Raw genomic sequence first — 115343 nt, 5'->3', positions numbered from 1 at the left:
AGACGAGTCCATGCAGAATCTGCAGCAGCCTTCGGGAATGCCCACGCACCGTTACCGCCCGTTCCACGAGATCATCGACGTGGAGTTGCCGGATCGCACCTGGCCCTCGCGCCGCATCACGGAGGCCCCGCGCTGGTGCGCCGTCGATCTCCGTGACGGCAACCAGGCGCTCATCGACCCGATGAGCCCCGAGCGCAAGCGCATCATGTTCGACCTGCTCGTGAAGATGGGCTACAAAGAGATCGAGGTCGGCTTCCCGTCGGCGAGCCAGACCGATTTCGATTTCGTGCGGCACCTGATCGAAGACAACGCGATCCCCGACGACGTCACCATTCAGGTGCTGACGCAGGCCCGCGAACACCTCATCACCCGCACCTACGAATCGCTGATCGGCGCGAAGCGCGCCATCGTGCACCTGTACAACTCGACCAGCATTCTGCAGCGCGACGTCGTGTTCCGATCGGATCGCGCTGGCATCAAGCAGATCGCCGTCGATGGCGCGAAACTGTGCAAGGCGAGCGAGCACATCTGCGCCGATACCGAGATCTACTACGAGTACTCGCCCGAGTCGTACACGGGAACCGAGCTTGAGTACGCCGTCGAGGTGTGCAACGACGTGCTCGAGGTGTTTGAACCGACTGCGGAGCGCAAGGTGATCATCAACCTCCCCGCGACGGTCGAGATGGCGACGCCCAACGTCTACGCTGACTCGATCGAGTGGATGAGTCGGCACCTGAACCACCGCGAGAACGTCATCCTGTCTCTGCACCCGCACAACGATCGAGGCACCGGCATCGCTGCCGCCGAGCTCGGCTATCAAGCCGGCGCCGACCGCATCGAGGGCTGCCTGTTCGGCAACGGCGAGCGCACGGGCAACGTCGATCTCGTGGCCCTGGGCATCAACCTGTTCACGCAGGGGATCGATCCTCAGATCGATTTTTCGCGTCTCGATGAGGTACGCCGCACGGCCGAGTACTGCAACCAGCTTCGGGTGCCCGAGCGCAGCCCGTGGGCCGGTGACCTGGTCTACACCGCCTTCTCTGGTTCGCACCAAGACGCGATCAAGAAGGGCTTCGAGCGCATGGCTCAGGATGCCGAAGCCGCGGGTGTGACCGTCGACGACATCGAGTGGGCCGTGCCGTACCTGCCCGTCGACCCGAAAGACCTGGGCCGCTCGTACGAGGCAGTCATTCGCGTCAACTCGCAGTCGGGTAAGGGCGGCGTCGCCTATCTCCTCAAGACGGATCACCACCTCGACCTGCCTCGTCGTCTGCAGATCGAATTCAGTTCGGTCGTGCAGGGGGTGACCGACGCTGAGGGCGGCGAGGTCTCGAGCGACGAGATCTGGCGCATCTTCCAGGATGAGTATCTTCCGTCGCAGCACGCCGATGCCGAGCGCTGGGGGCACTACGAAATCTTCCGCACCTCCTCGACGAGTGCCGGTGACGGGGTCACCGAACTCACCGTCGATTACCGTGCGGGGAGCGAAGATCAGCAAACGACGGCTCGCGGCAACGGCCCGGTCGACGCGTTCATCACGGCGTTGAACGAAGGTGGGCACTCCGTGACGCTCTTCGATTACGTTGAGCACGCGATGAGCTCGGGTGGCGACGCAGTCGCTGCATCGTATGTCGACCTCGAGGTCGACGGTCAGCGGCTGTGGGGCGTCGGCATCGACCCCGATACGAGTCGGGCCACGCTCAAGGCGATCATCAGTTCGGTGAACCGATCGATCCGTAATACGGCTGCAACTGGCGTGACCGCAGAGTCGGCTCAGCTCGGCGCCTGACGCATCGGCAGCGTCGCTCCCGAATCGTACATATGTTCGAGTGCACGGAGTGGCGCTGCGGCCGATGTCGATGGAACCTCGTAGGGTGATGGGGTGATTGCTTCGATTCGCGGGCCGGTGCTCGCCTCCGGTGCCGGCTGGGTAGTGATCGAGGTCGGCGGCCTCGGTATGCGTGTGGAAGTGCCGCACGGGCGCGTCGCTCAAGCGGTGCCCGGCGATGAACTCCTCCTGTTGACGTCGTTGGTCGTTCGCGAAGACTCGCTCACGCTCTTCGGGTTCGCCTCGCAGCAGGAACTCGACGTCTTCGGCCACCTGATCGCGGTGTCGGGTGTCGGCCCGCGGAGTGCGCTCGGGGTGCTCTCTGCCTTGACGCCCAGTGAGATTGCCGGCGCCGTTGCGAACGACGACGAGAAACCGTTTCGCAAGGTGTCGGGCATCGGTCCGAAGACGGCGAAACTCATCACCGTCTCGCTCGCCGGCAAGCTCTCCGAGATCGCGCTCGGTGCGGGGCCTGGCAATGAAGCCGACTCGGTTCCGGACGCAGGTGAGGCGACCGCCGCCGCCGTGGCTGACGGGCTTGCGGGCCTGGGCTGGAGCGAATCCGATGCTCGAGTCGCCGTCGATGACGCGCTCGCGGCGGGGGCGCCCTCAGACCATGCCGGGCTCCTCCGAGCAGCCCTGGCGCTGCTCCAAGCGGGTCGCGGCGGCAATCGTGCGTCGAGGGGTGCCCGATGACGGGGGAGTTGTCGGCGCAGGCGACCCCCTCCGAGCAGGGCTACGAGGGGGCGTTGCGCCCGGCGACGCTCGCAGAGTTCGTCGGCCAAGCGAAGGTGCGTCGGCAGCTGTCGCTGTTGCTCGATGCCGCGACCATGCGTCGACACACTCCGGATCACATCCTGCTCGCTGGGCCGCCCGGGCTCGGCAAGACCACGCTGTCGATGATCGTCGCCGCTGAACTCGACAAGCCGTTGCATCAGACCTCAGGCCCGGCGATTCAGCATGCGGGCGACCTCGCCGCTGTGCTCTCCGCGCTCACCCCGGGCGAAGTGCTGTTCATCGATGAGATCCATCGCATGGCGCGCAGCGCCGAAGAGATGCTCTATCTGGCGATGGAGGACTTCAAAGTCGACATCATGGTCGGCAAGGGAGCCGGAGCAACTTCGGTGCCCCTCGACCTGGCGCCATTCACGCTCGTCGGCGCGACGACTCGCGCCGGGCTGCTCCCGAACCCGCTGCGCGATCGTTTCGGGTTTACCGCGCATCTCGAGTTCTATGCCGATGAAGAGCTGGCCAGTGTCGTGCGCCGGGCAGCCGGACTGCTCGGCTTCTCGTTGTCTGAGACCGGGGTCGAGGAGATCGCCCGTCGTTCACGCGGAACGCCGCGCATCGCGAACCGACTGCTGCGACGCGTGCGCGATTACAGCCTGGTGCACGAGGCGCCGGGTGATACCGGCACCGTGCGAGCCGCACTGGCGCTCTACGATGTGGACGAGCACGGACTTGACCGACTCGACCGCGAGGTGCTCCGAGCGGTCGTCGAGCGCTTTAATGGCGGGCCGGTCGGCCTATCGACGCTCGCGGTGTCGGTCGGCGAAGAGGCGGAGACCATCGAGGCGGTCGTCGAGCCGTTCCTCGTGCGCACGGGATTGCTGTCGCGCACGCCCCGCGGACGCGTCGCGACGCGCCTCGGATGGGAGCACGTGGGTCTTGAATCCCCGACGGTGGGGTAGTCGCACTCGCTCGTGCGGGTAGGGGCATGCGATTCGCCCAGAAAATCATCAGATGGCGGGGAGCATTCACAGCGACCTCCCGATAAACTGATCGAATCTGTGCCTCACGAGACGCACGTGCACGCCCATTGAAAGGACCATTGTGGCTCTGGACCCGATCACTATTGTGATGTTCGCGCTGATCGCGCTGTTGATCTTCTTCATGTTCCGCAACGGCAAGAAGCGTCAGGCAGCGATGCAGGAGCTGCAGAACAATGTTCGTCCCGGTGCCGAGGTGATGCTGCAGTCGGGCATTTACGGCACGATTGACTCGATCGACGAAGAAGACAACAAGGTGACCGTGCGCAGCGGCACCTCGACCTTTGTCGTGCACCGCAACGCGGTGTCGCAGGTCGTATCGCCGGTTGATGCAGCTGCCGCTGCACCCGCTGCAGATCTTGCGCCCGATGACGACCCCGCGTTCGGCGAGCGTCTCGGTGCTCAGAACGAGACGTCGCCGATCGCGGATGCCGCTGCGGATGCCGAAACGGCTGCGCAGAATGGCGCTGCCGCCGCTGAGTCCGAAATCGCGGGCAACACCGGCGAAACCCCCGATGCCGATGAGACGGGAACCGGTTCAGCGCCCAAGGCCTGATCCTGTGGTTGCGGCTCTCGGGCCGCAACCATCCCCGCTCGCGTAGAGAGAAAGCAGTCCAGTCTTGGCGTCTTCACCCGCCGTGAGGCGAGCCCGTCGCTCACTCATCTTCCTTCTGATCATCATTGTGGGGCTCTCCGGTCTCATCGCCTATGGCGTGTTCCGGAGCAGCGCTACGTGGACGCCGAAGCTGGCGCTCGACCTGCAAGGCGGAACTCAGATTCTGCTCGCGGCGGAGCAGACCGATGGCGAGACGGTCGCGGGCGACCAACTGCAGCAAGCAGTGTCGATCATCCGTCAGCGTGTCGACGCAGCCGGCGTCTCCGAGGCCGAGATTACGACGCAGGGTAACCAGCACATCTCGGTCTCGATTCCCGGGAAGGCCGATGAAGCCACGTTGCAGCGCATCGAAGCTTCGGCGAAGCTCGACTTCCGCCCGGTCCTGACGTACAACGTCAGTGCGAGTGCCGCGACAGCGGATACCGAAGTCAGCGAAGACGAAGCGGCAGCTGCGGAAGATGACGCGAAGGATGCTGACGCGAAGGATGCTGACGCGAAAGCCGACGATGCGGCCGCGACTGACACGAGCGATCTCGACCCCGAGACGATTCCCGAGAGCGCTGGCGATCTTGCCTGGATCACCCCGGCGCTCCAGGAGAAGTTCGATGCCTTCACCTGCAACTCCGAGGATGCGCTGGGAGCCGGTGACGCTCCTGACGACCGTCCGCTCATTACCTGTGACGACACGGGCGCGCTGAAGTACATTCTGGGCCCCGTCGAGCTCGACGGCTCCGTGATCAGCGACGCGACGGCTCAGGTCGGTACAACCTCCACGGGCGCCTCCACCGGCGAGTGGGTCGTGCAGATCATCATGAACAAGCAGGGCACCGAGACGTTCGGCAAGATCAGCACGCGACTCTTCGGCGCAACTGCGCCCCAGAATCAGTTCGCGTTCGTGCTCGATGGTCGCGTGCTCTCCGCTCCGACGATGCAGGCTCAGATTCTCGACGGTCGCCCGTCGATCAGTGGCCAGTTCACCCAGGAGTCGGCTGCGGCGCTCGCCGATCAGCTGAAGTTCGGAGCTCTGCCGATCGACTTCACCGTGCAAAGCCAGGAAGATATCTCAGCGACGCTCGGCACGAACCAGCTCGCGGCGGGGCTTCTCGCCGGGTTGATCGGCCTCGTGCTCGTGGTGATCTACTCCGCATTCCAATACCGCGCCCTGGGTTCGCTCACCGTCGCATCCTTGGTGATCGCCGGTATTCTGACCTACCTCCTGCTCACCTTCTTCTCGTGGCGACAGGGCTACCGATTGTCGTTGGCCGGCGTCGCGGGCATCATCGTTGCGGTCGGATTTACAGCGGATTCGTTCATCGTCTACTTCGAGCGCATTCGTGACGCGCTGCGCGACGGATTCTCCATCGAGAGCGCGGTCGAGCACGGATGGAAGCGCGCGTTCCGCACGGTGCTTGCCTCGGACGGCGTCAACTTCCTCGCCGCGGTGATCCTCTTCATCCTGGCTGTGGGCAACGTGAAGGGCTTCGCGTTCACACTGGGCCTGACGACCCTCGTGGACGTCGCGGTCGTGGCACTCTTCACGCACCCGATGATGACGCTGCTCGCACGGACTCGGTTCTACCAGGGCGGGCACCCCTTCTCTGGGCTCGATCCGAATAAGCTCGGCGCGGTGTACCGCGGTCGCATGCAGTTCCGCGAGCCGGTGATGTCCAGCCAGGGCGCCGGTAAGAAGAACGCACGCAGCCAGGGCGAAGCCGCCCGTCGCCAGACGATCGCCGAGCGCAAGGCCCTCGCAGCCAACGCCTCGACCGGAAAGGACAGCTGATCATGGCTCGTCGCTCATTCGCCGAGTTCGGCAACGCGCTCTACACCGGTGAGAAGTCCATCAACTTCGTCGGTCGACGCAAGACGTGGTACCTGATCTCGCTGATCTTGATCGTGATCTCGATCGCGGGCCCGATGCTGCGTGGCGGGTTCGCGTTCGGTATCGAATTCACCGGTGGCAGCCAGTTCCAGGTGCACCTCGCCGATGGCCAGGACCGCGACCCGGCGATCGCCGAGGCGGCGGTCCGGGAGGCGTTGCCGTCGAGCGCGCCTCGCGTGTCTCAGCTCGGCCCCACCGACATACGCGTGCAGACGGAGGCGCTGGACGACGCGGAGAACCGAGTCGTCGCCGAAGCGCTCGCCACGAAGTACGATGTGCCGGTCGATGAGGTCACGACCTCCTACATCGGGCCTGCATGGGGGCAAGACATCACTCGTCAGGCGATCATCGCCCTGATCGTGTTCATCTTGTTCGCGGCCTTGGTCATGGCGATTTACTTCCGCACATGGAAGATGTCGCTCGCCGCCATCATCGCGTTGCTCCACGACCTGGTGATCACGGCTGGCATCTACGGAATTTCCGGGTTCGAGATCACGCCTGCGGCGATGATCGGGTTCCTCACGATTCTGGGCTACTCGCTGTACGACACCGTCGTGGTGTTCGATAAGATCCGCGAGAACACGGCCCCGGGTGAATTGAACGATCGACGCACGTTTGCGGAATCGGTGAACTTGGGCGTGAACCAGACGCTGGTGCGTTCGATCAACACCTCGATCGTCGCGCTGTTGCCCGTCGGCTCGATTCTCTTCATCGGTGCATTCGTGCTCGGCGCGGGAACACTGCGCGACATCTCGCTCGCGCTCTTCATCGGTATCTTCGTGGGAGCGTATTCCACGATCTTCATCGCCTCTCCGGCCTATGCGCACCTGCGCGAGGGCGAGGCAGCGATCAAGAAGCGCGATGCCAAGGTGCTGCGGTTGCGTGAACGCAACGACGCCACCACCGCGGATGCCGTGGCAGACGCGGGCGACGGCGGGCTCGAGGAGCCGGTGCGCTAATGCGCGTCTGTGAAACGCCGGGGGAACGGGTGACCGTCTCCCTCGGCGTTTCGTGTATCTATCGGGGTGCGCACGCCGCGTCGCTCGTTTTGCTCCGCGCTGGGCGCGGGGTGTAGCGTTCAATCATTCCAGGGAGGTGAGCCGTGGCGACACAAGACGCAACGACCAGTGGCACGACGGCGCTCCGGCGCCTGGTGCCCAGAATCTTCTCGCGGGGCAGCGCCCCGGGTGCCGTGGATCAGTTGATTCGCACCGTGCGAGGCAACCACCCTCGTGCCGACCTGTCGGTCATCGAACGAGCTTACGCGGTTGCCGAACGCGCGCACCGGGGCCAGAAACGGCGCAGTGGCGAGCCGTACATCACCCACCCCATCGCAGTCGCCCAGATTTTGGCCGACCTCGGCATTGCGCCCGTGGCCATTGCAGCTGCGTTGCTCCACGACACCGTCGAAGACACGGAGTACACGCTCGACCAATTGAGCCAGGAATTCGGCGACGAGATCGCGATGCTCGTCGATGGCGTGACAAAGCTCGACAAGGTGAAGTACGGCGACTCGGCACAGGCCGAGACGGTGCGCAAGATGGTCGTCGCAATGTCGAAAGACATTCGTGTGCTCGTCATCAAACTGGCTGATCGACTGCACAACGCGCGAACCTGGGGGTTCGTGTCGAGCGATTCCGCGAAGCGCAAGGCGCAGGAGACCATCGAGATCTATGCGCCGCTGGCGCATCGACTCGGCATTCAGTCGATGAAGACTGAACTCGAAGATCTCTCTTTCGCCGTATTGAAGCCCAAGCTCTACGCCGAGATCCAGAACCTCGTCGCGCAGCGCAACCCGCAACGCGATGAACTCGTTGGCGTGGTGATCAGTTCCATCGAAAGTGATCTCCGCGAGTCGAAGATCCGCGGTGAGGTCACCGGTCGCCCGAAAGAGCTCTACTCGATCTATCAGAAGATGATCGTGCGAGGTCGCGATTTTGACGAGATCTACGACCTCGTGGGAATCCGTGTGCTGGTGAACTCTATCCGCGATTGCTACGCGGTCTTGGGTGCTGTGCACGCGCGGTGGACTCCAATACCTGGCAGGTTCAAGGACTACATCGCGACGCCGAAATTCAACCTGTACCAGTCGCTGCACACCACGGTGATCGGGCCCGACGGCCGAGCAGTCGAAATTCAGATTCGCACCGTCGAGATGCATCAGCGTGCCGAGTACGGTGTCGCGGCCCACTGGAAGTACAAGCAGCGTCAGTCGGGCCAGACGCAAACGTCAAACGATATGGCGTGGCTAGCGCATATCTCGGACTGGCAGGCCGAGACTGAAGACCCGAGCGAATTCCTCGATGCGCTGCGCTACGAGATCGGCGCGAAAGAGGTCTACGTCTTCACTCCGAAGGGGCGCGTGATCGGGCTCCCGGCGGGAGGAACGACCGTCGACTTCGCGTATGCCGTGCACACCGAGGTCGGCCATCGCACCATGGGCGCGCGCGTCAACGGGCGCCTCGTGCCGCTCGAAACCGCGCTGCAGAACGGCGATGTCGTCGAGGTATTCACCTCCAAGGATCCGAATGCCGGGCCCAACCAAGACTGGCTCAATTTCGTACAGAGCAAGCGGGCGCAGAACAAGATCCGTCAGTGGTTCACGAAGGAACGTCGCGAAGAGGCGGCGGAGGCCGGCAAGGTCGAGATCACCAAGGCGCTGCGCAAGCAGGGCCTTCCGCTGCACCGGGTCATGAACTCTGCGGCGCTGCAACAGATCGCCCTGCAACTGCGATATCTCGACGTCACGGCTCTCTACGCTGCCGTAGGCGAGGGGCACGTCTCTGCGCAGTCTGTGGTGGAAAAGGTCACCGCGCTGGTCTTCGACGAGCAGACGTCCACGGAACCGGCGCTTGCAACGCTGCCGATCATCGAGGCTCCGCGTGCACCCAAGACCACCGACTCCAGCGGCGTCGTGGTCACCGGGGCGTCCGATGTGCTCGCCAAGCTCGCGAAGTGCTGCACCCCGGTTCCCGGCGATGAGATCCTCGGGTTCGTCACTAAGGGCCAAGGCGTCTCAGTGCACCGTGTGGATTGCCATAACTTCCTCGCGCTTCGCGAGCAGGAAGACCGCGTGGTGGGGGTCGAATGGGCGCCGACGTCAAAGAGTGTCTTCCTCGTGCAGATTCAGGTCGAAGCACTTGATCGTTCAGGCTTGCTTTCGGATGTCACTCGTACGCTCTCGGAGCACCACGTGAACATTCTGTCGGCCTCGGTGAACACGTCAAGCGCGCGCCTCGCGATCAGCCGTTTCGTGTTCGAGATGGCGAACGCGACGCACCTCGAACACGTGCTCAACGCGGTGCGGCGCATCGACGGCGTGTACGACGTCTATCGCATCACGAATTGAGTTGACCGGTCAGTGCCTGCTCACTGAACTTGGTGTGGAGCGCTCACAGAGCGGCCAAGCGGCGCAGCGCGACTTGTCGGTGGCGAAGTGGGCCCCGCTGCAGAGCCTCGGTCACCGCGTGTCGTGCGCGGTCAATACGGAGGAGCAGCAGTCTGCAGGCGACCCGATCTGACCGTGAGAAATCGCCGGGCGTACGGAGCAGGTCGCAGATGACGCGAATCGGCGCCGCGACGCCGAGCCCTCCGAACCACGATGCATCGCTGGTGTCGAGAGCATACTCGTGGATGACCACTCCGGGAGGAGGTATGTACGGGTACCGCTGTCGTCGTTGCGTTGAGAATTCGAGAGGGGTGCGCGGTGCTCGAGCCACGCCCCACACCCACGCAGCGGTGGAAGCAACCGCGATCAGCGGAACATCGCTACGCCCGAGCAATACAGACGATTCGAGCGCGGCGAGCCGTATCCGAGGGTTCTCGGGCCAGCCGATCGGCCGGTACCCCGGGCCGCACGAGACGAGTGATCCACGCAGGCGCTCAGCGGCGATGACCGCAACCGGCCACCGCCCCAGTGCCGGAGGCGTTCGGCGGGGGATGCGTGCGCTGGGAAGCGGTGGAAAGACATTCGGGCGGGTCATTCACCCATCATGATGGGAGTACGACCCGCCCGAACGTGCGTGCGGCGAAACTGTGGAGAACTCGAGCTCGCGGCTCGAAGGTCGTGCCGAACGTCAGTCGCCGAGTGCCGCGAGCCACGACTGCTGCGTCGCAAGCTTCTCTTCAGCGTCGGCGACCTTGCGGGCGTTGCCGGCGCTCCGCGCGGCGTCGAGCTCAGCAGTCAGGTCGGCGATCGACGACTCCAACTGCCCACGCAGACCTTCGCTCCGAGCCTTCGTTTCGGGGTTCGTCTTGCGCCAGTGCTCCTCTTCGAGCTGCTTGACGTGATCTTCGATCTTGCGAAGACGACCCTCGATGTCTCGAAGAGCCTCGCGGGGCACGCGACCGAGCTCATCCCAGCGCAGCTGCACCGCGGTGAGCTGCTTGCGCGCTGCTGCGTGCTCGGTAACCTGCAGAATGGGCTCTGCCTCGTCGAGCAGTGCCTGCTTTGCAGTGAGGTTCTCTGCATACTCTTCGTTGGTCTGGGCGGCTTCGGCGGCCTTTGCCTCGTAGAGCACGTCACCCGCAGCCTTGAACCGAGCCCAGAGCTGATCGTCGAGCTTGCGACTCGCGCGCCCGGCTGCCTTCCAATCGTCCAGCAGCGATCGATACGCGGGGATGCCCTCGATGCCGCGCGGTGCCAACGCCTCCGCGGCGGCGATGATGCGCTCCTTGCGCTGCTTCACGTCCTTGTTCGTGGCGTCCATCTGAGCGAAGTGCGCACGGCGAGCACCATCGAAGCTCTGGCGAGCGCTGCGGAAGCGCTTCCAGAGCGCGTCGGCTTGCGCCTTCGGGATCTGAGGGCCCGTGCGCTGCGCGGTCTGCCAATCAGTGAACAGCTGCTCGAAGGCCTGGCTGGTGTCTTTCCAACGAATAGAAGCCTCGGGCTGTGCGGCCAGTCGTTCGGCTTCGACCGCGATCGCTTCGCGCTGGGCGACGGCTTCCTGCCGGGCCGCTTCGCGTTCTGCTTGCTGCTTCTCGCTGAGCGCAGCGGTCTTCGACCCGAGCTTCTCGACGCGTTCACGCAGCGCGACGATGTCGCCGACGGCGGCGGGTTCGACGAGCGACTCGCGGAGCTTCGCGACGGTATCGGCAGCAGACGCATCGGCGGTACCTCGGGCGATGCGCGCTTCGAGCAGCGTCACCTGACCTTCGAGGTCTGCGAACTTGCGCGTGAAGTAGGCGAGTGCTTCCTCAGGGGTGCCATCGGGGAAGGACCCCACGACGCGTTCGGCATCGCCCTCGCGCACGTACACGGTGCGGTCCTCATCGACTCGTCCCCAGGACGTCTCGTTGCTCGCTTCGCTCACGATTCTGCTCACCTGTCGTGTGTGGGGCCGGGGTTCCGGCCAGACGGAATAGTCACCCCCACTATGCCATAGTGCGCGGCTGAGAACCCGAGCGCCGGGAGGAGTTCGAACGGAGGTGATCCCGCGCTCGTTACGATGGAGGCGTGCAAGCCCGACCCGTACCCGCGCAGACTGCGCCGCTCGCGGTGCGCATGCGCCCGCAATCGCTCGACGAGGTCGTCGGGCAGCAGCATCTGCTGAAGCCCGGGTCGCCGTTGCGCACGTTGGCTGCAGACGCCGAAGGCGGTGGCGGAGCGGTGTCGGTGATTCTTTGGGGCCCGCCGGGTACCGGCAAGACCACGCTGGCGCAGGCGATCGCGCATTCGAGCGGCCGACGATTCGTCGAGCTGTCGGCGATCACGGCGGGTATTAAGGACGTGCGCACCGTGATGGAGCGGGCGCTGAACGACCGAGACCTGTATCAGATCGCGACCGTTCTCTTTCTCGATGAGATTCATCGTTTCACCAAGGCGCAGCAGGATGCGTTGCTACCCGGCGTCGAGAACGGATGGGTGACGCTCGTCGCCGCGACCACGGAGAACCCGTCGTTCTCGGTGATCAGCCCCTTGCTCTCTCGGTCGCTCCTGCTCACGCTCGAGCCGCTTGAAGACGCCGACTTGCGCACGCTGCTCGAGCGCGCTGTGCATGATCCTCGCGGACTCAACGATGCCGTCGATGTCGATGACGAGGCGATCGACGCGCTGGTGCAGCTCGCCTCGGGCGATGCGCGCCGTGTCTTGACCGGGCTCGAAGCCGCCGGTGCTTCCGCGATCGCGAGTGCGGAGGGCGAACAACGACCGGTGGTCACGGCAGAGACCGTCGCCGTCTCGATTGATCGCGCTCTCTTGCGCTACGACCGGAACGGCGATCAGCACTACGACGTCATCAGTGCGTTCATCAAGTCGATGCGCGGCTCCGACCCCGACGCGGCCATCCACTATCTCGCGCGCATGATCGAGGCGGGGGAGGATCCCCGCTTCATTGCGCGCCGACTGATGGTGCACGCTGCGGAAGACGTGGGAATGGCGGATCCGCAGGCTCTGCAGATCGCGGTGGCCGCCGCAGAGGCCACGCAACTCATCGGGCTTCCCGAGGCGCGCATCCCGCTCGCCGAAGCGACCATCTACATCGCGACGGCGCCGAAGTCGAACGCCGTCATCAGCGCCATCGACGCCGCGATCTCCGATGTGAAGGCCGGCCGCTTCGGTCTCGTGCCCAAACATCTGCGCGACGCCCACTATCCGGGTGCGAAGCGCATGGGGCACGGAAAGGGCTATCGGTATCCCCACAGCGACCCCCGCGGCGTTTCCACTCAGCAATACCTTCCCGACGAGTTGCGAGATCGCGTCTACTACGCCCCGACTCAGCACGGGAACGAGCGGGAAGTGTCGGATCGTCTCGAGAAGCTTCGTCGGATCACTCGAGGCTCGAGCGGCGACCCAAGTTAGGCGGTTCGGCGTCGACGCCGAATCAGTGATAAGATCTTCCTTGGCCAACTTTGCTTTTCACTGCAGGCTGCAGGTGAGAAGCAAACGGCAGTCGCCCTGTAGCCGGGTTTCTGCGCTGGTCGTTCCCTCACCGAACAACGGTTCGTTGTGTCGCGTGCATCACTCGTTGATGCGGGCACAGCCTGGCCGAGAGAACCTGTGCGTGCGCGAGCATGCACTGTGATTGACAGAAAACCCGAAAGGACCCACGTGTCGACTACGTCGCGTACTCGTTCCCAGACCCGACTTTCCCGTTCGCTCGGGATCGCGCTGACCCCCAAGGCTGCGCGCTACCTCGAGAAGCGCCCCTATGGCCCCGGCCAGCACGGTCGCACCAAGCGCAAGAGCGACAGCGACTACGCCGTTCGTCTGCGCGAGAAGCAGCGTCTTCGCGCCCAGTACGGCATCCGCGAAAAGCAGCTCACCATTGCGTTCAAGGAAGCCCGCCGCCAGGACGGCCTGACCGGTGAGAACCTGGTCGAGCTGCTCGAGATGCGTCTTGACGCACTCGTGCTCCGCGCAGGCTTTGCACGCACCACGGCGCAGGCGCGCCAGCTCGTCGTGCACCGCCACATCCTGGTCGACGGCAAGATCGTCGATCGTCCCTCCTTCCGCGTGAAGCCGGGGCAGCTCATTCACGTCAAGGCACGCTCGGAGGCCATCGAGCCGTTCCAGGTCGCTGCAGCCGGCGGCCACGCCGAGGTTCTCCCGAACGTTCCGGGCTACCTCGAGGTCGAGCTCGACAAGCTCCAGGCGCGTCTCGTGCGCCGCCCGAAGCGCGTTGAGGTCCCCGTGACCTGCGAAGTGCAGCTCGTCGTCGAGTACTACTCGGGCCGCTAAGCCTCAGTACACTCCGCTCGAAGGGGGCGCCGGATTCGATCCGGCGCCCCCTTCGTCGTCTATGGGCCCCAACGGCTGTGAGGGGTACCCGAGACCGAACGGCCCACCCGCTAAGCTTGTTGGGTGCCGTTGCACGAGCGCCGTTGGGCGCGACCGCTGCCGTTGGGAGGATCGAGACATGGGCAAGCTGTTCTGGCTGGTCACCGGAGTCGCGCTGGGATTCGTCGGTGCGCACTTCGTCAATCAGACTCCTGAGGGGCGTCGTTTCTTCGCTCGCGTGAATCGCGGAGTGGATGAGTTCGGCCGCGCCTTCACCGCGGGCTATGAAGCCGAGGCTGACGAGGAGCTCTCGGAGGCTGACGCAGCTGAATTGGGCGACGCCCTGCGCGAGCGCGGCTGATCCCGCACCCCGGCACTCCACCCCACGTACTTCACCACTGACTTCCACAGAAGGACCCCGGATGCAGACCGCTGAAATTCACCGTCGCTGGCTCGACTTCTTCGAGAAGAAGGGGCACTCGGTTGTTCCTTCAGCATCGCTCATCAGCGATGACCCCAGCCTCATGTTCACGGTCGCCGGCATGGTGCCCTTCGTGCCGTATCTGTCGGGAATCGTTCCCGCGCCCTTCCCGCGCGCGACGAGCGTGCAGAAGTGCATCCGTACGAACGACATCGAAGAAGTGGGCAAGACCCCGCGTCACGGCACGTTCTTCCAGATGTGCGGCAACTTCTCCTTCGGTGACTACTTCAAGGAAGATGCGATCCGCTTCGCGTGGGAGTTGCTGACCTCGAGTGAGGCCGATGGTGGCCTGGGCTTCGACGCAAAGGACCTTTGGGTCACCGTCTACGAAGAAGATGATGAGGCGCTCGCCCTCTGGCAGCAGCACTCGACGCTGCCCGACGAGCGCATTCAGAAGCTCGGCAAGGACACCAACTACTGGTCGACCGGGCAGCCCGGCCCGGCTGGCCCCTGCTCCGAGATCTTCTTCGATCTGGGGCCGGAGTACGGCATCGATGGCGGCCCGGCGACGGATGACGACCGCTATGTCGAGATCTGGAACCTCGTGTTCATGCAGTACCAGATCACGAACGTGCGATCGAAGGTCGATTTCGACATCGTCGGTGAACTGCCGAAGAAGAACATCGATACGGGCATGGGCCTTGAGCGCGTCGCGTTCATCAAGCAGGGCGTGCAGAACATGTACGAGATCGACCAGGTGCGCCCGGTGCTCGATCGTGCTGCCCAGATCGCCGGCAAGACTTACGGTGCGGATCACACCGATGATGTGCGGTTGCGCGTCATCGCCGATCACGTGCGCAGCGGCCTCATGCTGATCGCCGATGGTGTGACGCCGTCGAATGAGGGCCGCGGCTACATCTTGCGCCGTTTGCTGCGCCGGGTCACGCTCTCCATGCGCCTGCTCGGTGTCGAAGGGCCCAGCTTTGCCGAGCTCTTCCCGGTGTCGCGCGACGCGATGGCCGGGGGCTACCCGGCGGTCGCCAACGACTTCGACTTCATCTCACGGGTCGCATACGCCGAGGAGAAGACCTTCTTGCGCACCCTCGCCTCGGGCATCCAGATCTTGGACACTGCGGTCGACGCCGCGAAGAGTGCAAGCTCGAGTGTGCCCGGCGACACCGCCTTCCTGCTTCACGACACGCACGGCTTCCCGATCGAGCTCACGCTCGAGATCGCCGAAGAAGCCGGTGTGCCGGTCGACGCTGAGGTGTTCTCGTCGCTCATGCAGGAGCAGCGGGATCGCGCCAAAGCCGATGCGAAGGCGAAGAAGGGGCAGCGCGCCGATCTGTCCGTCTACAAGGAGTTGCGCGGTCTGGGCGAGACGCTCTTCACGGGGTATGACGAGCTCGTACACGAGGGCAAGGTCCTCGGCATCGTCGTCGATGGTGCCCCCGTGCGCGAAGCCCGCGAGGGCGACGTTGCCGAATTGGTGCTGTCAGAGACCGCGCTCTTCGCGGAGTCGGGTGGCCAGGATTCGGATCAGGGGCTCATCGTGGGCGACGGATTCGAAGCCGAGGTGCTCGACGTGCAGAAGCCGGTGCCTGGCCTCATCGTGCACACGGTCAAGGTGACGATCGGTACGATCGGCGTCGATGCACGCGCCGAGACGCGTGTCGATGCCGAGTACCGTCGCGGCGCCACGCAGGCCCACTCCGGTACCCACATCGTGCACGCGGCGCTTCGCGAAGTACTCGGCCAGGGCGCCCACCAGGCGGGCTCGTACAACAAGGCGGGGTATCTGCGTCTCGACTTCACGCATTCCGAGGCGCTGTCTACGGAAACGAAGAGCGAGATCGAGGAGATCTCGAACCTCGCCATCCGCTCTGACTTCGAAGTCGTCACGCGCGAAATGGCACTCGACGATGCGAAGGCGCTCGGCGCAATGGCGCTGTTCGGTGAGAAGTACGGCGACCGCGTGCGCGTCGTCGACATCGGCGGCCCGTGGTCGCGTGAACTTTGTGCGGGCACGCACGTGGCGAGCTCGTCGGAGATCGGCATGATCAATCTGATCTCGGAGAGCTCCGTCGGTTCGACGAACCGTCGTGTGGAGTCGCTCGTCGGTATCGAGGCGTTCCGCAACTTCGCCGCAGAGCGCGCAATCGTGCAGCAGCTCACGGGCGGGTTGAAAGTACCGCGCACCGAGCTCGTCTCGAAGGTGCAAGATCTGGGGTCGCAGTTGCGCGCGGCCGAGAAGAAGATCGCCGCCCTCGAAGCTGAGAAGCTCAGTCAGCGCGTTCCGCAGCTGCTCGCGAACGCCGAGCAGCTCGGCAGTGTTCGCGCCGTGATCGCCTCCCTGGGATCGGTCGGGTCGGCAGACGATATTCGCGGCTTGGCACTGCGCGTGCGCGAGCAGCTTGGCGCCGAAGCGGGTGTCGTCGTGCTCGCCGGTGATGCCGCCGGAAAGCCCGTGGTCATCGCCGCAACGACCCCTGCGGGCCGTGACGCCGGCGCGAAGGCCGGGGCGCTCGTGCGCGTCGGTGCTCAGGTGCTCGGCGGCGGCGGCGGCGGGAAGGACGACCTCGCCCAGGGCGGCGGCACCGACGTCTCGCAGATCGATGCCGCCCTGGCTGAGATCCGCCGGAGCCTGGTCGGCTGACGGTGCGTGTCGGCGTGCGTATCGGCATCGATGTGGGCAAGGCCCGCATCGGTGTTGCTCGAAGCGACCGCCACGGCATGCTTGCGACTCCGGTCGAGACCGTGCCCCGTGAGAGGTCGGGCACGGCCGACTTGGATCGCATCACGGCCATCGCGAGCGATCTCGATGCGTTTGAAGCAGTGGTCGGGCTCCCGTTGAATCTGCGCGGCGAGCGCACACTTTCGACCGAAGACGCCGAGGCGTTTGCCGGGCGGTTGGCGGCTCACCTGCGACCGCATGCTATCGCAGTGCGTCTCGTCGACGAGCGGCTGTCGACGGTGTCCGCGCAGGGTCAACTGCGGCAAGCGGGCAAGAAGACCAAACAGAGTCGTTCCATCATCGACCAGGCGGCAGCCGTGGTGATTCTGCAGCACGCGCTCGATATCGAGCGGGCGCGGGGCACGGCGCCCGGCGATCCGGTGCTGCTGCCCGGTGTCGACGAGACGGCCGAACAGGCTCGAGAAGATCTGGCTGACGTGAGCGACACGTCCGCTGAAATGCACACACCAGTGACCGAGGAGGCCACGGAATGAATGCACGCACGCGCGAAGAAAAGCGCCAGACGGGGCGGCGCGTCATCATCTCGTTGCTCGTGACCGTTCTTTTGCTCGGCGGCCTCGCCGGCGCGGGGGCCTATCTCTGGTCGCACTATGGCTCCGGCATCTCGAAGGCGCTGGGGTGGACCTCGGACGACTATGAGGGTGAAGGCCACGGTGAGGTGCTGATCACGGTGACGTCGGGGCAGATCGGTTCGGACGTGGCAGATGCCCTCGCCGAGGCGGGCGTCGTGAAGACTCCTGAGGCCTTCTACGACCTCCTGCTCGAGCAAGACGAAGAGGTGCAGTTCCAAGTCGGAACGTACCGCTTGAAGCTCGAGATGAGTGCGCAGTCGGCCCTCGACGCCATGCTCGATCCGGCGAATGTGATGGAGCTCACCGTCACGATCCCCGAGGGGATGGCCGCGATGGACGCGCTGCAGACGACGGCCGATGTGGTCGGCATTCCGATGGCCGATTTCGAGGCGGCAATTGCCGACCCCACGAAGTTCGGAGTTCCGGCGCAGTTCCCATCCATCGAGGGATTCTTGTTCCCGGCGACCTACACGTTCGAGCCCGGCGACACGGCCGAGACGATCGTGCAGACCATGGTTGATCGCATGAAGCAGGCGCTTGCCGAGCACGGCGTCCCCGAGGGCGACGAGTGGCGAGTGCTCACGCTCGCGTCGGTGGTGCAGCGCGAGGCCGGCGCGAATCTCGACGACTTCCCGAAGATTGCGCGGGTGTTCTTGAACCGCATCGATCAGGGCATGCTGCTCCAGTCGGATGCGACGGTCGCTTACGGTACGGGGAATACGCACACGGTGTGGACCACCGAGGAAGAGCGCGCGAACGCATCGAACCTCTACAACACGTATGCGAACCCCGGTCTGCCCGTGGGGCCGATCGGTCTGCCCGGTGACGTCGCCATCGATGCCGCGATCCATCCGGCAGATGGCACGTGGTTGTTCTTCGTGCCCATCAACCTCGAGACCGGTGAAACGGTGTTCTCGACGACCAACGAGGAGCACGATGCGGCAGTGGCGAAACTCGGCGAATGGTGCACGGCGCACCGCGACGCCGGCGGCACGCGGTGCGACTGAGATGACGACATCGGTGGCGAGCCTCGCACAACTGGCAGTGCTGGGCTCGCCGATCGCCCACTCGCGTTCGCCGCGCATTCACGAGGCCGCGTATCGGGTGCTCGGCCTCGACTGGGCATATCGTGCGATCGAGTGCGGTGAACGCGAGCTCGAAGCGTTTCTCGCCGAACGCGGCTCCGAGTGGCTCGGCTTTTCGGTCACGATGCCGCTGAAAGTCGAAGCACACCGAATCGCGTTCGAGCTCGACGAGGTCGCGCGAGAGAGTGGTGTCGTGAATACGCTGGTGCGACGCGAACTCGGTTGGTATGGCGCCAATACTGATGTCGCGGGGTTGGCTGCAGCGATTACTGGCGCGGAGCTCGACGTGAGGAACGCCGTTGTTCTGGGATCTGGCGCAACGGCTGTGTCGGCGATTCTGGCGTTGCGTCGTCTGGGAGCAGAGCACGTGACGGTGCGCGCGCGCAATCGCTCAGCAGTGGCCGATCTCGTCTCGCGCTTCTCGAGGGACGCGCCGGGGGCCGGAGGAGCAGCCTTCGTCGTCGAAGCGCACGTAGACGCGCTGCGGGCCTCGCCGACGTTGGTCGTCTCGGCGCTTCCCGGGCAGGCAGCGGCGACGATCGATGTTCCCGAATCGCTGCTCGCCGTGCCCCTCTTCGACGTGGCCTACGATCCCTGGCCGTCACCGCTGGCCGCGCGCTGGCGGGCCGCAGGCGGCACCGCAGTTGCTGGCACGGAGATGCTGGTGGAACAAGCCCTTGTGCAGGTGCGCCTGTTCCTGAATGGCGATCCGGATCGCCCGCTCGAAAACGAAGCCGAGGTGCTCCGGGCGATGCGCGCCGCAGTCTGACGTCGCAGCTGGGGGAGCCGTCTTGCGTTGCGGAGTCGGTTGGTGCCGCCGTGATGTGGGAGGATAGCGGGTATGCTGCGTTGGCTGACCGCCGGAGAATCTCACGGCCCCGAACTGATTGCCGTCCTTGAAGGGCTGCCTGCGGGCGTGCCCGTTTCGCTTGACGGGATCCGTGAAGATCTCGCTCGTCGCAAGCTGGGCTATGGCCGCGGCTCGCGCATGAAGTTCGAGCAAGACGAACTCAATGTCTCGGGCGGAGTGGTGCAGGGCGTTTCGATCGGCGGCCCCGTCGCGATTCGCATCGGCAACACGGAGTGGCCGAAGTGGACTGAAGTGATGTCTGCTGAGGCGACTGAGCTCTCCGAGAAGTCCCGCGGCCGCGGTGCGCCATTGACGCGCCCCCGTCCGGGGCACGCCGACCTCGCGGGGATGCAGAAGTACGGCTTCGATGAGGCGCGCCCGGTGCTTGAGCGCGCGAGCGCGCGCGAGACCGCCGCCCGCGTCGCGCTCGGTGCCGTCGCCCGCGCATTCCTCGCGGAGCTCGGCATCAGGCTCGTGAGCCACACGCTCTCGATGGGTGAGGTCGCCGTGCCCGAAGATGCGCCGCTGCCGCGCCCCGACGATGTCGCCGCGCTCGATGCTGATCCGCTGCGGTGCTTCGACGCGGAGACGAGCGCTCGCATGGTCGCCGAGGTGGACGACACGAAGAAGTCGGGCGACACGCTCGGTGGCATCGTCGAGGTGCTCGCCTACGGGTTGCCGCCGGGGCTCGGATCGTACGTGCACTGGGATCGTCGTCTGGATTCGCGTCTGGCCGGCGCCCTCATGGGCATCCAGGCGATCAAGGCCGTCGAGGTCGGTGACGGCTTCGAGACCACGCGCCGTCGCGGGTCGGTCGCGCACGACGAATTGCATATTGAGGGCGGACGCATCGCGCGCGAAACCACGCGCGCCGGAGGCATCGAGGGCGGCATGACCACTGGGCAGGTACTTCGCGTGCGTGCCGGCATGAAGCCCATCGCGACGGTGCCTCACGCGCTTCCGACGGTCGATGTCGCCACCGGTGAGGCGTCGAAGGCGCACCATCAGCGCAGCGACGTGTCGGCGGTGCCCGCTGCGGGTGTCGTCGCCGAGGCGATGACGGCGCTCGTGCTCGCCGATGCGGTGACCGAGAAGTTCGGCGGCGACAGCGTCGCCGAGACGCGTCGCAATCTCGAGGCGTACGTTGCGGCCATCCCGGAGCGGTTGGCGACCGTCATCGAGTCGTGAGCGGTCGAGCGCGATGAGCGCGCATCGGCGCATCGCGCGCGATGCCGGGCCACCGGCGCATCGCCCGAAGCCATCGCCTCCCACGAGCCCGTTGCAGATCATCACTGCAGCCGAGGCGGCAGCGGCTGCGGAGACAGACCGCGGAGAACCGCGGTCTGATCGAGCGAAGGCCGAGAGTGTTGCCGCCGGAGCCGCTCCCGCGCGCTCGCGCAATCGACGACGCCGGCGACGGAAGCCGGGGGCACGACTTCCGGATCGTGCGATCGTGTTCGTTGGTCCTATGGCCGCGGGCAAGACCAGTCTCGGCAAGCGCGTCGCTCGTGAGCTGGGCGTGCCGTTCGTCGACACTGATGCCGTGTTCGTGCGTCGACACGGTGTGATTACCGAGTTCTTTGCGGCACACGGCGAACCCGAGTTTCGGCGCATTGAAGCCGAGGTCATCGCGGAGGAACTCGCTGCTGAAGGATGCCGCATTGTCGCCCTCGGCGGCGGTGCGGTGCTGTCGGAGCGGACCCGAGAACTGTTGAACTCGCACCCGGTCGTGCTGCTGATGACGACGCAGGAAGCCGTGCTGCGCACGGCAAATCTGTCGCGTCGACCCCTGTTGCGCGACGATCCGGAGGCGTGGGGGCGCATTCTGAAGGAGCGGCGCCCGCTCTACGAAGAGGTGGCCGATGTCACCTACCGCACCGACCGTGCGACGCAGGAACAACTGGTGCGCCGCGTCGCGCAGTGGGCTCGCGGCAACGGCCGAAGCCAGCGCCCGCAACGCACCGACCGATCAGTATCCACGGAGGAACACGAATGACCGAGGCCGCGCAGAGCGACACGCAGGTGACAGAGATTCAGGTCACAGGGGAGACGTCGTACACGGTGACCGTGGGTCGTGGGCTGCTCGAGCGCGTGCCCGAGGCGCTCGGTGACCGCGTGGCGAAGGTCTTGATCGTGCATACGCCGACCGTGGGCAAGATTGCCAATGACCTCCGTGAGTCGCTTCAGGGGCGCTACACCCAGGTGTTGCTCGCGGAAGTGCCCGATGCCGAATCGGCGAAGCGCGTCGAAGTGGCTGCATTCTGCTGGCAGATCTTGGGACAGTCCGACTTCACGCGTACCGATGCCGTGATCGGCCTCGGTGGTGGCGCGGTGACCGACCTCGCCGGGTTCGTTGCGGCGACCTGGCTGCGGGGCGTGCGCCTGGTGCAGATTCCCACGACCGTGCTCGGCATGGTCGATGCCTCCGTCGGGGGCAAGACCGGCATCAACACCACTGAGGGAAAGAACCTCGTCGGCAGCTTCTACGCGCCCGCCGCGGTCATCTGCGACTTGGAGCTGCTCGACACGCTGCCGCGCAATGAGATCCTTGCCGGTTTCGCCGAGATCGCGAAGTGCGGGTTCATTGCCGAGCCCGAGATCCTCGACATCCTCGAGCGTGACGTCGACCGGGCGACCGACCCGTCGACTCCCGAGTTCCAGCGCGTCGTCGAGTTGTCGATCGGGGTCAAGGCCCGGGTCGTCTCCGAAGATTTCAAGGAGGGCGGGCTCCGAGAGATCCTGAACTACGGGCACACCCTCGGCCACGCGATCGAGCACGCTGAGCGTTACCAATGGCGGCACGGCGTCGCGATTTCGATCGGCATGATGTACGCTGCCGAACTCGGACGGATGGCGGGCGCGTTGTCAGACGAAGCGGTCGACCGGCACCGGCGCATCCTGTCGTCGCTCACGCTGCCGCTCGCGTACCCCGCTGGCCGCTGGCCGGGGCTGCTCGCCGCGATGCAGCGCGACAAGAAAGCGCGTGCGGGCATGCTTCGATTCATCGTGCTCGACGAGATCGGCAAGCCGCGGGTGCTCGCCGGCGTGGACGAGTCGATGCTGCATTTCGCGTACCAGGAGATCGCGAACTAGCGCGAAGGCGATCCGGCAGCTTCGGCTCACAGGCCGCCGAGGCGGAATCCCTGCCCCTCGAGGATCAGTGCGAGCACGCGCCGGTCTTCGCGGTGCATCGTGCCCTCGACGAAGCGGGTGAGGGCGCGCTCGAGGGAAATCGCTCCGGCGCTGCCGGCCACCTTGCGCAGGATCGCGACCAGCGTTCGGGGCGCCAGCACCGTCTCCTCGAGACCGGGCCGACCGTCGATGCTGCGCTCGGAGCTGACGTATTCGGAGAACCCGGTGCCGTGAGCTCCGGCGAACACCTGCTGGCTGATGAACGCGGCGCGGGCGACGCGGGTCAGCGCGTCGACAGGTACGTGGCTGGGGAGTCGGCCGTGCTGGTCTGCCACCGACGCGACCGCGAGCAGGGCATTCTCCGCAGGGAAGTCGGCGTAGTCGTTGCCCGAGTCGGGGTAGTGCACGCGGTAGGCGTGGGCGCCGAATCGGTTGACGAGCTCTGCGCTCAGCCGGTCGAGGCCGCGATAGCGGTGCGGGGTCTGCTCGTTCGCGGTCGCGATGATGGCGAAGCCCGGAGCGATCTCGACGCGCCGGCCCGCGTCCTCTTGCACGTCGAGGTAGTCGCCGGGGCGCAGCTGCAGGATGCGATTGAGGCGCTTCAAGAACTCGGCGGGCATGGCGTTGACCTCGTCCAGAATGACCGGCCGGCCCTCTGTCATGGCCCGCACAAGTGGCCCGGGCGTAAACACGGTGACGGTGGCACCGTCTTCCGCCCGGAGCTCGTGCGTACCGATGACCTGTGCACTCGTGATGTCGCCGTAGCCCGACACGAGTTCGGGTTCGCGACCGAGTCCGTGGCGGGAGAGGTATTCGGCGAGCGCGGTTTTCGCGCCGCCGGTCTCACCGATGAGCAGCACCGGATCACCGAGCCGCAGCCCGGGGAGCGCCTCCGAGATGATGCCGCGCATCTGGGAGGTGCGCAGCAGGCCGTCCCGCAGTTGGACGCGCGCCTCGCGGATGCGCACGGCGCCGAGTGCATCGAGGACCGCGTCGCGTCGCTGCTCGGTGGTGACGCCGGATCGCCAATTGTTGGACGCTGCCGGGGCCTCGGTGCCTGGAGCGTGTGGCTGGCGGCCCTCGCGCAGGTCTCGCGCCGCGCTGCGGAGGGCGGCGATGCGAATCGACTCGCCGCGCGTGATCTCACGGGCGCCACCGGAATGAGCCGGGTGCGAGGCGCTCGCGAGGATGGCGTCGGCGTCGGCGTCCAGGCGCTCGCTGCGGCGGGCATCGACGCGCGCGTGGGCGGCCAGTCGAAGCGTCGCCGCCCGTTCGTCGAGCGCGCGGTCGATCCGAGCACCGTGATCGGGGTGCTGCAGCAGCGCCGCCAGGTCGCCCTCCGTGGCGGCGAGGTCGTGCTCGAGTTCGACGCGTTGCGAGTCGACGTCTGCGAGGTGCGCGCCGGTGTCGATGGGGGCGAGCGCGCGCAGAATGCGACGGCGTTCGGCGCGAAGCTCCGCCGCCTCGAGCACGACGGGATCGGTGACGAACGGCGACATGAGCGTCACGCTACCACGGGCGCGAATGTCGGAGCCCGGCGATAGGGTGGCGACATGATCGACCCGGACGCTACGCCTGCGGCAGCCCCTGTGGCAGCGCGTGCCGAGCGTGCAGCCGAAGCGGTTCCCGGCGTCGACGCAGAGGCGCGGGCTCACATCCGAGCCCAGTTGGAGGCCGTACGCGCGATCGTCGGCATCGCCCTCGATGTCAGCGATGGCGATCGCTGGGAGCGCACCGACGAGGGGCTCTCCGTCGGTCTCGGCTGGTACGCCGCGCGGGGTCACGGGGTGCGGGAGACCGTCGCGCTCGCACTGCTGCATCTCTGGGAGGGTCCCCGAGCTGAACGCGTTGAAGTACCTCGATCTCGACGGCGGGCGTCGCTCGCACGGCTTCGTCCGAATGCGACTCCGCTCTTTGACGCTGTGCACCGCGCGCAAGCCGTTGCCGAGCTCATTGGTGTGATGCCGGGGCTGCGGTCCGCGCTGGGCGCAGCACTGGCACGGAGCCTGCCGACCGACGTGTCGGCACTTCCGCGACATCTGCAGTGGGTCGTCCTGGTGCTTGCGGCGGCAGCCGACGTATCGGATACGGCCGGCATCACCGGGTTCGACCGCGAGGTCGGCGCGGAATGGCAGGCGGTGAACGCCGAGCCAGACGTCAGCACTGGAGTATTCGGCGTGCGTCGCGTGCTCAACACCGATCGGCGTCGATCCGCACTGCAACGCTACCTGCGCGCGATCGCACTCCTGCTTCCGGGCTACGAACGTCTGCTGGCGCTTGACGCGCGTGAGCGCGGTTTGGACGCCGATGGGGCGAACTCGGACGCCGACGCTCGCGGGTCGGAGCATCCCGGTGACGTGCCCGCCGACATGGGGCTGACGGCTCCCGGAAGCGGCGACTCAAACGCGAGTGCGCAGTCGGCCGATGATGCCGAGTCCACGCCTGACCCGGGTGCGGATCCGAACGCAACAGACGATCGCGCACGTGCGGGCGAGGGGCGCGAGCGGGCGGAGGGGGCAGACCTGTTCGCTGCCGAGCACGCCGGATTCGTTGAGCGGATGCTCGATACGCCGATGCCCGGCGGGGGCCACCTCGACAGCAGGTTGCCGGCACCGTCAGATCGCGCGCGCGACGCGGAACCGGACTCCTCGCCGACGCAGCGCCGAGAGAACGCCGGTGCCGGAACCGGGGGTGGCGCCGCGCGAGTCTCGCTCGATGCCTATCGCACGCGGGCCGAAGCGCTCTCAGCTGAGATCGAGCGCATGCGGTCGGTCTGGGCGGAGGTGATCGCCGACAGGTTGGTGCCGCGTCGACACCCCAGCTCACGGCCACGGTCCACGGGGTCCGAGCTCGCCGTCGAGGCCCTGGCGAGTGCCGTTGCCGAGGCCCGGGCCGGTGCGCCGCAACCGCGCGCTTTTCGAGATCACACCCTGCGCATGCGGCGCACACGTCGCGCGGGCAGCACCGATTACGTGCTGATCGTCGACCGCTCAGCCTCGATGCAGGGCGCCGCGGCCTCCCTCGCTTCGGACGCCATGCTCATCATGTGCGAGGGCCTCGCGGGTGTCGCTCGCGACGTCGCTGAAGCCGAACGCGTGGGCGGGCTGCCGCTGGAGCTCGACATCCGGGTGGCCCTGATCGTGTTCGACTCGACGGTCGAAGTGGTCAAACCGCTTTCTGCGGGCATGAGTGATGCGGCCCGCATCGCCGTGCACGCTGCGCTGCGCGAGCCGCGTGGATCGACCAACGACGGCGCGGCACTGCGCGCTGCTGTCACGACGCTCGGGCTCGAAGTCGATTCGGGTCAGCTTCCCACCGAACCGCTCGAGCGGCGTCGCGTGGTGATTCTGGTCACCGACGGCGGATCCAACGATCCGCTCGCCGCCGAGCACGCGGCAAAACGTCTCCGTCGAGCGGGCATTCGGGTGCACGCGATCGGACTCGGCGCCGGCGACACGGTGGTGCGCTACGCTCCCGACGCGCGACGTATCGACGACGTGCGGACGCTTCCCGACGCCCTGCGCGCACTCGTCGTCGACGAAGTCGCGTCGTCGCGGGTTCGGGGCTGAGGTGCACGTGTGCGACATGAGGCTGCGCTCAGAGGTATCGTGGCGACGGTGAGAGGAGCAAGACGTGCGCGCGAAGCATGATGCGGTCGGCATCGATGGAGCAATGGCTATCGCTGGTGACGCAACAGCGCTGCCGGTGGAAGGTGCCGATGGAGGGGGCGGAGTGCAGCTCGCGAGACTGCTCTTCCCGGAGCTCGCGACCCAACTCGATGCCGCGCTCGCCGTGCACGGCACGCGAGACGCAGCGGCGGTTGCGGCTGCGGCGGCGGATACCGAGCTCGATCGAGCGGCGTCAAGGCTTCTGCCGCACGCGGCGTTTGCCGACGTGGCGGGTGCTGCAGCAACCGCGTTCGCCGAGCGCTCCTTCGCTGCGGCGCGCACTGCCGCTGGCTGGCTCGGCGTATCGTTGCCCGAGCCCGAGGCGTTTGCCGCCGCAGGGGTCGATCTTGCGGAGATCGCGCGAGTGCTGCCGCATGACGACGAGGCATGCGCGGGTCGTGGCACTCGTGGCGCGGGGCGCGAGGGTGGCGCTGCAACGGGGGAGTACCTCGCGGTGCCCGCCCCGCACGGTCTTGGCCGCGATCGCTGGATTGCTGGGTTCACGCGTGCCGCTGAGTCGGGTGTGGGTCAGGCGTACGCCGAATCCGCGGAGGGTGCACCACTCGTGTTCGGGCCGGAAGCCGAGCGGGAGTTCCCGTTGCTCGACGCGGCTCCGGAGGGCTCGCCCGCGGTGCCGGGCGCGGATGCCGTCTGGACTTTCAGAGCCGTGCCGTCGGAAGCTCGCCCACCGATACTCGGACTCGGGTTCGACCACGGGCCGCACGCGACCCTCCCCGAAATGCTTATGCTGCAGCTGATGCGTGCGGCCGCGGGCGAACCGCCCGTCGACAATGCAAGCTTCACTTGGCTTGCGGGGCCGCTTTCCGAGGGGCGCCTCGCGGCCAGGCACGTCTACGATGCCAGCGAGCGGGCGATCCGCATCACCTGCCGGGAGATCGGGAATCAGGGCCCCCACCTCGGAGCGCGTACCCCACTGGGTTAGCGCCGCGAGTCGGTCCAATCGCTGATCGCGTCCGTTCGGGTCGACGGGAGTCGCGTCGTGCGCCCCCACTCAAGCACGTCGTCGGGCACGACGAGCTGGGCGGGGTCGGCGCCACTCTTTGCGAGAATCTCGTCGACCGGCACGACGCCGCCCGACCGCCGGAGGATGCGCGCGCGCACCACTGCGCGGGCATAGATGTCGGGTCGTCGCTGCGTGTCGGGGCGCACGAATCGCTGCTCCATGTACACCGCCTGCTCGTCGAAACCCAGGATGCGGGATTCGATCCAGAACCGCATCCACGGATTCAAAGATTTGCGGTACGAGATGGTCTGGCCGACGACGACCGGGTACCAGCCCTCGCGCGCGAACAATTCCCATACGCCGTTGCGCTGGATGAGGTCGAATCGTGCGACATCCATGATCGACAGGTACTTGCCGTTGTTCATGTGGCGGAGGATGTCGAGATCGGTGGGCCACACGCGGAATCGGGATCGCGAGACCCCGTCGAATCCGAGTTTCTCGCCGCGCCGGCCGACGAACCACTGATGCCAGAGTGTTCGAAAGATCATGTGCATGCTGCGAGCTTAGAAGAATCGTGCACGCCACAGCCCCTGCATTGTAGAGAGCGTCTAAAATGGGTGCCGTGTATGCTGGTTCGGCGCGTATTTGGGCGCTTGAACTTTACAGAATCCGGAGAAACACTGCATGGCCAGCTCGAATGACATCAAGAACGGTACCGTCATCAAGGACAACGGCCAGTTGTGGAGCGTGGTGGAGTTCCAGCACGTGAAGCCGGGCAAGGGCGGCGCTTTCGTGCGCACCAAGCAGAAGAATGTCGTGTCGGGCAAGATCATCGACAAGACCTACAACGCGGGTGCAAAGATCGAAACCGCGAACGTTGATCGCCGCGACTTCCAGTACCTGTACCAGGATGGCCAGGACTTCGTCTTCATGGATCAGAGCGATTACGACCAGCTCACCGTGTCGAACACCGTGGTCGGCGACGCTGCGAAGTTCATGCTCGAGAACCTCCAGGTGCAGATCGCGCTGCACGAGGGCGAGCCCCTCTACATCGAGCTCCCTGCATCGGTGGTGCTCGAGGTGACCTACACCGAGCCCGGCCTGCAGGGCGATCGCTCGACCGGTGGCACGAAGCCCGCGACCGTCGAGACCGGCGCCGAGATCCAGGTGCCGCTGTTCCTCGAGACCGGTACGAAGGTCAAGGTCGACACCCGCACGGGTGACTACCTCGGCCGCGTCAACGACTAATCCTGAATGTCTGCACGTACCAAGGCGCGCAAGCGCGCGCTCGACATGCTCTACCAGGCCGACTTGCGCGGCGAGTCCATGGCGGCGATCGTGAACGCGGAAGCGCAGCGCGCCGCGGGTGAACCCGATCGCGCAGCGTCCTGGTTGTACGCCCGCGAGATCGTCGACGGGGTCACCGACCACCGAGACGAGATCGATGAACTCATCGTGAGCTACGCGCAAGGATGGACCCTTGAGCGCATGCCTCACATCGATCGAGCACTGCTGCGTCTTGCGGCATGGGAGATCATCCATAACGATGAGGTGCCCGCAGCGGTCGCGATCGACGAAGCCGTGGAACTCGCGAAAGAGTACTCCACCGATGACTCCGGTCGGTTCGTCAACGGTGTGCTCGGCAAGATCGCGGATCACGCCGGCGCCTGACGCCTCGCTCTGAAGCCCCACCTGCCGGCATGTCCGGAGGTGGGGCTTCGTCGTTCTCGCGGATGGAGCGGACGATCGCGGCCTGCAGATGCGGTAGGCTGGCGGGGTTGCAAGCTTTTCTTTAAATTCCGTCCCGTGAGGCGGGGAAGGGGGGCTCGGTTAATGGGAACGCGAACGGTGCTGGAAGGCGCTGAAATCTCGCGTGCGCTGACCCGAATCTCGCACGAAATCATCGAGGCCAACAAGGGCGTCGAGGGGCTCGTTCTCGTGGGCATTCCGACCCGCGGCAGTCACCTCGCCCGACGCATCGGTGAGATCATCTCGCGCATCGAAGGCGTCGAAGTGCCCGTGGGCAGCCTCGACGTGACGATGTATCGCGATGACCTGGCGCAGCACCCCACGCGCGCGCCGCACCCCACCGAGATGCCGGTAGCCGGTATCGACGGTGCCACGGTCGTGCTGGTCGACGACGTGCTGTACTCCGGTCGTACCGTGCGCGCCGCGCTCGATGCGCTGAACGATCATGGGCGGCCGCAGGTCGTCCGCCTCGCCGCACTGATCGACCGCGGCCACCGCGAGCTGCCCATTCGCGCGGATTACATCGGCAAGAACCTGCCGAGCGCGAAGCACGAACGCATTGCGGTGCGGCTCGAGGAGCACGACGGCGTCGACGAGGTGACCATCACCTCGGAGGGCGAGACCGCCGATGACGGTCGCGCCAGCGTGGAGCCCGGGGCGAGCACGGAGCCCACCGCATGAGGCACTTGCTCGACACCCGGAGCCTGTCGCGCGACGAGGCGATCCTGATTCTCGACACCGCGGAAGACATGGCGGCGACGCAGCAGCGCGAGATCAAAAAACTCCCCACTCTGCGCGGTAAGACCGTCGTGAATCTCTTCTTCGAAGATTCGACGCGCACGCGCATCTCGTTCGAGGCCGCCGCGAAGCGCCTGAGCGCCGATGTCATCAACTTCAGCGCCAAGGGTTCGTCGGTGTCGAAGGGCGAATCGCTCAAAGACACGGCGCAAACCCTGCAGGCGATCGGTGCAGACGGTGTGGTGATCCGCCACCCCGCCTCGGGTGCACCGGCGAAGCTGGCGAGCAGCAACTGGATCGATGCCGGGGTGCTCAACGCCGGCGATGGCACGCACGAGCACCCGACGCAGGCGCTGCTCGACGCGTTCACGATGCGTCGTCGCTTGTTCGGCGACGCGAGCCGCGGCCGCGATCTCGATGGAGTGTCCGTCGTGATCGTGGGCGACATCGCTCACTCGCGGGTCGCTCGATCGAATCTCTGGCTACTCACGGCGCTCGGCGCCCACGTGAGCTTCGTCGCCCCCGAGACACTGCTGCCGTACGGCGCCCGCGGGTGGCCGGTGACCGTGCATCACTCCTTCGACGCTGCGCTGCGCGAGGAGCAGCCCGACGTCGTCATGATGCTGCGCATCCAGAGCGAACGCATGCACGCCGCCTTCTTCCCGAACGAGCGCGAGTATGCCCGCATCTGGGGCCTCGACGACGCGCGATTGGCGGCGCTTACCGAACGCGCGATTGTGATGCATCCCGGCCCGATGAACCGCGGTCTCGAGATCTCGTCGAGCGCCGCCGACTCGGCGCGATCCACGGTGCTCGAGCAGGTCGCCAACGGTGTTTCGGTGCGCATGGCGGCCCTCTATCTTCTACTTTCCGGCGAACGAACGGAGCAGGCATGACCGACACGACCTCAGGAATTCTCATCCGCGGAGCCCGTCTGGCTGGCGCGCTCACGCAGCGCGGGCAGCAGGTTTCCGACGCGGCGGCGGTGGATCTGCGCATCGCAGGTGGCGTCATCGTCGAGCGCGCGACCCAGGCCGCGGGCGGTCTCGAGCCCCGTGCGGGCGAGCGCGTCATCGACGCGGAGGGACTCGTTGCCCTCACCGGTCTGGTCGACCTGCACACCCACCTGCGCGAGCCCGGGTTCGAGCAGTCGGAGACGGTGCTCACGGGCACGCGCGCGGCCGCTGCAGGCGGCTTCACGAGCGTCTTCGCGATGGCCAACACGCTGCCCGTGCAAGACACGGCGGGCGTCGTGGAGCAGGTGCAGGCACTCGGCGATGCGGCGGGCTACGCGACGGTCCGCCCCATCGGTGCGGTCACCGAAGATCTCGCGGGGGAGCGCCTCAGCGAGATCGGCGCGATGGCCGACTCGCGCGCTGCCGTGCGCGTGTTCTCCGACGATGGCAAGTGCGTGCATGACCCGCTGCTCATGCGTCGGGCCCTCGAATACGTGAAGACCTTCGACGGCGTGATCGCGCAGCACGCGCAAGACCCGCGCCTGACCGAGGGCTCCCAGATGAACGAGGGCGCGCTGTCGAGCGAGCTCGGGCTGAAGGGCTGGCCCGCGGTCGCCGAAGAGTCGATCATCGCCCGCGACGTGCTGCTCGCCGAGCACATCGGGGCGCGCCTGCACATCTGCCACCTGTCGACGGCGGGTTCGGTCGAGGTGATTCGCTGGGCCAAGGCCCGCGGCGTGCAGGTCACAGCGGAGGTCACGCCGCACCATCTGATTCTCACCGAGGAGCTGGCGCGCAGCTACGACGCCCGGTACAAGGTGAATCCGCCGTTGCGTCGCGAGGAAGACGTGCGCGCCCTGCGCGCGGCTGTCGCCGACGGCATCATCGACATGATTGCGACGGATCACGCGCCGCACCCCGTCGAGGCGAAAGACTGCGAGTGGGACGCCGCGGCGTTCGGCATGGTCGGCCTTGAGTCCGCCCTGCCGATCGCGCTGCTCACTCTCGTGCAGGAGGCGCACGCGAGCTGGGCCGAGCTTGAGGTACTGCTCTCGCAGCGCCCGGCCGAGATCGGCCGACTCGAGGGGCACCCGAGTGCGTTGGAAGCGGGCCAGCCCGCCGACCTCGTGCTCGTCGACCCGAGCGGCACGAGCACGTTCTCGACCGACCACCTGCGCGGTCAAAGCGTGAACTCGCCGTTCCTCGGTATGGAGCTGCCCGGCCGCGTCGCCTTCACCGTGCGTCGCGGGTATCTCACGGTTGACGACGGAGAGCTCGTCGCCGCCGAAACCGTGGCTGCCGCAGGAGCCGCCCGATGAGCCGCGGCACCTTTGCGATCATCATGATCGCCATCGCGGCAATCATTCTGCTCGGCATGTGGCTCGGATGGCGCGCGCGAGCGCGTCGCCACGGCGGCTTCGCCGAGCACGGCGCGGCACTGGTCGGCGCAGTGCTCGCCGAGTTCCCGCACGCGAGCTACGTTTCGACGACCCCGATCGGTGCACCGCTCGAGCGGCTGTCGATTCCGGGCCTGCGCTACAAGGGCTTCGCCGACCTGGCCATCCGCGCCGACGGCGTCACGGTCGCGGTGACTGGCGAGTCGCCCGTGCACCTGCCGGCGAATCGAGTGCTCGGCGCCGATGTCGCGAGTCGCCGCGTCGGCAAGGCAGTCGAGCGCGATGGCCTGTCCCTGCTGCAGTGGCAGGCAACCGACGGCCGCGAGGTCGAATCGAGTTTCCGCTTCACTGACCCCGCCGAACAGTTGCGCTTCGAGCGCGCCATCGCCGCACTCTCACCGGCTGCGCTGGCCGACCCAGCTGCGCCGGCTTCTCAGACCCATACCCCTTCCCACACCACCCAGGAGGATGCGTGACCACGAACACGACCGAAGAGACGGCAACCGCCGTGACGCCCGAAGGCGTCACCGTGCCCCCGGCTGCGGCGGTGCCCACGGGCAACGCCGTGCTGGTGCTGGAAGACGGCCGACGATACGTGGGGCGCGCATACGGGGCGACCGGGCGCACGCTCGGCGAGGTCGTGTTCTCGACGGGCATGACCGGGTACCAGGAGACGCTGACCGACCCCTCGTACGCGGGGCAGATCGTGCTCATGACGGCACCGCACATCGGCAACACGGGCGTGAACGACACCGACATGGAGTCGCGCAAGATCTGGGTCGCCGGGTTCATCGTCCGCGACCCCGCGCGGCGCGTGTCGAACTTCCGGGCCGAGCGCTCGCTCGACGAAGACCTCGTGAATGACGGCGTCGTGGGCATCTCCGGTGTCGACACGCGCGCGATCACCCGCCACATCCGCTCGGCCGGTGCCATGCGCGCGGGCGTGTTCTCGGGCGTCGACTTCGATCTCTCGGACGAGGCGCAGCTCGAACTCGTGCGCGAGCAGGAGTCGATGGCCGGCAAGAACCTCTCCGAGGCCGTCACGACGCCGGAGCGCTACGACGTTCCGGCGGCCGAGGGCGTCGACCGCGTCGGCTCGATCGCGGTGCTCGATCTCGGGATCAAGCGCGCCACGGTGCAGTACCTGTCGGAGCACGGCTTCGACGTCATCGTGCTGCCTGCGTCGACCTCGCTCGAGGAGATCCGCGCGATCGCGCCCGACGCGCTGTTTTACTCGAACGGTCCCGGCGATCCTGCAGCGAGCGATGCGCAGGTCGTCGTGCTGCGCGAACTGCTGCGCGACGGCGTGCCCTACTTCGGCATCTGCTTCGGCAACCAGCTGCTGGGGCGCGCGCTCGGCTTCAGTACCTACAAGCTGCCGTTCGGGCATCGCGGCATCAACCAGCCCGTGCTCGACAAGCGCACCGGTCGCGTCGAGATCACCGCGCAGAACCACGGCTTCGCCGTCGACGCGCCCATCGAGGGCGAGATCGACGCGCCCGAGGGCTTCGGTCGCGTGCAGGTGAGCCACTTCAGCCTCAATGATCAGGTCGTCGAGGGCCTCGAGTGCCTCGACATCCCCGCGTTCTCGGTGCAGTACCACCCCGAGGCGGCCGCCGGCCCGCACGACGCGTTCTACCTCTTCGATCGATTCCGCGCTTTGGTCACCGAGCGCAAGACCACCGCCACGGAGGCCTAAAGACATGCCCAAGCGTTCAGACATCAACTCCGTTCTCGTCATCGGTTCGGGCCCGATCGTCATCGGTCAGGCCTGCGAGTTCGACTACTCGGGCACCCAGGCGTGCCGCGTGCTCCGCGAGGAGGGCGTGCGCGTCATCCTGGTGAACTCGAACCCGGCGACGATCATGACCGATCCCGACTTCGCCGACGCGACCTACGTCGAGCCGATCACCCCCGAGGTCATCGAGTCGATCATCATCAAGGAGCGCCCCGATGCGATCTTGCCGACGCTCGGTGGCCAGACGGCACTCAACGCGGCGATCGCACTGCACGACCTCGGCATTCTCGAGAAGCACGGTGTCGAGCTCATCGGCGCCAAGGTCGACGCGATTCAGCGCGGTGAGGATCGCCAGATCTTCAAGGAGCTCGTGCTCGAAGCGGGCGCTGACGTGGCGCGCTCGCACATCGCGCACACGATCGAGGAGGCGAAGGAGTTCGCCAAGGATCTGGGCTACCCCCTCGTGGTCCGTCCCTCGTTCACCATGGGCGGTCTCGGTTCGGGCTTCGCCTACACCGAGGAAGAGCTCGTGCGCATTGCCGGCGACGGCCTCCACTACAGCCCGACCACCGAGGTGCTCCTCGAAGAGTCGATCCTGGGCTGGAAGGAGTACGAGCTCGAGCTCATGCGCGATACCGCCGACAACACGGTGGTCGTCTGCTCGATCGAGAACGTCGACGCCGTGGGCGTGCACACCGGTGACTCGATCACGGTCGCGCCCGCGCTCACCCTGACCGACCGCGAGTATCAGAAGCTGCGCGACATCGGCATCGACATCATTCGCCGCGTGGGCGTCGACACCGGCGGCTGCAACATTCAGTACGCCGTCGATCCTGTGACGGGCCGCATCATCGTCATCGAGATGAACCCGCGCGTCTCGCGCTCGTCGGCGCTCGCGTCGAAGGCCACCGGCTTCCCGATCGCGAAGATCGCCGCGAAGCTCGCGCTCGGCTACCGCCTCGATGAGATTCCCAACGACATCACGCAGAAGACCCCGGCGAGCTTCGAGCCGTCGATCGACTACGTCGTCGTGAAGACCCCGCGATTCGCGTTCGAGAAGTTCCCCGCCGCCGACGATACGCTCACCACCACCATGAAGTCGGTCGGCGAAGCGATGGCCATCGGCCGCAACTTCACGACGGCGCTGCAGAAGTCGCTCCGCTCGCTCGAGAAGCGCGGCACCTCCTTCCACTGGGGCGAAGAGACCCGCCCGGTCGCCGAGATTCTCGAGATCATCAAGCGCCCGACCGACGGCCGCATCGTGGACGTGCAGCAGGCGCTGCGCCTCGGCGCGACCATCGAGCAGGTGTTCGCGTCGACCGCGATCGACCCCTGGTACCTCGACCAGATCCAGCTCATCAACGAGGTCGCGGAGGCCGTGAAGCAGGCGCCGCAGCTCACGCTCGAGGTGCTGCGCGAGGCGAAGGATCACGGGTTCTCCGACGTGCAGATCGCTGCGATCCGAGGGGTCTCTGAATCTGAGATCCGCGGCCTGCGTCACGGGCTCGGCCTGCGCCCCGTCTTCAAGACGGTCGACACCTGCGCGGGCGAGTTCCCGGCGCTCACGCCGTACCACTACTCGTCGTACGACCTCGAGACCGAGGTGGCGCCGAGCGACCGCAAAAAGGTCGTCATTCTCGGCTCCGGCCCCAACCGCATCGGTCAGGGCGTCGAGTTCGACTACTCGTGCGTGCACGCATCGTTCGCGCTGTCTGACGCGGGCTACGAGACGATCATGATCAACTGCAACCCCGAAACGGTGTCGACGGACTACGACACCTCGGATCGCCTGTACTTCGAGCCGCTGACGCTCGAAGACGTGCTCGAGGTCATCCACGCCGAGCAGGCGTCGGGCGAGCTGCTGGGCGTCGTCGTGCAGCTCGGCGGGCAGACGGCCCTCGGGCTCGCGCAGCCGCTGAAGGATGCCGGGATCCCGATTTTGGGCACCACGCCCGAGGCGATCGACTTGGCCGAGGAGCGTGGAGCATTCTCGCGCATCCTGGAGCGCGCAGGCCTGCTCGCGCCGCGCAACGGCACCGCGATCGACGAAGAGGGTGCGATTCGCATCGCCGAGGAGATCGGCTACCCCGTGCTCGTGCGCCCGTCGTTCGTGCTCGGCGGCCGCGGCATGGAGATCGTCTACGACACGGAGTCGCTGCACGGCTACTTCAGTCGTATCGAGGGCCACGCTCTCGTCGGCCCCGGCCACCCGCTGCTCGTCGACCGCTTCCTCGATGACGCGATCGAGATCGACGTCGACGCGCTCTACGATGGCGAGCAGTTGTACGTCGGCGGCGTGATGGAGCACATCGAGGAGGCCGGTGTGCACTCGGGCGACTCGAGCTGCACCCTGCCGCCCGTCACGCTCGGCCACGACCAGATCGCCCAGGTGCGCGAGGCCACGCTCGGCATTGCCGAGGGCATCGGGGTGCGCGGGCTGCTCAATGTGCAGTTCGCGATCGGCCAGGGCGTGCTCTACGTGCTCGAGGCTAACCCGCGCGCATCGCGCACCGTGCCGTTCGTGTCGAAGGCGCTCGGGATCCCGCTCGCCAAGGCCGCCTCGCGCATCATGGCGGGTGAGAGCATCGCCGAGCTCATCGCCGCGGGCCTGCTGCCCGAGCGCGACGGTTCGCGCGCCCCGATCGACGCACCGATCGCGGTGAAAGAGGCCGTGCTGCCCTTCAAGCGATTCCGCACCCACGAGGGCCTCGTGGTCGACTCGCTGCTCGGGCCCGAGATGCGCTCCACCGGTGAGGTCATGGGCATGGACCGCGACTTCCCGACCGCGTTCGCGAAGAGCCAGTCGGCGGCCGGCAGCGAGCTGCCGCAGAGCGGAACCGTGTTCTTGTCGGTGGCGGATCGCGACAAGCGCTCCATCGTGCTCCCCGCGCTGCGGTTGCAGGAGCTCGGCTACCGCATTCTCGCGACGCAAGGCACCCAGGTGGTGCTCGGCCGCAATGGCATCGACTCCGAGGTCGTGCGCAAGCACAGCGCCGGCGCCGACGGCGACACGATCGTCGATCTGATCAACCGCGGCGAGATCGACATGATCATCAACACGCCGTCGGGCAGCTCGGCGCGTGCCGATGGCTACGAGATCCGCGCCGCAGCGGTGGCCGCAGACAAGCCGATCTTCACCACGGTGTCCGAGCTGTCGGCCGCGGTCGGGGCGATCTCGGCGCAGCGCGTCGGGTTCGACGTGAAGTCGCTGCAGGAGTACCAGGCCGACCGCGACGCGGCGCTCGCCAGCTGATGACGTCGACGACATTTGGTGACCGGCTCGCGGCGGAGTTCGCTGCGGGCCGGCACCTGTGCGCCGGCATCGACCCGCATGGGCCGTTGCTCGACGCCTGGGGCGTCGCGGACGATGCGGCGGGGGCCGAGCGCATGGGGCGCGACGGGGTCGCCGCCGCCGCCGGGGTCGCGGCCTGTGTGAAACCGCAGATCGCGTTCTTCGAGCGGTTCGGTTCGGCGGGGTTTGCGGCGCTCGAGCGGGTGTTCGCGGATGCACGTGAGGCCGGCGTGCTGGTCGTCGCCGACGTGAAGCGCGGCGACATCGGGTCGAGTTTCGGTGCGTACGCCGACACCTGGTTGGCGCCGGGATCTCCGCTTGAGGCCGACGCCATGACGGTGGTCGCGTATCAGGGCTTCGGCACGATTGAGGGTGCGCTCCGTCACGTGACGGCGCACGGCAAAGGCCTGTTCGTGCTCGCAGCGACGTCGAACCCTGAAGCAGTCGACGTGCAGCGTGCGCGCCGCGCCGATGGCCGTACGGTCGCTGCGGCGATGGTGGCGGATGCGGAGGCCTGGAACGCTGAGCACTCGGCGTCAGGCGCCGCGTCGATCGGCTCCGTCGGCGTGGTGCTCGGAGCGACGCTGGACCTCTCGGGTTTCGAAATCGAGACCGCGGAGCGGCCCGCTGGGCCGGCACTGCCGGTGCTCGCGCCGGGGTTCGGGCACCAAGGTGCCCGCATCGAGGAAGCGGCAGAAATCTTCGGCGGCATCGGGCACGCGTTGCTGGCGAACGAGTCCCGGAGCATTCTGCAGGGCGGTCCCGACGGGCTCCGTGACCGCATCCGCGAGCGCGCTGAGGCGATCCGCTTCGCGTTGAGCCGCGAAGCGGCCTAGGCTGTAACCCGACTACGCAACGAATGCGCACAGGGATATCAGGGGAGTGGACTGTTGACGACGAGTGAACGGACGATGCCGGAGGTGGATCGCGTTGCGGCCAACCGCGCCGCCATCGCGGCACGCCAGGCCCGTGCTGAGTTGAAGCGCCGTCTCCGCTCCGGCGAGGTGTCCCCGTTCCGCGTGATGGAGCAGTCGCGTGTGCCGGGCACCCCGGCTGCGTCCCTGCGCATTACCGATTTCCTGCTCTCGTTCCCGGCGATCGGGGCGGTGAAGGCGGAGCGCGTGCGCGACGATCTCGGCATCTCCGAGCGCAAGCGCCTCGGCGGTCTCGGCAAGCTGCAGCGCGATCGGCTCGAGTCGTTCGTGCGGGATCGCACCGGCACCGTGCGCGTCGGCCCTCGTCCGCCGCTGACGGTGCTGGCCGGTCCGACGGCTGTCGGGAAAGGCACGGTCGCGACCTATATTCGTGAGCACTTCCCGGAAGTGAAGCTCTCGGTTTCGGCGACGACGCGCGCCCCTCGCCCCGGTGAGGAGCACGGCCGCCATTACTACTTCGTCGACGACGAAGGGTTCGATCGGATGCTCGCTGCGGACGATCTGCTGGAGTGGGCGACGGTGCACAACCGTTCTCGCTACGGCACTCCGCGTCGTCCGGTCGTCGAAGCCGCAGAGCGCGGCGAGCTGATGCTCCTCGAGATCGATTTGCAGGGTGCACGTCAGGTGCGCGCGAGCATGCCGGAAGCCCGTCTGGTGTTTCTTGCTCCGCCGAGCTGGGACGAGCTGGTCGACCGTCTGGTCGGTCGCGGTACCGAGGACGAGGAAGAGCGCGCACGCCGTTTGGAGACGGCGAAGGTCGAACTCGCGGCGGCCGACGAGTTCGACGAGATCATCGTGAACGACGAGGTACCGCGCGCTGCGGCAAGGCTCGTGGAACTGATGCGCGGGGACGAGGGCGACCGGTAACGGCAACCCTGCGGCCAGCCGCAGTGTCACGGCGACGACCACCCGCTAGGGTGATGGTGTGCATTCGAGCCTGATCATCGCCGCCTCGCACGTCGCGAGCATTGGTCTCGCCGACGCGATGGCTGAGGTGACGACGCTCGACCCCAAGCAGTTCTTGGGTATTCCGCTCGCGCTCGTCGGTGCGGCACTGCTCGCGTTCGGCGCGCAGTATCAGTCGCGCGGACTCAACAAGGTCGAGCGCATCACCGGCGAGAGTGCCGGCTCGGGGCTCTCGTTTCGTCATGTCGCCAACCTGCTCCGTCGCCCATCGTGGGTCGTCGGCACGCTGTTTCTGGGTCTCGCGGTGGCATTCCAGATCGGATCGCTGTCGTTGTCGCCGCTGATCATCGTGCAGCCCATCGGCGTCGTCGGGCTCGTGATCACGTCGATTCTGAATTCGCGCGTCAGCGGTGTGCAACTGGGCAAACGCGTGCGCTGGTCGATCGGCCTCGCGGTGCTCGGCATCGTGATCTTCGTCTCGATCGCGGCGTTCACGGCCTCTGATCAGCCCGTGACCGACACGAAACTGATCGAGATTCTGATCACATTCGGCGTCGTCTTCGCGCTGATTCTCGCGCTCTTCATCGGGTTCCGTCACCGCAGTGTCGCATTGATCTACATCGTCGGCGCCGGGGTGCTCTACGGCTTCGTCGCCACCTTTGCGAAGGCCGTCATTGGTCGGCTGCAGCAGGGGGAGTTCGAGTGGCTCACCTGGGTCTGCGTCGCGGCGCTGCTCGCGGGCGCACTCATGGGCATGGTCTTCGTGCAGAACGCCTATTCCTCTGGTCCGCCAGATCTCGTGGTCGCCGGGCTGACCGTGATCGACCCCATCATTGCCGTGTTGATCGGCATCGTCGTGCTCGATGAGGCGGCGGGCGCCCCCGCCTGGGCCATTGTCGCCTTCGTCGTCTCGGGCGCGGTCGCGGTCATCGGAGTTGTCGGCCTCGCGAAGTTCCATCCGCAAAGCGGCGCGTCCGCGCTCGAGACAAACGAGAGCAATTCTACGAACGAGTAATATCGCGAATGCGTCCGTGTTCGAGGCGCAATCGGCGATTCGCTCGCTTCGCGACCGCCGAGTCGTGAGTGACCGCGATGATCGTGAGCCCCTCGGCGTTCAGCTGCTCGAGCAAGCCGAGAATCTCGTCGCGCATCGACTCGTCGAGATTTCCCGTGGGTTCGTCGGCGAGCAGCACGTGCGGCTCCGCGACGAGCGCTCGAGCGATCGCAACGCGCTGCTGTTGGCCTCCCGAGAGCTCCATCGGCCGGTGTTCGCCGCGCTCGGCGAGGCCGACTCTCGCGAGTGCCGCGCCAACGCGCGCGGCACGGTCAGCGGTTGAGATGCCGCGACCTTCAAGCGCGGTGTCCACATTCTCACTTGCGGTCAGCGTAGGAAGCAGATTGAACGACTGGAAGACAAAACCGATGCGTTCTTTGCGCACTCGCGTGAGCTCGGCGTCCGAGAGATGCGAGAGGTCGGTGCCATCGAGGGTGATCGTGCCAGAGGTGGGGCGATCCAGCGCCCCCAAGAGCTGGAGGAGCGTTGATTTGCCGCCGCCGGTCGGGCCCTGAATCGTGGCGAACTCCCCGGTGGCGATGTCGAGGTCGAGTCCGCTCAGGGGCGTGATTCGCTGGCCTTTCTTCTCGTACTGCCGAGTAATGCCGGAAAGCCGGTAGATGGGGGCTGGCGTTGAATCCGGTGATGCGGAAACGGCTGTCTCCGTGGTGGTGAGTGACATGGTGCTCCTCAGATCTGCAAGTGGTGTGGTCGGTGAGTCACGCGACGGCGCGCAGTGCCTCGACGGGGCTGAGTCGGGCTGCGCGCCACGAGGCGAAGGCGCCGGCGAGCAAGCCGCCGAGCAGGCTCAGGCCGAGCGCGGCGAGCACGACCCAGAGGGTGACGGGTGCGTGCAGCACGATGTCTGCCGTGCTCGAAGCGGTCTGGCCGAACCCGCCTCCGCCACCGAAGCCGCCCATGGCGCCGGAGGCATCGCTGCCCGACGTGCTCCCTGCGGCGTCGGATCCGGGCATGCCGCCGCCTTGCATGCCGCCACTCTGCATGCCGCCACCCTGCATGCCGCTTCCGGTGCCGGGGCCACCGGCCGTGCCCGACCCCGTCGCCGCCTGCAGAGTCGGCGAGATGAGGTTGATGATCCCGATCGCGCCCAGGCCGAGCACGAGCCCCGCTGCGCCGCCGATGAGGGCCTGGACGCCCGATTCTCCGGCGAGTTGGCCGATGATGCGTCCGTTCGACCAGCCGATGGCCTTCAACGTGCCGAACTCGCGAGTGCGTCGGGCGACGCCGGCGCCGGTGAGCAGCACGGCAATCGCCAGGGCGACGGCCAGCACGATCATCGAGAGCCACGTGCCGAGGCTGCCGATCAGTGATGAAGCGCTCGCCAGCGAACCCGACACCTGTGCGGCGAGGTCAGCTTGCGAATTCACCGTCGCGTCGGGCAGGGCACTCTCGATCTCTGCCTGCACGCCGTCAATCGACGAGGAGTCATTCGCGACGACGTACACCGTCGACACGACGTCATCGGAGTCAGAAAGTACACGGGCGGTGCCGAGCGGCAGGAAGACGTTGGCCGCGGCATCGGCGTCGGTGCTGGTCGACGCCAGTACGCCGACGATCTCGACGGAGTCCGAACCCACCTCCAGAGTGTCGCCGACCGCGAGATCCTGGGCGGTCGCATAGCTCGCGTCGACGACGGCGACGAGTGCGTCGGCGTCATCCGCGGTGAGTGCGCGCCCATCGGTGATTTCGGTCGCAGAGAGCGGCCCCACATCGGTGGCCGCGGGATCGACGCCGAGCACGCTGAAGCTGTCGACGCCGAACGATCCGCCGCCGAAACCGCCGCCGCCTCCGCCGAAGCCGCCGGGTGCGCTCCCCGCTGCATCGCCGGTCGCGGCTTCACCGGCAGCCGGGTCGCTTGTCTGCGACATGTCGGGGAGTTCTCCCGAGAACGAGGTGTTGGTCAGGCTGAGCGTGCCCGTCGCGGCGGCGACGTCGTCGAGTTCGGCGATGGTGCTCACCGCCGAGGCATCCAGCGTGCCGCGACCCGGCTGCGTCATGAGGTTCGACTGCGCCACCCGCGTCGTGCCTGCGTCATCGGTGTCTCCCGACTCGGAGCCGAAGTCGAAGCGCGGACCGCCGCCGCCCTGACCGGGCTCCGCAGCTGCCCCCGTGACGGTGAGGTCGGTGCCCACGCCGGTCACCCCCTCGAGCGCTTGCGTCTGCGCCTGCTTGATGCCGGTCGAGAGAGATGACACGACGATCACGAGGGCGATCGCGATGGCGAGGCCGACGGCGACGACGATCGTTTGGCGGCGTCGGCCGAGCAGCTCGCTGCGGAGCATGGTCCAATACATGGAGGTCCTTTCAGTTGCTGCTGCGAGTCTCGCGGCTGTCAGACTCCCGCGCGTCACCCCGTCGGGTGCACCTGGGTACTGCATCTGCGGTATGCGGATCTGCCGCGTCAGGTGGATGCCACGCATAGGAATCACGGGCACACTGGTGCTCGTGTCGGTTCTCCCTGTCTCCTCTGCGCATGCTTCGCACGATGCTCGGGCGCTCCGTGGTGGTGATGCGAATTGGCGAATCGAAGTGGTCGTCGTCGGTGTGGTCGTGGTCGCCGGGGTGCTCTCCGCACTCCCCGCGCTCCGCGGGTTCGCCGGGAGCACTGGGTTCTTCGGATTCCCCGGTTCCCCTGGAATTGCAGGGTCGCCTAGCGGATTCGGTCCACCTGGGAGCGGTCGGGCGATCGAACTTCCGGTGTGGTGGGATCTTGCGCTGGTCGCGCTGATCGTCGTGTCGGCAGGAGTTCTTGCGTTGCGACTCCGCTGGCCCGTGTTCGTGCTCGGTGCCGCACTCATCCTGTTCTTCGTCGCCAGTGGGCTCGGCTGGCCGACGCTCGGCCCCATGCTCGCGCTCGCGATCGCCGCGTACAGCCTCGCTTCGCACTCGGAGCGGGTCGTGACGGCCATCACGGTCGGCGTGAGCGCGGCATGGATCCTCGTCATCAGTTTCGCGGTGACAGGCTGGCAATCGTCGGATCCTCGGCTGCTGCAGGCGGCCGCGGCCGCCGCGATCGCCGGCGCGCTCGGCGACAGTGCGCGGTCGCGCCGCGAATTGTTCGAAGCCGCAACGGAACGCGCGCGGCGCGCGGAGGAGACCCGTGAAGCCGAAGCGTCGCGTCGCGTCTCCGAAGAACGGCTCAGAATCGCGCGTGACCTGCACGACACGGTGGCGCACCAGATCTCGGTCATCAGCCTGAACGCCGGCGTCGCATCGAGCGCACTCCGCACCCGACCGGAGCGGGCAGAGTCGGCGCTGGGCACGATCCGCAGTTCAGCGCGCGGAGCGCTCTCAGAAATCGGGGAGTTGCTCAGGCATCTTCGGTCAGAGGAGATCGCAGCGTCGGGTGAAGCGGCTGACCGTGCCATCGAGGCAATTCCGGACGCACCGCAACCCGGGATCGCGCGTATCCCGGCGCTCGTGAGCGACCTTCGGGCCGGCGGCCTCGAGGTGCACTCGGCGATCACCGGTGCAGCTTCGTCGGTACCGGATGCGGTCGGAGTGGCCACTTATCGGATCGTGCAGGAGGGGCTCGCGAACGCGCAGAAGCACGGCGCAGATGGGCCGGTTGAGTGCTCCATCGACATCTCCGCATCGCACGTGTCGGTGCGCATTGCGAACGGTGTGCCCACCGAACCGCGCCGAGACGCGCACCGCGCCCCCGCCTGGAGCGGTTACGGACTCGTCGGCATTCGCGAGCGCGCAGCGGCGCTCGGTGGTAGCGTCTCAGCGGGTCCCGTCAATGGCGCGAGTGCTGACGGTGTCGTGGGCGCGCGCTACGTGCTCGAGGTGCGTCTCCCGGTGCAAGGCGCGCGCGTATGACCGCAGGCCCGACCATTCGCGTCGTCGTGGTCGATGACCAGATGTTGATCCGTCAGGCCGTGAGCGACATTCTCGACGGGCACCCCGATATCGCGGTGGTGGGCGTGGCTGCCAACGGGGCCGAAGCGGTGGAACGCACGGCGATCCTGCGCCCCAATGTCGTGCTCATGGATATTCGGATGCCCGTCGTCGACGGGATCGCCGCGACCGAGCAGATCTGCGCAGACCAGCTGAACGCGGCGACGCACGTGCTGGTGCTGACCACCTTTGAGGAAGATGCCTACGTGGTCGCCGCACTTCGCGCCGGTGCGAGTGGTTTCATCGGCAAAGGGTCGGAGCCCGATGACATCGCGCGCGCGGTTCGTTCGGTGCACGCGGGGGAAGCGCTGCTCTCACCGGTTGCGACGCGAAGCCTCATCACTCGGTACGTGATGCCCGCGGCACCGCGCGCCGACGCTGCATCAGCCCCCGAACTCGCGCTGCTCACGGAGCGCGAACGGGAGGTGCTGCTGCTCGTTGCGCGGGGTCGCTCGAACCAGGAGATTGCCACATCTCTGGTCATCTCGCCGCACACGGCGAAGACGCACGTCAACCGCATCATGTCGAAAGTGCACGCTCACGACCGCGCGCAGCTCGTCATTCTCGCGTACGAGACCGGACTGCTGAGCCCGGGAGGCTAGGCGAACGGCCAGCGGGTCTGCGGGTCGAACGGGTGGCCGACGACTTCCGGGCGTGGAGCACCTCGACCTGCGCGAAAGGCCGACACCGTCGGGTCGTCCGGAATCCAGAAACGCCACGGGAACTCGGGCCCGCCTGCCGCACCGGCAACACCGACGCGTGGCCCGTGCGCGATGCGAGGCGCCAGGGATTCGGGGAGCACCAGGCTGAACGGCGCCGCGAACAGCGAGTGTCCGTCGTGCACCTCGCGGCGGATCCCAAGTGCCTGCGCTACATTGCCCGGGCCCTGCGCGAGCTGCTGCGGTTGAAGTGTCGATTCTGGTCGACGGGCGCTACGCCGTCGCCGCGCCAGATCGGCGCCCGCCCGCACCTCGCCGGCGCGCAGCAGCACCCCGGAGGCCGTGCCCTCGGGCGAGCACACCACATTGATCGCGAAGTGCATGCCGTACGAGAAGTAGACGTAGGCATGGCCGGGCGGGCCGAACATCGATGCGTTGCGGTCAGTCTTGCCGTTTCGTGCGTGCGACCCGAGGTCTGGTGGGCCTGGCGATCCGACACCGTGGTATGCCTCGACCTCGGTGACGCGGAGAGAGACTGCACCCTCGGGAGCATCGACCGTGAGGAGTGCGCCGAGCAGCATCGGCGCAACCTCAAGCGCCGGTCGTGAGAAATCATCGGGGGTCATCGCCCACCATTGTGGCAAACGGTGCGGTGCGCCGCGAGGCGACGCGTACGCTGCTGGCGATCAGCCTGCAGATTCGAGGCGTCTGCTCGACCTCGACGCATACGATGGGGCCAACGCCGCACCCGCAGCGTTGAACCGCTCCGTCGAACCGCACCGCCCGGAGGTCTCCGTGTCCCAGTATCCGATGCCGTTCCCGTCTCCCCGTGACTCAGGCGCTTCGGGCGAGCCCGGACGCCGGTTTCCGAAGGCGACAGTGATCGCCATCGGCGTGGTCGTCGCGCTGATCGGAGTCGGCCTCGTGGTGTGGCCGTTCTTCTCGGCGAGCTGGATTCTGGTCGTGCTCTTCGGTACGGCGCTCATCGCCAACGGCATCGCCCTGCTGGTGCGCGGTCGCGGGTCGATCACCGCCGCAATAGGCGGCGCACTGCTGATCGTCGCGGGGCTGATCGCGATGGCGTTCACCGGGGCGACGGCACGCGCGCTCGTGAGTTTCGCCGGCTTCGGGCTCATTACGATCGGTGCCCTGTGGCTCGCGGTCGGCATGCGATTCGCGCGGGTGCGACCGGGTGTGGCAATCGTGCCCGGCGCCGTGCTGGTGGTCGCGGGCGTGCTCGCCCTCGTCTGGCCAGGAGTAGCGCTCGCGATCGCCGCGGTTGTGGGCGGCATCGTGCTCGTGCTCATCGGCATCGCGATCGCCTGGGGTGCGACGCGGGCTCGGCCCGGCGTCGGCCCCGATGACGCCTCGCGCACGACGATCATCATCTGAAACGACGCCGACACCGGCTTACTCGCGCATCGATGCCGGCGACGAGCGATGGTGGATCGCCAGCACCGCAGTCACCAGCCCGAGTGCCGCACCCGCGCCGATTCCGACCGCCATCGTTCGGGCCGAGCCCAGCGTTTCCGGGCCGCCCGCCGCGACGAGAACTCCAACAACCGCTGAAGACACCGCGTTCGCGATGAGCTGGGTCGTGCTCACACCGGCGGCGGCTTTCGCGCCTTCGACGGGATCGTCAGTGCTGCGCATCGCGGCGACGCTCAAGTGCGGGAATGCCATGCCGATGCCGCAGCCGGCCGCGAACAGTGTGATCGCCCAGGCTGCTACGCGCCACGCCTCTGCGTCTGCGGCCACCAACGCCGCATAGGTGCCGAGGCCGACAGCAAGGAGCGCCGGCCCGAGCACGATGACGGTGCTTCGGCCGCGGCTCGAGGTGAGATTCACGCTGCTGAGCTGCGCAACGGTCCAGCCGACGGAGAGCGCCGCACCGAGAAAACCAGCGGTGATGGGGGAGAGCCCCGCCAACTGCTGCCCGAAGAGCGGAATGAATGCTTCGGTCATCGCTCCTGCGCTCAGTAGGCCCAGGGTCAGATACACCCATTTCAGCGGATTGCCGGATCGGTACGTCGATCGAGGGAGCACGGTTGCCGCTGCCCGGCGCTCGCGGAGCACGAACGCGACGAGCAGTGCCGTCGCGACGACGAGTCCGATGACCGTGCTCGTGCCGCGAGGGAGCACCGCGGTCACACTGAATGCGGCGGCGGCCAGCGCGAGCAAGACGAGCGCGAACACCGGCACGGGCGGTACGGAGGCGCTTTCGTGCCCTGCGGCGTGCGCACCCGGCACGGCGCGCCGCGACACCCAGGCGAGCACGAGCGCGATCACGGCGAGCAGCACGAAGGCGCCGCGCCACCACCCCAGCTGTGCGAAAACTCCGCCGAGTGTCGGTCCGAGCAGGTTGCCGACGCCCCACATTGCGGAGACGAGCCCGGCCGCGCGCGTCCAAAGCCGATCGGGGAGGGCGGAGCGAATGACCGCGTAGCCGAGCCCGGCGAGCAGGCCCCCGCCGAGGCCCTGCACGGCGCGGCCGATCAGGAGTACCTCCATGCCGGGCGATGCGGCGTTCACGAGCGTGCCTGCAGCGAACACGAGAAATGCCGCGACGTAGGCGGCGGCTGGGCCGAATCGTGCGATGGTGCGCGTGACGAGCATCGACGTGATTACCGACGCGGTGAGAAACGCGGTCGCCGCCCAAGCAAAGTACTGGGCTCCGCCGAACTCCTTCACGGCTGACGGGAGCAGCGCTGCGGTCACGTACACGTTCGTCGCGTACATCGCGACGCCACCGGCGAGCACGAGTGCTGCCGGCAGAAACTGCGGGCTGAAGAGTTCGCCCCAGCTTCCCGGTGCGGGGGTGCGGCGCGGCTCGGGGAGCCGGGTGTCTGAAGCGATCGGGATCTCTGAGGTGTCACGTGGCATGATAGCTACGGTAAAACCTCAAGTGACGTTGAGGTCAAGTGGAGAGGAGTCGACCGTGTCGCGAGCGCCTACCGACCTGCTCACCGTCGGTGAAGTTGCCAGACGCACCGGCGTCGCGGTGTCTGCTCTGCACTTCTACGAGCGCGAGGGCCTCATCGCCAGTACGCGTACCGCGGGCAATCAGCGCCGGTATGCGCGACACGTGCTCCGCCGGGTCTCGATCATTCGGCTCGCCGCGCGCATGGGCATCCCGCTCTCGGAGGTGGCGGCTGAGTTCGGTCGGTTGCCCGACGACCGGATGCCGAGTAAGCGCGACTGGGAGCGCATCAGCGAGCACTGGCGCGGCCGCCTCGAAGCGCGCCGGCGCGAAATCGAACGGATGGAACGCGAGCTCACCGGTTGCATCGGCTGCGGATGCCTCTCATTGCGGACGTGCCGAGTCTTCAACCCCGAGGATGCGCTCGGGGCCGAAGGAGCTGGGCCGCGTTTGCTGCCGGAGATCGACCCCGAGTGAACGGGCTATCGGGCGTCGGTGATCCGATGCTCGTCGACCGTGCCCGAGATGCTGGTGCCGTTGAGATCAAGGTACACCTGCCCCTCGGTGCGCGAAACGGTGAGGGTGTTGCGACGCGCCAGTGCTGCGACGGTGCCGTCGACGAGCGCGGAATCGACGGCGAAAAGGGCAATATCGTCGGCTCGGTGAATCGTCTTGCCCGACCACGCCGTGAGTACTTTCGCCGGATCGCGATGCGTGTAGACGACGGCTCGTTCGGCGAGCTTGCTCCCGGAATGCACCCGCGCCGCATCGGGTGCACCGACCTCGATCCAGGCGGTCATCGCGCCGGTGAGGTCGCGGACGAGCACGGCGGGCTCGTCGGTCGTGGACACGCCACCACCGAAGGCGATGCCTTCGACGTACTCGAGGCAGTACGCCAAGATGCGCGTCACCATGAACGCCTCGGTCTCGGAGGGGTGCTTCGCGACCCGAAGCGTGAACTGCTCGTACACGCCGCGGTCCACGTCGGCCAGGTCCACCTCGAAGGTGTGCATCGTCGATCCGATCGCCATAACTCCCGAGTCTACGGGCTCGCGATGACGAGCATTCTGGCAGCGGGCTCCCATGTATCGCTCAGCATGTCGGATTATGTTGCTGAGTATCGTTCGAACGAGCATCGGAGGCGGTCATGCATCAGTCATTCGGAAGTTTCGGATTCACCCCGGGAGCTGCCGGAGAGTCGCTCTGGGAAGCCGTAGACCAGTTGCGCAGCGGGTTCGAGAAGCGCGCCGGTTCTCGAGTCGCTCGCGGAGACGTGCGTGCCGCAGTGCTGTCGCTGCTCGCCGAGGAGCCGATGCACGGCTACCAGATCATTCGTGAGATCGAGCAGCGCAGTGGCGGATCATGGAAGCCGAGCGCCGGTTCCGTGTACCCGACGTTGCAGCTCCTCGCCGACGAGGGCTTGATCACGGCCGAGGAGTCGAACGGGCGCAAAACGTACGCCCTCACCGATGCCGGGCGCGATGCCGTCGCCGAGGGCGAGGGTGAAGCGCCCTGGAAGACCGCTGCGTCCGGCGAGTCGCCGAAACGTCACGGCGCGCTTGCGCAGGCTGGCTTCGATCTCGCGCAGGCTGCGGCCCAGGTCGGTCGCACCGGGACTCCGGAGCAGGTGACCGAGGCGGTTGATGTGCTCGAGCGCGCACGCCGGGAGCTGTACGGCATCTTGGCGCAGGACTAAGGGGTGTCGGTCGAAAGACCGCTCGAGTCGCACTCGCGCTCTGCGGCGGCCGCCGAGACCGACCAAGCCCGGTACCGCCGAATACTGCGATTCGCATCGCGGCACCTCGTCGTGGCGTGGTGGTTCGAATTGGTGCTGCCGCGGTTCGGTCTCGGGTTCATCGCGGAGCGCACGCGATCGCGGCGGATGCAGCGGTTCGCGCGATCGTTTCACGGGTTTGCGATTGAGCTCCGCGGTCTCATGATCAAGGTTGGGCAGTTCATGTCGTCGCGGCTCGACGTGCTGCCTCCGGAGGTGACGGCCGAGCTCGAAGGTCTGCAAGACGAAGTTCCGGCGGAGTCGTTCGCCGATATTGCGCGTCTCGCGGAACACGAGCTCGGGGTCTCGCTCGGTTCGGTGTTCACCGAGATCGACTCGGAACCCGTCGCTGCGGCTTCGCTGGGCCAGGCGCACCGCGCAGTGCTTAGTGGCGCACTCGCGGCCGATGCCGGGTTCGAGCGCGCGGTGCTCAAAGTGCAGCGGCCCGGCATTGACGGAGTCGTCGCGGTCGACCTGGCAGCGCTGCGACGGGTGGGGCGCTGGCTGAGCCATGTGAGGCTCGTCTCGCGACGCGTCGACATGCCAGCGCTCGTCGAAGAGTTCGCGGCAACGAGTCTCCAAGAGATCGACTATTTGCACGAGGCCGCGAATGCGGAACGCTTCCGCGAGTACTTCGCGGACGACCCCGGAGTGGGAGTACCCGAGATCGTCTGGGAGCGCAGCAGTACGCGGGTGCTCACGCTCGAAGACGTCACCGCGATCAAGATCACTGACGTTGACGCGCTGCGCGCTGCCGGCATCGACCCCCATGAGGTCGCGCTGCGCTTCGCGCGCGTCATGTTCGATCAACTCTTCACCCACGGCTTCTTCCACGCCGACCCGCACCCCGGCAACGTCTTTGTCACGCCGACCGATGGCGACTGGCGGCTCACGTTCATCGACTTCGGCATGATGGGGGAGGTTCCGTCAGGCACGCGCTCCGCTCTGCGGTCGCTGCTCGTCGCCGCGGCCTCGCGCGACGGGCGCGGTTTGGTCAATGCCATGCAAGAGGTCGGTGTGCTGCTGCCCAGCGCGGATACCGCCGAGCTCGAGCGGGCGATGACACAGCTCTTCGCCCGATTCGGCGGCATGGGTTTCGCGGAGCTCCGCGACGTCGACCCGCGCGAGTTCCGCGATTTCGGCCGTCAGTTCAGCGATGTCATCCGTACCCTCCCGTTCCAGCTCCCCGAAAACTTCTTGCTCATCGTTCGCGCGATCTCGCTGACGTCAGGCGTCTGCAGCGCGCTCGACCCGCGCTTCAACCTGTGGGACGCTGTCGAACCCTACGCGCAACAACTCATTCGCGAGGAACGCGGCAACCTCGTTCGCGACTTCGCGGGGCGGGCGCTGCGGACGGTGCAGGCCGCCGCACGTGTGCCCGGGCGCCTCGACGCGATCCTGGGCCGCATCGACGATGACGATCTCGAGGTGGGGCTGCCGCGTCTCGAGCGGCGTCTGCAGCGACTCGAAACCGCGCAACGCCGGATCATCGCCGCAGTGACCGGCACCGGTCTGTTGATTGCCGGCGCCGTGGTGGTCAGCACGGTGCCGGTGCTCGGTACCGCGCTCATGGTCGCGGCGGCGTTGCCGTTCATCGCCGTGTTGGTGGGATTCTTGCGACGCTGAACGGGCGCTTTGGGGTCGGAGTATCCCGCTGCGGATGAACCGCCGAAAAAATCTGAGAACGTTTTTAGGTTTTGGCGACAATACTCAGTATGAGAGAAACCTACGTGCGATCCGACGCAGAGGTCATCGCGGAAGCGCTGGAGCACCCCGGCCAATTCACGGAGATCTATCGGCGGCATTCGCTGCCTGTGTTCCGCTACATCGCATCTCGGCTGGGTCGCGAATGCGCGGAGGATCTCCGGAGCGAAACGTTCCTCGTCGCATTCGAGAGCCGACATCGATTCCGCGACGGTGTCATGAGCGCGCTGCCGTGGCTGCTCGGCATTGCCACCCAGCTCATTCGACGGCGACGGCGCGAGGAAGCACACGCGTGGAAGCTTGCAGCGCGCGTCGGCGGCCTCGGGGGAGAAGGCTCTTTACACGGCGGTGTCGATCCTGGAATTGATGTCGACAATCGCCTGGATGCCGATGTGACCGCGCGATCGCTCGCCACGGCGATGACGCGTCTGTCGCGCGGGGACCGAGATGTGCTCGGTCTCGCAGCATGGAGCGATTTGGATACCGCGGGCATTGCGGAGGCGCTCCACATCGCCGAAGGCACCGTGCGCACGCGGTTGCACCGAGCCCGAAAAACCTTACGAACTTATATTGACGCGAGCGCAGCTAGCACGACGGAGCGAGATTATGTACGAACTCGATGAACTCACCCGGCTGCGTGATCTTCGCAGCGAAGGGATTGACCCAACGGAAGCCGAGGACGCCCGCGGCCTCGCAGCGCTTGAACGACACATCGCGGCAGGGCGGCACACTCCCCGCAGGAAGAGCTCCCGCAGGTTTTGGGGTTCACGCCGAGCTCGAGCGTGGGGCGGCGCCGGTGTCATTGCCGTGGGGGCCGTGGTGGGGGCGGTCGCCGTTGTGGCGCCCAGTGCGGTGTTCGGTCCGGTCGCAACTCCAGACCCGGGAGCAGAAGCATCCGCGCTGCTCGAGCGGTCCGCCCAACTTCTCCCTGAGATCACCGTTCACGACGGACAATACCTTCGCTTTGAGGTGAGCTACCAGCAGATCATGACTCAACCGTGGTTGAGTGACGGAAGCGATGTGACCTATCGCACCCGTGAGCATCGCGTGAGCTATGCGCCAGCCGATGATGGCGGCATCTGGACGTTCCGGCAGCAAGAGGAATCACCGACGGAGATCGTGTCTGCACTCCCTGCGGGCATCAGTGAGGCGGATGCGTTGCAGCAGATTGCACAGCACATCTCTCTTGAGAGCCGGGAGTCGCAATCCATTGCCGGGCGCTATCCGGTGACCCCGGAGGGTCAAGCTGAAGCGAACGCCATGTACCCACAGGTCCAGGCCGACGCACAGGCACTCCGTGAAGCTCCGACAGACACCGCTGAACTGCGCGCGTTTCTTCTCGCGCGTGCGCAGAACGACGACTTCCTGCTCCCTGAACCTCGCTCTGACGACGACGCCGTGAAGTCCCAAATTGGAGATATCGTGGGCGACCCGATGGCACCGCATGCGCTGCGTGCGGCTGCACTGCGGCTGCTCGGGGAGCTTCCCGGGGTCGTGGCTGAACCCTACGATCCGGCTCCAGATTCGTTGGGAAATCCACCGTTCATTGCCGCAGGAACCGCCATCACCGTGAACGAGTTCCGTGGAAACTCGTTTCAGCTCATTTTCGATACCGAATCGGCGCGCATGTTGGGCACTCGAGTCGTACTCACCGAGGAAACCGAACAGTATCCGGGCAGTGAAGTCGGCACGGTGACGCTCTTGCAGCGAATCGAATCGACGGTCGTTGACCAAATTCCTGATGTCGAGTCGTGGTGAGCGCGCGGACGGTTGCTGGCGCGCTCACGCGTGTGAGTAGGGCGTGCGGGGCTTGAACCCGCGACCGACGGATTACGAGTTTGGAGCCCAGTCGAGGTTCTTTCCGAATGGCGTGACGCGCGAGATTCGCGCTCGCTCGCAGCAGTGTGACACTTCCGGACGACGCCAAACTCCTCCAGGAGTACCGGCTTCATCTGCTCCGCCAGGGCCGATCGCCGGGGACGCTCGAACAGCGGCTCGGTGACGTGCGACGCTTACTCGAAGCGATCGGCCCCGCAGATTCGGTCAGCCGACAGAGCCTCGAGTCCTACATTGACGAGCGCACTGAGCATTGGTCCGCGGCGTACCGCAAGAAGGTGTACGCGTCGTATCGGATCTACTTCTACTGGGCTCGTAAGCGACAGTTCATCCAGAACAACCCAGCGAAACACCTCGCCGTCGTGCGAGTCCCCAGATACCTCCCGAGGCCGGCGCCAGAAGATGTCGTGATCGAGGCGTTCGACGGAGCACCATTGATCGAATCGGCCATGCTGAGCCTCGCTGCGGCGCAAGGGCTGCGACGTGCAGAGATCGCGAGCGCCCACCCGATGAACCGTGACGGTGACTTGCTGCGCGTGACCGGCAAAGGTTCCAAGGAGCGCGTGGTTCCGCTCGACGCTCTAACGCTAAGTCTGCTCGAGCAGCTCGAAGCGATGCAGGGACGTCAAGAGTTCTACTTCCGAGGCCGGTTCGGGGGACACCTGCACCCCGCCACCGTGTACAAGTGGCTGAAGCGGTATCTCGGTGATGACTGGAGTACCCATAACTTGCGACACAGGGCTGCGAGTCTCGGGCTCCGTGTGACGGGTGATCTTCGGGGTGTGCAGGAGCTATTGGGTCACGCGTCGCTTGCGACAACTCAGGTGTACACGCTCGTGGACACGCATCAGCTTGCTGCGATCGTCGAGGCGACATCGTTGCAGCGCAAAGTGATCGAGTACCGGCTCAACAAAGTGCTCTTGAAATCGCCGACTCAGGGTGTCCAGGCCGAGGATGTTCTCGCTGCGATGAGTGTGCTCGCGATGCATCTTCGCGACATTGATGGCGACGCGACACTCGCTGCTTGAGGCCCCGGCTGGAGCAGTAGGCGGCAGGTTGAAGAGTGACGCGACATCGTTGACAGCTCGATAGATGTCGCGAGTCGCGCGTAACGGGGACATGTCGCGAGTCGATGTCGCGACATTTGGCGTGTCGCTCAATGTGTCGCCGGGGGAGTGGCGAACGTGTCGCTGTCGCTGTCGCTGTCGCTGTCGCTGTCGCTGTCGCTGTCGCTGTCGCTGTCGCTGTCGCTGTCGCTGTCGCTGAAGAGAAAAAACATTGTGCTCCGTTCCCGCAGCGAACGTCGTTCGAGGGAGAGCTACTCTCCAGTAAACGCTGATCGGAGCTCTGAAGCTCGCACGATATCGCCCTCGACTGCTCGGATCTCTTCGGGCCGAGTATCGGAGTTCTGGTTGAGTTTCTCGAGAATCGCGAAACTGTCAGTGACTTCTCGATCGAGCTCGTCGAGTACGGTTTGCCGCACGCTCTCGGGAAGGCGCGAGAAGTGCGCTGAGATCTTCATGCCCCCAACTTACTGCCGAACGGGCCAGAAGCCACGAAGGCCCCCTCAGTGCTCGGTTTCCCGAGCTGAGGGGGCTGTGCACGTGTATCAAGCGTGTTGGCCGCTCGTCTGCGCATTGGGGATGGACTGACGAGCGACCGCGATAAGTATCCCACCACTGGCACTGCCCCGCGAGCCGGGGATGGAATCCGACCGCACGAGGCAGTGAAGTAATCATCCGTGACTACCGGAGAAAGCACAACGCCTCTTCTTCGGAACTGTGGGATTCGAAGAAGAGGCGTTGCAGGTGTACCCCAAGGCGGAGCCTACGGCACGTGAGCGTCAATCGTGCGCCGCGCGCGAGAAGTACTCGCGCGCTTCTCTCGGCTAAGCTGCAGCCGCCCGGGCCGCGCGTGCTGAACGGACGCGGAACCACAGCGCGAGTTCTTTCGCGGCACGACCGGTCGTGAACGAGTCGGGGGCTGCTTCGATGTCGGCAAACGAATCCCGGAAACCCTCCGGGAGGGGTTCCGCATCGTCTCTCGTGACCTGGTAACCCATGCTCCAGTCCTGGAACTGACGATCTAGACGGAGGTCATCGACCACGACACGTACGTCCGTGTGACGCGGGTCCCTGCTGATCCTCTCCATCAGCGCATCGACGGCACCGGGAGGCCCTTCAAGGAACTGGATGAAGCGGTGACTCTTATACAGGAGGATGCCGGAGATCCCGACCGAATGGTTGTGGGCTCGCGCGAGCACGAGGAGCTGTTCGAGATCGTCAGCATAGAAACGGGTGACCGCGTTGCTGGTGTAGACCACGAACTTCAGCGCCTCGGGGCTATGAGTCTCTGTCTTCATCTCAGTTCCGTTCGTTCTGCACTTCTCGCACATGATGCTCCTCGTCGACTGCACGCATCGCCTGGCTGAGAGATTGATACTCGCCGATGGGATGAGAGTACATGTCGCTCGCGACGTAGAGTCCGCTGTCATCTTGATCGATGTAGCCAAGAAACTCTCCGCCTCGGCTTCCAACATAGAAGCCGTCTTCTACTTTCGCCCACGATACTTCTGCTGTGAGCGGGAGGGTGATGCTCATGAGATGAGCCTTCCCGCAGGCCCTAGAGTGACGTCAACTTGACGCCGAATGAACGCGAAACGTTCGGGCTGCTTCAGAAGAGTATCTTTGGGGTGAAGCCTGCGCGAATATACATTTAGTGACAAAAAAATTGATGCTTACAGTACGCGCAACCGTTGACACATCACGAATAAAGCGGCCGTCTCCGCAACTTCACCAGAGGAGACGACCGCCTGTCGTCGCGAATCTGAGAAGCTATCGGGCCACACGCGCGACGACAGGAATAATGCTTTCAGGTGTGTAAGTGCCGCGATATGCGGTTGCGAGAGTTGCGGCGTTTCGACATCCTGCCCTGGATGCAAATCTGCCCCCTCGCCCGGGTGTGGAAACGAGGGGGCAGGATGTCTCATCTGTGCGAATCGACGCGTCCCGAACCTCGACGGTGTATGGGGTACACAAGGACGATCGAGGCTGGACGATAAAAGATCTTGCCATGGTTCTCAAGATTATGGAAGACACAATAATTAACCCAAGAAGTGAATTGTTTCCTGAATTGCACAACTTGTGTCATACTTCTCGGCATGGGGTACATCACACACGGAAACCGTGAATACGAGTTTGAAGACCGCACACTGGCCCACCTCAAAGTGGTGATCGGCCAAAAGCTCAGCCGGAGAGAACCGTTCTTCCTCAGCTGGTCACTCCCCACCGCGAAGGGGAGCGGCCGCTACGAGCTCTGGATCTCAGAGCATTCACCGATTGCGTTCCGCTTCTCGGGCGGGAAACAGCCAGAACTCAACCAAGACTGGCTCCGAGCACTCCTTGCGATTTCGCACAGCTCGCGCGGGCTCGTTGTGCTCACTGAGATGGACGCCCTGAAATGGGCAAAGCGTAACCCCGTTCTGGCGGCGTAGGAGACGGCCATGAGTAATATCGTCGAAAACCCTGACGTTCGCAAACTCCGTGAACGTTTGCGCGCTGCGTGGGATTACGAACTCCAGAACCACCCGTTCGCGAGCGGTGACTTCGAGAACCCGTACAGTACCGATGAGCCATCCTTCGATGAACTCATCCAGCCCCGGCTTCCCGAGTTCGACTCTGCACACGAGCGACCGCTGCGATACGCGGACCGGCTATTTGCCGGGGCCTAGAGCCACGCTCTGCCAGGCCTCTCGTGGAGAGCGACTCGTCGAACAGGCGATAACGTGGCGCCGTTTGCCGCGTTAAGGCCACCGAATCTTCGTGGTTGTTTTTGGGTTCTGTAAAAGAAGGGGAAGGCGTGATTCTCGAGGTGAGGCTGAGGATAGAGGACGATCTCAAACGAGGTCGGGGTTAGTTTTCGCAAACTTTTCGGCATCGTGCTCGCTGATCGCGACGAGACCACGTGGCGTGTGCGCGAGCGCACCTAACACCCTCAGCCATGGCTTGCTCATCTCGAGTTCCTTACTGCCTGAGTAATGAAACGCAATCGTCACGTGAGGTGATAGCCACGCAGATGTGCGACCGTCTCCTTCACTGTGACCCTTTTGCCAACTGAGAAAGAAGCCTTCACCTCTGCGTAGCTTCTGACCGATGGCAAATTGGAGGTGCGCCAGTAAACGGTCCTCGAAATCGTATTCATGGCTCCCGTGCACTAATTTCCCCATGCATGGAGTCTCGCACTGCTGCCACAGGAAAGCGAACATCCATGTGCCTATGCGCATGGGTCTTGTACATCTTCCGCGTTGTGTGGTTCAGCTCAAGGGCCAAAGTCAAAGAGGACTTTCATATCGGAAGTCGAAGAGGGGAGGTTATGCACTGCATCGTCCAGGACGACAACGGACACTGCACCGCGAGCAACATGTGTTCTCATGAGATCGGGAACAATCAGCCCGTAAGTGAGGAAGTGCCCGCCGTTGCTGAGGTACGGCATGTGCGAGAAATGCAGAACGAGGGAAACTGATCTGAATGAGACTTAACGCCACTCAGAAGCGCTGAAGTTACTCGTGGACACGTGTAATGCGATCACTCATTTCTGCCCTGACGACCTTGAGCAGCTCCTTGTTCTTGCTCGAGAGCATTACGACTCCGTTGGTATCTCGGGCATCCTGCTATCCAAGGGCGACCGTTTTCTTCATTTCCTGAGGGGCACTCCAGGCGCTGTCGACGCTCTCGAGGTGGGAATTGGCCGGGATCCCAGGCACGCTGATGCTCGAGTCGTGTTTGATGAGCTCGAGTTCGAGCACCAGTTTGATTAATGGAGTAAGGGGTACCAGACCTCGAAATATGAACTTGAGCCGCTTCCGGATGGCTTTCGGGAGTCACCCGCGGATATGGGGGCCGCACCGGATGCTCTTACAACTTGTCGTGCCGCGAAAGAAGTGGGCCTTTGGTTCCGCGTCCGTGCCGCACGCGCCGCGGGGACCGACGCATAATGACATAACCAAACACTGAATCGGTGGGCAACCCTGTTGCCCGCCAAAGGTGCCCGGTGCACCCTAGATGTGTCGTACCAGTTCCCTGCACTACCCCACAGTTTTGTGGCTGGACGACACGCTGCCCTCTCCACCTTCCCAAGGAGGGGGCGGCACTCATTGTCGCTAAGTCGTTGTTCGCGAAACCATAGTGCGCATCGGGGTCCCCGAGAAGCGCCCATGTCTCGCCATTCATCTAGCAGGGGTATCGGCGCTTCTATTTCGCGCTGAAAATGCGCTTAATTGCCGGGAGATCGCGAAATGCGGCGAGTGTGCCGCCGTCGAGCTTGGCATCAAGAAGGGTACGGTCAGCGCTTGAGATGCCGGCGGTGACGATGCGAAATGTCGCCGTCACGGTGCCCACTCCGGGCACTTGGCGTCGCTCGACAATATATTGCATGCATGTAAATGTATCTTCAAGATGGTTCCCGATGTAGGGCTGGCGGTGACGCCAGAAAGTGGGTATGGCTTGCGAATCAGCGCATGATCGCCGACGCCTCGCCACTGTTGTGGATGCCGAATCAATGAATGGATTCGTGGGAATAGGGCGTCGATGATCAACACGACACACGTCACGTAGCGTCCCGTTGCCCACACTGCATCGTGTTCGATCGGATTGGTCGGGGGTGGGCCGACACATCTGCGGATCTGCAGTCCTTCCACAAGGACTGGAGCGCTCGGCCGAAAGTCTTGGTTTCGTGGGGAGGTGGTACTTCCGTGTTTCAGGGCTCCGCTAGGTATCGATCGAAGTATGGGTGTTCGCATCCGCGATCGCGGATCTATATCAATTGCGCAGATCCTCGCACTAGGTACCGACTCTCGTGAACCGTAAGATGGCGGTTACTCCGAGCGGCCGCTCCGCTGCCGGGACTTATGTGCGTACATGTTTTGGTCTGCCTTCAGCATCGACCTCATGAGGTCACGATTTCCGGGATTCGCGACCGAATAACCTACTGCAGCGCTGAGCCCACTTTCCGCAAGTGCCGACTCGATTCTTGCAAAGTATTTGGGAGTATTCACCGAACCTATCCCTTCCGCCAAGATACCGAATTCGTCACCTCCGAGGCGCGCAATGCGGCCTGAGCTACGAGCGCTCATACGAAGCACCCGCCCTGCGCGAGCAATAAGGTCGTCGCCTGCAGCGTGCCCGAGCTGATCATTGGTCGCTTTCAATCCGTTGAGATCTACAATCCCGATTGCTACAGCATCCCCGAACGCATCGACCCTTTCTTGTGCGTCGGCGACGGCGTGTTCCCAGCCGCGCCTGTTGAGCAGACCGGTAAGAGGGTCTGTCTCAGCCAGGATGTTCGCCAACTGAGTTTGCCTCCGCTCTGCATCAACCGCGAGCGAGAGCGCAAGATGCTGTGAGAGCAGCTCGCTGAGGCGCTGGATAAATAACGCGTCGACGTGCTCGCCCTCAACGAGTGGGGCGCGACGGCCGCCGCAGAGTACGCCGAACTGTTCACCGTTACTGTCTTTAAAAATGTAGCCGGCATACGCTCCCACGTGCTCTGCCATCTCAAGGTCTGCGTAAGAAGCATCTCTTCGTGTGTCGGGGACCACGTGCGCGCCCCCTGAACTCATGCGGCTACAAAGTGATTCGTTCCAGGTAACGCGTTCCCCCACGATGGCCAGTTCGTGATGTCGGACGTGGATGAGAATCTGCTCGCCGTCTGCTACCCGAGATACTGCCCAATCGGGAAGTGGAGTTTGCTCGGCTAGCAACGCCACAACACTCTCAGCGAACGCAGTGAACGACGCCGCGCCATCAAACTTCACAGCCTCACCAGGCCCGTTGCCAGAGTTTTGGTCCCTACTTTCCCTCACCTCAGCAGATTAGATCGAAACGCGGAAGAAACCCAAAGACGGTAGGCGTTCTCACCGCGATGTTTCGAGCATCGGAGCCACGATTGAAACATGCGCAGCAGGCAGAGGTGCTTGAGTCGCCTACCTACGACCAACTTTTCTGGCACGAGGGCCACCAGCACCGCATGTAGTTGAGCAGATGCTACCCGGTATGTAATTGGCCAGTCGGTCCGGCTCATTCGTGAGCTCAGCAGGTGTCATCAGTGCAGGTGAAGGTACAAATACTCCGAACTAGATGAAACGTCTCGCTGCGCTCATCCAGTGAGCGAGATGTGCTTCGGCATAACACTCTGAGCCTTGAATTGCAACCGACCTTGTCTCTGGCCTAGTTCATGGGACCCTCTGATCATGACCACCTTAGATCCGTCCGCGTCACAGCGAGCCGACGACGCTGTGTTGGATGAACGTGAGGTGATGCGGGCGGTTGGATTGGGGGACATCGGAGCCTTTGCGCAGGTGTATGACGCAACCTTCAGGAGCGTGTTTGCCTTCACTCTCGCCCTCACCCAGGACCAGCAGCACGCGGAAGTGCTGCTCGAAAGGACGTACCTTGCCGCTTGGCCGCGGGCTCACGTCTTCGCCGATTATCAAGGATCTCTTACCGAGTGGATCATTGAAATTGCGTATCTCCAGTCCAGCAACCACGCGCAAAACAACGACTCGCTCGGTCGCGTGCTCGAAGGTGCCGCCGACGGTGACGTGCTGCGCTGCCTGTCGCCCTTAGAACGAGCGTATGTGTCGCTCGCCATTTGTCTTGGACTGACGCAGCAACAGATCGCCTTGCGAACCTCAACGCCGCTATCGACTGTGCGCGAACGGACTCGACGCGCTCTCACTCACCTGCGAAATTGCGACCAAGGATGTAACCCAACGCCACCATTGGCGCTCGTCGCGTGAGTGGGCGACCCACCCCGTGATGAAGGAGGCAGGGCCACGTGTGCCTGGCGTGATCACTCCATCGTTCTCACCCGATGGCGTGAAGCCGCGCAAGCACAGCCTCGAGCGCCGCCTCGACGGTCTGGCGCATAACGTCGATGGGTGAACCTGCAAACGTAAAGTTCGTGACGTGGGAAGCAGCATCGGTGCTTACGATGGCCAGCACGACAGTCCCGGCCGGTTTCCCCTCATCCGGATCCGGCCCACCGACACCGGTTACTGCGACGGTGATGTCGGCGAGAAGATGACGCTGGGAAGATTCGGCCATCGCTACAGCTGTCTCTTCTGTAACCACCGCCCCGCGTGGAGCCCCGAGCAGTGTGTACTTGACCTCCGGGTGATACGCGATGATGCCGCCGCGGAACCACGAACTCGAGTCGGGGGCTGCTGCGAGTGCGGCTCCCAATTGCCCGCCGGTGAGTGACTCGGCTACCGCCACCGAACGGCCTGTGCGTGCGGCCAGCTCAGCAATTTCCTGCGCAAGTTCGTCGACGCGTCCACCCAATACAGATTCGACCATCGATGCACCCTCCCTCTCATTCGTCACTCATGAGCAGCTGTGATTCCGACAGTACGGTCTCCTTCGCGTGGGTGCAGGGGGCTTGACCCACCACTGTGCTCCGCGCAACCCCCTGTGACGAGGTGCGATATCGCACGAGCGTTGAAGTCATATCGATCGACGTCCACGAACCAGGAGGAGCTCAATGCCCGAATCGCAGTACGCAGCATCTGGTCCTGAAACCGCCGAATCTTCGCTCCGCATCGCTGTGGTTGGGGCTACAGGAAACACCGGAACAGCGCTCCTGCGTGCGCTCGCCAATTCGCCGGAGGTGGGGTCCGTGGTGGGTATCGCGCGCCGAACACCGGACGTATCTGCCGAACCTTATTCCGCCTGCGAGTGGGCATCAATTGATATCGGTGCCGCATCTGAAGAGTTGACGGCTATCGACGAGCTCACACGTGTCTTTGCGGGCGTCGACGCCGTGGTGCACCTTGCCTGGCTCATTCAACCAATCGCTGAACGTGAACTCCTCCGTCGAGTGAACGTCGAGGGGACGCGACGAGTACTGCATGCGGCCGCTGCAGCGGGCGTCGCGCATGTTGTGGTTGCCTCTTCGGTCGGCGTGTACGCTGCTGATCCGTCCACCGTGCCGCGCTCCGAGGACTGGCAACGGGGCGGTATCGAAACGTCCCAGTACAGCATTGACAAAGTAGCGCAGGAAGAGTTGCTTGATGCCTTCGCTACCAAGCATCCCGACATCGTGTTGTCACGTGTGCGGCCCGCGCTCGTATTCCAGCGGGACGCGGCGTCATCGATTCAGCGGTACTTCCTGAGCCCCGCCGTGCCCGTTCAGGCGTTGCGACATGCTCATTTGCCTGCGGTGCCGTTGCCGGCCGGGTTACGCGGTATCCAGGCCGTCCATGCTGACGACCTGGCCGATGCGTATGCGCGCATCGTCGTGCAGCGAGCGGCTGGAGCATTCAACGTATGTGCGGATGATGTACTCAGTGCTCAGGTGCTGGCCGAAATCGTGGATCACGGCCGATACTTCGAACTTCCTACACCGATCGTGCGCGGGTTCATGACTGCCGCCCATCGATCAGGTCTCATTGCCGTCGATGCGGGGTGGTTCGACCTCGCGCTAGGGGCGCCCCATATGGATGCCGCGCATGCCAAAACGACACTGGGCTGGGTGCCGAAACACACCGCCGAAGACGCTCTCCGTGAGCTCCTGCAGGGCATGGTCGAAGGGGCGGGCGCCGAGTCGATTCCCTTGCGTGCCCGATCCCTGGACGAAGCGCGACTCGCATCGCTGCACGGCACGCCGACGGGAGGTGCCGAATCTGCAGGTGCTCCCGAAGAGCTGGGATCGCTGGCCGAGGCGCCCCAGATCGATTGGGAACTGCTCGGACTGTATCTTTCCGACCATTTGACTGGTGCCACTGCGGGAGCTGAGCGCATCGGGCGCATGTGCGACACCTACGTTGATACCCCGGTCTACACCGAGCTCTCCGAGCTCGCAGAGGAATTGCGACTCGAACGAGCGTTCCTCTCCCATCTCATCAACGATCTTGACGTACGCAGTCGACCGTATCGCCAAGCCGCGGCATGGGTCGGTGAGCGCGTGGGACGTTTGAAACTCAATGGGCGCGTGTTCTCACGGTCGCCAATGTCGCTCGTGCTGGAAGTCGAGTTGCTGCGCAGCGCTGTAGTCGGCAAATTGGGTCTCTGGCAGACTCTGGCCGAGCACGCGAGCGAACTCGGCCTCGACGCCGACGTCTTTGTAGCACTTGGCCATCGCGCACTCGAGCAGGCAGAAATGCTGAGCACCGCTCACGAATTCGCCCGCGAGAGAGCGTTCCGAAAGGACCGCACGCCATTCGGCGTGGACGATTCGGCGGTTAGCGCTGAGCCCTCGGATTCATCGAGGATCACTTCGCGATTCGGGGCAGCTCAGCAGGGTCAAGACGTCAAAAATGACCGTTCCGGTGTGTTCGGAGCTCAGCGAACCCGTATGCGCTGAGAGAGACTGAAAGCCCTCACGCTCAATGTTTGTCAATGGTCTGGAGTACGCGACGGTCGGTTGTTAGGTTCAGCCACATGATGACACCAAATCCTCGCAGCCTTGGCGATAGCTTCCCCGATGACCCACGTTCGCTGGACCCCAATAAAGAAGCCGCCGAAGAAAACGAAGGTGGCGACAACGCTGGAGACTCGCGTCGATCCGAATCTCGAGATGGGCAGAGCTTTCAAGATCCGATGACGGAGGAGGACGTCGCCTCCGGCGGCCCGGCAGATCCGCCGAAGAGCTAGACGTTTTTGAGCCGTAGGCCCCATCACTTAACCATCTGAATCCTCCGGCCCGCGGTCCGACCCCCAACGCGGGGTTAGCAACCATGCAAACCAGGGTGCTTTCGGTCGAGGAGTAACCGTATCGATTTCGAAGTCAGCCATGTAAGAGTGGAACGATCGCATCGAGCATCCCCGATTCATGATTGCATTCAGGATCGGCTCCCGAGCGTGCCGGTTCGCATTCGTCTTCCCAGGGAGAGCGAGCACCATGCGTCGGGGCCTCGTCAATCTTCCGCTCTACGCGAGGAGCATCTGACGCCTGTTTCGAATCGGATGTGGAGCCGTGCTGCTCCTGGGGTTTGAACTTCATGTTTGCTCCTATCCCACAGCCTTGCCGCGCTGAGCCGTCAATGTGCACGACCGCGTGTGCTCTATCGTGCCGCTCTCGAAATGGAATCGCACTGGGGTGGAGATATTCCAGGTGGAGCGTACAATCGCAAGAGCTAGGGGCGGGGGCGCTCGGGCCGTAGTGCGTCGACTGATTACTCGTCTACAAGTACGTTTTCTGTCTGCGACCATTGCTCAATGAAGTGCCATCTACGAATTGCACACACGGCCGTCGTATTCGAGCGAGCAAAATTCGTCCGCCGCCGGAATCGTTTTTGTGCGGCCCCTAAACTCATACCGTAATTCGCGTGGCTCTGACCCGAGATAAAGAGGCCAGACGCATGTAACTGTTCGGATGCGACTACACTGCATTGCGAGTTTTCGTCGTAGGGCGTGCGGGGCTTGAACCCGCGACCGACGGATTATGAGTCCGCTGCTCTGACCGACTGAGCTAACGCCCCCTGAGTAACCGTTCTATCTTAGCGATGGCTCGGTTCAGCTGATCGACTCTCGAGCCGCCGCGGGTGCGTCGATGTGCTCAGCGGCGGTGACCGGGTCGCCCGAGGTCTCGCCCGGGTCGTACCCCGCGTCGATGAGCGATGCGGCTCGCTCCGTGTGCTGGCTGAAATCGAGCATGTCGGTGCGGAGCCCGAGGTCGCGGTCGACGTGCAGCGCCATGGAGTGTGCCGCGTTGCGCACATCGCGGGCTTCGATGGCGCTGAGCACGGCACCGTGATCGAGGTGCATGGTTTCGAGGGTGGTGCCGAGAATCACGCGGCCCTGAGCGCTCGCGCGCTGCAGCACCGACATGACACCGAGGTAGAGATCGAGCAACAGCTTGCTGCCGCTGGCCTCGACGACGAGCAGATGGAAGGAGCCGGGGTTCGTGCTCTGTTCGCACGAGGCGACCGCGTCGGCTTCAGCGTGCTGGTCACGGAGTGCGGCTTCGCGCAGCGCGGCGAGGTGCTCCTCGGTGCGGTGCACGGCAGCGTGCTGGGCCGCCTCGATCTCGAGTGAGCGCCGGTAGACCAGCACCTCTTCGAGATCGTGGTCACCCAGAAACTCGGTCAGGAGCGTGCTGACCGGTGTGCGGGATCGCACGAACGTGCCGACACCGGGCACGGTTTCGAGCATGCCGAACGCGGCGAGCGAGCGAACGGCTTCGCGAACCGTGGACTTGCCGACACCGATGAGCTCCATGAGCTCCGGTTCTTTCGGAATGAGTTCACCGACGGCCCAGGCGCTCGAAGAGATCTTGTCGCGCAGGTAGTCGAGGGTGTCTCGGGCCTTTTGTGAGCCCCGAATGGCACTGGACATGGCGGACCTCTTGCTGCGTGGGACGGATGGTGATCCTATGTTATCGGAGCGCACCTGTGGGGCCTGTGCTGGTGGGGACATTCGAGGCATCAACCCTGGTTTTGCCCGATCCGCAGTGACGAATTTCGCGCCTCACCGCACATCCGATCTTATACATCAGATCTACAGGAAACCCGGTGGTAGCGTGCAGGTATGACCGCACCTGCGCTGCCGTATGACGCCCTGCTGCTCTGCTCCTTCGGGGGCCCGAATGCCGTTGACGATGTGATCCCGTTCTTGAAGAACGTCACTCGCGGCAAGGGAATCCCTGAGGATCGCCTGGCCGAGGTGGGGGAGCACTACCATCACTTCGGCGGGCGGAGTCCGATCAACGATCAGAACCTCGCACTGGTGACGGCGCTGCAGCAGGAGCTGCGCAGTCGGGGGATCGCGCTCCCGGTCATCTGGGGCAATCGCAACTGGCACCCGTACACGGTCGACACGCTGCGCGACGCGTCGGCGTTCGGCGCGAAGCGGATCCTCACGCTCGTGACGAGTGCGTACGCCTCGTACTCCGGGAGTCGGCAGTACCGCGAGCACCTGGCCGCAGCCGTCGAGGCGCTCGGCGAAGATGCGCCCGCGATCGACATTCTGCGACCATTCTTCAACGACGCGGGCTTCGTGCACGCGAACCGCGAAGCGATCGAGCACGCAGCGGCGGAGCTCGACGACGGCCTCGCCGGCGCGCACATCGTCTACGTCACGCACTCGATCCCGGACACGATGCAAGACGCATCAGCGGTGACCGGGCCCGGGTACCGGGAGCAGCACGAAGATGTGCGTGCCACGATCGACGCCGATCTGCGCGAGCGCCACGGCGTCGAATTCACGTCGTCGCTCGCCTACTGCTCCCGCTCGGGCGACCCGCGCACTCCGTGGCTCGAGCCCGACGTGAATGATCACATCGAGGGGCTGGTCGCCGAGGGTGTGCGCCGGATCATCTTCGCGCCGATCGGGTTCATCTCTGACCATATGGAGGTCGCCTTCGATCTCGATATCGAGGCGATGGAGACGGCCGCTGAGCACGGGGTTCGCGCGGTGCGCGCGGGCACGGTCGGTGTGCGCCGGACCTTCGTCTCCGGCCTCGTCGACATGGTGCTCGAACGCGCGGCGCGCGAGCGCGGCGAATCGGTCGAACCGCATGTACTCGGCTCATTCCCTGCCTTCCCCGACGAGGCGCCGGCCGACAGCTGCCGCATGCGCCACGGCGAGGTCACGGGCATTCCGGTGCTTGCGAGCGTGCTCGACTGACCGGCGCACGGCGATTCCGAACGAACTTCACGAACACAGCCCGAGGAGAGCACATGTCTGACGCACAGCGACCGCAGGTCGACCACCGCCACGTTGCCGAAGCGATCAACGCGGCGACGAACTTCACGATGTACGCAGTATTCAAAGAAACGCGACCCTCGGGCGGCCTGGGTGTTTCGCCGGCGCTGAACGGGATCGTGCGCGGGCTGCTCGCCGAGCTCGACGCCATCGATGGCCTCACCACGCGAGGCTGGTACGACGTCTCGGGGTTCCGCGCCGACGCCGACGTGCTGATCTGGTGGCACGCGCCTACCAGCGAAGCGCTGCAGCTCGCGTATCGCACCGTCTGGGAGTGGAGTGGCGGTCGGCTCGCGCCCGTCTGGTCGAACGTCGGCGTGCATCGCGCCGCCGAGTTCAACCGCGGCCACGTGCCCGCGTTCCTCGCCGGTGATGCACCGAAGGAGTACGTGTGCGTCTACCCGTTCGTGCGCGGCCGTGACTGGTACCTCCTGCCCGATGCCGACCGCGGCAAGATGCTGCGCGAACACGGGATGGCGGCGCGCGACTACGGCGACGTGCTCGCGAACACCGTCGCGTCGTTCGCACTCGGCGACTACGAGTGGTTGCTCGCGTTCGAAGCGGATGATCTGGTGCGCATCGTCGATCTGATGCGCGAACTGCGCGCCGTCGAAGCGCGTCGTCACGTCATTGAAGAGACGCCTTTCTTCACCGGCCCGCGGCGCGCTCCCGAGGAGCTGCTGCGACGTATCCTCGGTTAGGCAAACCTGCCCTTCATCTGGGAGTTTTCCGATGTTCAGCCAAGCCTTGCCTTGCTTGCGCCTGGCTGAAATCGGCGTAGTGTGAATGTTGTCAACGCACACCAACGAAAGGGATTCACTCGATGTCTACCAAGCAGATCACCGTTCCCGCAGCCCAGGGCGACCTGCATCGCCCGACCGGTGTCGCGCAGTACCTGACGCCCGTCGTCCACGACCTCGTGGCGCTCGCCGTAAACGGCAAGCAGGCGCACTGGCACGTACGCGGCGAGAACTTCATCGGCGTGCACGAGTTCCTCGATGAGGTCGTCGCGCACGCTCAGGATGCATCGGACACCGTCGCAGAGCGCATCGTCGCTCTCGGCCTGCCGATCGACGCCCGCATCGGCACCGTTGCGGCGCGCACCACGACCCCGCAGCTCAGCGACGGCTTCCAGCAGTCGAAGGTCACCGTTCGCGAGATCGTCGCTCAGATCGACGCAACGCTCGAGACGGTCTATGCCGCGGTCAAGGGCCTCGACGACGTCGACCTGGTGAGCCAGGACGTGGTCATCGCCGTGGCGCAGCAGCTCGACAAGGATCGCTGGTTCCTGTCGTCGCACTTCGCCGAGTAATCGGCAGCGTGTCGCCGATCATCTCTGACTGATCGGCGGCCGCGTCTTCACGGGCGCGACCCTCTCGAGGGTCGCGCCCGTTTTTTTGCGCCAACCTCACATCAGATGAACATGTGATACATTCGCTCCGTAAGGCGTGCCTTACTCAGATCGCATGTTTGATGAAAGGTCGCCGCGCATGATCGGGACGCTGATGATCGGCCTCCGCGAAGGCCTCGAAGCCGCACTCGTCGTGAGTGTGCTGCTCGCCTACGTGAAGCAACTCGGGCGGCGCGACGCTGCAGTGAAGATTTGGATCGGCGTCGCTGCGGCGATCCTGCTCTCGATGATCGTCGGTGCCGTGCTGACCTTCGGCGCCTATGGCCTCTCGTTCCAAGCGCAGGAGATCATCGGCGGTTCGCTCTCGCTCGTCGCCGTCGTGATGGTGACTTGGATGGTGTTCTGGATGCTGCGCGCCGCGCGCGGTCTCAGCTCGGAGCTGCGCGGCCAGGTCGATCGGGCACTGCTCGGCAGCGGTTGGGGCGTCGCCCTGCTCGGCTTCGTCTCGGTCGGACGCGAGGGGCTCGAGACTGCCCTGTTCATCTGGGCGACCACGCGGGCGAGCCAGCTGTCGCCATTGCTCGGCTTCGTCACCGCGGTGTCCGGCATCATCCTGGCGGTCATCATCGGGTGGGCGCTCTTCCGCGGCATGATCCGGATCAACCTCACCCGCTTCTTCCGCTGGTCCGGAATTCTGCTGATTGTCTTCGCTGCCGGGGTGTTCGCCTACGGCATTCACGACCTGCAGGAGGCGGCCGTGCTGCCCGGCCCCTTCGCCGAACCGCCGCTCGGTGCGAGCGCGTTCGTCGCGAGCTGGTACGGCGCGGCGGCATGGGCCTTCCAGATCTCGCACGTCATTGCTCCCGACGGCTTCCTGGGGGCGCTGCTCAAAGGCACCCTCGGGTTCTCGCCCGAGATGACGAAGCTCGAGGTCGTCGCCTGGTTCGCCTACCTCATTCTGACCCTCACGCTCTTCCTCCGCGCTTCGTTCGCGCAGGAGCGCACGATACGTGCACACCGCGCGGCAGCCGAACCGGCCGTCGCTTCCTCGAAAGGAACCCTGTGAATCTCGTCTCCTCCCGCCGCACCGCCGGTGGACTGATGGCCGTCGCAGCCGGAGCGCTGCTGCTGACCGGTTGCGTACCCAACGCAGCGCCGAGCGGTGACGCGATCGCCGTGACGGCAAGCGACACCGACTGCACCGTCGAGACCGCGACCGCGCAGAGCGGCACCGTGACCTTCACCGTGCAGAACGACGGCATCAAGGTCAACGAGTTCTACGTGCTCGGCAGCAACGAGCTGACGATCGTCGGTGAGGTCGAGAACATTGCTCCCGGTGCGAGCCGCGACCTCACCGTGCAGGTCGGCCCGGGCGACTATTTCACGAGCTGCAAGCCCGGCATGATCGGTGCCGGCGTGGGCCAGGCCGCATTCTCGGTGAGCGGCGACGCGATCGAGACGTCGCCCGAGGACGACGCGGTGATCGCGCAGTACGTCGGCTATGTGAAGGCGCAGACCGAAGAACTGCTGCCCCAGGTGCAGGCCTTCGTCGATGCCTACGTCGCCGGCGATGACGACGAGGCAAAGCGCCTCTTCCCGCTCGCGCGCATCAACTACGAGCGCATCGAGCCGACCGCCGAGCAGTTTGGCGATCTCGACCCGAAGATCGATTACCGCAAGCCGGGCGCTGATGAAGAGGGACTCGACTTCACCGGTTTCCACCGCATTGAGATGGATCTCTGGAACGACGCGGCCGTCGCAAATGGCGACTACCCGGGCGACCCCGATCTGACGCCGCTGACCCCCGAGCAGCGCAAGGTCGTCGGCGACCAGCTCGTCGCCGACATCACCGAGCTCAAGGAGAAGGTCGCGTCGCCGGACTTCACCCTCACCCTGGCCGACATCACTGAGGGCGCAAAGGGCCTCCTCGACGAGGTGGCGGCGCCCGATGGCAAGCTCCCCGGTGAAGAGAACGAGTTCGCACACACCGATCTCTACGACTTCACCGCCAACGTGGAGGGCGCTCAGGTTGCCTTCGACACGGTGCGCGAACTCGCCGTGACGAACGGCAATCAGGATCTCGTGGACGAGCTCGACGAGCGCTTCGACGACATGTTCGCGCTGCTCGCCACCTACGGCAACTACACCGACGGGTTCGTCTTCTACGACACCGTGACGCAGGCGGAGCGCAACGAGCTCGCCGCCAAGCTGAGCGCGCTCAGCGAGCCGCTGTCGAAGCTCACCGCGGCGGTCGTGGCAAGCTAGTCGCATGACTGACCACTCTGCATCCGGCGCGCCGGATGACGCGAGGGGCTCCGAGGCTTCGGCCGCGGGGCCCCTCCGCCCGTCTCGTCGCGGGCTCCTCGGCCTCGTCGGCGCGGGTGTCGCGGGCCTCGCGGCCGGTGCGGCCGCCGGCGGTGTCGCCGCCTCGGTGGCGTATGCCGGCGGTGGCTCAGGCGGATCCGGCACCGTACCGTTCTTCGGCGCGCACCAAGCGGGCATCGCAACGGCCGCGCAGGATCGCCTGCACTTCGCGTCGTTCCGCATGCTCTCGGGCACGAACCGAGACGACCTCATCTCGCTGCTGCAAGACTGGACGGAAGCCGCCGCGATGCTCACCCGTGGCCGTGCGCTCGGAACCGGAGTCGAGCCCGAGAACGCATTGCTGCCCCCGGACGACACGGGGGAGGCCGAGGGGCTCGCAGCCGCGCATCTCACCCTCACCTTCGGGCTGGGGCGCGCGCTGTTCGATCGACGCGATGATGTGGAGGATCCGTTCGGCATTCGCGACCGCCTGCCGAAGGCGTTCGCACCGCTGCCCTCGTTCGCTTTCGACCTGCTCGACGCCGACCAGAGCGACGGCGATCTCTGCATTCAGGCGTGCGCCGACGACCCGCAGGTCGCCGTCCACGCCATCCGCAATCTGTCGCGGATCGCCGCGGGTCGCGCGCATCTCGTCTGGAGCCAGTTGGGGTTCGGGCGCACGTCGTCCACCTCGCGCGTACAGGCAACGCCGCGCAACCTCTTCGGATTCAAAGACGGCACGGCGAACGTGATGGCCGAGGAAACCCAGGCGCTCGACGAACACGTGTGGGTCGGATCGGAAGCACCCGCGTGGCTGCAGGGCGGAAGCTACCTCGTCGCTCGCAAGATCCAGATGACGATCGAAACCTGGGACCGAGCTTCGCTCGGCGAGCAGGAACGCATCATCGGGCGCACGAAGCAAGAGGGCGGTCCGCTGTCGGGCGGCACAGAGTTCACCGCCGCTGATTTCACCGCCCCCGACGCCGTCGACACATCGGCACCGGCAATCGACATGGCTGCACATCTACGGCTCGCGCACCCTGAACAGAATGCTGGCGTGCGCCTGCTGCGCCGCGGCTACAACTACGTCGACGGCTCGAACGGCCTCGGGCAGCTCGGCGCTGGACTGTTCTTCATCTCGTTCCAACGCGACCCTGCCGCGTTCGTACAGGTGCAGCGCTCGCTCAAGACCGATTTGCTGAACGAGTACATCCGGCACATCGGTTCGGGTCTGTGGGCCGTACCCGGCGGCGTGCAGCGCGGCGACTACCTCGCTCAGGCGCTCTTCGAGTAGTCGCTCGAAGGCGCCGGGGCGCGGTCGCCGCGGCCGGCGTCAAGATACTCCTCGACGAATCGCCCAAGCACCATGTGCGAGGCGCGCACGTCGGCCGCCTCCGCGGTCGCAATGATCGTGTCGGCCTGTGCCGGCTCGAAGTACCCGTGACCGGCATACGAGCGCACCCGAGACGTGAATGCCGCCGTGTCGAGCTCGGGGTGAAACTGCGTCGCATAGACGTTCTTGCCCACGCGAAACGCTTGCACGGGGCAGGTGGGCGAACTGGCCAATACCGTGATGCTCGGCGGCACCTCGCTGATGGCTTCCTTGTGCCCGACGAACGCATCGAATGACGTCGGGAGCTCGTGGAGCAACGGGTCCGCGCGGCCTTCGTCTGTCAGACTGATGCGCACCGCTTGAGAGGGCTCGCCGTACGTTCGGTCGACACGGGCGCCCTGGTGCGACCCGATCGTGCCGACGCCGTAGCAGACGCCCAGAAACGGAAAGTCGCGACGCACGACGTCATCGAGCAGCGTTGCGAGCTCGCGTTCGACGCGGCGCTCAGTCGGAGACTTGCGTTCATCGGGTTCGCTGACGGTGAAGGGGCTCCCCGCGAGGATGATGCCGGAGTACGCGCTGAAGTCGATCTCGCCGAGCGGTGCCCGATCCGCGCGAATCCATGCGAGCTCGTCGGGAAGGAGCCCCGTCAACCGGCAGTACGCTGCGTGCTCATCCGCAGCGACGTCATCTTCGCCGCGTGTCGTGATGAGCAAGAACGGCGTCATCCGTCTACCGTACCGCGTGGATGAGGTGGAGCGTGCCGTCGGCGTCACGCGACGTCATCGGTCTGCTTGCGCGGCGGTTCGGCACGAGTGAGAATACCCGCATGGCACTGCACTGGAAACTCGTCATCGATGCAGCGAACGCCGACCGTCAGGCGGCGTTCTGGGCTGCAGCCCTCGACTATGTTGTGGAGAGCCCGGAGCCGCTCATTGCAGAACTGCTTGCGGCGGGGCACGTGCCGGAGGCCGCGGTCAGTGGGTCTCCCGGCGCGCGCACGTTCCGGGGGCTCGCCGCCGTGCGGCATCCTGAGGATCCGTTCGACGCGCACAGCGGCGTCGGTGCCGGCCGTCGCATTCTCTTCCAAGAGGTGCCCGAATCGAAGCAGGGTAAGAACCGTCTGCACCTCGACGTACACGCGGGGGATATGTCGTTGGACGCGCACGTCGCTCGACTCGAGGCGCTCGGGGCGACACGCGTCACCGAGGTCGATCAAGGAGCAGCGGGTCACTGGTGGGTGCTCGTAGACCCTGAGGGCAACGAGTTCTGCGCCGCCGGATAGGTTCGACTCAGACGCCCGGGCAACCAGGCGATACGCACACACCCCCGACCCTCTCGCAGAGGTTCGGGGGTGTGTGCGGTGTCGGAGCGATTACTCGTACGAGCGAATCGCCAACACGGCGTTGTGGCCGCCGAAGCCGAAGGAGTTCGAGATCGCCAGCTGCGGGCCATCACCCAAGGGCTGCGCGTCGCCGGAGACGGAGAGCGGAATCTCGGGGTCTTGATCGACGAGGTTGATCGTCGGGGGAGCGATGCGGTGCTGCACGGCGAGCACGGAGAACATCGCTTCGAGCGCGCCGGTGCCGCCGAGGAGGTGACCCGTCGCGGCTTTGGTGGCCGATACCGGAATCTCAGTGACGCGCTCACCGAATACGCTGCGGAGCGCCACGTATTCCGCGATATCGCCCACCGGCGTCGAGGTGGCGTGCGCGTTGATGTGCGTTACGTCATCGGGCGTGGCGCCCGCCTGCTCGAGCGCGAGGTGCACGGCGCGAATCGCGCCCTTGCCCTCGGGATCGTTCGCGGTGATGTGGTAGGAGTCAGCGGTCACGCCGCCGCCCGCAATCTCAGCGTAGATCTTGGCGCCGCGAGCGAGCGCGTGCTCTTCGGTTTCGAGCACGAGCGCGGCAGCGCCTTCGCCCATGACGAATCCGTCACGGTCGATGTTGTAGGGGCGTGACGCGGTCGCCGGCGAATCGACGCGCTTCGAGAGTGCCTGTGCCGAGTTGAACGACGCAAGTGTAATGGGGTGGATCGCGGCTTCCGCGCCGCCCGCGATGACGACGTCGGCGAGACCCGCCTGCAGATGTTCGTAGGCATTCGCGATGGATTCCGTGCTCGACGCGCAGGCGGAAGCGACCGTGCGTGCGAACGCACGCGCTTCGAGATGCATCGAGACCGCGGCCGCGGGGGCATTCGGCATGAGCATGGGCACCGTGAGCGGCATGACTCGACGGGGGCCCTTCTCGCGCAGGGTGTCCCAGGCATCGAGCAGCGTCCAGAGACCGCCGATACCGGTGGCCCAGTCGACACCGAGTCGCTCCGACGGCACCTCGGGGGTGCCCGCGTCGGCCCAGGCCTCGAGTGCCGCGACGAGCGCGAATCGGCTCGACGGGTCAAGTCGTTTCGCGACCGGTCGATCGAGCACCTCTGCGGGGTCGACCTTGGCCGTGCCCGCAAAGTTGACGGCGAGTCCGTAGGTCTCGGCCCAGTCGTTCTCGAAGGTGCGCACGCCGGACTCGCCAGCGAGCAGTGCCTGCCAGCTCTCAGGAGCCGTTCCGCCGATCGGCGAGGAGGCTCCGATGCCGGTAACGACAATCTTCTTCGTCATGTGTGGGTACTCCGAGATGTGGGGTGGACCGGAAAGTAGTGGGGGAGGAGCGAGCGAACGCGGCGGGAGTGTCCCGCGAATGAGCGGGAATGCTGCGACCGCCGCGTTGCGCTCGAAACCGCGTGCTTAGGCCTGAGCCTTGACGATGAAGTCGACGGCGTCGCCGACGGTCTTCAGGTTCTTGACTTCCTCGTCGGGGATCTTGACGTCGAACTTCTCTTCGGCGTTGACGACGATGGTCATCATCGAGATCGAGTCGATGTCGAGGTCATCGGTGAACGACTTGTCGAGTGCGACAACGTCCGCTGCGATGCCGGTCTCGTCGTTGACGAGCTCAGCCAGACCTGCGAGGACCTCTTCATTGCTGAATGCCATGTGTGTTTCTCCTTGATATGGGTTTCGGTCGGTGAAAAGTGTATGTCGGTCGGCCTCGTACCGGGGGAACACTCCCGGGTGTGGCGCGAGAGGTCAGGGAATCTCGACGACCTGGGCGCCGTAGACGAGCCCGGCCCCGAAGCCGATGGTGAGTGCCAGGCCACCCGAGAGCTCGGGCTGCTGCTGCAGCAGCGCGTGCATCGCGAGGGGGATCGATGCTGCGGAGGTGTTGCCCTGCATCTCGATATCGCGTGCGATCGCCACGGTCTCCGGCAGTTTCAGCTGTTTCGCGAACTCGTCGACGATGCGCATGTTGGCCTGGTGCGGAATGAACGCGGCGAGATCTCCCGGCTCAATGCCTGACGCCTCGAGCGTCTGCCGTGCAACCTTCGCCATCTCCCACACGGCCCAGCGGAACACCGTCTGGCCGTCTTGGCGCAGCGTCGGCCAGGCGACGACACCCGGATTGTTTCGGTACTCCTCGAAGGTCGAGGTGACCCGAATCGTGTCCCACTTCTCGCCGTCGGAGCCCCACACCGTGGGGCCGATGCCTGCGTGATCGCTCGGCCCGATCACGACGGCCCCGGCGCCGTCAGCGAGCAGGAACGAGATGCTGCGATCGGTCGGATCGACGATATCGGAGAGCTTCTCCGCGCCGATCACGAGCACGTTGCGGCAGATGCCGGCGCGCACGAGCGCGTCGGCCTGGGCGACGCCGTAAACGTACCCCGCGCACGCGGCGGAGATGTCGAAGGCTGCGGCGGGGGTCAAGCCGAGTCGGTGCGCTGCAAGGGCAGCCATCGACGGGGTGACCGCGACGTTGGAGATGGTGGAGATGATGACCCCATCGATCTCGGAACGATCCAGGCCGGAAGCCGCGATTGCCTCTTCGCCGGCTTCGACGGCGAGGTCGACGGCTTCGACCGAGCGACTCGCGCGTCGGCGCTGGATGATGCCGGTGCGCTGGCGAATCCACTCATCCGAAGAGTCGATGGGGCCGACGAGATCGTCGTTCGGCACGTCGAGGTCGCCGCGGGCGGCACCGATCGACAGAATGCGCGTGTGCGCGGGGCCCGAGGGCTGCACGAGAGCAGTCATATGCGATTCCGTTTCGGTCAGGCTGCGGGGCCGGTGATCAGAGCCACGGCCGCGTCGAGATCTTCAGGGGACTTGATGGCGACTGCGGGAACGCCCTTGAGCGCGCGTTTCGCGATGCCGGTGAGTGCGCCGGCTGGGAGAAGCTCGATGAGTCCGGTGATTCCCGCGCTCTGGAAGCTCGCCATGCAGGCATCCCAACGCACCGGCTGCGCGATCTGCGACACGAGTGAGTCAACGAACGCGGAACCATCGGTCACGAGGGCGCCATCGGCGTTCGACCAGAGCGGGTGCTTCGGCTGTTCCGCGGACATGCCGACCGCGGCTTCACGGAGCACGGGGATCGCCGACGCCATAGCCTCGGTGTGGAACGCGCCGGCGACCTGCAACGCGATCACGCGTGCGCCCCGCGGGGCATCTGCGGCAAGCGCGTCAAGCGCCGCTCGCGAGCCGGCTGCGACGATCTGGCCACCGCCATTGCGGTTCGCAGCCGTCGCACCGTGCTCGGCGATCTTCTCAAGCACATCGCTCTCGACTCCGCCGACGACCGCGGCCATGCCGGTCTCTGCGCGCGACGCGGCATCGGCCATTGCGCGACCGCGCACCGCGACGAGGCGCAGCGCGTCGGCGTCGGAAAGCACACCTGCAGCGACGGCCGCCGCGAACTCGCCGACCGAGTGCCCGGCGATGCCGGCATTGGCGACGGAGACGCGCGCCGACAGTTCGCGCCAGGCGAGCAGGCTCGCCGCAACGATGAGCGGCTGGGCGATCGCGGTGTCGCGAATCGTGTCTGCGTCACTCGTCGTGCCGTGGGCGATGAGGTCGATACCGACGTGCTCGGACGCCTTGCCAAGAAACTCTCGAGCTCCGGGGAGCTCGAGCCAGGGGGCGAGGAATCCGGGGGTTTGTGAGCCCTGTCCGGGGCTTGCGATGACGATCACGTGTTCCAGTTTCTCAGATCGGGGTCGGTTGGCCTGCATATTCTCGACCACACTTCGCGGAATTCTTTGTGGGAGTGCGTCAGAAAGGCGCCGTTTCGAGGTGTTCCCGCGCGCTCAGCCGCGATTCGACTCGCGCTTTGGGGCGGGCGATCGGCGGCCGTTCTGAGCGATGGATCCGGCGATCAGTGCCGACTGCAAGATCAGCGCCTCGCGTGCACCGGTCGCGTTCCACCCGATGACATCGGAGACCTTCTTGAGGCGATAGCGCACGGTGTTGGGATGCACGAAGAGCTCGCGCGCAGTTGCCTCGAGCGAACGGCCGTTGTCGAGGTAGCACCAGAGCGTTTCCAAAAGCTCGCCCGAGTGCGCGGCGAGCGGCTCATAGATCTGTTCGATCAGCGTGCGGCGCGCCAGGCCGTCGCCGGCGAGTGCACGCTCGGGGAGCAAATCATCGGCGGCCACGGGGCGGGGGGCGTGTCGCCACGAACGTGCGACTGCAACTCCGGCGAGTGCCGCTCGTGCACTCCGGGAGGCATCCACCAGGTTCGCGACTGCGGGCCCGAGTACGAGCGGCCCCTCAGAGAAGCCGTCGGCAAGACGATGAGCGATATCGATGAACGACAGCGGTTCACCGCCATTCACCTGATCCTTCGCCGGCGGTTCGAGCCGGCCGAGCACCAACACGAGGCGCGTTCCCTGCAGGCCGATGAGCACATCCGCCCCGGCATGTCGTGCCGATCGGCGGAGCTGATCGACATCGACAAACCGTTCCGCGGTGCCGACCAGCACCGCAGCCTCGCCGTCTCCGTGCCAGCCGAGTGCGGCGATGCGGCTGGGAAGCTCGTCGTCGCTCTCACCGGTCAGGATCGAATCGACGACGAGTGCCTCCAGGCGCGCGTCCCACAGCCCTCGTGCTTCAGCCGCTCGTGCGTAGACATCGGCGGCGGCGAATGCGACGTCGCGTGAATAGTGGAGCACCGCCTCGCGCAACGGTTCGCTGCGCGGGGCGACGCGATCCTCAACCACCGACACGACGACGCGAATCAGCTGCAGCGTCTCCTGCAGGCTGATCGAGCGCAGCAGCTCACGGGGAGCTGCGCTGAAGACGTCGGACGCGATCCACGGTGTTGAGGTCGGGTCCTCGTACCACTGAATGAACGAACTGATCCCGGTCTGTGCGACGAGTCCGACGGCGGAGCGTCGGCTCGGCGGCATGTTTCCGTACCAGGGGAGCGTCTCGTCGAGCCGGGTAATGGTTCGTGTCGAGAGCTCCCCCGTAATGGTGCGGAGCCAGGCGAGTTCCTGGGACTTGGTTCGGTCCATGGGATTCGAGTCGCTCGCCGCGGGGCGCGCTTAGGACTCCCCGCCGGCGCCGCCGGTGGTTCCGGCGTTCACGTCGTTCAGCCGGTACTGCTCGGCGGCGCGGCGCGGTACGTCGGCATCGATCTTGCCCTGCAGTGCGAGGCGCTGGAGCACCTTCACGACGACCGACTCGCGGTCGATGCCGAAGAAGCGACGGGCTGCGGCGCGGGTGTCCGAGAAGCCAAAGCCGTCGGCACCGAGCACCGAGTAGTCACCGGGCACGAACGCGCGGATCTGCTCAGGAACCTGGGTGGCCCAGTCGCTGACGGCGACCACGGGGCCTTCGGCGCCCTGGAGCTTCTCGGTGAGGTAGGGAACCCGCGGTGCGTCGCCGAAGTTGCGGAAGTTGTGATCTTCAGCTGCGACGCCATCGCGTCCCAGTTCGGTCCAGCTCGTTACGCTCCACACGTCGGCTGCGACATCCCAATCGCGCGCGAGAATCTGCTGCGCCTCGAGTGCCCACGGCACTGCGACGCCTGAAGCGAGGATCTGCGCGTGGTGCGTTCCCCCGGTCGCCGCTCCGACCTTGTGGATGCCGCGAACGATGCCATCGACATCAACGTTCTCGGGCTCAGCCGGGTGCACGAGCGGCTCGTTGTACACCGTGAGGTAGTACATCACGTTGGGATCCGGGTGCGTTCCGCCGTACATGCGCTCGATGCCCGAACGCATGATGTGGCCGATCTCGTAGCCGTACGCGGCGTCGTACGAGATGACCGCCGGGTTCGTCGCCGCGAGGGCGATCGAGTGGCCGTCGGCGTGCTGCAGGCCCTCACCAGTCAGCGTGGTGCGCCCCGCGGTGGCGCCAACGATGAAGCCTCGTGCCATCTGGTCGCCGGCAGCCCAGAACGCGTCGCCGGTGCGCTGGAACCCGAACATCGAGTAGAAGATGTAGATCGGAATCAGCGGTTCGCCCTGCGTGGAGTACGAGGTACCCACGGCGGTGAACGCGGCGGCTGCGCCGGCCTCGTTGATGCCGACGTGCAACAGCACGCCCTGCGGGCTCTCCTTGTAGGCGAGCAGCAGTTCGCGGTCGACGGAGACGTAGTTCTGCCCGTTCGGGTTGTAGATCTTGGACGTCGGGAAGTACGAGTCCATACCGAAGGTGCGCGCCTCATCGGGGATGATCGGCACGATGCGCGGGCCGAACGACTTGTCGCGCATCAGATCCTTGAGCAGACGCACGAACACCATGGTGGTGGCGGCCTCCTGCGTACCCGAACCCTTCGCAGCGATCGCGTACGTCTTCGGCTCCGGAAGCGTGAGCTCCGTGTGCTTCGTGCGACGCTCGGGCAAGTAGCCGCCGAGCGCGCGACGGCGCTCGTGGATGTACTGGATCGCCTCGTCGTTCTCGCCCGGGAAGTAGTACGGCGGGCGGTACGGGTCGGCTTCGAGCTGCGCGTCCGAGATCGGAATGCGCATGGTGTCGCGGAACGTCTTCAGATCGTCCAGCGTCATCTTCTTCATCTGGTGGGTCGCGTTGCGGCCCTCGAAGTGCGGACCGAGCCCGTAGCCCTTCACGGTCTTCGCCAGGATGACCGTGGGACGGCCCTTGTGTGCCAGAGCGGCGGCATAGGCCGCGTACACCTTGCGGTAATCGTGGCCACCACGACGCAGCTGCCAGATCTGATCATCGGTGTAGTCGTCGACCAGGTGCTGCGCCCGCTCGTCCTTGCCGAAGAAGTGATTGCGGATGTACGCGCCGTTCTCGGCCTTGTACGTCTGGTAGTCACCGTCAGGGGTGGTGTTCATGACGTTCAAGAGCGCGCCGTCGACGTCGCGGTTCAGCAGGTCGTCCCATTCGCGACCCCAGATGACCTTGATGACGTTCCAGCCCGCGCCCCGGAAGTAGCTCTCGAGCTCCTGAATGATCTTGCCGTTGCCGCGCACCGGCCCGTCGAGACGCTGCAGGTTGCAGTTGATCACGAAGGTCAGGTTGTCGAGGCCCTCATTTGCGGCCACCTGGAGCTGGCCGCGGCTCTCGACCTCGTCCATTTCGCCGTCGCCCAGGAACGCCCACACGTGCTGATCCGACGCATCTTTGATGCCGCGGTTGGTGAGGTACTTGTTGAGCTGCGCCTGGTAGATCGCGTTGATGGGGCCGAGGCCCATCGAGACCGTCGGGAACTGCCAGAAATCGGGGGCGAGACGGGGGTGCGGGTAGCTCGGGAGACCGCCGCCGAGGTGCGACTTCTCCTGGCGGAACCCGTCGAGCTGATCTGCGGAGAGGCGGCCTTCAAGGAACGCGCGAGCGTACATGCCGGGGGAGGCGTGGCCCTGCGCGAAGATCTGGTCTCCGCCGCCGGGGTGATCTTGCCCGCGGAAGAAGTGGTTGAAGCCGACCTCGTACAGCGATGCTGCCGACGCATACGTAGAGATGTGGCCGCCGACGCCGATGCCGGGGGCCTGCGCACGGTGCACCGTCATCGCGGCATTCCAGCGCAGCCAGGAGCGGTACTTGCGCTCGAGCTCCTCGTTGCCGGGGAACTCAGGCTCATCATCCGACGCGATCGTGTTGACGTAGTCGGTCGTCGGCACCTGCGGCACATTGAGATGCAGCTGGCGCGAGCGGTCGAGCAGGCTCGTCATGATCTCCCGGCCACGGCCGGCTCCCCGCTCATCAACAACCGCATCAAGAGACTCTCGCCACTCGGCGGTCTCCTGCGGGTCCTGATCATTGTTGTCGGGTGCGTACGGATCCTGCGTGTTCACAGCCAAGATTTGTGCTCCATTCACCATGAGGCGTGCGCGAGCCTGAGACGCTGGTTGATGCGTCGGCGCGCAGCACGAAAGGCGCCCGCTGGATTCGCGGGTGTCGCACCAGACTATCGAAGTTGCACGACCAATCAGGCAATCGGAGCCGCCCGGGTGTCTTTTCCGCACAAACTGACGGGTAAATATCGAGGCTGATCGGGAGCGCTACAGTGTGTATCGCAATCGCATATTGAGGGGCGGCGTCGCCCGGAACAGGAGTCTCGATGGTTCTCGCAGTTGGTGCGCAGGCACCCGATTTCACGCTTTCCGATCAGCATGGTGAAGAGCTCGTGCTCTCAGAACTCGTCGCCGAAGGCCCGGTCGCGCTCGTCTTCTTCCCGCTGGCCTTCTCGGGAATCTGCACCGGCGAACTCTGCGAGCTGCGCGACAACCTCGCGATCTTCGCCGACCAGAACGTGCGCCTGCTCGGCGTTTCGGTTGATTCGGAGTACGCGCTCAAGGCCTGGGCCGAGCACGAGGGGTACGAGTTCTCGATTCTTTCCGACTTCTGGCCGCACGGCGCCGTGGCGCGCAAATACGGTGTCTTCGTTGAGGAAGCCGGCATTGCGACGCGCGCCACCTTGGTGATCGGTGAGGATCGCCGCGTGCTTGCCTCCTTCGAGACTGCTCCGGGCGAAGCTCGCGACTTCGGGGCCTACCGGGACGCACTCGCGACACTCGCCTGAGTCGAGCGATTTTTGAGTCGCGCCTCGCCTCGCGTATGCTGATACGGCTGCGCTGCTGAGGCGAGTCGCGGCGATTGGGGCCTGTAGCTCAGTTGGTTAGAGCATCTCGTTTACACCGAGAGGGTCGGGGGTTCGAGTCCCTCCGGGCCCACCCATACTTTCTTTCTCTCTGCCCGTGGCGCATGCGGTACTACTCCGGCCAGTGGGTCGCCAGCTTGTCGAGCAGTCGCGCAAGCTCAGCCCGCTCCGCATCAGTGAACTGCTGAAGCGCGGTGCCGAGGGCTTCGCGTCGTTCGCCGCGCACACCGCGCGCAAACCCGCGACCGCGGTCCGTGAGGGCAATGCGGGTGCGACGTGCGTCATGCGGATCTGCCTTGCGCTCGACGAGCCCGCGCTCGGCCGCCTGTTGCACGAGCCGTGAAGCGCGGGGCTGGTCAACGCCGATCGCCTCACCGATCGCGCCGACACCCAGTGGGGTCTCCGCTGCGGCAAGGGTCTCGACGAGTCGCATGAGTGCGGGGCCGCCGAAGCGTCTCCCATCGTGCGGCCCGTGCCCATGGTGGTGTGGTTGGGGGGTCCCGGGGGCGTCGTGATCTGGAGTGCCAAAAGGGCCCCCGCGGCCAAAGGAGCCGTCGTGGCCGCCGGGGCCCCAGGGGCTTCGCGGACCCCTGCCTCGGCCCCGTACGCGTGCGAGGGCGTGCGCGATGTCGTCGATGTCGTCGGATCTGCTCACAGCGAACATCTTACATGTACCTTGACATGTACTGAAGTGAATGTCACACTACATATACATGCAACATGACAAGTAAGGAACACGATGCACAGCGCATTTGTAGACGAAAATGTCGGCCACAGCGCCGGCGCCACTGCACCTGACCACGCCGACCTCCGCGCCCTGCGACGCTCGCTCAAGACAGCCAGCCACGTCATGCGCGAGTCCCGGCGACTGACGCTCGGCGAAGCCGGGCTGACGCTCGATGAGTGGCGATTCCTCCGCCGCCTCGATCGCAAGAACGCGAACGGCTCGGAGCAGGCTCCGCAGAACGAGTCAGTTCAGAACGACGCCGATCAGCGCGATGCCGTACCAGGCACCGAAGACCGTCGCCCGGCACACCCTCGCGGCATGGGGCGGCGTGGCCACGGACCCCGTCGCCACTTCGCTGTTCGCCGTCTCGTCGAGATCGGCTGGGTTACCCGATCCGAGTCTGGCCTCACGCTGACGGAAGCCGGTCGTGCCGGTGTGGAACGCACGCGTGCGGCGCTGCAGCGCGCTGACGCTCGCCTTTCCGAAGCCATCGGTGATGCGGGTGTATCGACTGCGGTACGCACGCTCGACGCCGTCGCGCAGCAACTCGGGTGGGAACCGGGCACGCGACCGCCGCGGAGCCTGCGGATGCCGCACGGCATGCGTCGCCACCGCCGGTTTGCCCGGTCAGGCCAGACATGCGACGAGCGGGACGACCGCCACGATTCGCGCCAGGAAGGAGCCCACGACCATGACTTCGAGCACGATATGCACTCGGGTCGACCGCACCCGCATCCGCATCATCGCCACCCGCGTGGGGGATGGGAGCGCGGCTCATGGGCGGCGCGGGGGCGTTAGTCTTAGCGGGGGAGCGCCGCCTCGATCGCGGCGACGATCGCTGGAGCGTCAGGCTCGGTCGTGGGTCGAAACCGCGACACGGTGCCGTCGGGCGCGATGAGGAACTTCTTGAAGTTCCACTTCACGCGCCCGGCTTTGCCGTCAGCATCGGTCGTTTCACGCAGTTCTGCATAGAGCGGGTGCTTGCGGCGTCCATTCACCTTCACCTTCTCCATGAGCGGGAAGGTCACCCCGTAGTTCATCGAGCAGAAGGTTTTGATCTCTCCGCCATCACCCGGCTCCTGCCCCATGAACTGGTTGCAGGGAAATCCGAGCACCGTGAAACCGCGATCCCCATAGGTGCGCTGCAGCTCTTCGAGCTTCTCGTACTGCGGCGTGAGCCCGCACTTCGACGCGACGTTCACCACCAGCACGGCACGGTCGGCATAGTCGGCGAGCGAAGCCGGGTCGCCATCGATGGTGGTGAAGGGAATATCGCGCAGCTCCATGTGGCTCAGCCTACGCCTGAACTCTTCGGAATGCGCTGCATCGCGGTACCGTTGAAGATCGTGTGGGTCGCGACTGCGCGACTTCGACGATTGAAAGGCACGGGTACGTATGACCTCGGCTGCGCACGGCATTCCGGTTCAATTCGATGCGAGCGGGGTGAGCGGTGCCGACGCACTCAAGCAAGCCTTTCGTGAGCACCCGGCCGGCGTCTCGCTGATCACCGCGATGACCGAAGACGGCCCGGTCGGCCTCACGGCGTCGAGTGTCGCCTCGGTGGGCATCGATCCGCCCGCGATCGCATTTTCGGTGACCCGTGCGACCGGAAGTGCCGGGGGCATTCTCGGGGCCGAGACGCACCTCGTGCACCTGCTCGATTCACGCCATGTCGATGTCGCCCAGTCGTTCGCGGTGTCGGGCGCTGAGCGCTTCACTGCGGAACAGGGGTGGGACCGGCTGACCACGGGAGAACCGTATCTTCCGGCGTCTCGAGTCGCGCTCCGCTGCCGACCGCTGCACACGCTCGGCGTCGGCTCCTCCGTCGTCGTCGTGTCAGAAGTGCTGGGCGCGGTCTTCGGCGACGCAGCAGATCCGATGGTCTACCACGATCGCCGCTTCCACACGCTGCCCCCAGTCGAACACGCGTAGCCTGAAGAGACGACCGGGAGGGGCCAAGATGCCAGAGCGCGATGCCACCACGATGGGCAGCTATGTCACCGGAGGCGAGGCCTTCGAACGAGATACTCAGTACATCGAAGATCGCATCGTCGCTGACCCGGATGCGGTGCGTGCGCTGCCATCGCCACCGGCTTCGAAGATCGGGTCCCTGCATGCGGGGCTCACGACGGGCGCCGAGGCCTGGCCGGTTGAGCCGGGGCGCTACCGACTGATCGCCGCCGCGGCGTGCCCGTGGGCGAATCGCACCCTCATCGTTCGGCGCCTTCTGGGCTTGGAATCCGTCATTTCGCTCGGTCAGCCCGGCCCCGTGCACGACGCGAGATCCTGGACCTTCGATCTCGACCCCGGTGGCGTCGACCCGATTTTGGGGAGCGAGCGACTCCAGGAGCACTACTTCCGCAGATTCCCCGGGTACCCGCGCGGGATCACCGTGCCGGCGATCGTGGATATCCCGACGGGTGGAGTCGTCACGAACGACTACCCACAGATCACGCTCGACTTCTCGACACAGTGGCGCGAGTTCCATCGAGCCGGCGCCCCCGACCTGTTGCCGGCCGACCTGGTTGAAGACATGTGGCCGGTCATGGAGCGGGTATTCACCGAAGTGAATAACGGCGTCTACCGATGCGGTTTCGCCGGGAGTCAGGCGGCCTACGACGCAGCGTATACGCGACTCTGGGACGCGATGGATTGGCTTGAAGAACGTCTCTCGACTCGTCGGTACCTGATGGGGGAGACGATCACGGAGGCCGACGTGCGTCTGTTCGCCACGCTCGCCCGATTCGATCCCGTGTATCACGGGCACTTCAAGGCGAACCGCAACAAGCTCAGCGAGATGGAGCACCTGTGGGGGTATGCGCGTGATCTGTTTCAGACGCCGGGGTTCGGCGACACGATCGACTTTGCGCAGATCAAGCAGCACTATTACGCGACACACACGGACATCAATCCGACAGCCATCGTGCCTGCTGGTCCCAACCTCGCGAACTGGCAGCAGCCCCATGGTCGGGAGCGGCTGGGCGGTGCGCCCTTCGGAAAGGGCACGCCGCCCGACCCGATTCGCTAGCGGGGGACCGGGATCCCGACGGTATTGAGATTGCGCGCCTTGTCGCGCCGCTCGACCGCGACGCCGATGAGGGCGAGCGTCATGCCGATGGCGCCGAGTGCGACTCCCACCCATCCGGGGGCGAGATAGCCGAGGCCGCCGGCGATCACGACACCGCCCAGCCAGGCACCCAGGCTGTTGCCGATGTTGAACGCGGAGTGGTTGACGGCGGCGCCGAAGAGGGCGGCTTCATCGCTCACCCGAATGAGACGTGACTGGATCGAGGGCATCAGGATCGATGAGGTGACGCCGAGCAAGAAGGTGCAGGTGATCAGGCCCAGCGGCGTGGTCGCAAACAGCGCGTAGGCGACGAGCACGGCGATAAACGCGGAGAACCCGAAGAGAATCGTGCGGGTCAAGTCTTTGTCGCTCGCCCAGCCGCCGGCAAGGTTGCCGATGGTCATGCCGATTCCGAGCCCGGCGAGCACCCACGGGACTGCGCCGGCAGAGAGCCCGGCAACGCGAGTGGTCACCTCCGCAATGTACGAGTAGACCGCGAAGAAGCCGCCGAAGCCGATCGCGCCGACGCCGATCATAATCCACAGGCGAAAATTCTTGAGCGCCGACAGCTCCTTGAGCGGGCTGCGCTCGGGGTTGCCGGGGAAGCGGGGGAGGAACGCGACGCAGAGCAACAGTGTCGCCGTGAAGATCACCGCGACGAGCACGTACGCCCAGCGCCACCCGGCGATCTGACCGATCCAGGTTGCCAGCGGCACACCGATGACGTTCGCAACCGTGAGCCCTGAGAGCGCCAACGCGATGCCGCGACCCTGCATGCCAGGCCCCATGATGCGAGCAGCGAGCAGCGAGGCGACCCCGAAGTAGGCGCCATGCGGAAGTGCAGCGATGAATCGGGTGAGCGCCAGGGTGCCGAATGTGGGCATAAATACCGACGCGAGCGTGCCGACGATGAAGAGCGCGAGCAGCAGAAACGCCAGTTTCGTCTGGGACATGCGCGCTGCGAGCACCGCAAACGTCGGAGCGCCGACGACCACACCGAGTGCATACGCCGTGATCAGCCACCCCGCCTGCGCAATGACGGTGGTTGGGGAATCAGCGAAACCGGGGAGCAGGTCGCGCGCGATCTCGGGGAGGAAGCCCATGGTTGCGAACTCGGTAACCCCGATGCCGAAGCCGCCGAGCGCAAGCGCGAACAGGGCGAACGCGCGCCGGGCTGGGGTGAGTTGCGTCATCGAATGCGGGCCTTTCGAAAGGGGTGCTCGGCTGCGTTGCCGCGGCACGGCAACCACGCAAGCTTAGTCGGTGCGCGCGACGGGACCCGCACCGACAAGGTTCACCAGCCGCGCGCGATCCACTCGGGCAGGGCGGACGCTTCGGCCGCAATCGTCGTGCTGTCGCCGTGACCCGGGCGCGCGACCGTGGCTTCGGGAAGCGTGAACAGGCGCTCCTGAATGGAGTCGAGGATCTGCGGGAAGCTGGAATAGCTCCAGCGAGTGGCGCCGGGGCCGCCCTGGAAGAGGGTGTCACCCGAAAACACAGTGCCGAGTGCAGGTGCAGCGAAGCACACTGAGCCCGGGGTGTGGCCAGGAGTATGCAGCGTCAGAAGGTCGACGCCGGCGACCGCAAACTCGGCGCCGTGGGCGAGTTCGATATCGGGAAGCGTATCGCCGTAGGTATCGGCCCAGATGAAGAGATCGTCGGGATGCAGATGCAGGAGGGTGTCGAGTCGCTGCGCGAGTTCGACCGCGGCATTCACGTGGTCGTTGTGGCCGTGCGTGAGCAGAATTCCGAGCGTGTCCCGATCGCCGACTGCGTCCGCGATCTGGGCGGCGTCGTGACTGGCATCGATGACGACGACCTGTTCGTCGTCGCCGACGAGCCAAACGTTGTTGTCGATGGGAACCGCTTCAGGCTCGGGGCCGCCCCGGTCGACCATGATGCTGCCGTGGGTGATGACGCGCTCGATACGGACGGTGCTCACAGGTGGGGTCCTTTCTGGAGGTACGAAACGACGGAAACGGTACACGTTATTCGGCCAGCGCGAGACGCAGGTCGGTCACCCGGATTGCGGCGTCTCGCAGGCGCTCCGGCGGCAGGGTGCCGGCATCGACCGCCGCGGTGATCCCGTCGATCGATGCGGCGACCGTGGATTCGTCGGCACCGGCCACCAGTACCAGTAGATCGTTGCCGGCGAGCACGGATTGCACGGCATTCGTCGCCGGATCCGCATACGCCGGATCTCCCGAGTTCAGAAGCATGCCGAGGTCATCGGTGACGGCCACGCCGGTGAACCCCAGTTCTTCGCGTGCGATGCGATGCCATTCCGTCGAGAGCGACGCCGGCGCGGCATCGATAGCCGTGTAGGAGAGGTGCCCGAACATCAGCAACTCGGCGCCGGCGTCGATGCCGGCAGCGAATGGCACCGACTCGTTCGCCATCCAATCGGCACGGGTCAGGTCTGTCGTCGGGATGGAACTGTGCGAATCGCCGGGTGCCGCGCCGTGCCCGGGAAAGTGTTTGAGCGTGGAGAGTACCGTGCCGTGCTCGCCACTGACGGCGGCTGCGACGCGAGGAGCCGCATCGTCGCCGGTGGCGCCGAGCGTGCGCGAGAAGATGAATGAGTTCGGTTCACCGGTGACGTCGGCGACGATGCCGAAATTGACCGTGACCCCCGACTCGGCAAGGAGCGCCGCACGCCCGGAAGCGGCGGCGCGCACGTCGTCGGGTGCAGCGAACTTGAGGGTGTCAGCGCCGGGAAGGGTGTCCCAGGGCAGGCGCGTGACTTCGCCGCCCTCTTCATCGATGCCGATCAGTCGAGGCAGCCCTGGGTCGGGGGAAAGTGCGGCCGTCACGGTGCTCAGCGCAGCGGCGTCGGCAGGCACATTGGCACCCATCAGCAGGAAGCCGCCGAGTCCGTGCACCTCGGCAAATGACCCCACCGTTGCGGGGTCAGCGCTGGGCGTAGACGCCATCATGATGCTTGCCGCGCGCTGCGCCGTGTTCTCTGCGTCGACGATCTCTGTGGCACGCGCGAGTCGGAGCTCCTCGGGGCTCGGGGGAGCCGGGGTCGTCGGTGCGGGTGCCGAAGTCGTGGATGCCGGCGACGAAGTCGGAGCCGGATCGCTCGCGGGTTCTGGAGCACACCCCGTCAGGGCAAGCGCAGCGAACGCCACCCAGGCGACGCTGATGAAAGCCGTTTGGGCGCGCCGCGGGCGGGCCTGGGTGACGGAGCGTCGTGGGTTCACGCGCGAGTGACGACGGTGGGGCACGGCAGCGCCTGCAGCACCCCGTGACTGACCGACCCCAGGAGCAGTCGGGAGATGCCGCCACGACCGCGGCTGCCCACCACGAGCATCTCGGCCTCCTCAGCCGCCTGCACGAGTGCGGCGACCGGAGCCGACTGCACGATTTCTCGACGCACGTCGAGATCCGGGTACCGCTCGGCGAGACCCGCGATGCCGATCGCGATCGCCTCTTCGGCGACGCTGCGCTGAGACTCCACGAGCTCTTCGCTCCAGAGGTACTCGAGGCCGGGGGTCAGCGGTGGCATCCATGCGTACACCGCCACGAGCGGAACCTCGCGAATCGAGGCCTGTGCCGCCGCGAATGCGATGGCCTTGCGTGACGCATCGGATCCGTCGACTCCGACGACCACAGGGGCGTTCGGGCGAGGCTCGGTCTTCGGAATCACCGCAACCGGGCAGTGCGAGGTGGCCGCAACCTTGACCGCGCGCGTACCGAAGAACGAACCGGAGAAACGGCCGCCCTGGTGGGCGCCGAGAATGACGAGGTCTGCGCGCTTCGACGCCTCTTCAACCTCGGCGATCGGGTGCCCCACGACGGCGGTGCCTGAGATCGCCCCGGCGAAGCCCAGTGCGCGGGCGTGCTCGGTTTCGGCCTGCAGCATTTGCTCAGAGGCCGCCTGCGCCTCCGAAAGGAACGCGACGCTTTCCGAGAGGAATGAGTCGTCGGCGACGTGAATCAATTCGACTGAGGCCCCGCGCTCGGTGGCGCGGGCGAGGCCCCAGGCGAGGGCGACCCTGCTCTGCTCGGATCCATCTACTCCGATGAGGTACTTCTCAGACATGATCTGTCCTTTCTCTCTCTCTGTCGATGTTCGGGGCGAGCAGGGCCGCGACGCCTCAGCTCTCGAGCGCCGGCAGGTGAGCGGGGTGCCCGCCTGCGAGCTGTTCGATGATGCGCACGACCTGGCAGCTGTAGCCGTACTCGTTGTCGTACCAGACGTACACGACGGCACTGTCTCCGGTGACGATGGTCGCGAGACCGTCGACGATGCCCGCGCGGTTGGAGCCGACGAAGTCGGTCGAGACGATTTCGTCGGATTCGACGTAGTCGATCTGGGTGCGGAGCGCCCCCGTCAGCGAAACCTGCTGCAGTGCGGCGTTGATCTCTTCACGCGTCGTCTCTGCCTCGAGCTGCAGATTCAGCACGGCCATCGACACATCCGGGGTGGGAACGCGGATCGCGTTGCCGGTCAGCTTGCCGGCGAACTCGGGCAGCGCCTTCGCGACCGCCTTTGCCGCGCCGGTCTCGGCGAGCACCATGTTGAGCGCTGCCGAGCGGCCGCGACGGGCCCCCTTGTGGAAGTTGTCGGTGAGGTTCTGATCGTTCGTGTACGAGTGCACCGTCTCGACGTGCCCCCGGGTGACGCCGAAGCGATCGTTCAGGACCTTCAGTACCGGCGTGATCGCGTTGGTGGTGCAGGACGCGGCGCTGAGGATGCGCTGGTCATCGGTGATCGCATCGTGGTTCACGCCAAAGACAACGTTGAGCAGATCGCCCTTGCCCGGCGCGGTGAGCAAGACGCGGTCGATGCCGGGGTTCTCGAGGTGCTTGCCGAGGCCCTCGGCATCGCGCCAACGGCCCGTATTGTCGACCAGAATCGCGTTCTCGATGCCGTACTGGGCGTAATCGACGCTGGCGGGGTCGTCCGAGTAGATCACCTGGATGCGCACGCCGTTGGCGAGGATCACGTTCTCGTCTTCGAGAACCTTGATGGTGCCGTTGAACGGCCCGTGCACCGAGTCGCGCTTCAGCAGGTTCGCGCGCTTCTCGAGGTCGTTCTCTGCGCCGCGGCGCACGACGATCGCGCGGAGGTTCAGGCCGTTGCCACTGCCGGAGTGCTCGATGATGATGCGGGCGAGGAGACGGCCGATGCGGCCGAAACCGTAGAGCACCACATCGGTGCCGGTGCCGGGCTGCGCGCCGATGGCGGGGGCGAGGGCTTCGCGGAGGTACGCGTGCAGGTCGCCCGCGCCTGCGGCACGGTAATCGTTGGCGAGCAGCGCGAGGTCGACCGATGCGGGTCCGGGCTGGATCTCGGCGAGCGCGGAAACGATTGCCGCCGTCTCTTCGAGGGGAAGTTCGGCGTCATCGATCTTGCGGGCGAAGCTGTGCGCGCGAATGATGTCGATCGGGGAGCGGCCCACGAGGCTGCGGCCGTGGATAGACATCACGACATCGTGATCGCGATAGAGCTGACCGATGAGCGGGATCATCCGCTCGGCGAGTTCCTGCTTCGCCTTCCACGCTTCGAGGTGAGCATCAGCACGCTGGTTCATGTGAACGGAGGGTTCCTTCCCTGGGGTTACCTGAGTGGTTCGGCCTGCCCGCCGGAGACGTTGAACGTCCGATTCCAGTATCCCACGATGACACCCGCGCGTGGCGATCGGCGCGCCACGGGGCGCATGACGCCGTGTGACGTCAAGATTTCACGGCGCTCCTGCCCGTGTCGCATGCTGGAACGGTACCGTGGGCGAACGCCCGCATCCCCAATGACATTGAGGAATCTCATGACCTTCACGAAGCGCGGCACTCTTGCCGCTTCGCTCGCTGCACTAGCCATCGCGGCCGCCACGGCCCTCGCCGGCTGCTCGACCTCTGCCTCCGACTCGGGGAACTCCGACGCCGGCTCTGACACGACCGTCAAGATCGGTGTTGTCGGCGCAAGCGACCCGTACTGGCAGACCTTCACTGATGCCGCCGCTGAGGAAGGCATCACGGTCGAACTCACTGACTTCACCGACTACAACCAGCCCAACCCGGCGCTGAGCGAGGGCGAGCTCGACCTCAACCAGTTCCAGCACATCCAGTACCTCGCCGACTACAACGTGTCGAACGATGACGATCTGGTGCCGGTCGGGGCGACGGCGATCTACCCGCTCGCCATCTTCTCCACGAAGCACACGAAGCTCGACGAGGTTCCGAAGGGCGGAACCGTTGCGGTTCCCTCGGATCCCAGCAACCGCGCTCGCGCGCTGAACGTGCTGCAGTCGGCCGGCCTGATCGAACTCACCGACGGTGGCACGCTCTTCTCGACCCCGGACGACATCGATGCAGCGAAGTCGAAGGTCACGGTGACCGAGATGGATGCGTCGTTCACCGCGACCTCGCTCTCTGACGTCGATGCCGCGGTCGTCAACAACGACTTCGTCACCGATGCCGGCTTGAAGTTTTCGGATGCCCTGTACCAGGACGACCCGAGCGATGAGGGTGCGAAGTACTTCATCAACATCTTCGCGGCCCGTGCCGAAGACAAGGACAACGAGACCTACAAGAAGCTCGTCGAGATCTACCAGACCAACGCAGACGTTCAGGCGGGCGTGCTCGAGAACTCGGGCGATTCCGCGATCCTCCTCGACACCCCGGTGTCCGAGCTCCAGGAAATCCAGGACGACGCAGAGGCGCAGATCGCGGCCAGCAAGTAAGTCGCAGCCTGACGCGCGCAGCGCATAGGATCGGGGCGTTCGGTTTTCCGAGCGCCCCGTTTCCGTCTATCCGAAGGGAGACGCGATGACCCGCGTCCAGATGATCGGCGTCTCGAAGCGCTACCCGGGCCGAGGCCCCAGCTCAGAACCGATCGTCGCCGTTGACGACGTGTCCATCGACGTCGCCTCGGGCGAGATCCATGCGATCATCGGTTATTCCGGCGCCGGCAAGAGCACGCTGCTGCGCCTGGTGAATGGTCTGGAGCGTGCGACGGCCGGGCAGATCCTGGTCGGTGATGATGACATCACCGCCCTGCCCGAGTCGAAGCTTCGCGTCGCCCGAGGCAATATCGGCATGATCTTCCAGCAATTCAACCTGTTCCACTCGAAGAAGGTGGCGAAGAACGTCGAATACCCGCTCATCGTGGCTGGGGTCCCGGCGGAGGAGCGCAAGCGCCGCGTCGCCGAACTGCTGCAGTTCGTGGGTCTCGCCGACAAGGCCAGCGCCTACACAGACCAGCTCTCTGGTGGGCAGAAGCAGCGCGTCGGCATCGCACGCGCACTGGCCACGAACCCGGGCGTGCTGCTGGCCGATGAGGCGACGAGCGCCCTCGACCCGCAGACCTCGCACGAGGTGCTCGCACTGCTCAAACGCGTCAATGCGGAGTTCGGGATCACCATCATCCTCATCACCCACGAGATGGAGGTGGTGCGCGAGATCGCGCATCGCGTCACGGTCATGGACAGCGGTCGCGCGGTCGAACAGGGTGATGTCTTCGAAGTGTTCTCTGCGCCGAAATCGCAGACGACGCAGCGCTTCGTCGCGACCGCTCTGCCGACGCAACCCGAGGCCGAGCACTTGGAAGCGCTGCGCGAGCGGCACCGCGGGCGCCTCGTCTCGCTGACGTTCAGGGACGGCGATGTGGATCAGCCCGTCGTCTTCCGCACGCTGGCCGAGCGCGGCGTGGGCGTCAGCATCGTGCACGGCGGCATCACCGATGTCGGCGGCCGCAGCTTCGGCAAACTCACCCTCGAACTGATCGGCGAAGATCTGAAGGTGGAGCACGCCATCGCCGCCCTTGCTCAGGAGACGACCCTGGAGGTGCTCGCGTAATGGACAACCTCATTCAACTGCTCGAGAGCGGTAAGTTCCTCGAGGCGACGTTTCAGACACTGGTGTACGTCGTCTTCGCGATGCTCATCGGCGGGGTGCTCGGCCTCCTCATCGGAACGGCACTCACCGTCACGCGACAGGGCGGCATTCTGCAAAACCGCGGCGTGTTCCTCGTCCTGAATCTGCTCGTCAACTTCTTCCGACCGATTCCCTTCGTGATCCTGCTGGCGGCGATTCAGCCGCTCGGCCGCGTCATTGTGGGCACCGGTATCGGCGATCGCTTCCTGATCTTCGTGCTCTCGTTCGCCGCGACCTTCGGCATTGCGCGACTCGTGGAACAGAATCTGCTCACGGTGCCTCCGGGGGTAATCGAAGCGGCACGCGCCATGGGTGCGGGGCCGGTGCGCACGATTCTGTCCGTCTTGATTCCCGAGGGACTCGGTCCGTTGGTTCTGGGCTACACCTTCGCGTTCATCGCGGTCGTCGACATGACGGCGATGGCGGGCGTGATCGGCGGTGGCGGCCTCGGAAACCTGGCGCTGCAGTACGGCTATCGCCAGTTCAATCCGTGGATCACGTGGGCGGCGGTGCTCGTTATCATCGCCATCGTGCAGCTCGTGCAACTGCTCGGCAACGTCATCGCACGAAAGCTGTTGCGCCGATGAGCGCCGCGCAGCCGACTGCGCCGGTGCTTTCCGACCTGCGCGCTGCGGCGGAGTCACTGTGGCCGGTGGAGACCGCCGAGAGCTGGGATCGAGTCGGTCTCGTATCGGGTGCCGACGACGCGCCATTGCGGCGCGTACTGCTCGCGGTCGACGCGACTGCGGAAACCGTGGGCGAAGCGCTCGACTGGCATGCAGACGCCCTGCTGACCCACCATCCGCTGCTGCTTCGCGGCATTCACAGTGTGGCGGAGGACACGGCGAAGGGGCGTCTGCTCGCAGACCTGATCCGCGGCGGCTGCGCGCTGTATGCGGCGCACACCAACGCTGATCAGCCGGCCGGAGGCGTCTCCGCGGTCATCGCCGAACGGCTCGAGCTCACCGGTTCGGTGCCCATCGTGCCGCACGCGAGCGATGCGGCGATCGGTATCGGACGCGTCGGGGATCTCGCGGAACCGCTGACACTTCGCGCCTTCGCCGAGCGGGTCGACGCGGTGATGCCCGCGACCGTCTCGGGTGTGCGGGTCGCGGGCGATCCGGAGCGAACGATTCGCCGTGTCGCGCTTCTGGGCGGCGCAGGGGACAGCCTGCTCGACCACCCCCTCGTGCGTTCGGCGGACGTCTATCTGACCTCGGACCTCCGCCATCACCCGGCGCAGGAGGCGAGCGAGGCTGCGGGTGTGGCAGGACGCCCTGCGCTGATCGATGTCGCCCACTGGGCAAGCGAATCGTTGTGGCTCGACGGTGCCGCGGCGACGCTGGGCCGACTGCTCCCGGGAGTGGAGTTCCGGGTGAGCTCACTGCGCACCGATCCGTGGACTTTCTCGGTGGGGGCCCACGCCGAGTGAACCGTGGGATCGCCACGCCGCGATAGGCTGAACCTCATGAAGGCCAGCCCGCGACAGCAGCGACTCCTGCTCGATCTCCAAGATCTCGATACGACGCTCGCGCGACTCCGCCGTCAGCGCAAGACGCTGCCGGAACGCGAGCAGCTCGCCGGTCTCGCCGGTGAGACATCAGAAGTGCGCACGCGATACATGGCGGCGCAGCGTGAGCTCGATGCGCAGAACGCTGAGCTCGAACGTGTCGAGTCCGACGTCGCACTGGTGCAGCAGCGTCGCGACCGTGACCAGCAGCTGCTCGCCGCGAGCACGTCGAGCAAAGAGGCGCAGGCACTGCAATCGGAACTCGAAACTCTGACCCGTCGTCAGTCGGAACTCGAAGATCGCGAGCTCGAGCTCATGGAGGTGCAAGAGCAGGCGCGTATCGCCTTCGACGAGGCGCAGTCCGTGCTCGATGGGGTCGACGCGCGCCGCACTGACATTCAGGCCGCGATCACCTCGGCCGAGCAGCGTATCGATCGCGACATCGCCTCGCAGCAGGAGGAACGCGACGGCCTCGCCGCCGAGGTGCAGCGCGATGTGCTCGGTGTGTACGAAGATCTTCGGGCCCGCATCGGCATCGGTGCCGCCCGTCTGCGCGGCAACGTGTCCGAGGCGAGCAACATGGCGCTCGCGCCCGCCGAGCTCAGCGAAATCAGGTCGGCAGCCCCCGATGAGCTCGTCTTCTGCCCGGGAACAGGTGCCATTCTCGTTCGCATCGAGGAGTAGCGGCTGCAGTGCTCTAAGCTGGTCTCTGGGAATGGGCCGGTGAGACGGTCGCGTCGTTCCGGAGCTTCGGCTTCTGAGCGCCGAGGAACGTCCGGGCTCCGCAGGGGAGAACGGTGGGTAACGCCCACCCGGGGCAACCCGCGAGAAAGTGCAACAGAGAGTAGACCGCCCGCACGGCTCGCCGTGCAGGTAAGGCTGAAAGGGTGGTGTAAGAGACCACCGGCGCTCGTGGTGACACGGGCGGCCAGGTAAACCTCGTTCGGAGCAAGGCCAGACAGAGGATGATGACGCGCCCCGCCGAGTCCTCGGGTAGGCCGCTAGAGAGTGTCGGCAACGGCACTCCGAGAGAGATGACCGTCACTGATCGGCTCGCCGATCATGACAGAACCCGGCGTATGATCCGACCCATTCCCCTCACCGCGCCGCAGCGCCGTGTCAGTCGCCCGACACGGTCAGCAGCTCGAACCCGTCCTCGCGAATCACCACGGTGTGCTCGAACTGCGCGGTGATGCTGCGGTCTCGCGTGGTGACCGTCCAGCCGTCATCCCACTGCTCCCACTCGTGCGTACCGAGGGTCAGCATCGGCTCGACCGTGAACACCATGCCGGGCACGATCACATCGTTGTACGCCGGTGCAGAGTCGTAGTGGGGGATGATGAGCCCGCTGTGGAACGAGGTGCCGACGCCGTGGCCCGTGAAGTCGCGCACCACGCCGTAGCCGAAGCGTTTCGCATACGTTTCGATGACGCGGCCGATGACGTTGACTTCGCGACCCGGCTTCGCCGCGCGAATTCCACGCAGCATCGCCTCGTGGGTGCGCTCGATGAGCAGGTCGATCTCTTCGGAAACCTCGCCGACGCGATAGGTGCGGTTCGTGTCGCCGTGCACGCCATCGAGGTAGGCGGTCACATCCACGTTGACGAGGTCGCCGTCGCGCAGCACGGTATCGTCAGGGATCCCGTGGCAGATGACCTCGTTGACCGAGGTGCATGACGATGCGGGGTAGCCCCGATACCCGAGCGTCGAGGGGTACGCGCCCTGAGCGATCACGTAGTCGTGCGCCACGCGATCCAACTCGGCCGTGGTCACGCCCGGTCGCACGGCCGCGCCTACTACGTCGAGCGCCCCCGACGCGATGCGCCCGGCTGTTCGAATGCGATCGATTTCTTGCTCGGAGTAGGTGTTGTCGCCGACGTAGGGCGGCGGCACAGCGAGGCCGACATAGGGCGGCCGTGTGATCGCCGCGGGCACTGCGCGCGGTGCGGGGCGAGTGCCGGGTACGAGATGGCCGTGTGCGTCGAAAGGCATGCCTCTAGTCTAGGAAGTACGTTCGGCACCGCCGACCGCGAACGTCATCTGGCAGCGCGAGAGCGCAGAAGGAAGAGAACGATGAGCAAGCGAGAGTGGGGGATCGAGGATCCTTCGGAGACGTACTGGTACAACTCGCGCACCGGCGACATCGAAGAGGGGCCGCAATCGCTCTCGGTCGATCGCATCGGCCCGTTCGCCACACGCGAAGAGGCGGCGCGCGCCAACGAGATCGTCGCCGAGCGCGCTCGCGCCTGGCGCGAAGAAGAATCGGCCGACGACTGAGACGTAACACGATCGTCATGGTCGCGGGATAGTCTGAGGCCAGCGGCGCGCGTATGCCTTTCCGGGCGGCGCGCACGAGTGCAACATCCTGAGCAACGGACGGAGGAAGCGTGAGCAAGCAGCGAGATTTTGTTCTGCGCACGATCGAGGAGCGCGGTGTCAGGTTCGTTCGGCTGTGGTTCAGCGACGTCTCGGGCACGCTGAAGTCAGTCGCGCTCGCACCGGCTGAGGTCGAGGGGGCGTTCAGTGAGGGCATCGGCTTCGATGGCTCGGCCATCGAGGGCCTGACGCGCGCGTACGAGTCCGATCTGCTCGCGGTTCCGGATCCCTCAACCTTCCAGCTGCTGCCCTGGCGCAGCCAGTCGGCGCCGACCGCCCGCATGTTCTGTGACATACGCACGCCGAACGGAGAACCCGCCGTTGCGGATCCGCGCAACGTGCTCAAGCGCACGCTCGCCACCGCCGCGGAAGAGGGGTTCTCCTTCTACACGCATCCCGAGATCGAGTTCTACCTGCTGAAGTCGAAGGACTTCGATGATCGTGGGCCGGTTCCCGTGGACCGTGCGGGCTACTTCGACAACGTTCCCGGCGGAACAGCGCACGATTTCCGGCGCGAGAGCGTCAACATGCTGGAAGAGCTCGGCATCTCGGTGGAGTTCAGCCACCACGAGGCCGGTCCGGGCCAGAACGAGATCGACCTGCGCTACGCCGATGCGTTGACGACCGCCGATAACATCATGACGTTCCGCACGGTCGTCAAAGAGGTCGCCATTGCGCAGGGCGTGCACGCGACCTTCATGCCGAAGCCGCTCGCGGGGCACCCGGGCTCGGGCATGCACACGCACCTCTCGTTGCTCGAGGGCGACACGAATGCGTTCTACGACCCGGGCGCCAAATACCAGATCTCACAGACCGGTCGTCGGTTCATCGCCGGCCTGCTGCGCCACGCCCCCGAGATCACCGCGGTCACCAACCAGTACATCAACTCGTACAAGCGTCTGTGGGGCGGCGACGAGGCTCCGTCATTCGTGAGCTGGGGGCACAACAACCGCTCTGCACTCGTGCGCGTACCGATGTACAAGCCGGGTAAGGGCGACGCCGCACGCGTCGAGTACCGCGGCATGGACAGCGCAGTGAACCCGTATCTCGGATTCTCGATGCTGCTCGCCGCAGGCTTGAAGGGCATCCGCGAGGAGTACGAGCTGCCGCCCGAGGCCGAGAACAACGTCTGGGCGCTCAGCGATGGCGAGCGTCGGGCCATGGGGTTCGACCCGCTGCCGACAAGCCTGGACCACGCGCTCGCCGTGATGGAGCGATCCGAACTGGTCGCCGAAACACTCGGGGAGCAGGTCTTCGCCTACTTCATCCGCGACAAGCGCCGCGAAGTCGCCGAGTACCGCAGCCAGGTGACGCCGTACGAGCTGTCGTCGATGCTCGACACCATCTGACGCGTAGTCTGGACGTATGGCACGGGAGCACGCGACGATCACCCTTTCCGAGATCGCACGTGCGGGGTTTCAAGACCTCGGCGAGGCCCGCGACTCGCTGACCGCGCTGGGGGCGCAGCTCGGCTACGTGCCGAGCGAGTTTCTCCCGGCGTTGACCGCTGCCGCCGATCCCGACGCCGCGCTTCGCCGGGTGCGTGAGCTGGCGGATCAGCACCGGGGCGTGCTGAGCGAGATCGACTTCGACGAATTCGGCAGATTGTGCCTGCTCGTGGGTGCGTCACCGGCCCTGGGCGATTTTTTCGCACGGCACCCGAACCGCCTGGTCGAAATCTTGCGCGACGGTGGGGCGGTGATCGAAGCCGAACGTGCGCGGGCCGAGCTCGCCGAGGCAGTCATCGACACCTCCGACGGTGCGGTGAGGTGCGGTGAATCGGGCTGGATCGCGCTGCGCGCACGGTATCGAGAACTCCTCGCCACACTGATGCTCTACGACCTCGACGCCGGACGTCGAGGTGTGGCCACCGAGGTCTTCGAAGACGTCGCCGCGTCACTCTCGGGCCTCGCCGCAGCGGCCATCGATGCCTCGTTGACGGTCGCGCGCGCGACGTTCGCCACGGGTGCATCTGGCCCGGCGGTGAGCCGGGAGCGGCTCGACGCATTGCGTTTGGGCATCGTGGCGATGGGCAAGTGCGGTGCCGGTGAACTCAACGTCGTCTCGGACGTCGACGTGGTGTTCGTCGTCGACAGCGCAGACGACGATGTGCTCGACGGCGATGCGCTGATCCGGCTGGGTACGCGGCTCGCGAGCGAAGTGATGCGCGGCATCCATGACCCCGCGGTCGAGCCGCCCCTGTGGCAACTCGACGCGAACCTGCGACCCGAGGGGCGGCACGGAGCACTCGTGCGCACACTGAGCTCCATGCGTTCGTACTACGATCGCTGGGCCAAGGCGTGGGAATTTCAGGCGCTGCTCAAGGCTCGGCCCCTCGCCGGAGACCTCGAGCTCGCGGGCGAGTTCGTGGCGCAGACCCGTGAGGGCGTCTGGGCGTCAGCCAATCGTGACGACTTCGTCGGGTCGGTGCAGCGGATGCGCGAACGCGTGACCGAGCACATTGCCGATACAGACCTCGATGTGCAGTTGAAGCTCGGCCCCGGAGGGCTGCGCGACATCGAGTTCAGCGCCCAACTGCTGCAGCTCGTGCATGGTCAGTACGACGATCGCCTCCACGTCGCCGGTACCTTGCCTGCCCTGCGCGCGCTGGTCGAGGGCGGATACATTGCACGAGGAGACGGCGACCGACTCGCCGCGGATTATCGGCAGCTTCGGGTGCTTGAGCACCGACTGCAGCTGCGCGATCTTCGCCGCACCGCGCTCATGCCCGTCGATGAGCACGGACTTCGCGTGCTCGCCCGTGCCAGCGGACTCGCGAAGAGTGCTCCAGACTTGCAGCAGCACTGGGAGCGCATTAAACGAGAAGTGCGTGAACTGCACGTCAAGATCTTCTACGCCCCACTGCTGAGTGCCGTTGCGGCGCTGCCGGAGGAGGAGCTCGTACTCGGCAGCGAAGCGGCTCGGGCCCGACTCACGAGCATCGGCTTCTCAGACCCCGACGGAGCGATGCGACATATGGCGGCGCTGACGCGCGGCACCACCCGTCGCGCTCGTATCCAGCGCAACCTCATGCCCGTTCTCCTGCAGTGGTTGGCCGAGGGAACCGACCCCGATTTCGGCCTGCTGGCGTTTCGTCGGGTCAGTGAAGCAAATCGGGAGTCGCCCTGGTATCTCCGACTGCTGCGCGACGGAACCGAGGCAGCCGAACGTCTCATGCGTGTGCTCTCGAACTCCCGGTTTGCCGCCGACCTGCTCGAATCGGTGCCCGAGGCCGTCGCCTGGTTGGAGCGCGACGAACGCTTGCAACCGATGCCGCTGCCGATGCTCTTCGACGAGATGCGCGCCATCGCCTCGCGCCGCGCAGGCCTCGATTCCGCAGCGACCGCATTACGCACCGTGCACCGACGCGAAGTGCTTCGCCTGGCGCTCGGGCGCGTGGTCGGTGCCATCGACGATGCGGCCGTTGCAGCGGGGCTGGACGCCGCGCACACGGCGCTGCTCGACGCCCTGCTCCTCGCCATTCGCGCCGAAGCATCACCCGGCTCTCCGCACGGCCTCGAGATCGCGCTCATCGGCATGGGGCGATACGGTGGGCGCGAGCTCGGGTTCGCGTCAGACATCGACCTGGTCGCCATTTATCGGGCCGGATCGGGCACGCCGAACGACACCGCTGCCCGCGAGGCGGTTCGACTCATCTCAGAGCTCCGGCGTGCCGTCGCCGATCCGCGCTTTCCCGTCGATCTCGACTTCGACCTGCGCCCCGAGGGCAAGAACGGGCCTTTGGCCCGGAGCCTGGACGCGTCACGCGCCTACTACGAGCGATGGTCGGTGACCTGGGAAGCGCAGGCGCTCCTGCGCGCCCGCTTCGTCGCCGGCGACGCACAACTCGGCGCTGACTTCATCGCGCTCGCCGACGAGATTCGCTATCCTGCTGAATTCGGAGATGCGGAGACTCGCGAGGTGCGACGCATCAAGGCTCGTGTCGAAGCGGAGCGCCTCCCGCGCGGCGCCGATCCCAAGCGCCATCTGAAACTGGGGCCCGGTGGGATCAGCGATGTCGAGTGGCTGGTGCAGCTGCTGCAACTGCGTGGTGCGTCACAGCATCCTGAGCTCAGAACGGTGTCAACGGTGGGGGCGCTCAGTGCAGCCACCGAGCTCGACCTCCTCACGCCGGAAGATGCGAAACACCTGCTCGAATCGTGGAGATTCGCGAGCCGGGTGCGCACCGCGTTAAAGCTCTGGACCGGGCGTGGCTCGGATTCGCTGCCGACCGATTGGAACGATCTCGCAGGAATCGCCGGCGTACTCGGCCTTCCGCGCGATCGTACGTCTGAGCTCGAGGAGCAGTGGTTCGGGGTAGCCCGTCGCGCGCGTGCCGTGGTGAATCGAGAATTCTTCGGATACGACGACGACCCCCGATTCCCGTTGCACTGATTCGATGCTTCGGCGCATGGGCGACCTCCGCCGTCACGCCATGCAATATTTACACGGCGTTCACACTCGGGGCTAGCGCAATTCGTTATCGAAGTGTAACTTGATCGTTGTGCAGTACTTACAAACATTCCTTGAGGCGTTGCTCGCAGAAGACGGCGCCGAGTTCGAAGACGAACTCGAGTCCTAAGTCCCTCCCACCCGAAGACGATGACGTCGTCGGCACGAACGAGTGAGCCCCGCTGACCTGCGCAGGTCAGCGGGGCTCACTCGTATCTCCGAGAGATCAGACGCCGTAGTAGAGCTCGAACTCGAACGGGTGCGGGCGGAGCGCCATCGGAGCGATCTCATTCTCACGCTTGTACGAGATCCAGGTCTCGACGAGCTCTTCCGTGAAGACGCCGCCCTCGAGCAGGAACTGGTGGTCGGCCGACAGTGCGTCGAGGGCCTCGTCGAGCGATCCGGGAACCTGAGGAATGTTCTTGGCCTCCTCGGGGGGCAGCTCGTAGAGATCCTTGTCGATCGGATCCATCGGCTCGATGCGGTTGCGAATGCCGTCGAGGCCCGCCATCATCTGAGCAGCGAACGCGAGGTACGGGTTGCCCGACGCGTCGGGAGCGCGGAACTCGATGCGCTTCGCCTTGGGGTTCGACCCGGTCAGGGGGATGCGCACTGCGGCCGAGCGGTTGCCTGCCGAGTAGGCCAGGTTCACCGGAGCCTCGTAGCCCTTGACCAGGCGACGGTAGCTGTTGATCGTCGGGTTCGTGAATGCGAGGAGCGCGGGTGCGTGGTGCAGGATGCCGCCGATGTACCAGCGGGCGATGTCGGAAAGCTGCGCGTAGCCGTTCTCGTCATAGAAGAGGGGCTCGCCACCCTTCCAGAGCGACATGTGCGTGTGCATGCCCGAGCCGTTGTCGCCAAAGACCGGCTTCGGCATGAAGGTCGCAGTCTTGCCCCAGAGCTCGGCCGTGTTCTTCACCACGTACTTGAACTTCAGGACATCGTCGGCGGCCTTGACGAGGGTGTCGAAGCGGTAGTTGATCTCCGCCTGGCCGGGTGCGCCCACCTCGTGGTGCGAGCGCTCCAGCTCGAGTCCGGCTTCGATGAGGCGCAGCGAGATGTCGTCACGCAGATCCGCCTGCTTGTCGACGGGGGAGACGGGGAAGTAACCGCCCTTGTCGGGGGTGGTGTTGCCGAGGTTGCCGCCTTCGATCTTGCGGGCCGAGTTCCAGTTCGCCTCTTCGGAGTCGATTTCGTACATCGTGCGACGCGGCGTCGTCTCGTACCGCACGGAATCCAGAATGTAGAACTCGGCCTCAGGGGCGAAGAACGCGGTGTCGGCGATGCCGGTCGAAGCCAGGTACTGCTCGGCCTTCTTGGCGACCTGGCGGGGGTCCTTGGAGTAGATCTCGCCCGTGCGCGGGTTGAAGATGTCGCAGATCACGATCAGCGTGCGCTCGGCGCGGAACTGGTCGAGGTACGCCGTCGTGACGTCAGGGATGAGCTGCATGTCAGACTCGGCGATGCCGGCGAACCCGCGGATGGAAGAGCCATCGAACATCTGGCCGACCTCGAAGAAATCATCATCTACCGTCGCTGCGGGGATGTTGAAGTGCTGCTGCACCCCCGGCAGATCGGTGAAACGAATGTCGACGAACTTGACGTCGGTTTCCTTGATGAAGTCGATGACTTCCTGCGGGGTAGTGAACATGCTGCTCCTCGGGTGTTGTTCGGCCGGAGGCATTCGGTTCCTCAGCGCGCCGATCGTGTGGTTCCACCCTACGCGAGCATGATTTCAGAACCATGAGTCCCATGTTTCGCGCGTGTTACGCGATGTTCATCGGCTGGTGCTTGGCGAACACGGCTGAGGCGGCGCGATTAGCCGCGGACGAGCACGGTTCCGGCGATCTTGTCGTGGAATGCACGCTGATCTGAGTCCCATACCAGTACGGGGATGACGAGGCAGAGCAGCAGCGTGCGAACGACCGGGCGCCACAGGCCGACCCACCCGCCGGTCAGCGGCACAACGCGCAAGCCGAGCAGTCGGTGGCCGAGAGACCCGCCGATCGTCGGAATGAACACAACCTGCATGACCGCGAAGACGACAACGTTCCAGAGCTCGGGGTGCAATCCGCCGATCAACAGGTACGCCGGGAGGGCGGCAAGTGCCCAATCGATCAGGATCGCAAGAACTCGACGACCGAAGCGAGCTACCGAACGCTGCCCCGTCTCCGGGAGTCCGAGCCGTTCGCCAGGCCACTCGCTGGGTTCGAGTTCTCCGAATCGCTGCGGGGACGATGCGGGCATCGGTTACCGGGGTCGCTGTGAACGGACGCGGTTCGGATCCATGCCCTTGGGGATGCCGACCGGGGTGCTCTGCAGCGAGGAAAGCCGACTGTGCACGGCGTCGACTTCTGCACGACTCATGACCGTCTTGAGCTTGACGAGCGTGCGCGACAGCTTCGGCAGCGGCACCCCATCTCCATCAGGCCCGACATACAAATGCACAACGGAAACATTGCGGAGTGCGCGCTTCACTTTGCGCTCTTCGTCTGCGGCCATGCGCTGCGTGCGTTGTTTCGAACCTTCAGAGATGAGCACGACACCACCGCGGCCGACGACGCGGTACACCGCATCCTGCGCGCGGTTGATTGCGACTGGAACCTCGGAGCCGCGCCAGGATCGACGCAGCGCGCTCTGTACGACCGCGCCCACGGCGCCCGGGCGACCGGAGATCTGCTCATACGCGGTGTGCTCTGCGCGACGGCCCAGCACGATCATCACCAGGAGGATGCCGACGAGTACGCCGGTGATCGGCCACAACACCCACGCGAACCAGCTGCCGGGAAGCAGCCAGGCGAGGAACACCGCCACGAGAATCGGAGCGATGAAGCACAGCAGCAGGATCCACGGCAGATTCGTATCGTGCACCTTCGTAGTGCGGTAAATCTCGATCATCTGCCGAATGCGGCCGTTGCGCTTCGCCTGCTCTGCTGCCATACCCTCCAGGATACCGGCAAACGAGGGGAGTGTTGACGCACTGCGAGCGGACCGGCGCTCAGAAAAGCTTGACGCGCTCACACCTACCGTTCGGAGCCGTAGCGCTTGACTTGTCCACGTTCGCGCACGAGCACACGGGGCAATGGCCGATCGCGCGGCAGACTGCCACACATGAACCAGGGATCGACCTCGCGTACTGAGCCTGATCTGGCGCGAGGTGCTGCGCGCTTTCGGCCGCGCTCGCCGAACACGGCGCGTGCCGGCGCGGCACAGGCACTCGTGAGCACGGCCTGGCAGTGGCTCGAATCGGCGTGGGAGCGCCGCGCAACGGGGAGCTGCGGAGTACCGAGAGGCGCCGAACGCAGGCACCGAAAATCAGGCCACGATGTGGGCTGCGCAGGGCTCGGCTTGCCGATGCACGAACTCCGACGCATGCTCCGACAGGCTGACACCGTGGCAGTCGCAGACATTCTGGGCGACGCGATCGGTCTCGCCGCCGCAGAGCTGGCGAACCCTCGACACCCGTGGTCTGTCGAACGGGCGCGCGAGGCGGTCGCTGAGGTGTGCGAACGAACGTTCGAGTTCGCCGATCACGATTGGCCGCCGAGGAGCGCTGTGGTTTCGACGGAAAACGCGCTGCGCCGCGATCGATTCAGAGAACGACCGCGGCGCAGCGCGTGACGGGGCGGGCGTGAGCCCAGACGCCTTAGATTCCGAGGTTGCCCTCGAACTGTCCGGCCTCGAGCCGTTCGCGCACGAGCGACAGGAAGCGCGCCGCGTCCGCGCCATCGACGATTCGGTGATCGTACGAGAGCGCGAGGTACACGGTCGAACGCACCGAGATGGAATCACCCTCGGGGCCCGAGATGACGACCGGCTTCTTCACGACTGCGCCGGTGCCGAGAATCGCGACCTGCGGCAGGAAGACGAGCGGGGTGTCGAAGAGCGCCCCACGCGATCCCGTGTTCGTAAGCGTGAAAGTGCCACCGCTGAGCTCATCAGGCGTGAGCTTGTTGTCGCGCGTGCGCGCCGCGAGGTCGGCAATTTCGCCCGAGATCTGAGCGAGATTCTTCTCGCCTGCCTCCCGCAGCACCGGCGTGAGCAGCCCGCGCTCGGTATCAACAGCGATGCTGATGTTCTCGGTGTCGGGGTAGACGATCGAGTCGCCGTCGACCGTGGCGTTGATGATCGGGTAGGTGCGAAGCGCTTCCGCCGCCGCGAGTGCGAAGAACGGCAGGAACGAAAGCTTCGAGCCGGACTTCGCCAGGAACTCGTCCTTCTTCTTCTGCCGCAGCTGGGCAATGCGCGTCACGTCAACTTCGACCACGGTTGTGAGCTGAGCAGTCGACTGCAGCGACGCCACCGCGCGCTCAGCGATCACCTTGCGGAGACGGCTCATCTTCTGCGTCGTGCCGCGCAGCTCGGACACCTCGACCGTCGGAGTCGATGCCGCAGGAGCCGCGCTTGCTGCACCTGCGGGTGTCGCGACTCGCTCTGCAGCTGCCAGCACGTCCTCCTTGCGGATTCGACCGCCAACGCCGGTGCCGGAGATGGTGCCGAGATCGACACCCTTCTCGTTCGCCAGCTTGCGGACGATTGGCGTGACGTACCCGGCGTTGCTCTCGGTTTCGTCGGGAGCGGCGTGGGACGCCGCGGGAGCCGGAGCAGCCGGAGCGGTGCTGGCCGGAGCCTCGACTGCAGGTGCAGGTGCAGGTGCAGGTGCAGCAGGAGCAGCGGGCGCGGCCGGTGCCGGAGCCGCAGCGGGCGCCTCAGAAGTGGCTTCAGCAACCGGTGCCTGAGCAGCCGGTGCGGACGGAGCCGAGCCGCTGCCAATGCGAGCGAGTTCGGCGCCCACCTCGATGGTCTCGTCTTCCTGTACGAGGATCTCCTGAAGTACCCCCGCGATCGGCGAGGGAACTTCGGTGTCGACCTTGTCCGTCGATACCTCAAGCAGAGGCTCATCGACGTCGACGGTGTCACCGACGCTCTTCAGCCAGCGGGTGACGGTGCCCTCGGTGATGCTCTCACCGAGTGACGGCAGGGTGACGCTCTGCGAATCGCCGCCCGCGGGAGCAGGTGCCGACTCCGTCGCCGTCGCTGCCGCGGGTGCGGGCTCTGCGGCTGCGGGCGTCTCGGCCGCGACCGGCTCAGGGGCCGAGGAGGCCTCGGCCGGGGAAGCTGCAGGCGCTGCTGCTGCAGAACCGCTTCCGTCTCCGACCTTGGCGAGCACTGCTCCCACTTCAGCGGTTTCGTCCTCTTGCACGAGAATCTCCTCGAGCACGCCCGCGACGGGCGACGGGATCTCGGTATCGACCTTGTCGGTCGAGACTTCAAGCAGCGGTTCATCGACCTCGACGGTGTCGCCGACGTTCTTCAACCAGCGGGTCACCGTGCCCTCAGTCACGCTCTCGCCCAGTGCGGGGAGGACCACCGATTCACTCATCGTGCATATCTCCGTTCGTAGTAATCAGTCTGTGCGCAGCGCTTAGATGGCGTGCAACGGCTTGCCGGCGAGCTTCAACATGGACTCGCCGATCGTCTCGTTCTGCGTCGGGTGGCCGTGCACGAAGGGGGCAACATCTTCGGGGTAGGCCTCCCAGTTCACGATCAGCTGCGCTTCGCCGACCAGCTCACCGACGCGGGCGCCGACCATGTGGACGCCGACGACGGGGCCGTCAACGACGCGCACTGCCTTAACGCTGCCCGCCGTACCGAGAATCGAGCTCTTCGCGTTGCCGGCGAGGTTGTATTCGTAGCTGACCACGCGGTCGTCGCCGTACTGCGCCTTTGCCTTCGCCTCGGTCAGGCCGACCGAAGCGATCTCGGGGTCGCAGTACGTGACCTTCGGGATGTTTACGTCTTCGACGATGACGGGGTTGAGGCCCGCGATCTCCTCTGCAACGAAGATGCCCTGCTGATAGCCGCGATGCGCGAGCTGCAGTCCGGGAACGATGTCGCCGATGGCGTACACGCCCGCGACGTTCGTCGAGAGACGCTCGTTCGTGAGCACGAAGCCCCGGTCCATTTCGATGCCGACCTCTTCGTAGCCGAGGCCCTGGGTGACGGGCCCGCGGCCGACGGCGACGAGCAGGTAATCAGCCTCGACGGTGTTGCCGTCTTCGAGAGCGACGGTCACGGTGTTGGCGTCCTGGGTGACCGACTGGAAGCGGACGCCGAGCTTGAAGTCGATGCCGCGCTTGCGGAAGGCGCGCTCAAGCTGCTTCGAGATGGACTCCTCCTCGTTCGGCACGAGATGGGGGAGGCCCTCGATGATGGTGACTTCTGCACCGAACGACTTCCAGACACTCGCGAATTCGACGCCGATGACGCCGCCGCCGAGAATGGCGACGCGCTTCGGGATCTCCTGCAGCTCGAGAGCCTGCTCGCTCGTGATCACGCGACCCTCGATGGCGAGGCCGGGGAGTGACCGCGAGAAAGAACCCGTCGCAAGCACCACGTTCTTGCCGATGATGCGATCTTCGCCCACCTGCACCGTGTTCGCGGCAACCAGCTTGCCCTCGCCCGCGATCACCGTGATGTTGTTGGCTTTCAGGAGCCCCTGGAGACCCTTGAACTTGCCGGCGACGAGGTTCTCGCGGAACCGAGTGACGCCCGCGATATCGACGCCCGAAACGCTGGACAGCACGCCGTACTTCTCGCCTTCGCGAGCGACATCGGCAATCTCTGCGGAGTGCAGCAGCGCCTTCGTCGGGACGCAGCCGCGGTGCAAGCACGTGCCGCCCAACTTGTCCTTTTCGATGACGGCGGCGCTGAATCCCAGCTGCGTCGCGCGGATCGCCGCGGCGTAGCCGGCGCTTCCGCCGCCCAGAACCACGATGTCAAACTGCTGATCGGCCAAGTGGGGTCTCCCTCGGAATACTCGCAATGTGAAGGGCGTCCGAAATGTGCAGGGCGCGCCTCGACCAGCCTACACCGGAGCGCCCGAGTACCATTGCGCAGGGTTTCGCTGAGGGCGTGATGATTTCGCGGCTCGTGATGCGCGCCGTTCGTAGGATTGAAGCGTGACGGAATCGATCTTTTCTGCTGATTACTCGGAACGCCGAGCTCGGGTACCGCGCGGCCTGCCCCTGGTCGTGGCGATGCAGGGCCTGAGTGATGCCGGCGGCGCCATCGCGCAGCTTGAAGAATTCCTGTGGAAGCACGGTGAACCCGAAGAACTGGTGCGGTTCAACGCCGATCTGCTGCTCGACTACCGGGCACGACGTCCCATCATTACGTTCGATGAAGATCACTTCGTCGACTACGCCCCCGAAGAGTTGACGCTGTCCTTGTTGCACGACGAGCTCGGTGCCCCGTTCCTGCTGCTCAGCGGCTACGAGCCCGACTTCCGATGGGAGCAGTTCATCGACACGGTTCTGCTGCTCGTGCACGAGTTTGAGGTCTCGATCACCGTCTGGTCGCACGCGATCCCGATGCCCGTGCCGCACACGCGGCCGATCTCGATGACTGTCAGTGGTTCCCGCGATGATCTGATCGAAGCGCGGTCCGTGTGGAAGCCGACCACGAAGCTCTCGGCTTCGGCGTCGCATGTACTCGAATATCGCTTGCACGGGCTCGGTGAAGAGGTGGCTGGGTTCGCCTTGCTGATCCCGCACTATCTGGCGAACACGGAATACCCCGATGCGCTGTACTCCGCGCTCGACGGCATCATGGCGGCGACCGGACTCATTCTGCCCACCGACGAGGTGCGACGGCTGGCGCGACAGTTCACCGCACAGGTCGACACGCAGATCGCGGAGAACGAGGAGTCCGCGGAGATGGTGCGCAACTTGGAGCAGCGCTATGACGCATACATGGAAGACCAGAGCCCGCGATCGCCCTTGGTCGCGGAAGACGGTTCGATTCCGACGGCCGACCAGCTCGCAAGCGAGTTGGAACGGTACCTTGCGGAGCATCAGCGTCAACGCCCCGAAGATGACGCCCCAGAAGCGGTGTGAAAATAGCACCCGGCGCGTCGAGTGGCAAGAACTTCCTGGGGTCCGTGCAATAATTGATGTGCAGCCCATGCAATCCGGCTCTTATTCTCGCTCGCGGGAATACGCCGGGCTTGACATGGGTTTTCATGCTGTGAGCACCTGACGGCGATTTCACCGTCAGCACAGGCCGAGATCTGAACGAGAGAGGCGGCTGCGTGGCAACTGCATCCACGACCACGACTCGAGCATCCAAAGCGGGTGCGACCCAGCAGGCAGGACAGACCGAGGAGGCCGGCGAGATGACCGAGACCACTGCGGCTCCGCGCAAGACGGCAGCAGCCAAGAAGACCACGGCTGCAGCGAAGAAGGCATCGACGGCGGCGAAGAAGCCAGCCGCGACCAAAGCGAAGCGCGCGACGAAAAAGACCGAGGACGAGATCGATCTCGACGCTCCCGAGGTCGATGAAGAAGCCGAAGCCGCTGAAGAGGAGAAGGCGGCTCCGGTGATCACCGAGCCGCTGCCGACCGGCGCGATCGTGCTGAAGGCCGGTGACGAGGAAGACGTTCCGACCATCACGACCGCGATTCCCGGTGCGACCGCCGATCCGGTGAAAGATTACCTGAAGCAGATCGGTAAGGTGGCGTTGCTGAACGCCGCTGAAGAAGTCGAGCTCGCCATGCGTATCGAGGCCGGCCTCTTCGCGGAAGAGAAGCTCTCGACGGAGAAGGGTCTGGCGAAGAAGCTCGAACGCGAGCTCAAGTGGGTGGCCCGCGACGGGCAGCGCGCGAAGAGCCACCTGCTCGGAGCGAACCTCCGCCTCGTCGTCTCGCTGGCAAAGCGCTACACGGGCCGCGGCATGCAGTTCTTGGACCTCATTCAAGAGGGCAACTTGGGTCTGATCCGCGCGGTTGAGAAGTTCGACTACACCAAGGGCTTCAAGTTCTCGACCTATGCGACCTGGTGGATCCGTCAGGCCATCACGCGAGCAATGGCCGATCAGGCGCGCACGATCCGTATTCCGGTGCACATGGTCGAGGTCATCAATAAGCTCGCCCGCGTGCAGCGGCAGATGCTGCAGGATCTCGGTCGCGAGCCCACGCCTGAAGAGCTGAGCCGTGAGCTCGATATGACCCCTGAGAAGGTCGTCGAGGTGCAGAAGTACGGGCGCGAGCCCATTTCGCTGCACACGCCGCTCGGTGAGGACGGCGACAGCGAGTTCGGTGACCTCATTGAAGACACCGAAGCGGTCGTTCCTGCCGACGCGGTGGGCTTCACGATGCTGCAGCAGCAGCTCGAACAGCTGCTCGATTCGCTCTCGGAGCGCGAGGCAGGCGTGATCCGCATGCGGTTCGGACTGGGCGACGGTATGCCGAAGACGCTCGACCAGATCGGTGACACCTTCGGCGTCACGCGTGAGCGTATTCGCCAGATCGAATCGAAGACGATGGCGAAGCTGCGGCACCCGTCGCGCAGCCAGCAGCTGCGCGACTACCTCGACTGAGTGATTCGCGGCGTCGATCGACGCACATGAGAAAGGGCCCCGGTGAAGATCACTTCACCGGGGCCCTTTCTGTCTCGCGAGTTACGCGTTGAGCTTATGGGTCTCGTCGTGCCAGGTCTCCGCCATCGGGCGCAGCTTTGACTCGTGCTTGTTCGCGTGATGCGCGCAGAAGAGCAATTCGCTTCCGCCCAGCAGCACCCGGACGTATGCCTGCGCACCGCAGCTATCGCAACGGTCCAGCGCACTCAGGGGACGATCTGCGGACTCAACCTCTTGGGTTCGATCCTGCTCGAGTGTCGTCATGGCATCCTCCTCTTCTTTCATCACTACGCCACCATCCAAGCACGACCTCCCGAAAATTCCCGCATTCTGCCGCCGTGGTTCGCTGACCGCGTAGCCCGGGGACTCGACCTGGGCACTCGCCGGATCGCCTGACCGCCGATGTCCGTGGTGTGGCCTAGGGTAGATCCGTCATCAACCTGAGGAGATCCGAGTCGTGGCAGATTCCAGCTATTCCGCGAGACATCTCACCGTGCTCGAGGGGCTCGAAGCGGTGCGTAAGCGGCCGGGCATGTATATCGGCACCACCGATTCGCGTGGATTGATGCACTGCCTCTGGGAAATCATCGACAACTCGGTCGATGAAGCGCTGGGCGGTTTCGGCAACGCCATCGGCGTGGTGCTGCACGATGATGGCAGCGTGACCGTTGCCGACAACGGCCGCGGCGTACCCATCGATATCGAACCCAAGAGTGGGCTCAGCGGCGTCGAGCTCGTCTACACGAAGTTGCACGCGGGCGGAAAGTTCGGTGGCGGTGGCTACCAATCGTCAGGTGGCCTGCACGGCGTCGGTGCGTCTGTGGTGAACGCGCTCTCCTCACGACTCGACGTCGAGGTCGACCGAGAGGGCAAGACTTGGGCGATGTCGTTCCGTCACGGTGAGCCCGGGATCTTCGCAGGCGATGGCCCGGACAGCGCTTTTACGCCCTTCGAAGAGGCGTCTGAACTCCGCGTGGTCGGCAAGGTGAAACGGGGGGTGACCGGAACGCGTGTTCGCTACTGGGCCGACCCGCAGATCTTCTTGGCGTCGGCACGATTTGAGCCGGAGTCGCTGGTCGCGCGCGCGCGGCAGACGGCGTTCCTCGTTCCGGGCCTGGCAATCGCGATCACCGATGAACGGTCAGAATCCCGAGGCGACGACGGTGTCGCTCCGGTGCATGAATTCGCGTACGAGGGTGGCATTTCGGAGTTCGTCGACTTCCTCGCGGTCGATGCTCCGCTGACCGAGACTTGGCGCGTCACCGATACGGGCACGTTCCGCGAGACCGTTCCTGTCATGGACGCGGAAACGGGTCATCTGGTTTCACGAGAGGTCGAACGCGAGTGCGAGGTTGACGTCGCACTGCGCTGGGGAACCGGGTACGACACCGAGATTCAGAGTTTCGTCAATATCATCTCGACCCCCAAGGGCGGCACGCACCTCACCGGTTTCGAGCAGGGACTGACCCGCTTCTTCCGCAAGCAGATCGAGACCAACGCTCGGAAGTTGAAAGCGGGCAGCGACAAGCCGGAGAAGGATGACATTCTGACCGGACTCACCGCGGTCGTGACCGTGCGGGTCCCCGAACCCCAGTTCGAGGGGCAGACGAAAGAGGTGCTCGGCACTGCAGCCGTGCGCGCGATCGTGACGAAAGCCATCGTTCAGGGCCTGACCGAGCGCTACGAGTCCTCGAAGAAGGCCGACAAAACCCAAACGGCAGCGCTGCTCGAGAAGATGGTCTCTGAGATGAAGGCGCGGATCGCGTTGCGCGCGCAGCGCGACACCGCGCGGCGCAAGAGTTCGCTGGAGAGCTCGTCATTGCCGGCGAAACTCATCGATTGCCGCTCCAAGGAGGTCGCCGAGACGGAACTGTTCATCGTCGAGGGTGACAGCGCGCTCGGCACGGCCCGCCCGGCGCGCGACAGCGAGTTCCAGGCGCTGCTTCCGATTCGCGGCAAGATTTTGAATGTGCAGAAGGCTTCGGTCGCCGAAATGCTCAACAACACAGAGTGCGGCGCCATTATCAAGGTGCTCGGCGCAGGTTCGGGGCGCGACTTCGAACTCGAATCCGCACGCTACGGCAAGGTCATCCTGATGAGCGACGCCGACGTCGATGGTGCGCACATTCGGACACTGCTGCTCACGCTGTTCTTCCGCTACATGCGACCGATGCTCGAAGCGGGTCGCGTGTACGCTGCCGTGCCCCCGCTGCATCGCGTCATCGTGCAGAATGCCGGCCGGAAGCCCAATGATGTGATCTACACGTACAGCGAACGCGAACTTAATGCATTGCTCGCTGATCTGAAGAAGCGCGGAAAGAAGTATCAGGAGCCGATCCAGCGCTACAAGGGCCTGGGCGAGATGGATGCCGATCAACTCGCGGAGACCACGATGGATCGCGAGCATCGTGCACTGCGGCGCGTTCGCGTCGAAGATGCCCATTCGGCCTCGCAAATCTTCGAGTTGCTCATGGGCAACGATGTGGCACCGCGCAAGGAGTTCATCATCGAGAATGCCGATGACCTGGATCGCGAGCGCATCGACGCCTAACTCGAGCGAGACGTTCTCGCCAAGGTTACCGGTGTGAGGGTGGATTCGGCCCCGTGCTCCCGCGTTCGCGGAGGCACGGGGCCGAAGTATCGCCGGCGCGGAGAATGTCAGGGAGCGACGCCCACGTAGGCAGCCGAGCCATCGATGGGCTGGCCTGAGCCATCGCGCTTGCCGAGTTCGACGGGAAGTTTGCGAGCGGTGCCATCAGAGGCCAGAGCGCGCGGCTCTCCGGTACCCACCCAAGCGCACGCGATCTGGTCTTCCCACTTGAGGAAGCGCTGAGCGCGCACGCCGCCGGTGCCGCGGCCTTTTGCCGGGAACTCGGCCCAGTCAGAAACTTTCGCCGTTGCGACATCGGTGCCGGGAAGGGTGATCGAGCTGTCGGCAATAGTGACGACGCGGGCCTCGGCATCAGCCGCGACCGATCCGGCGAACACGACTCGTGCGTCGGCAGCGAGACGAATGCCCGCCATACCCGCAGCGGGCCGGCCCTGGGGGCGAACAGACCCGGCGCCGAACCTCAGCAGCTGTGCGTCGCTGGTCACGATCGCGAATTCATCAGAGTCTGCGGCGACGAACGCGCCGACCAGAGCATCACCGCTCTTCAACGCGATCACTTCGAAGCTCGGCTTGGCGGGCAGGTCGGTGAGTACGACGCGCTTGACGGTTCCCTGCAGAGTGAAGAGCCCGATCGGGGTCTCCGTGTCGAGCGGAACGATGCCGACGACGCGGAGCTTCTTATCGGTGACTCCGATGTACTCCGCAAGTTTTGCACCCGCGGAGAACGCGATGCTCGCGGCGGGAACCGACGGGAGGTCGACCGGGGTGAATCGCTGCAGTGTGCCGTCCGAGAGAATCGCCCCGAGCTCACCACGAACCGTGCCGTCGATGCTCGCAAGCACGGCGCCATGCTTCGTGGCGCGCGGTGCCGGCCGGGTCGACTCGGGGGCTTCGGGATCACGCTCGATGCGCAGGGCCCGACCGGTGACCGAGAGCAGCACGGTGCAGGGGGAGTCGGCGACCTCAAGCGAGGCCGTTGAAGCCGCCGAACGGGTCGGGCGCATGACCGCTCCGGTCAGAACGGTGCGCCGCGGGGTGCCGAATGCTTCGGCAGCAGCATCCATCTCGTCGGCGACCACGCCGCGGAGGCGCTCGTCACTGCCGAGGATGGCCAGGAGCGACTCGATTTCTGATTGCAGCTCGTCACGCTCGGCCTCGAGCTCGACCCGCGAAAACTTCGTGAGGCGACGCAGGCGCAACTCGAGGATGTACTCGGCCTGCAGCTCAGACAGGTCAAAGACCTGCATGAGCCGAGTGCGGGCGGTTTCGGCGTCATCGCTCGTGCGAATGAGCTGAATGACTTCGTCGATGTCGAGGATGGCGATGAGTAGCCCCTCGACCAGGTGCAGACGTTCGCGACGCTTCCGCAAACGGAACTCAGTGCGTCGGGTGACAACGGAGATGCGGTGATCGAGGAAGACCCGCAGCATTTCGCGGAGTCCGAGTGTCTGCGGCTGCCCCTCGACGAGCGCCACCGAGTTGATACTGAACGAGTCTTCGAGCGGCGTGTACCGATAGAGCTGCTCGAGCACGGCTTCGGGGGAGAACCCGGTCTTCAACGTGATGACCAAACGCAGCCCATTCTTGCGATCGGTCAGGTCGGCGACATCGGAGATGCCGGAGAGTTTCTTCGCGTCGACACCTTGCTTGATCTTCTCGATCACGCGCTCGGGACCCACGAGGTAGGGGAGCTCGGTGACGACGAGCCCGGTGCGTCGCGGTCCGAGCTGCTCGACGGACGCCTTGGCGCGGGTGCGGAAGGCTCCGCGCCCAGAGCGGTAGGCGTCTTTCACGCCGTCGAGGCCGACGATCGTGCCGCCGCCAGGAAGGTCGGGGCCGGGGATGAACTCCATCAGCTCGTCGACGGTCG

At 65.4% G+C, this 115343-nt stretch carries 107 protein-coding genes, 2 tRNA genes and 1 other RNA gene (1 of these 110 cut by a window edge); 69 read left to right on the top strand and 41 right to left on the bottom strand.

Translation table 11 applies throughout. The annotated features are described in order from the left end of the window. Positions 1-10: 10 nt before the first annotated feature. From leuA to CH42_RS16385, 8 genes are all read left to right on the top strand, one after another. Positions 11-1789, top strand: coding sequence for a 2-isopropylmalate synthase (gene leuA, locus CH42_RS10875; RefSeq protein ID WP_053353176.1), 1779 nt, complete (start codon positions 11-13; stop codon positions 1787-1789). Between the two features lie 93 nt (positions 1790-1882). Then, positions 1883-2524 (top strand): Holliday junction branch migration protein RuvA, encoded by a 642-nt coding sequence (ruvA, locus tag CH42_RS10870; protein WP_053353175.1) that lies wholly within the window; start codon positions 1883-1885, stop codon positions 2522-2524. Continuing rightward, positions 2521-3519, top strand: a complete 999-nt coding sequence (gene ruvB / locus CH42_RS10865; RefSeq protein WP_053353174.1) for a Holliday junction branch migration DNA helicase RuvB — start codon at positions 2521-2523, stop codon at positions 3517-3519. The genes ruvA and ruvB overlap by 4 nt, the downstream gene beginning before the upstream one ends. A 142-nt stretch (positions 3520-3661) precedes the next feature. Beyond that, positions 3662-4153 carry a preprotein translocase subunit YajC gene (yajC, locus tag CH42_RS10860; RefSeq protein WP_053353173.1) on the top strand — a complete coding sequence of 164 codons (492 nt, stop codon included), beginning with the start codon at positions 3662-3664 and terminating at the stop codon, positions 4151-4153. A 64-nt stretch (positions 4154-4217) separates the two neighbouring features. Further along, the gene (secD, locus tag CH42_RS10855; protein ID WP_053353172.1) at positions 4218-5996 is read left to right on the top strand and encodes a protein translocase subunit SecD; all 1779 of its coding nucleotides are present in this window, start codon (positions 4218-4220) and stop codon (positions 5994-5996) included. 2 nt (positions 5997-5998) lie between these two features. Further along, entirely contained in the window at positions 5999-7054 is a 1056-nt protein-coding gene (secF, locus tag CH42_RS10850) for a protein translocase subunit SecF (protein ID WP_053353171.1), read from the top strand. 143 nt (positions 7055-7197) lie between these two features. Continuing rightward, the gene (locus CH42_RS10845; protein WP_053353170.1) at positions 7198-9444 is read left to right on the top strand and encodes a RelA/SpoT family protein; all 2247 of its coding nucleotides are present in this window, start codon (positions 7198-7200) and stop codon (positions 9442-9444) included. 34 nt (positions 9445-9478) lie between these two features. Continuing rightward, complete coding sequence (locus CH42_RS16385) at positions 9479-9616, top strand: hypothetical protein (RefSeq protein WP_156322539.1); 138 nt, start codon at positions 9479-9481, stop codon at positions 9614-9616. Positions 9617-10171: 555 nt separating this feature from the next. Here CH42_RS16385 and CH42_RS10835 read toward each other — a convergent pair. Then, the gene (locus tag CH42_RS10835) at positions 10172-11410 is read right to left on the bottom strand and encodes a DUF349 domain-containing protein (protein ID WP_394325245.1); all 1239 of its coding nucleotides are present in this window, start codon (positions 11408-11410) and stop codon (positions 10172-10174) included. Positions 11411-11598: 188 nt separating this feature from the next. Here CH42_RS10835 and CH42_RS10830 point away from each other — a divergent pair, with 188 nt between their 5' ends. The 10 genes from CH42_RS10830 to aroB all read left to right on the top strand — a co-directional run bounded on the left by CH42_RS10830 (position 11599) and on the right by aroB (position 22588). After that, positions 11599-12894 carry a replication-associated recombination protein A gene (locus CH42_RS10830; protein ID WP_053353586.1) on the top strand — a complete coding sequence of 432 codons (1296 nt, stop codon included), beginning with the start codon at positions 11599-11601 and terminating at the stop codon, positions 12892-12894. A gap of 249 nt (positions 12895-13143) precedes the next feature. Then, positions 13144-13773, top strand: a complete 630-nt coding sequence (rpsD, locus tag CH42_RS10825) for a 30S ribosomal protein S4 (RefSeq protein ID WP_053353168.1) — start codon at positions 13144-13146, stop codon at positions 13771-13773. A 178-nt stretch (positions 13774-13951) separates the two neighbouring features. Continuing rightward, the gene (locus CH42_RS10820; protein WP_053353167.1) at positions 13952-14173 is read left to right on the top strand and encodes a hypothetical protein; all 222 of its coding nucleotides are present in this window, start codon (positions 13952-13954) and stop codon (positions 14171-14173) included. A 61-nt stretch (positions 14174-14234) separates the two neighbouring features. Continuing rightward, positions 14235-16889, top strand: coding sequence for an alanine--tRNA ligase (alaS, locus tag CH42_RS10815; protein ID WP_053353166.1), 2655 nt, complete (start codon positions 14235-14237; stop codon positions 16887-16889). 14 nt (positions 16890-16903) lie between these two features. Further along, complete coding sequence (gene ruvX / locus CH42_RS10810) at positions 16904-17461, top strand: Holliday junction resolvase RuvX (RefSeq protein ID WP_082309431.1); 558 nt, start codon at positions 16904-16906, stop codon at positions 17459-17461. Further along, positions 17458-18567: an endolytic transglycosylase MltG gene (mltG, locus tag CH42_RS10805; protein WP_053353165.1), complete on the top strand. Its 1110-nt coding sequence runs from the start codon at positions 17458-17460 to the stop codon at positions 18565-18567. Before ruvX ends, mltG begins: the two co-directional genes overlap by 4 nt. Beyond that, entirely contained in the window at positions 18497-19414 is a 918-nt protein-coding gene (locus tag CH42_RS10800) for a shikimate dehydrogenase (protein ID WP_239684020.1), read from the top strand. Before mltG ends, CH42_RS10800 begins: the two co-directional genes overlap by 71 nt. Positions 19415-19486: 72 nt before the next feature. Further along, a complete protein-coding gene (aroC, locus tag CH42_RS10795; RefSeq protein ID WP_053353164.1) occupies positions 19487-20683 on the top strand; it encodes a chorismate synthase in 1197 nt (398 codons plus the stop codon). Between the two features lie 13 nt (positions 20684-20696). Next, positions 20697-21491 carry a shikimate kinase gene (locus CH42_RS10790; protein WP_053353163.1) on the top strand — a complete coding sequence of 265 codons (795 nt, stop codon included), beginning with the start codon at positions 20697-20699 and terminating at the stop codon, positions 21489-21491. Then, positions 21488-22588, top strand: coding sequence for a 3-dehydroquinate synthase (gene aroB / locus CH42_RS10785; protein ID WP_053353162.1), 1101 nt, complete (start codon positions 21488-21490; stop codon positions 22586-22588). The genes CH42_RS10790 and aroB overlap by 4 nt, the downstream gene beginning before the upstream one ends. 26 nt (positions 22589-22614) lie before the next feature. On the opposite strand, the gene CH42_RS10780 is transcribed toward aroB, so the two are convergent. Then, positions 22615-24126: an AAA family ATPase gene (locus CH42_RS10780; protein ID WP_053353161.1), complete on the bottom strand. Its 1512-nt coding sequence runs from the start codon at positions 24124-24126 to the stop codon at positions 22615-22617. 54 nt (positions 24127-24180) lie between these two features. Here CH42_RS10780 and CH42_RS10775 point away from each other — a divergent pair, with 54 nt between their 5' ends. Together CH42_RS10775 and CH42_RS10770 are read left to right on the top strand one after the other, a co-directional pair. Beyond that, positions 24181-26196 carry a vWA domain-containing protein gene (locus CH42_RS10775; RefSeq protein WP_082309403.1) on the top strand — a complete coding sequence of 672 codons (2016 nt, stop codon included), beginning with the start codon at positions 24181-24183 and terminating at the stop codon, positions 26194-26196. Positions 26197-26260: 64 nt separating this feature from the next. Continuing rightward, positions 26261-27238 (top strand): hypothetical protein, encoded by a 978-nt coding sequence (locus CH42_RS10770; RefSeq protein ID WP_239684019.1) that lies wholly within the window; start codon positions 26261-26263, stop codon positions 27236-27238. On the opposite strand, the gene CH42_RS10765 is transcribed toward CH42_RS10770, so the two are convergent. Continuing rightward, a complete protein-coding gene (locus CH42_RS10765) occupies positions 27235-27813 on the bottom strand; it encodes a thioesterase family protein (protein ID WP_053353159.1) in 579 nt (192 codons plus the stop codon). The two genes, CH42_RS10770 and CH42_RS10765, sit on opposite strands and share 4 nt — an antisense overlap. A 130-nt stretch (positions 27814-27943) precedes the next feature. On the opposite strand from CH42_RS10765, the gene efp reads away from it, so the two are divergent. The 11 genes from efp to CH42_RS10710 all read left to right on the top strand — a co-directional run bounded on the left by efp (position 27944) and on the right by CH42_RS10710 (position 39985). Continuing rightward, a complete protein-coding gene (efp, locus tag CH42_RS10760; RefSeq protein ID WP_053353158.1) occupies positions 27944-28507 on the top strand; it encodes an elongation factor P in 564 nt (187 codons plus the stop codon). 6 nt (positions 28508-28513) lie between these two features. Then, positions 28514-28930, top strand: a complete 417-nt coding sequence (nusB, locus tag CH42_RS10755; protein ID WP_053353157.1) for a transcription antitermination factor NusB — start codon at positions 28514-28516, stop codon at positions 28928-28930. A gap of 162 nt (positions 28931-29092) precedes the next feature. Then, the gene (pyrR, locus tag CH42_RS10750) at positions 29093-29689 is read left to right on the top strand and encodes a bifunctional pyr operon transcriptional regulator/uracil phosphoribosyltransferase PyrR (RefSeq protein WP_053353156.1); all 597 of its coding nucleotides are present in this window, start codon (positions 29093-29095) and stop codon (positions 29687-29689) included. Then, positions 29686-30642: an aspartate carbamoyltransferase catalytic subunit gene (locus CH42_RS10745; RefSeq protein ID WP_053353155.1), complete on the top strand. Its 957-nt coding sequence runs from the start codon at positions 29686-29688 to the stop codon at positions 30640-30642. The genes pyrR and CH42_RS10745 overlap by 4 nt, the downstream gene beginning before the upstream one ends. Beyond that, positions 30639-32021, top strand: a complete 1383-nt coding sequence (locus CH42_RS10740) for a dihydroorotase (protein WP_193392084.1) — start codon at positions 30639-30641, stop codon at positions 32019-32021. The genes CH42_RS10745 and CH42_RS10740 overlap by 4 nt, the downstream gene beginning before the upstream one ends. Then, positions 32018-32575, top strand: a complete 558-nt coding sequence (locus CH42_RS10735; RefSeq protein ID WP_053353154.1) for a PH-like domain-containing protein — start codon at positions 32018-32020, stop codon at positions 32573-32575. The genes CH42_RS10740 and CH42_RS10735 overlap by 4 nt, the downstream gene beginning before the upstream one ends. A 53-nt stretch (positions 32576-32628) precedes the next feature. Next, positions 32629-33798, top strand: coding sequence for a glutamine-hydrolyzing carbamoyl-phosphate synthase small subunit (carA, locus tag CH42_RS10730; RefSeq protein ID WP_193392093.1), 1170 nt, complete (start codon positions 32629-32631; stop codon positions 33796-33798). 4 nt (positions 33799-33802) lie between these two features. Then, positions 33803-37090, top strand: coding sequence for a carbamoyl-phosphate synthase large subunit (gene carB, locus CH42_RS10725; protein WP_053353153.1), 3288 nt, complete (start codon positions 33803-33805; stop codon positions 37088-37090). Continuing rightward, complete coding sequence (gene pyrF, locus CH42_RS10720) at positions 37090-37965, top strand: orotidine-5'-phosphate decarboxylase (protein ID WP_053353152.1); 876 nt, start codon at positions 37090-37092, stop codon at positions 37963-37965. Before carB ends, pyrF begins: the two co-directional genes overlap by 1 nt. 75 nt (positions 37966-38040) lie before the next feature. Further along, the gene (gene gmk, locus CH42_RS10715) at positions 38041-38931 is read left to right on the top strand and encodes a guanylate kinase (RefSeq protein WP_053353151.1); all 891 of its coding nucleotides are present in this window, start codon (positions 38041-38043) and stop codon (positions 38929-38931) included. Positions 38932-38989: 58 nt separating this feature from the next. Continuing rightward, positions 38990-39985, top strand: coding sequence for a DMT family transporter (locus tag CH42_RS10710; protein WP_239684018.1), 996 nt, complete (start codon positions 38990-38992; stop codon positions 39983-39985). Here CH42_RS10710 and CH42_RS10705 read toward each other — a convergent pair. Then, a complete protein-coding gene (locus CH42_RS10705) occupies positions 39972-40706 on the bottom strand; it encodes an ABC transporter ATP-binding protein (protein WP_204374543.1) in 735 nt (244 codons plus the stop codon). The genes CH42_RS10710 and CH42_RS10705 overlap by 14 nt on opposite strands. A 37-nt stretch (positions 40707-40743) precedes the next feature. Then, positions 40744-42339, bottom strand: coding sequence for an ABC transporter permease (locus CH42_RS10700; protein ID WP_053353150.1), 1596 nt, complete (start codon positions 42337-42339; stop codon positions 40744-40746). A gap of 151 nt (positions 42340-42490) precedes the next feature. Here CH42_RS10700 and CH42_RS10695 point away from each other — a divergent pair, with 151 nt between their 5' ends. Both CH42_RS10695 and CH42_RS10690 read left to right on the top strand, forming a co-directional pair. Continuing rightward, positions 42491-43867, top strand: a complete 1377-nt coding sequence (locus CH42_RS10695) for a sensor histidine kinase (RefSeq protein WP_162231087.1) — start codon at positions 42491-42493, stop codon at positions 43865-43867. Next, complete coding sequence (locus CH42_RS10690) at positions 43864-44547, top strand: response regulator transcription factor (protein ID WP_053353148.1); 684 nt, start codon at positions 43864-43866, stop codon at positions 44545-44547. The genes CH42_RS10695 and CH42_RS10690 overlap by 4 nt, the downstream gene beginning before the upstream one ends. On the opposite strand, the gene CH42_RS10685 is transcribed toward CH42_RS10690, so the two are convergent. After that, positions 44544-45230, bottom strand: a complete 687-nt coding sequence (locus CH42_RS10685; RefSeq protein WP_053353147.1) for a DNA-3-methyladenine glycosylase — start codon at positions 45228-45230, stop codon at positions 44544-44546. The genes CH42_RS10690 and CH42_RS10685 overlap by 4 nt on opposite strands. Positions 45231-45399: 169 nt before the next feature. On the opposite strand from CH42_RS10685, the gene CH42_RS10680 reads away from it, so the two are divergent. Continuing rightward, positions 45400-45996, top strand: coding sequence for a DUF308 domain-containing protein (locus CH42_RS10680; protein ID WP_239684017.1), 597 nt, complete (start codon positions 45400-45402; stop codon positions 45994-45996). A gap of 18 nt (positions 45997-46014) precedes the next feature. Here the strand turns inward: CH42_RS10680 and CH42_RS10675 are convergent, their stop codons facing one another. Further along, positions 46015-47487, bottom strand: a complete 1473-nt coding sequence (locus CH42_RS10675) for an MFS transporter (protein WP_082309402.1) — start codon at positions 47485-47487, stop codon at positions 46015-46017. 55 nt (positions 47488-47542) lie between these two features. On the opposite strand from CH42_RS10675, the gene soxR reads away from it, so the two are divergent. Then, positions 47543-48001, top strand: coding sequence for a redox-sensitive transcriptional activator SoxR (gene soxR, locus CH42_RS10670; RefSeq protein ID WP_053353146.1), 459 nt, complete (start codon positions 47543-47545; stop codon positions 47999-48001). 5 nt (positions 48002-48006) lie between these two features. On the opposite strand, the gene CH42_RS10665 is transcribed toward soxR, so the two are convergent. Next, on the bottom strand, positions 48007-48555 hold the full coding sequence (locus CH42_RS10665; RefSeq protein WP_053353145.1) for a YaeQ family protein: 549 nt from the start codon (positions 48553-48555) through the stop codon (positions 48007-48009). A gap of 116 nt (positions 48556-48671) precedes the next feature. On the opposite strand from CH42_RS10665, the gene CH42_RS10660 reads away from it, so the two are divergent. From CH42_RS10660 to CH42_RS10640, 5 genes are all read left to right on the top strand, one after another. Beyond that, positions 48672-49220 carry a PadR family transcriptional regulator gene (locus tag CH42_RS10660; RefSeq protein ID WP_053353144.1) on the top strand — a complete coding sequence of 183 codons (549 nt, stop codon included), beginning with the start codon at positions 48672-48674 and terminating at the stop codon, positions 49218-49220. A gap of 3 nt (positions 49221-49223) precedes the next feature. After that, positions 49224-50924 carry an ABC1 kinase family protein gene (locus CH42_RS10655; RefSeq protein WP_053353143.1) on the top strand — a complete coding sequence of 567 codons (1701 nt, stop codon included), beginning with the start codon at positions 49224-49226 and terminating at the stop codon, positions 50922-50924. Positions 50925-51013: 89 nt separating this feature from the next. Then, the gene (locus tag CH42_RS10650) at positions 51014-51625 is read left to right on the top strand and encodes an RNA polymerase sigma factor (protein WP_075205339.1); all 612 of its coding nucleotides are present in this window, start codon (positions 51014-51016) and stop codon (positions 51623-51625) included. A 364-nt stretch (positions 51626-51989) separates the two neighbouring features. Next, a complete protein-coding gene (locus CH42_RS10645; protein WP_156322538.1) occupies positions 51990-52760 on the top strand; it encodes a hypothetical protein in 771 nt (256 codons plus the stop codon). A 146-nt stretch (positions 52761-52906) separates the two neighbouring features. Continuing rightward, positions 52907-53866 carry a tyrosine-type recombinase/integrase gene (locus CH42_RS10640; RefSeq protein ID WP_053353140.1) on the top strand — a complete coding sequence of 320 codons (960 nt, stop codon included), beginning with the start codon at positions 52907-52909 and terminating at the stop codon, positions 53864-53866. Between the two features lie 128 nt (positions 53867-53994). Here the strand turns inward: CH42_RS10640 and CH42_RS17030 are convergent, their stop codons facing one another. From CH42_RS17030 to CH42_RS10625, 4 genes are all read right to left on the bottom strand, one after another. Next, on the bottom strand, positions 53995-54117 hold the full coding sequence (locus CH42_RS17030) for a hypothetical protein (protein WP_275575613.1): 123 nt from the start codon (positions 54115-54117) through the stop codon (positions 53995-53997). A 39-nt stretch (positions 54118-54156) separates the two neighbouring features. Continuing rightward, on the bottom strand, positions 54157-54360 hold the full coding sequence (locus tag CH42_RS10635) for a hypothetical protein (RefSeq protein WP_053353139.1): 204 nt from the start codon (positions 54358-54360) through the stop codon (positions 54157-54159). A gap of 366 nt (positions 54361-54726) precedes the next feature. Beyond that, positions 54727-55233: a BLUF domain-containing protein gene (locus CH42_RS10630; protein ID WP_239684016.1), complete on the bottom strand. Its 507-nt coding sequence runs from the start codon at positions 55231-55233 to the stop codon at positions 54727-54729. Further along, entirely contained in the window at positions 55202-55438 is a 237-nt protein-coding gene (locus CH42_RS10625) for a hypothetical protein (RefSeq protein WP_053353137.1), read from the bottom strand. Before CH42_RS10625 ends, CH42_RS10630 begins: the two co-directional genes overlap by 32 nt. A gap of 560 nt (positions 55439-55998) precedes the next feature. Between CH42_RS10625 and CH42_RS10620 the strand changes: the two genes are divergently transcribed. Together CH42_RS10620 and CH42_RS10615 are read left to right on the top strand one after the other, a co-directional pair. After that, positions 55999-56331 (top strand): DUF7882 family protein, encoded by a 333-nt coding sequence (locus CH42_RS10620; RefSeq protein WP_053353136.1) that lies wholly within the window; start codon positions 55999-56001, stop codon positions 56329-56331. 9 nt (positions 56332-56340) lie between these two features. Then, on the top strand, positions 56341-56568 hold the full coding sequence (locus tag CH42_RS10615) for a hypothetical protein (protein WP_053353135.1): 228 nt from the start codon (positions 56341-56343) through the stop codon (positions 56566-56568). A gap of 165 nt (positions 56569-56733) precedes the next feature. Here the strand turns inward: CH42_RS10615 and CH42_RS10610 are convergent, their stop codons facing one another. Beyond that, on the bottom strand, positions 56734-57063 hold the full coding sequence (locus CH42_RS10610; RefSeq protein ID WP_053353577.1) for a DUF7882 family protein: 330 nt from the start codon (positions 57061-57063) through the stop codon (positions 56734-56736). A gap of 339 nt (positions 57064-57402) precedes the next feature. Between CH42_RS10610 and CH42_RS17175 the strand changes: the two genes are divergently transcribed. Beyond that, entirely contained in the window at positions 57403-57654 is a 252-nt protein-coding gene (locus CH42_RS17175; protein ID WP_053353134.1) for a BLUF domain-containing protein, read from the top strand. A gap of 433 nt (positions 57655-58087) precedes the next feature. Here CH42_RS17175 and CH42_RS16380 read toward each other — a convergent pair whose 3' ends face one another. Both CH42_RS16380 and CH42_RS10600 read right to left on the bottom strand, forming a co-directional pair. Then, positions 58088-58270 (bottom strand): hypothetical protein, encoded by a 183-nt coding sequence (locus tag CH42_RS16380; protein WP_156322537.1) that lies wholly within the window; start codon positions 58268-58270, stop codon positions 58088-58090. 440 nt (positions 58271-58710) lie between these two features. Beyond that, the gene (locus CH42_RS10600) at positions 58711-59388 is read right to left on the bottom strand and encodes a GGDEF domain-containing protein (protein ID WP_053353133.1); all 678 of its coding nucleotides are present in this window, start codon (positions 59386-59388) and stop codon (positions 58711-58713) included. 696 nt (positions 59389-60084) lie between these two features. Between CH42_RS10600 and CH42_RS10595 the strand changes: the two genes are divergently transcribed. Further along, positions 60085-60633 (top strand): sigma factor-like helix-turn-helix DNA-binding protein, encoded by a 549-nt coding sequence (locus tag CH42_RS10595; RefSeq protein ID WP_053353132.1) that lies wholly within the window; start codon positions 60085-60087, stop codon positions 60631-60633. A gap of 67 nt (positions 60634-60700) precedes the next feature. On the opposite strand, the gene CH42_RS10590 is transcribed toward CH42_RS10595, so the two are convergent. Further along, positions 60701-61192: a CinA family protein gene (locus tag CH42_RS10590; RefSeq protein WP_053353131.1), complete on the bottom strand. Its 492-nt coding sequence runs from the start codon at positions 61190-61192 to the stop codon at positions 60701-60703. Positions 61193-61376: 184 nt separating this feature from the next. On the opposite strand from CH42_RS10590, the gene CH42_RS10585 reads away from it, so the two are divergent. After that, a complete protein-coding gene (locus CH42_RS10585; protein WP_082309399.1) occupies positions 61377-63197 on the top strand; it encodes an NAD-dependent epimerase/dehydratase family protein in 1821 nt (606 codons plus the stop codon). 1043 nt (positions 63198-64240) lie between these two features. On the opposite strand, the gene CH42_RS10580 is transcribed toward CH42_RS10585, so the two are convergent. Both CH42_RS10580 and CH42_RS10575 read right to left on the bottom strand, forming a co-directional pair. Further along, positions 64241-64314 (bottom strand) — tRNA-Ile (locus tag CH42_RS10580). 34 nt (positions 64315-64348) lie between these two features. Next, a complete protein-coding gene (locus CH42_RS10575) occupies positions 64349-65170 on the bottom strand; it encodes a FadR/GntR family transcriptional regulator (protein WP_082309398.1) in 822 nt (273 codons plus the stop codon). A gap of 192 nt (positions 65171-65362) precedes the next feature. Here CH42_RS10575 and CH42_RS10570 point away from each other — a divergent pair, with 192 nt between their 5' ends. From CH42_RS10570 to efeB, 6 genes are all read left to right on the top strand, one after another. Then, the gene (locus CH42_RS10570) at positions 65363-66460 is read left to right on the top strand and encodes a ferrochelatase (RefSeq protein ID WP_053353130.1); all 1098 of its coding nucleotides are present in this window, start codon (positions 65363-65365) and stop codon (positions 66458-66460) included. Between the two features lie 53 nt (positions 66461-66513). Next, complete coding sequence (gene hemQ, locus CH42_RS10565; RefSeq protein WP_053353129.1) at positions 66514-67239, top strand: hydrogen peroxide-dependent heme synthase; 726 nt, start codon at positions 66514-66516, stop codon at positions 67237-67239. A 122-nt stretch (positions 67240-67361) separates the two neighbouring features. Further along, positions 67362-67850, top strand: coding sequence for a Dps family protein (locus CH42_RS10560; RefSeq protein WP_053353128.1), 489 nt, complete (start codon positions 67362-67364; stop codon positions 67848-67850). Between the two features lie 178 nt (positions 67851-68028). Beyond that, positions 68029-68955, top strand: coding sequence for an iron uptake transporter permease EfeU (gene efeU, locus CH42_RS10555; RefSeq protein ID WP_053353127.1), 927 nt, complete (start codon positions 68029-68031; stop codon positions 68953-68955). Continuing rightward, positions 68952-70154, top strand: a complete 1203-nt coding sequence (gene efeO / locus CH42_RS10550) for an iron uptake system protein EfeO (protein ID WP_239684015.1) — start codon at positions 68952-68954, stop codon at positions 70152-70154. The genes efeU and efeO overlap by 4 nt, the downstream gene beginning before the upstream one ends. A gap of 4 nt (positions 70155-70158) precedes the next feature. After that, the gene (efeB, locus tag CH42_RS10545) at positions 70159-71487 is read left to right on the top strand and encodes an iron uptake transporter deferrochelatase/peroxidase subunit (protein WP_053353126.1); all 1329 of its coding nucleotides are present in this window, start codon (positions 70159-70161) and stop codon (positions 71485-71487) included. On the opposite strand, the gene CH42_RS10540 is transcribed toward efeB, so the two are convergent. Beyond that, positions 71469-72254 carry a glutamine amidotransferase gene (locus CH42_RS10540; protein ID WP_053353125.1) on the bottom strand — a complete coding sequence of 262 codons (786 nt, stop codon included), beginning with the start codon at positions 72252-72254 and terminating at the stop codon, positions 71469-71471. The genes efeB and CH42_RS10540 overlap by 19 nt on opposite strands. Before the next feature lie 101 nt (positions 72255-72355). Between CH42_RS10540 and CH42_RS10535 the strand changes: the two genes are divergently transcribed. Next, the gene (locus CH42_RS10535; RefSeq protein WP_053353575.1) at positions 72356-72811 is read left to right on the top strand and encodes a VOC family protein; all 456 of its coding nucleotides are present in this window, start codon (positions 72356-72358) and stop codon (positions 72809-72811) included. 90 nt (positions 72812-72901) lie between these two features. On the opposite strand, the gene CH42_RS10530 is transcribed toward CH42_RS10535, so the two are convergent. The 6 genes from CH42_RS10530 to aceE form a co-directional block, all read right to left on the bottom strand. After that, the gene (locus CH42_RS10530; RefSeq protein WP_053353124.1) at positions 72902-74140 is read right to left on the bottom strand and encodes a beta-ketoacyl-[acyl-carrier-protein] synthase family protein; all 1239 of its coding nucleotides are present in this window, start codon (positions 74138-74140) and stop codon (positions 72902-72904) included. A 126-nt stretch (positions 74141-74266) separates the two neighbouring features. Next, entirely contained in the window at positions 74267-74515 is a 249-nt protein-coding gene (locus CH42_RS10525) for an acyl carrier protein (RefSeq protein ID WP_010157098.1), read from the bottom strand. A 93-nt stretch (positions 74516-74608) separates the two neighbouring features. Continuing rightward, entirely contained in the window at positions 74609-75613 is a 1005-nt protein-coding gene (locus CH42_RS10520; RefSeq protein ID WP_053353123.1) for a beta-ketoacyl-ACP synthase III, read from the bottom strand. Positions 75614-75630: 17 nt separating this feature from the next. Next, complete coding sequence (locus tag CH42_RS10515) at positions 75631-76551, bottom strand: ACP S-malonyltransferase (RefSeq protein WP_053353574.1); 921 nt, start codon at positions 76549-76551, stop codon at positions 75631-75633. Between the two features lie 114 nt (positions 76552-76665). Next, positions 76666-77874, bottom strand: coding sequence for a PucR family transcriptional regulator (locus CH42_RS10510; protein ID WP_053353122.1), 1209 nt, complete (start codon positions 77872-77874; stop codon positions 76666-76668). A gap of 30 nt (positions 77875-77904) precedes the next feature. Further along, positions 77905-80631 carry a pyruvate dehydrogenase (acetyl-transferring), homodimeric type gene (gene aceE, locus CH42_RS10505; RefSeq protein WP_053353121.1) on the bottom strand — a complete coding sequence of 909 codons (2727 nt, stop codon included), beginning with the start codon at positions 80629-80631 and terminating at the stop codon, positions 77905-77907. Positions 80632-80891: 260 nt separating this feature from the next. On the opposite strand from aceE, the gene CH42_RS10500 reads away from it, so the two are divergent. Beyond that, positions 80892-81353: a peroxiredoxin gene (locus tag CH42_RS10500; RefSeq protein WP_053353120.1), complete on the top strand. Its 462-nt coding sequence runs from the start codon at positions 80892-80894 to the stop codon at positions 81351-81353. A gap of 77 nt (positions 81354-81430) precedes the next feature. Next, positions 81431-81504: transfer RNA gene (locus tag CH42_RS10495), tRNA-Val, on the top strand. A 39-nt stretch (positions 81505-81543) separates the two neighbouring features. Here the strand turns inward: CH42_RS10495 and CH42_RS10490 are convergent. Then, positions 81544-81864 carry a MarR family winged helix-turn-helix transcriptional regulator gene (locus CH42_RS10490; RefSeq protein ID WP_053353119.1) on the bottom strand — a complete coding sequence of 107 codons (321 nt, stop codon included), beginning with the start codon at positions 81862-81864 and terminating at the stop codon, positions 81544-81546. A 306-nt stretch (positions 81865-82170) separates the two neighbouring features. Here CH42_RS10490 and CH42_RS10485 point away from each other — a divergent pair, with 306 nt between their 5' ends. Next, the gene (locus tag CH42_RS10485; protein ID WP_053353118.1) at positions 82171-82956 is read left to right on the top strand and encodes a hypothetical protein; all 786 of its coding nucleotides are present in this window, start codon (positions 82171-82173) and stop codon (positions 82954-82956) included. 2 nt (positions 82957-82958) lie between these two features. On the opposite strand, the gene CH42_RS10480 is transcribed toward CH42_RS10485, so the two are convergent. Then, a complete protein-coding gene (locus CH42_RS10480) occupies positions 82959-83444 on the bottom strand; it encodes a glutathione peroxidase (protein WP_053353117.1) in 486 nt (161 codons plus the stop codon). Between the two features lie 109 nt (positions 83445-83553). Here CH42_RS10480 and CH42_RS10475 point away from each other — a divergent pair, with 109 nt between their 5' ends. Beyond that, on the top strand, positions 83554-84090 hold the full coding sequence (locus CH42_RS10475; RefSeq protein WP_082309397.1) for a flavin reductase family protein: 537 nt from the start codon (positions 83554-83556) through the stop codon (positions 84088-84090). 28 nt (positions 84091-84118) lie between these two features. Beyond that, a complete protein-coding gene (locus CH42_RS10470) occupies positions 84119-85186 on the top strand; it encodes a glutathione S-transferase family protein (RefSeq protein WP_053353116.1) in 1068 nt (355 codons plus the stop codon). Here CH42_RS10470 and CH42_RS10465 read toward each other — a convergent pair. The 5 genes from CH42_RS10465 to CH42_RS10445 form a co-directional block, all read right to left on the bottom strand. Then, a complete protein-coding gene (locus CH42_RS10465) occupies positions 85183-86418 on the bottom strand; it encodes an MFS transporter (protein WP_053353115.1) in 1236 nt (411 codons plus the stop codon). The two genes, CH42_RS10470 and CH42_RS10465, sit on opposite strands and share 4 nt — an antisense overlap. 101 nt (positions 86419-86519) lie before the next feature. Continuing rightward, positions 86520-87167: an MBL fold metallo-hydrolase gene (locus CH42_RS10460; RefSeq protein WP_239684014.1), complete on the bottom strand. Its 648-nt coding sequence runs from the start codon at positions 87165-87167 to the stop codon at positions 86520-86522. A gap of 46 nt (positions 87168-87213) precedes the next feature. Next, positions 87214-88431, bottom strand: a complete 1218-nt coding sequence (locus CH42_RS10455) for a glycoside hydrolase family 3 N-terminal domain-containing protein (RefSeq protein WP_075205370.1) — start codon at positions 88429-88431, stop codon at positions 87214-87216. After that, entirely contained in the window at positions 88428-89273 is an 846-nt protein-coding gene (locus CH42_RS10450; RefSeq protein ID WP_053353114.1) for a universal stress protein, read from the bottom strand. The genes CH42_RS10455 and CH42_RS10450 overlap by 4 nt, the downstream gene beginning before the upstream one ends. A 55-nt stretch (positions 89274-89328) precedes the next feature. Then, a complete protein-coding gene (locus CH42_RS10445) occupies positions 89329-90768 on the bottom strand; it encodes a glyceraldehyde-3-phosphate dehydrogenase (RefSeq protein WP_053353113.1) in 1440 nt (479 codons plus the stop codon). 231 nt (positions 90769-90999) lie between these two features. Between CH42_RS10445 and CH42_RS10440 the strand changes: the two genes are divergently transcribed. From CH42_RS10440 to rnpB, 6 genes are all read left to right on the top strand, one after another. Then, a complete protein-coding gene (locus CH42_RS10440) occupies positions 91000-91914 on the top strand; it encodes a MetQ/NlpA family ABC transporter substrate-binding protein (protein WP_053353112.1) in 915 nt (304 codons plus the stop codon). A gap of 85 nt (positions 91915-91999) precedes the next feature. Then, the gene (locus tag CH42_RS10435) at positions 92000-93028 is read left to right on the top strand and encodes a methionine ABC transporter ATP-binding protein (protein WP_053353111.1); all 1029 of its coding nucleotides are present in this window, start codon (positions 92000-92002) and stop codon (positions 93026-93028) included. Further along, positions 93028-93693, top strand: a complete 666-nt coding sequence (locus CH42_RS10430; RefSeq protein WP_053353110.1) for a methionine ABC transporter permease — start codon at positions 93028-93030, stop codon at positions 93691-93693. The genes CH42_RS10435 and CH42_RS10430 overlap by 1 nt, the downstream gene beginning before the upstream one ends. Next, a complete protein-coding gene (locus tag CH42_RS10425; RefSeq protein ID WP_053353109.1) occupies positions 93690-94538 on the top strand; it encodes a Nif3-like dinuclear metal center hexameric protein in 849 nt (282 codons plus the stop codon). Before CH42_RS10430 ends, CH42_RS10425 begins: the two co-directional genes overlap by 4 nt. Before the next feature lie 36 nt (positions 94539-94574). Then, positions 94575-95300: a zinc ribbon domain-containing protein gene (locus tag CH42_RS10420; protein ID WP_053353108.1), complete on the top strand. Its 726-nt coding sequence runs from the start codon at positions 94575-94577 to the stop codon at positions 95298-95300. A gap of 32 nt (positions 95301-95332) precedes the next feature. Continuing rightward, positions 95333-95712, top strand: an RNA gene (gene rnpB / locus CH42_RS12995) — RNase P RNA component class A. A 23-nt stretch (positions 95713-95735) separates the two neighbouring features. On the opposite strand, the gene map is transcribed toward rnpB, so the two are convergent. Continuing rightward, the gene (map, locus tag CH42_RS10415; RefSeq protein ID WP_053353107.1) at positions 95736-96608 is read right to left on the bottom strand and encodes a type I methionyl aminopeptidase; all 873 of its coding nucleotides are present in this window, start codon (positions 96606-96608) and stop codon (positions 95736-95738) included. Positions 96609-96689: 81 nt separating this feature from the next. Between map and CH42_RS10410 the strand changes: the two genes are divergently transcribed. The 3 genes from CH42_RS10410 to CH42_RS10400 all read left to right on the top strand — a co-directional run bounded on the left by CH42_RS10410 (position 96690) and on the right by CH42_RS10400 (position 101387). Next, complete coding sequence (locus CH42_RS10410) at positions 96690-96893, top strand: hypothetical protein (RefSeq protein WP_053353106.1); 204 nt, start codon at positions 96690-96692, stop codon at positions 96891-96893. Between the two features lie 110 nt (positions 96894-97003). Next, on the top strand, positions 97004-98341 hold the full coding sequence (glnA, locus tag CH42_RS10405; protein WP_053353105.1) for a type I glutamate--ammonia ligase: 1338 nt from the start codon (positions 97004-97006) through the stop codon (positions 98339-98341). Between the two features lie 16 nt (positions 98342-98357). Further along, on the top strand, positions 98358-101387 hold the full coding sequence (locus tag CH42_RS10400; RefSeq protein ID WP_053353104.1) for a bifunctional [glutamine synthetase] adenylyltransferase/[glutamine synthetase]-adenylyl-L-tyrosine phosphorylase: 3030 nt from the start codon (positions 98358-98360) through the stop codon (positions 101385-101387). A gap of 283 nt (positions 101388-101670) precedes the next feature. Here CH42_RS10400 and glnA (CH42_RS10395) read toward each other — a convergent pair whose 3' ends face one another. From glnA (CH42_RS10395) to lpdA, 6 genes are all read right to left on the bottom strand, one after another. Further along, positions 101671-103095 carry a type I glutamate--ammonia ligase gene (gene glnA / locus CH42_RS10395; RefSeq protein ID WP_053353103.1) on the bottom strand — a complete coding sequence of 475 codons (1425 nt, stop codon included), beginning with the start codon at positions 103093-103095 and terminating at the stop codon, positions 101671-101673. A gap of 167 nt (positions 103096-103262) precedes the next feature. Beyond that, complete coding sequence (locus CH42_RS10390) at positions 103263-103691, bottom strand: RDD family protein (protein WP_053353102.1); 429 nt, start codon at positions 103689-103691, stop codon at positions 103263-103265. A 3-nt stretch (positions 103692-103694) separates the two neighbouring features. Next, the gene (locus tag CH42_RS10385) at positions 103695-104384 is read right to left on the bottom strand and encodes a DUF4191 domain-containing protein (RefSeq protein WP_053353101.1); all 690 of its coding nucleotides are present in this window, start codon (positions 104382-104384) and stop codon (positions 103695-103697) included. A 375-nt stretch (positions 104385-104759) separates the two neighbouring features. Further along, entirely contained in the window at positions 104760-104978 is a 219-nt protein-coding gene (locus CH42_RS16785) for a hypothetical protein (protein WP_156322535.1), read from the bottom strand. A 112-nt stretch (positions 104979-105090) separates the two neighbouring features. Then, entirely contained in the window at positions 105091-106827 is a 1737-nt protein-coding gene (gene sucB / locus CH42_RS10375) for a 2-oxoglutarate dehydrogenase, E2 component, dihydrolipoamide succinyltransferase (RefSeq protein WP_053353099.1), read from the bottom strand. A gap of 42 nt (positions 106828-106869) precedes the next feature. After that, positions 106870-108243: a dihydrolipoyl dehydrogenase gene (gene lpdA / locus CH42_RS10370; protein ID WP_053353098.1), complete on the bottom strand. Its 1374-nt coding sequence runs from the start codon at positions 108241-108243 to the stop codon at positions 106870-106872. Positions 108244-108406: 163 nt separating this feature from the next. On the opposite strand from lpdA, the gene CH42_RS10365 reads away from it, so the two are divergent. Then, positions 108407-109342, top strand: a complete 936-nt coding sequence (locus CH42_RS10365; protein WP_053353097.1) for a proteasome assembly chaperone family protein — start codon at positions 108407-108409, stop codon at positions 109340-109342. Between the two features lie 194 nt (positions 109343-109536). Then, a complete protein-coding gene (locus tag CH42_RS10360; RefSeq protein ID WP_053353096.1) occupies positions 109537-110823 on the top strand; it encodes an RNA polymerase sigma factor in 1287 nt (428 codons plus the stop codon). Positions 110824-110904: 81 nt separating this feature from the next. On the opposite strand, the gene CH42_RS10355 is transcribed toward CH42_RS10360, so the two are convergent. Then, complete coding sequence (locus CH42_RS10355) at positions 110905-111126, bottom strand: DUF7455 domain-containing protein (protein ID WP_053353570.1); 222 nt, start codon at positions 111124-111126, stop codon at positions 110905-110907. 193 nt (positions 111127-111319) lie between these two features. On the opposite strand from CH42_RS10355, the gene CH42_RS10350 reads away from it, so the two are divergent. Then, the gene (locus tag CH42_RS10350) at positions 111320-113413 is read left to right on the top strand and encodes a DNA gyrase/topoisomerase IV subunit B (RefSeq protein ID WP_053353095.1); all 2094 of its coding nucleotides are present in this window, start codon (positions 111320-111322) and stop codon (positions 113411-113413) included. A 107-nt stretch (positions 113414-113520) separates the two neighbouring features. Here CH42_RS10350 and CH42_RS10345 read toward each other — a convergent pair whose 3' ends face one another. After that, positions 113521-115343, bottom strand: the 3' portion of a protein-coding gene (locus CH42_RS10345; protein ID WP_053353094.1) for a DNA gyrase/topoisomerase IV subunit A. The gene runs 649 nt beyond the window's last position; 1823 of the gene's 2472 nt are visible here — the last part of the coding sequence; its start codon lies off the right edge, out of view; its stop codon occupies positions 113521-113523.

Source organism: Leucobacter musarum subsp. musarum (assembly GCF_001273845.1).
In the GTDB taxonomy this organism is placed as follows: domain Bacteria; phylum Actinomycetota; class Actinomycetes; order Actinomycetales; family Microbacteriaceae; genus Leucobacter; species Leucobacter musarum.
The sequence above is the reverse complement of the archived record's forward strand: the minus strand, read 5'-3'. Positions and strand labels throughout refer to the sequence as shown.

Bases quoted from the DNA above. Each gene is read 5' to 3' on its own strand.
- leuA (WP_053353176.1), top strand. From the start codon at position 11: ATGCAGAATCTGCAGCAGCCTTCGGGAATGCCCACGCACCGTTACCGC.
- CH42_RS10535 (WP_053353575.1), top strand. From the start codon at position 72,356: ATGGCACTGCACTGGAAACTCGTCATCGATGCAGCGAACGCCGACCGT.
- CH42_RS10800 (WP_239684020.1), top strand. From the start codon at position 18,497: ATGCGGCAGTGGCGAAACTCGGCGAATGGTGCACGGCGCACCGCGACG.
- CH42_RS10775 (WP_082309403.1), top strand. From the start codon at position 24,181: ATGATCGACCCGGACGCTACGCCTGCGGCAGCCCCTGTGGCAGCGCGT.
- CH42_RS10465 (WP_053353115.1), bottom strand. From the start codon at position 86,418: ATGACGCAACTCACCCCAGCCCGGCGCGCGTTCGCCCTGTTCGCGCTT.
- CH42_RS10500 (WP_053353120.1), top strand. From the start codon at position 80,892: ATGGTTCTCGCAGTTGGTGCGCAGGCACCCGATTTCACGCTTTCCGAT.
- CH42_RS10530 (WP_053353124.1), bottom strand. From the start codon at position 74,140: ATGACGAAGAAGATTGTCGTTACCGGCATCGGAGCCTCCTCGCCGATC.
- CH42_RS10665 (WP_053353145.1), bottom strand. From the start codon at position 48,555: ATGGCGATCGGATCGACGATGCACACCTTCGAGGTGGACCTGGCCGAC.
- aroB (WP_053353162.1), top strand. From the start codon at position 21,488: ATGACCGAGGCCGCGCAGAGCGACACGCAGGTGACAGAGATTCAGGTC.
- CH42_RS10595 (WP_053353132.1), top strand. From the start codon at position 60,085: ATGACCACCTTAGATCCGTCCGCGTCACAGCGAGCCGACGACGCTGTG.
- carB (WP_053353153.1), top strand. From the start codon at position 33,803: ATGCCCAAGCGTTCAGACATCAACTCCGTTCTCGTCATCGGTTCGGGC.
- CH42_RS10490 (WP_053353119.1), bottom strand. From the start codon at position 81,864: ATGCGACTCGTCGAGACCCTTGCCGCAGCGGAGACCCCACTGGGTGTC.
- secF (WP_053353171.1), top strand. From the start codon at position 5,999: ATGGCTCGTCGCTCATTCGCCGAGTTCGGCAACGCGCTCTACACCGGT.
- CH42_RS10390 (WP_053353102.1), bottom strand. From the start codon at position 103,691: ATGCCCGCATCGTCCCCGCAGCGATTCGGAGAACTCGAACCCAGCGAG.
- sucB (WP_053353099.1), bottom strand. From the start codon at position 106,827: ATGAGTGAATCGGTGGTCCTCCCCGCACTGGGCGAGAGCGTGACTGAG.
- efp (WP_053353158.1), top strand. From the start codon at position 27,944: ATGGCCAGCTCGAATGACATCAAGAACGGTACCGTCATCAAGGACAAC.
- CH42_RS10420 (WP_053353108.1), top strand. From the start codon at position 94,575: ATGAAGGCCAGCCCGCGACAGCAGCGACTCCTGCTCGATCTCCAAGAT.
- CH42_RS10440 (WP_053353112.1), top strand. From the start codon at position 91,000: ATGACCTTCACGAAGCGCGGCACTCTTGCCGCTTCGCTCGCTGCACTA.
- CH42_RS10480 (WP_053353117.1), bottom strand. From the start codon at position 83,444: ATGGAGCTGCGCGATATTCCCTTCACCACCATCGATGGCGACCCGGCT.
- CH42_RS10645 (WP_156322538.1), top strand. From the start codon at position 51,990: ATGACTCAACCGTGGTTGAGTGACGGAAGCGATGTGACCTATCGCACC.
- CH42_RS10630 (WP_239684016.1), bottom strand. From the start codon at position 55,233: ATGTGCGAGAAGTGCAGAACGAACGGAACTGAGATGAAGACAGAGACT.
- CH42_RS10470 (WP_053353116.1), top strand. From the start codon at position 84,119: ATGCCAGAGCGCGATGCCACCACGATGGGCAGCTATGTCACCGGAGGC.
- efeB (WP_053353126.1), top strand. From the start codon at position 70,159: ATGACTGACCACTCTGCATCCGGCGCGCCGGATGACGCGAGGGGCTCC.
- CH42_RS10830 (WP_053353586.1), top strand. From the start codon at position 11,599: ATGCGCCCGCAATCGCTCGACGAGGTCGTCGGGCAGCAGCATCTGCTG.
- mltG (WP_053353165.1), top strand. From the start codon at position 17,458: ATGAATGCACGCACGCGCGAAGAAAAGCGCCAGACGGGGCGGCGCGTC.
- CH42_RS10740 (WP_193392084.1), top strand. From the start codon at position 30,639: ATGACCGACACGACCTCAGGAATTCTCATCCGCGGAGCCCGTCTGGCT.
- CH42_RS10735 (WP_053353154.1), top strand. From the start codon at position 32,018: ATGAGCCGCGGCACCTTTGCGATCATCATGATCGCCATCGCGGCAATC.
- CH42_RS10355 (WP_053353570.1), bottom strand. From the start codon at position 111,126: ATGACGACACTCGAGCAGGATCGAACCCAAGAGGTTGAGTCCGCAGAT.
- CH42_RS10635 (WP_053353139.1), bottom strand. From the start codon at position 54,360: ATGAAGATCTCAGCGCACTTCTCGCGCCTTCCCGAGAGCGTGCGGCAA.
- CH42_RS10410 (WP_053353106.1), top strand. From the start codon at position 96,690: ATGAGCAAGCGAGAGTGGGGGATCGAGGATCCTTCGGAGACGTACTGG.
- CH42_RS10650 (WP_075205339.1), top strand. From the start codon at position 51,014: ATGAGAGAAACCTACGTGCGATCCGACGCAGAGGTCATCGCGGAAGCG.
- pyrF (WP_053353152.1), top strand. From the start codon at position 37,090: ATGACGTCGACGACATTTGGTGACCGGCTCGCGGCGGAGTTCGCTGCG.
- CH42_RS10575 (WP_082309398.1), bottom strand. From the start codon at position 65,170: ATGTCCAGTGCCATTCGGGGCTCACAAAAGGCCCGAGACACCCTCGAC.
- CH42_RS17030 (WP_275575613.1), bottom strand. From the start codon at position 54,117: ATGTTTTTTCTCTTCAGCGACAGCGACAGCGACAGCGACAGCGACAGC.
- CH42_RS10430 (WP_053353110.1), top strand. From the start codon at position 93,028: ATGGACAACCTCATTCAACTGCTCGAGAGCGGTAAGTTCCTCGAGGCG.
- CH42_RS16380 (WP_156322537.1), bottom strand. From the start codon at position 58,270: ATGCAATATATTGTCGAGCGACGCCAAGTGCCCGGAGTGGGCACCGTG.
- CH42_RS10625 (WP_053353137.1), bottom strand. From the start codon at position 55,438: ATGAGCATCACCCTCCCGCTCACAGCAGAAGTATCGTGGGCGAAAGTA.
- CH42_RS10510 (WP_053353122.1), bottom strand. From the start codon at position 77,874: ATGGACCGAACCAAGTCCCAGGAACTCGCCTGGCTCCGCACCATTACG.
- CH42_RS10525 (WP_010157098.1), bottom strand. From the start codon at position 74,515: ATGGCATTCAGCAATGAAGAGGTCCTCGCAGGTCTGGCTGAGCTCGTC.
- CH42_RS10590 (WP_053353131.1), bottom strand. From the start codon at position 61,192: ATGGTCGAATCTGTATTGGGTGGACGCGTCGACGAACTTGCGCAGGAA.
- gmk (WP_053353151.1), top strand. From the start codon at position 38,041: ATGCCGGAGGTGGATCGCGTTGCGGCCAACCGCGCCGCCATCGCGGCA.
- ruvB (WP_053353174.1), top strand. From the start codon at position 2,521: ATGACGGGGGAGTTGTCGGCGCAGGCGACCCCCTCCGAGCAGGGCTAC.
- CH42_RS10475 (WP_082309397.1), top strand. From the start codon at position 83,554: ATGACCTCGGCTGCGCACGGCATTCCGGTTCAATTCGATGCGAGCGGG.
- CH42_RS10660 (WP_053353144.1), top strand. From the start codon at position 48,672: ATGCATCAGTCATTCGGAAGTTTCGGATTCACCCCGGGAGCTGCCGGA.
- CH42_RS10385 (WP_053353101.1), bottom strand. From the start codon at position 104,384: ATGGCAGCAGAGCAGGCGAAGCGCAACGGCCGCATTCGGCAGATGATC.
- efeU (WP_053353127.1), top strand. From the start codon at position 68,029: ATGATCGGGACGCTGATGATCGGCCTCCGCGAAGGCCTCGAAGCCGCA.
- CH42_RS10435 (WP_053353111.1), top strand. From the start codon at position 92,000: ATGACCCGCGTCCAGATGATCGGCGTCTCGAAGCGCTACCCGGGCCGA.
- CH42_RS10790 (WP_053353163.1), top strand. From the start codon at position 20,697: ATGAGCGCGCATCGGCGCATCGCGCGCGATGCCGGGCCACCGGCGCAT.
- CH42_RS10685 (WP_053353147.1), bottom strand. From the start codon at position 45,230: ATGACCCCCGATGATTTCTCACGACCGGCGCTTGAGGTTGCGCCGATG.
- CH42_RS10780 (WP_053353161.1), bottom strand. From the start codon at position 24,126: ATGTCGCCGTTCGTCACCGATCCCGTCGTGCTCGAGGCGGCGGAGCTT.
- pyrR (WP_053353156.1), top strand. From the start codon at position 29,093: ATGGGAACGCGAACGGTGCTGGAAGGCGCTGAAATCTCGCGTGCGCTG.
- map (WP_053353107.1), bottom strand. From the start codon at position 96,608: ATGCCTTTCGACGCACACGGCCATCTCGTACCCGGCACTCGCCCCGCA.
- CH42_RS10820 (WP_053353167.1), top strand. From the start codon at position 13,952: ATGGGCAAGCTGTTCTGGCTGGTCACCGGAGTCGCGCTGGGATTCGTC.
- alaS (WP_053353166.1), top strand. From the start codon at position 14,235: ATGCAGACCGCTGAAATTCACCGTCGCTGGCTCGACTTCTTCGAGAAG.
- CH42_RS10700 (WP_053353150.1), bottom strand. From the start codon at position 42,339: ATGTATTGGACCATGCTCCGCAGCGAGCTGCTCGGCCGACGCCGCCAA.
- CH42_RS10445 (WP_053353113.1), bottom strand. From the start codon at position 90,768: ATGAACCAGCGTGCTGATGCTCACCTCGAAGCGTGGAAGGCGAAGCAG.
- nusB (WP_053353157.1), top strand. From the start codon at position 28,514: ATGTCTGCACGTACCAAGGCGCGCAAGCGCGCGCTCGACATGCTCTAC.
- glnA (WP_053353103.1), bottom strand. From the start codon at position 103,095: ATGTTCACTACCCCGCAGGAAGTCATCGACTTCATCAAGGAAACCGAC.
- CH42_RS10570 (WP_053353130.1), top strand. From the start codon at position 65,363: ATGACCGCACCTGCGCTGCCGTATGACGCCCTGCTGCTCTGCTCCTTC.
- CH42_RS10520 (WP_053353123.1), bottom strand. From the start codon at position 75,613: ATGACTGCTCTCGTGCAGCCCTCGGGCCCCGCGCACACGCGCATTCTG.
- CH42_RS10585 (WP_082309399.1), top strand. From the start codon at position 61,377: ATGCCCGAATCGCAGTACGCAGCATCTGGTCCTGAAACCGCCGAATCT.
- hemQ (WP_053353129.1), top strand. From the start codon at position 66,514: ATGTCTGACGCACAGCGACCGCAGGTCGACCACCGCCACGTTGCCGAA.
- CH42_RS10615 (WP_053353135.1), top strand. From the start codon at position 56,341: ATGAGTAATATCGTCGAAAACCCTGACGTTCGCAAACTCCGTGAACGT.
- CH42_RS10610 (WP_053353577.1), bottom strand. From the start codon at position 57,063: ATGGGGAAATTAGTGCACGGGAGCCATGAATACGATTTCGAGGACCGT.
- CH42_RS10620 (WP_053353136.1), top strand. From the start codon at position 55,999: ATGGGGTACATCACACACGGAAACCGTGAATACGAGTTTGAAGACCGC.
- CH42_RS10450 (WP_053353114.1), bottom strand. From the start codon at position 89,273: ATGTCTGAGAAGTACCTCATCGGAGTAGATGGATCCGAGCAGAGCAGG.
- CH42_RS10675 (WP_082309402.1), bottom strand. From the start codon at position 47,487: ATGCCACGTGACACCTCAGAGATCCCGATCGCTTCAGACACCCGGCTC.
- aroC (WP_053353164.1), top strand. From the start codon at position 19,487: ATGCTGCGTTGGCTGACCGCCGGAGAATCTCACGGCCCCGAACTGATT.
- CH42_RS10540 (WP_053353125.1), bottom strand. From the start codon at position 72,254: ATGACGCCGTTCTTGCTCATCACGACACGCGGCGAAGATGACGTCGCT.
- CH42_RS10600 (WP_053353133.1), bottom strand. From the start codon at position 59,388: ATGGCAGAGCACGTGGGAGCGTATGCCGGCTACATTTTTAAAGACAGT.
- CH42_RS10485 (WP_053353118.1), top strand. From the start codon at position 82,171: ATGCACAGCGCATTTGTAGACGAAAATGTCGGCCACAGCGCCGGCGCC.
- CH42_RS10425 (WP_053353109.1), top strand. From the start codon at position 93,690: ATGAGCGCCGCGCAGCCGACTGCGCCGGTGCTTTCCGACCTGCGCGCT.
- CH42_RS10690 (WP_053353148.1), top strand. From the start codon at position 43,864: ATGACCGCAGGCCCGACCATTCGCGTCGTCGTGGTCGATGACCAGATG.
- CH42_RS10745 (WP_053353155.1), top strand. From the start codon at position 29,686: ATGAGGCACTTGCTCGACACCCGGAGCCTGTCGCGCGACGAGGCGATC.
- CH42_RS10400 (WP_053353104.1), top strand. From the start codon at position 98,358: ATGGCACGGGAGCACGCGACGATCACCCTTTCCGAGATCGCACGTGCG.
- CH42_RS10765 (WP_053353159.1), bottom strand. From the start codon at position 27,813: ATGCACATGATCTTTCGAACACTCTGGCATCAGTGGTTCGTCGGCCGG.
- CH42_RS10705 (WP_204374543.1), bottom strand. From the start codon at position 40,706: ATGTCACTCACCACCACGGAGACAGCCGTTTCCGCATCACCGGATTCA.
- CH42_RS10560 (WP_053353128.1), top strand. From the start codon at position 67,362: ATGTCTACCAAGCAGATCACCGTTCCCGCAGCCCAGGGCGACCTGCAT.